Source organism: Curtobacterium sp. 'Ferrero' (genome assembly GCF_002412165.1).
Lineage (GTDB): Bacteria > Actinomycetota > Actinomycetes > Actinomycetales > Microbacteriaceae > Curtobacterium.
Window position 1 is genome coordinate 1 of the sequence record NZ_NXIA01000006.1, and the last position, 115,343, is coordinate 115,343.

105 protein-coding genes, 1 tRNA gene and 1 pseudogene (1 of these 107 running past the window's edge) are annotated in these 115,343 nt (G+C 72.3%); 78 read left to right on the forward strand and 29 right to left on the reverse strand.

The genetic code is table 11. The features are described from left to right. Positions 1-151: 151 nt before the first annotated feature. Positions 152-1,192 (reverse strand): cation diffusion facilitator family transporter, encoded by a 1,041-nt coding sequence (locus tag Csp2054_RS07345; RefSeq protein ID WP_096898659.1) that lies wholly within the window; start codon positions 1,190-1,192, stop codon positions 152-154. A gap of 249 nt (positions 1,193-1,441) precedes the next feature. On the opposite strand from Csp2054_RS07345, the gene ileS reads away from it, so the two are divergent. Genes ileS through Csp2054_RS07370 form a run of 5 tightly spaced genes read left to right on the forward strand, consistent with a single transcriptional unit; the run spans position 1,442 to position 7,919 of the window. Beyond that, complete coding sequence (ileS, locus tag Csp2054_RS07350; RefSeq protein ID WP_096898660.1) at positions 1,442-4,693, forward strand: isoleucine--tRNA ligase; 3,252 nt, start codon at positions 1,442-1,444, stop codon at positions 4,691-4,693. Further along, positions 4,690-6,150, forward strand: coding sequence for a bifunctional folylpolyglutamate synthase/dihydrofolate synthase (locus Csp2054_RS07355; protein ID WP_096898661.1), 1,461 nt, complete (start codon positions 4,690-4,692; stop codon positions 6,148-6,150). Before ileS ends, Csp2054_RS07355 begins: the two co-directional genes overlap by 4 nt. Further along, the gene (locus Csp2054_RS07360; RefSeq protein ID WP_096898662.1) at positions 6,147-6,581 is read left to right on the forward strand and encodes a DUF4233 domain-containing protein; all 435 of its coding nucleotides are present in this window, start codon (positions 6,147-6,149) and stop codon (positions 6,579-6,581) included. The genes Csp2054_RS07355 and Csp2054_RS07360 overlap by 4 nt, the downstream gene beginning before the upstream one ends. 32 nt (positions 6,582-6,613) lie before the next feature. Continuing rightward, positions 6,614-7,033 carry a nucleoside-diphosphate kinase gene (gene ndk, locus Csp2054_RS07365; protein WP_096898663.1) on the forward strand — a complete coding sequence of 140 codons (420 nt, stop codon included), beginning with the start codon at positions 6,614-6,616 and terminating at the stop codon, positions 7,031-7,033. Positions 7,034-7,070: 37 nt separating this feature from the next. After that, on the forward strand, positions 7,071-7,919 hold the full coding sequence (locus tag Csp2054_RS07370) for a DsbA family protein (protein ID WP_096898664.1): 849 nt from the start codon (positions 7,071-7,073) through the stop codon (positions 7,917-7,919). Positions 7,920-8,285: 366 nt separating this feature from the next. Here the strand turns inward: Csp2054_RS07370 and Csp2054_RS07375 are convergent, their stop codons facing one another. Both Csp2054_RS07375 and Csp2054_RS07380 read right to left on the reverse strand, forming a co-directional pair. Further along, a complete protein-coding gene (locus tag Csp2054_RS07375; RefSeq protein WP_096898665.1) occupies positions 8,286-9,137 on the reverse strand; it encodes a DsbA family protein in 852 nt (283 codons plus the stop codon). Positions 9,138-9,270: 133 nt separating this feature from the next. After that, complete coding sequence (locus Csp2054_RS07380) at positions 9,271-9,873, reverse strand: vitamin K epoxide reductase family protein (RefSeq protein WP_255252652.1); 603 nt, start codon at positions 9,871-9,873, stop codon at positions 9,271-9,273. Between the two features lie 336 nt (positions 9,874-10,209). On the opposite strand from Csp2054_RS07380, the gene Csp2054_RS07385 reads away from it, so the two are divergent. Then, positions 10,210-13,104, forward strand: coding sequence for an Rne/Rng family ribonuclease (locus Csp2054_RS07385; protein ID WP_096898667.1), 2,895 nt, complete (start codon positions 10,210-10,212; stop codon positions 13,102-13,104). Positions 13,105-13,309: 205 nt separating this feature from the next. Next, entirely contained in the window at positions 13,310-13,957 is a 648-nt protein-coding gene (locus Csp2054_RS07390) for a hypothetical protein (RefSeq protein ID WP_141399171.1), read from the forward strand. Positions 13,958-14,125: 168 nt separating this feature from the next. On the opposite strand, the gene Csp2054_RS07395 is transcribed toward Csp2054_RS07390, so the two are convergent. After that, a complete protein-coding gene (locus Csp2054_RS07395; RefSeq protein WP_096898669.1) occupies positions 14,126-14,401 on the reverse strand; it encodes a DUF4031 domain-containing protein in 276 nt (91 codons plus the stop codon). A 179-nt stretch (positions 14,402-14,580) separates the two neighbouring features. Between Csp2054_RS07395 and rplU the strand changes: the two genes are divergently transcribed. The 15 genes from rplU (at position 14,581) to Csp2054_RS07470 (ending at position 30,965) form a co-directional block, all read left to right on the forward strand. Continuing rightward, a complete protein-coding gene (rplU, locus tag Csp2054_RS07400) occupies positions 14,581-14,889 on the forward strand; it encodes a 50S ribosomal protein L21 (protein WP_096898670.1) in 309 nt (102 codons plus the stop codon). Positions 14,890-14,903: 14 nt separating this feature from the next. Further along, the gene (gene rpmA, locus Csp2054_RS07405) at positions 14,904-15,158 is read left to right on the forward strand and encodes a 50S ribosomal protein L27 (protein WP_096898671.1); all 255 of its coding nucleotides are present in this window, start codon (positions 14,904-14,906) and stop codon (positions 15,156-15,158) included. 117 nt (positions 15,159-15,275) lie between these two features. Continuing rightward, a complete protein-coding gene (gene obgE, locus Csp2054_RS07410; RefSeq protein ID WP_096898672.1) occupies positions 15,276-16,832 on the forward strand; it encodes a GTPase ObgE in 1,557 nt (518 codons plus the stop codon). 7 nt (positions 16,833-16,839) lie between these two features. Continuing rightward, positions 16,840-17,655, forward strand: a complete 816-nt coding sequence (proB, locus tag Csp2054_RS07415; protein ID WP_096898673.1) for a glutamate 5-kinase — start codon at positions 16,840-16,842, stop codon at positions 17,653-17,655. 326 nt (positions 17,656-17,981) lie between these two features. Further along, a complete protein-coding gene (locus Csp2054_RS07420; RefSeq protein WP_096898674.1) occupies positions 17,982-19,247 on the forward strand; it encodes a glutamate-5-semialdehyde dehydrogenase in 1,266 nt (421 codons plus the stop codon). A gap of 42 nt (positions 19,248-19,289) precedes the next feature. Next, on the forward strand, positions 19,290-19,490 hold the full coding sequence (locus Csp2054_RS07425) for a hypothetical protein (RefSeq protein WP_096898675.1): 201 nt from the start codon (positions 19,290-19,292) through the stop codon (positions 19,488-19,490). Between the two features lie 10 nt (positions 19,491-19,500). After that, a complete protein-coding gene (gene nadD / locus Csp2054_RS07430) occupies positions 19,501-20,100 on the forward strand; it encodes a nicotinate-nucleotide adenylyltransferase (RefSeq protein WP_096898676.1) in 600 nt (199 codons plus the stop codon). Then, entirely contained in the window at positions 20,097-21,536 is a 1,440-nt protein-coding gene (locus Csp2054_RS07435; RefSeq protein WP_096898677.1) for a hypothetical protein, read from the forward strand. The genes nadD and Csp2054_RS07435 overlap by 4 nt, the downstream gene beginning before the upstream one ends. 141 nt (positions 21,537-21,677) lie before the next feature. Further along, positions 21,678-22,079, forward strand: a complete 402-nt coding sequence (gene rsfS, locus Csp2054_RS07440; RefSeq protein ID WP_096898678.1) for a ribosome silencing factor — start codon at positions 21,678-21,680, stop codon at positions 22,077-22,079. Positions 22,080-22,207: 128 nt separating this feature from the next. Continuing rightward, positions 22,208-22,283, forward strand: a tRNA-Ala gene (locus Csp2054_RS07445). Positions 22,284-22,481: 198 nt separating this feature from the next. After that, a complete protein-coding gene (locus tag Csp2054_RS07450) occupies positions 22,482-23,435 on the forward strand; it encodes an aldose 1-epimerase family protein (protein ID WP_096898679.1) in 954 nt (317 codons plus the stop codon). Next, positions 23,414-24,952 carry an anthranilate synthase component I family protein gene (locus tag Csp2054_RS07455; protein ID WP_096898680.1) on the forward strand — a complete coding sequence of 513 codons (1,539 nt, stop codon included), beginning with the start codon at positions 23,414-23,416 and terminating at the stop codon, positions 24,950-24,952. The genes Csp2054_RS07450 and Csp2054_RS07455 overlap by 22 nt, the downstream gene beginning before the upstream one ends. Positions 24,953-25,016: 64 nt before the next feature. Further along, on the forward strand, positions 25,017-25,850 hold the full coding sequence (locus Csp2054_RS07460; protein ID WP_141399172.1) for a hypothetical protein: 834 nt from the start codon (positions 25,017-25,019) through the stop codon (positions 25,848-25,850). Positions 25,851-25,942: 92 nt separating this feature from the next. Then, entirely contained in the window at positions 25,943-27,538 is a 1,596-nt protein-coding gene (locus Csp2054_RS07465; RefSeq protein ID WP_096898771.1) for a DNA polymerase Y family protein, read from the forward strand. A 10-nt stretch (positions 27,539-27,548) separates the two neighbouring features. After that, on the forward strand, positions 27,549-30,965 hold the full coding sequence (locus tag Csp2054_RS07470; protein WP_096898682.1) for an error-prone DNA polymerase: 3,417 nt from the start codon (positions 27,549-27,551) through the stop codon (positions 30,963-30,965). Between the two features lie 36 nt (positions 30,966-31,001). Here Csp2054_RS07470 and Csp2054_RS07475 read toward each other — a convergent pair whose 3' ends face one another. Beyond that, positions 31,002-32,411: a sensor histidine kinase gene (locus Csp2054_RS07475; protein ID WP_096898772.1), complete on the reverse strand. Its 1,410-nt coding sequence runs from the start codon at positions 32,409-32,411 to the stop codon at positions 31,002-31,004. A 125-nt stretch (positions 32,412-32,536) separates the two neighbouring features. Continuing rightward, entirely contained in the window at positions 32,537-33,214 is a 678-nt protein-coding gene (locus tag Csp2054_RS07480; RefSeq protein ID WP_096898683.1) for a response regulator transcription factor, read from the reverse strand. Positions 33,215-33,416: 202 nt separating this feature from the next. Here Csp2054_RS07480 and Csp2054_RS07485 point away from each other — a divergent pair, with 202 nt between their 5' ends. Then, entirely contained in the window at positions 33,417-33,746 is a 330-nt protein-coding gene (locus Csp2054_RS07485) for a hypothetical protein (RefSeq protein ID WP_096898684.1), read from the forward strand. Positions 33,747-33,836: 90 nt separating this feature from the next. Here Csp2054_RS07485 and Csp2054_RS07490 read toward each other — a convergent pair whose 3' ends face one another. Beyond that, the gene (locus Csp2054_RS07490) at positions 33,837-34,868 is read right to left on the reverse strand and encodes an FUSC family protein (protein ID WP_096898773.1); all 1,032 of its coding nucleotides are present in this window, start codon (positions 34,866-34,868) and stop codon (positions 33,837-33,839) included. Between the two features lie 80 nt (positions 34,869-34,948). Between Csp2054_RS07490 and Csp2054_RS07495 the strand changes: the two genes are divergently transcribed. Together Csp2054_RS07495 and Csp2054_RS07500 are read left to right on the forward strand one after the other, a co-directional pair. Next, positions 34,949-36,193: an aminoglycoside phosphotransferase family protein gene (locus Csp2054_RS07495; protein ID WP_096898685.1), complete on the forward strand. Its 1,245-nt coding sequence runs from the start codon at positions 34,949-34,951 to the stop codon at positions 36,191-36,193. A gap of 452 nt (positions 36,194-36,645) precedes the next feature. Next, positions 36,646-38,781, forward strand: coding sequence for a DEAD/DEAH box helicase (locus Csp2054_RS07500; RefSeq protein ID WP_096898686.1), 2,136 nt, complete (start codon positions 36,646-36,648; stop codon positions 38,779-38,781). A 127-nt stretch (positions 38,782-38,908) separates the two neighbouring features. Here the strand turns inward: Csp2054_RS07500 and Csp2054_RS07505 are convergent, their stop codons facing one another. Next, complete coding sequence (locus tag Csp2054_RS07505; RefSeq protein ID WP_022902366.1) at positions 38,909-39,181, reverse strand: mycoredoxin; 273 nt, start codon at positions 39,179-39,181, stop codon at positions 38,909-38,911. Positions 39,182-39,270: 89 nt separating this feature from the next. Here Csp2054_RS07505 and Csp2054_RS07510 point away from each other — a divergent pair, with 89 nt between their 5' ends. From Csp2054_RS07510 to Csp2054_RS07515, 3 genes are read left to right on the forward strand one after another with little or no spacing between them, the layout of a single operon-like run. Beyond that, positions 39,271-39,609 carry a PadR family transcriptional regulator gene (locus Csp2054_RS07510; protein ID WP_096898687.1) on the forward strand — a complete coding sequence of 113 codons (339 nt, stop codon included), beginning with the start codon at positions 39,271-39,273 and terminating at the stop codon, positions 39,607-39,609. Next, positions 39,606-40,445, forward strand: a complete 840-nt coding sequence (locus Csp2054_RS18050) for a hypothetical protein (RefSeq protein ID WP_176491606.1) — start codon at positions 39,606-39,608, stop codon at positions 40,443-40,445. Before Csp2054_RS07510 ends, Csp2054_RS18050 begins: the two co-directional genes overlap by 4 nt. Beyond that, positions 40,442-41,974 carry a CYTH domain-containing protein gene (locus Csp2054_RS07515; RefSeq protein WP_176491607.1) on the forward strand — a complete coding sequence of 511 codons (1,533 nt, stop codon included), beginning with the start codon at positions 40,442-40,444 and terminating at the stop codon, positions 41,972-41,974. The genes Csp2054_RS18050 and Csp2054_RS07515 overlap by 4 nt, the downstream gene beginning before the upstream one ends. A gap of 54 nt (positions 41,975-42,028) precedes the next feature. Here the strand turns inward: Csp2054_RS07515 and Csp2054_RS07520 are convergent, their stop codons facing one another. After that, positions 42,029-44,209 (reverse strand): S9 family peptidase, encoded by a 2,181-nt coding sequence (locus tag Csp2054_RS07520; RefSeq protein ID WP_176491608.1) that lies wholly within the window; start codon positions 44,207-44,209, stop codon positions 42,029-42,031. Positions 44,210-44,246: 37 nt separating this feature from the next. Further along, a complete protein-coding gene (locus tag Csp2054_RS07525) occupies positions 44,247-45,332 on the reverse strand; it encodes a Fic family protein (protein ID WP_176491609.1) in 1,086 nt (361 codons plus the stop codon). 218 nt (positions 45,333-45,550) lie between these two features. On the opposite strand from Csp2054_RS07525, the pseudogene Csp2054_RS07530 reads away from it, so the two are divergent. Further along, positions 45,551-46,750 (forward strand): annotated as a pseudogene (locus Csp2054_RS07530) (amidohydrolase). Positions 46,751-46,896: 146 nt separating this feature from the next. Here the strand turns inward: Csp2054_RS07530 and Csp2054_RS07535 are convergent. Then, a complete protein-coding gene (locus Csp2054_RS07535) occupies positions 46,897-47,787 on the reverse strand; it encodes an aminodeoxychorismate lyase (protein ID WP_096898691.1) in 891 nt (296 codons plus the stop codon). A 19-nt stretch (positions 47,788-47,806) separates the two neighbouring features. Then, the gene (locus tag Csp2054_RS07540; protein ID WP_096898692.1) at positions 47,807-48,157 is read right to left on the reverse strand and encodes a tryptophan synthase subunit alpha; all 351 of its coding nucleotides are present in this window, start codon (positions 48,155-48,157) and stop codon (positions 47,807-47,809) included. Positions 48,158-48,209: 52 nt separating this feature from the next. On the opposite strand from Csp2054_RS07540, the gene Csp2054_RS07545 reads away from it, so the two are divergent. Next, on the forward strand, positions 48,210-48,710 hold the full coding sequence (locus Csp2054_RS07545; RefSeq protein WP_176491610.1) for an 8-oxo-dGTP diphosphatase: 501 nt from the start codon (positions 48,210-48,212) through the stop codon (positions 48,708-48,710). Here the strand turns inward: Csp2054_RS07545 and Csp2054_RS07550 are convergent, their stop codons facing one another. The 3 genes from Csp2054_RS07550 to Csp2054_RS07560 form a co-directional block, all read right to left on the reverse strand. Next, positions 48,711-48,998 (reverse strand): hypothetical protein, encoded by a 288-nt coding sequence (locus tag Csp2054_RS07550; RefSeq protein WP_096898694.1) that lies wholly within the window; start codon positions 48,996-48,998, stop codon positions 48,711-48,713. Positions 48,999-49,107: 109 nt separating this feature from the next. After that, complete coding sequence (locus Csp2054_RS07555) at positions 49,108-50,646, reverse strand: ABC transporter permease (RefSeq protein ID WP_096898695.1); 1,539 nt, start codon at positions 50,644-50,646, stop codon at positions 49,108-49,110. Positions 50,647-50,725: 79 nt separating this feature from the next. Further along, entirely contained in the window at positions 50,726-52,414 is a 1,689-nt protein-coding gene (locus tag Csp2054_RS07560) for a cation:proton antiporter (RefSeq protein WP_096898696.1), read from the reverse strand. A gap of 115 nt (positions 52,415-52,529) precedes the next feature. Here Csp2054_RS07560 and Csp2054_RS07565 point away from each other — a divergent pair, with 115 nt between their 5' ends. The 3 genes from Csp2054_RS07565 to Csp2054_RS07575 all read left to right on the forward strand — a co-directional run bounded on the left by Csp2054_RS07565 (position 52,530) and on the right by Csp2054_RS07575 (position 55,820). Next, complete coding sequence (locus tag Csp2054_RS07565) at positions 52,530-53,786, forward strand: inorganic phosphate transporter (protein ID WP_096898697.1); 1,257 nt, start codon at positions 52,530-52,532, stop codon at positions 53,784-53,786. Continuing rightward, entirely contained in the window at positions 53,786-54,082 is a 297-nt protein-coding gene (locus tag Csp2054_RS07570) for a hypothetical protein (RefSeq protein WP_096898698.1), read from the forward strand. The genes Csp2054_RS07565 and Csp2054_RS07570 overlap by 1 nt, the downstream gene beginning before the upstream one ends. 265 nt (positions 54,083-54,347) lie before the next feature. Then, complete coding sequence (locus tag Csp2054_RS07575; protein ID WP_096898699.1) at positions 54,348-55,820, forward strand: aspartate ammonia-lyase; 1,473 nt, start codon at positions 54,348-54,350, stop codon at positions 55,818-55,820. Positions 55,821-55,849: 29 nt separating this feature from the next. On the opposite strand, the gene Csp2054_RS07580 is transcribed toward Csp2054_RS07575, so the two are convergent. Both Csp2054_RS07580 and Csp2054_RS07585 read right to left on the reverse strand, forming a co-directional pair. Then, positions 55,850-56,929, reverse strand: coding sequence for a YihY/virulence factor BrkB family protein (locus Csp2054_RS07580; protein ID WP_096898700.1), 1,080 nt, complete (start codon positions 56,927-56,929; stop codon positions 55,850-55,852). Positions 56,930-57,131: 202 nt separating this feature from the next. After that, on the reverse strand, positions 57,132-58,448 hold the full coding sequence (locus Csp2054_RS07585; RefSeq protein ID WP_096898701.1) for an MFS transporter: 1,317 nt from the start codon (positions 58,446-58,448) through the stop codon (positions 57,132-57,134). Positions 58,449-58,618: 170 nt separating this feature from the next. On the opposite strand from Csp2054_RS07585, the gene Csp2054_RS07590 reads away from it, so the two are divergent. The 3 genes from Csp2054_RS07590 (at position 58,619) to Csp2054_RS07600 (ending at position 62,261) form a co-directional block, all read left to right on the forward strand. After that, positions 58,619-58,990, forward strand: a complete 372-nt coding sequence (locus tag Csp2054_RS07590) for an FKBP-type peptidyl-prolyl cis-trans isomerase (protein WP_022902133.1) — start codon at positions 58,619-58,621, stop codon at positions 58,988-58,990. After that, entirely contained in the window at positions 58,990-59,826 is an 837-nt protein-coding gene (locus tag Csp2054_RS07595; RefSeq protein ID WP_096898702.1) for an aldo/keto reductase, read from the forward strand. The genes Csp2054_RS07590 and Csp2054_RS07595 overlap by 1 nt, the downstream gene beginning before the upstream one ends. A gap of 191 nt (positions 59,827-60,017) precedes the next feature. Further along, the gene (locus Csp2054_RS07600) at positions 60,018-62,261 is read left to right on the forward strand and encodes a HelD family protein (protein ID WP_096898703.1); all 2,244 of its coding nucleotides are present in this window, start codon (positions 60,018-60,020) and stop codon (positions 62,259-62,261) included. Between the two features lie 173 nt (positions 62,262-62,434). Here Csp2054_RS07600 and Csp2054_RS07605 read toward each other — a convergent pair whose 3' ends face one another. Genes Csp2054_RS07605 through Csp2054_RS07615 form a run of 3 tightly spaced genes read right to left on the reverse strand, consistent with a single transcriptional unit; the run spans position 62,435 to position 64,908 of the window. Next, positions 62,435-62,710: a protealysin inhibitor emfourin gene (locus tag Csp2054_RS07605; RefSeq protein ID WP_096898704.1), complete on the reverse strand. Its 276-nt coding sequence runs from the start codon at positions 62,708-62,710 to the stop codon at positions 62,435-62,437. A gap of 32 nt (positions 62,711-62,742) precedes the next feature. Next, entirely contained in the window at positions 62,743-63,792 is a 1,050-nt protein-coding gene (locus Csp2054_RS07610; protein ID WP_096898705.1) for a M4 family metallopeptidase, read from the reverse strand. Between the two features lie 60 nt (positions 63,793-63,852). After that, a complete protein-coding gene (locus Csp2054_RS07615; RefSeq protein ID WP_176491611.1) occupies positions 63,853-64,908 on the reverse strand; it encodes a glycoside hydrolase family 6 protein in 1,056 nt (351 codons plus the stop codon). A 104-nt stretch (positions 64,909-65,012) separates the two neighbouring features. Between Csp2054_RS07615 and Csp2054_RS07620 the strand changes: the two genes are divergently transcribed. From Csp2054_RS07620 to Csp2054_RS07630, 3 genes are all read left to right on the forward strand, one after another. Beyond that, entirely contained in the window at positions 65,013-65,459 is a 447-nt protein-coding gene (locus tag Csp2054_RS07620; RefSeq protein WP_096898707.1) for a VanZ family protein, read from the forward strand. 102 nt (positions 65,460-65,561) lie between these two features. Continuing rightward, the gene (rpsO, locus tag Csp2054_RS07625) at positions 65,562-65,831 is read left to right on the forward strand and encodes a 30S ribosomal protein S15 (RefSeq protein WP_058725132.1); all 270 of its coding nucleotides are present in this window, start codon (positions 65,562-65,564) and stop codon (positions 65,829-65,831) included. A gap of 164 nt (positions 65,832-65,995) precedes the next feature. Further along, positions 65,996-66,607: a CE1759 family FMN reductase gene (locus tag Csp2054_RS07630; protein ID WP_096898708.1), complete on the forward strand. Its 612-nt coding sequence runs from the start codon at positions 65,996-65,998 to the stop codon at positions 66,605-66,607. Between the two features lie 86 nt (positions 66,608-66,693). Here Csp2054_RS07630 and Csp2054_RS07635 read toward each other — a convergent pair whose 3' ends face one another. Continuing rightward, entirely contained in the window at positions 66,694-67,026 is a 333-nt protein-coding gene (locus Csp2054_RS07635) for a hypothetical protein (RefSeq protein ID WP_096898709.1), read from the reverse strand. A 14-nt stretch (positions 67,027-67,040) separates the two neighbouring features. Here Csp2054_RS07635 and Csp2054_RS07640 point away from each other — a divergent pair, with 14 nt between their 5' ends. Beyond that, on the forward strand, positions 67,041-67,991 hold the full coding sequence (locus Csp2054_RS07640) for an FAD:protein FMN transferase (RefSeq protein WP_096898710.1): 951 nt from the start codon (positions 67,041-67,043) through the stop codon (positions 67,989-67,991). Positions 67,992-68,108: 117 nt separating this feature from the next. On the opposite strand, the gene Csp2054_RS07645 is transcribed toward Csp2054_RS07640, so the two are convergent. Next, positions 68,109-69,314, reverse strand: a complete 1,206-nt coding sequence (locus Csp2054_RS07645) for a coiled-coil domain-containing protein (RefSeq protein ID WP_096898711.1) — start codon at positions 69,312-69,314, stop codon at positions 68,109-68,111. Positions 69,315-69,618: 304 nt separating this feature from the next. Here Csp2054_RS07645 and Csp2054_RS07650 point away from each other — a divergent pair, with 304 nt between their 5' ends. Continuing rightward, on the forward strand, positions 69,619-71,892 hold the full coding sequence (locus Csp2054_RS07650; protein WP_096898712.1) for a polyribonucleotide nucleotidyltransferase: 2,274 nt from the start codon (positions 69,619-69,621) through the stop codon (positions 71,890-71,892). A 200-nt stretch (positions 71,893-72,092) separates the two neighbouring features. On the opposite strand, the gene Csp2054_RS07655 is transcribed toward Csp2054_RS07650, so the two are convergent. Both Csp2054_RS07655 and Csp2054_RS07660 read right to left on the reverse strand, forming a co-directional pair. Then, positions 72,093-72,620: a YbhB/YbcL family Raf kinase inhibitor-like protein gene (locus Csp2054_RS07655; RefSeq protein ID WP_096898713.1), complete on the reverse strand. Its 528-nt coding sequence runs from the start codon at positions 72,618-72,620 to the stop codon at positions 72,093-72,095. Between the two features lie 428 nt (positions 72,621-73,048). After that, positions 73,049-73,696, reverse strand: a complete 648-nt coding sequence (locus Csp2054_RS07660; RefSeq protein ID WP_096898714.1) for a TetR/AcrR family transcriptional regulator — start codon at positions 73,694-73,696, stop codon at positions 73,049-73,051. Between the two features lie 246 nt (positions 73,697-73,942). On the opposite strand from Csp2054_RS07660, the gene Csp2054_RS07665 reads away from it, so the two are divergent. Next, positions 73,943-75,277, forward strand: a complete 1,335-nt coding sequence (locus Csp2054_RS07665; RefSeq protein WP_096898715.1) for a M16 family metallopeptidase — start codon at positions 73,943-73,945, stop codon at positions 75,275-75,277. 8 nt (positions 75,278-75,285) lie between these two features. Beyond that, positions 75,286-75,888, forward strand: a complete 603-nt coding sequence (locus Csp2054_RS07670; protein WP_096898774.1) for a histidine phosphatase family protein — start codon at positions 75,286-75,288, stop codon at positions 75,886-75,888. Between the two features lie 60 nt (positions 75,889-75,948). Here the strand turns inward: Csp2054_RS07670 and Csp2054_RS07675 are convergent, their stop codons facing one another. Further along, positions 75,949-76,440, reverse strand: a complete 492-nt coding sequence (locus tag Csp2054_RS07675; protein WP_096898716.1) for a GNAT family N-acetyltransferase — start codon at positions 76,438-76,440, stop codon at positions 75,949-75,951. A 23-nt stretch (positions 76,441-76,463) separates the two neighbouring features. On the opposite strand from Csp2054_RS07675, the gene Csp2054_RS07680 reads away from it, so the two are divergent. Both Csp2054_RS07680 and Csp2054_RS07685 read left to right on the forward strand, forming a co-directional pair. Continuing rightward, on the forward strand, positions 76,464-77,210 hold the full coding sequence (locus tag Csp2054_RS07680; RefSeq protein WP_255252653.1) for a 4-hydroxy-tetrahydrodipicolinate reductase: 747 nt from the start codon (positions 76,464-76,466) through the stop codon (positions 77,208-77,210). A gap of 51 nt (positions 77,211-77,261) precedes the next feature. Beyond that, the gene (locus tag Csp2054_RS07685) at positions 77,262-77,672 is read left to right on the forward strand and encodes a tetratricopeptide repeat protein (protein ID WP_096898775.1); all 411 of its coding nucleotides are present in this window, start codon (positions 77,262-77,264) and stop codon (positions 77,670-77,672) included. A 120-nt stretch (positions 77,673-77,792) separates the two neighbouring features. Here Csp2054_RS07685 and Csp2054_RS07690 read toward each other — a convergent pair whose 3' ends face one another. After that, positions 77,793-78,713: a TIGR01777 family oxidoreductase gene (locus Csp2054_RS07690; protein WP_096898718.1), complete on the reverse strand. Its 921-nt coding sequence runs from the start codon at positions 78,711-78,713 to the stop codon at positions 77,793-77,795. Positions 78,714-78,803: 90 nt separating this feature from the next. Between Csp2054_RS07690 and Csp2054_RS07695 the strand changes: the two genes are divergently transcribed. The 14 genes from Csp2054_RS07695 (at position 78,804) to dapF (ending at position 94,072) form a co-directional block, all read left to right on the forward strand. After that, positions 78,804-79,631 carry a thymidylate synthase gene (locus Csp2054_RS07695; protein WP_176491612.1) on the forward strand — a complete coding sequence of 276 codons (828 nt, stop codon included), beginning with the start codon at positions 78,804-78,806 and terminating at the stop codon, positions 79,629-79,631. Further along, a complete protein-coding gene (locus Csp2054_RS07700; protein WP_096898720.1) occupies positions 79,631-80,167 on the forward strand; it encodes a dihydrofolate reductase in 537 nt (178 codons plus the stop codon). The genes Csp2054_RS07695 and Csp2054_RS07700 overlap by 1 nt, the downstream gene beginning before the upstream one ends. Positions 80,168-80,374: 207 nt before the next feature. After that, the gene (gene dapA / locus Csp2054_RS07705) at positions 80,375-81,352 is read left to right on the forward strand and encodes a 4-hydroxy-tetrahydrodipicolinate synthase (protein WP_096898721.1); all 978 of its coding nucleotides are present in this window, start codon (positions 80,375-80,377) and stop codon (positions 81,350-81,352) included. Between the two features lie 48 nt (positions 81,353-81,400). After that, positions 81,401-83,077 carry a ribonuclease J gene (locus tag Csp2054_RS07710; RefSeq protein ID WP_096898722.1) on the forward strand — a complete coding sequence of 559 codons (1,677 nt, stop codon included), beginning with the start codon at positions 81,401-81,403 and terminating at the stop codon, positions 83,075-83,077. A 121-nt stretch (positions 83,078-83,198) separates the two neighbouring features. Then, positions 83,199-86,114, forward strand: coding sequence for an FtsK/SpoIIIE family DNA translocase (locus Csp2054_RS07715; protein WP_096898723.1), 2,916 nt, complete (start codon positions 83,199-83,201; stop codon positions 86,112-86,114). A gap of 5 nt (positions 86,115-86,119) precedes the next feature. Beyond that, positions 86,120-86,758, forward strand: coding sequence for a CDP-diacylglycerol--glycerol-3-phosphate 3-phosphatidyltransferase (gene pgsA, locus Csp2054_RS07720; protein WP_176491613.1), 639 nt, complete (start codon positions 86,120-86,122; stop codon positions 86,756-86,758). After that, positions 86,755-87,270, forward strand: coding sequence for a CinA family protein (locus tag Csp2054_RS07725; protein ID WP_096898725.1), 516 nt, complete (start codon positions 86,755-86,757; stop codon positions 87,268-87,270). The genes pgsA and Csp2054_RS07725 overlap by 4 nt, the downstream gene beginning before the upstream one ends. Positions 87,271-87,424: 154 nt before the next feature. Continuing rightward, positions 87,425-87,733 carry a helix-turn-helix domain-containing protein gene (locus tag Csp2054_RS07730; protein WP_058725115.1) on the forward strand — a complete coding sequence of 103 codons (309 nt, stop codon included), beginning with the start codon at positions 87,425-87,427 and terminating at the stop codon, positions 87,731-87,733. Positions 87,734-87,968: 235 nt separating this feature from the next. Further along, entirely contained in the window at positions 87,969-88,193 is a 225-nt protein-coding gene (locus Csp2054_RS07735; RefSeq protein WP_096898726.1) for a DUF3046 domain-containing protein, read from the forward strand. Positions 88,194-88,447: 254 nt separating this feature from the next. Further along, positions 88,448-89,515, forward strand: coding sequence for a recombinase RecA (gene recA / locus Csp2054_RS07740; RefSeq protein ID WP_096898727.1), 1,068 nt, complete (start codon positions 88,448-88,450; stop codon positions 89,513-89,515). After that, on the forward strand, positions 89,512-90,495 hold the full coding sequence (locus Csp2054_RS07745) for a regulatory protein RecX (RefSeq protein ID WP_096898728.1): 984 nt from the start codon (positions 89,512-89,514) through the stop codon (positions 90,493-90,495). Before recA ends, Csp2054_RS07745 begins: the two co-directional genes overlap by 4 nt. Before the next feature lie 73 nt (positions 90,496-90,568). Continuing rightward, a complete protein-coding gene (miaB, locus tag Csp2054_RS07750; protein WP_096898729.1) occupies positions 90,569-92,062 on the forward strand; it encodes a tRNA (N6-isopentenyl adenosine(37)-C2)-methylthiotransferase MiaB in 1,494 nt (497 codons plus the stop codon). A 160-nt stretch (positions 92,063-92,222) separates the two neighbouring features. Further along, a complete protein-coding gene (miaA, locus tag Csp2054_RS07755) occupies positions 92,223-93,185 on the forward strand; it encodes a tRNA (adenosine(37)-N6)-dimethylallyltransferase MiaA (RefSeq protein WP_096898776.1) in 963 nt (320 codons plus the stop codon). Then, a complete protein-coding gene (gene dapF, locus Csp2054_RS07760) occupies positions 93,182-94,072 on the forward strand; it encodes a diaminopimelate epimerase (RefSeq protein ID WP_096898730.1) in 891 nt (296 codons plus the stop codon). The genes miaA and dapF overlap by 4 nt, the downstream gene beginning before the upstream one ends. Before the next feature lie 281 nt (positions 94,073-94,353). Here dapF and Csp2054_RS07765 read toward each other — a convergent pair whose 3' ends face one another. Continuing rightward, positions 94,354-94,965 (reverse strand): class I SAM-dependent methyltransferase, encoded by a 612-nt coding sequence (locus tag Csp2054_RS07765; protein WP_096898731.1) that lies wholly within the window; start codon positions 94,963-94,965, stop codon positions 94,354-94,356. A gap of 61 nt (positions 94,966-95,026) precedes the next feature. Here Csp2054_RS07765 and hflX point away from each other — a divergent pair, with 61 nt between their 5' ends. Further along, entirely contained in the window at positions 95,027-96,565 is a 1,539-nt protein-coding gene (gene hflX / locus Csp2054_RS07770; RefSeq protein WP_096898732.1) for a GTPase HflX, read from the forward strand. Positions 96,566-96,725: 160 nt separating this feature from the next. Here hflX and lexA read toward each other — a convergent pair whose 3' ends face one another. Next, positions 96,726-97,370, reverse strand: coding sequence for a transcriptional repressor LexA (lexA, locus tag Csp2054_RS07775; protein WP_096898733.1), 645 nt, complete (start codon positions 97,368-97,370; stop codon positions 96,726-96,728). A gap of 235 nt (positions 97,371-97,605) precedes the next feature. On the opposite strand from lexA, the gene Csp2054_RS07780 reads away from it, so the two are divergent. From Csp2054_RS07780 to scpB, 9 genes are all read left to right on the forward strand, one after another. Continuing rightward, on the forward strand, positions 97,606-97,980 hold the full coding sequence (locus tag Csp2054_RS07780) for a LysM peptidoglycan-binding domain-containing protein (protein WP_096898734.1): 375 nt from the start codon (positions 97,606-97,608) through the stop codon (positions 97,978-97,980). Positions 97,981-98,112: 132 nt separating this feature from the next. Beyond that, a complete protein-coding gene (locus Csp2054_RS07785) occupies positions 98,113-99,237 on the forward strand; it encodes a histidinol-phosphate transaminase (RefSeq protein ID WP_096898735.1) in 1,125 nt (374 codons plus the stop codon). Next, a complete protein-coding gene (gene hisB, locus Csp2054_RS07790) occupies positions 99,234-99,836 on the forward strand; it encodes an imidazoleglycerol-phosphate dehydratase HisB (RefSeq protein ID WP_096898736.1) in 603 nt (200 codons plus the stop codon). Before Csp2054_RS07785 ends, hisB begins: the two co-directional genes overlap by 4 nt. Then, positions 99,833-100,468: an imidazole glycerol phosphate synthase subunit HisH gene (hisH, locus tag Csp2054_RS07795; protein ID WP_096898737.1), complete on the forward strand. Its 636-nt coding sequence runs from the start codon at positions 99,833-99,835 to the stop codon at positions 100,466-100,468. Before hisB ends, hisH begins: the two co-directional genes overlap by 4 nt. A 77-nt stretch (positions 100,469-100,545) precedes the next feature. After that, complete coding sequence (gene priA / locus Csp2054_RS07800; RefSeq protein ID WP_096898738.1) at positions 100,546-101,292, forward strand: bifunctional 1-(5-phosphoribosyl)-5-((5-phosphoribosylamino)methylideneamino)imidazole-4-carboxamide isomerase/phosphoribosylanthranilate isomerase PriA; 747 nt, start codon at positions 100,546-100,548, stop codon at positions 101,290-101,292. 3 nt (positions 101,293-101,295) lie between these two features. Next, positions 101,296-102,138 carry an SseB family protein gene (locus Csp2054_RS07805; RefSeq protein WP_096898739.1) on the forward strand — a complete coding sequence of 281 codons (843 nt, stop codon included), beginning with the start codon at positions 101,296-101,298 and terminating at the stop codon, positions 102,136-102,138. Between the two features lie 150 nt (positions 102,139-102,288). Continuing rightward, positions 102,289-103,176 (forward strand): ParA family protein, encoded by an 888-nt coding sequence (locus tag Csp2054_RS07810; RefSeq protein ID WP_096898740.1) that lies wholly within the window; start codon positions 102,289-102,291, stop codon positions 103,174-103,176. Further along, positions 103,160-104,014, forward strand: a complete 855-nt coding sequence (locus Csp2054_RS07815; RefSeq protein ID WP_411897145.1) for a segregation and condensation protein A — start codon at positions 103,160-103,162, stop codon at positions 104,012-104,014. The genes Csp2054_RS07810 and Csp2054_RS07815 overlap by 17 nt, the downstream gene beginning before the upstream one ends. A 79-nt stretch (positions 104,015-104,093) precedes the next feature. Beyond that, the gene (scpB, locus tag Csp2054_RS07820; RefSeq protein WP_096898778.1) at positions 104,094-104,684 is read left to right on the forward strand and encodes an SMC-Scp complex subunit ScpB; all 591 of its coding nucleotides are present in this window, start codon (positions 104,094-104,096) and stop codon (positions 104,682-104,684) included. Here the strand turns inward: scpB and Csp2054_RS18375 are convergent. Continuing rightward, entirely contained in the window at positions 104,611-105,483 is an 873-nt protein-coding gene (locus Csp2054_RS18375) for a hypothetical protein (RefSeq protein WP_217990884.1), read from the reverse strand. The two genes, scpB and Csp2054_RS18375, sit on opposite strands and share 74 nt — an antisense overlap. A gap of 264 nt (positions 105,484-105,747) precedes the next feature. Here Csp2054_RS18375 and Csp2054_RS18380 point away from each other — a divergent pair, with 264 nt between their 5' ends. From Csp2054_RS18380 to Csp2054_RS07865, 9 genes are all read left to right on the forward strand, one after another. Then, the gene (locus Csp2054_RS18380; protein WP_255252659.1) at positions 105,748-106,491 is read left to right on the forward strand and encodes a pseudouridine synthase; all 744 of its coding nucleotides are present in this window, start codon (positions 105,748-105,750) and stop codon (positions 106,489-106,491) included. Between the two features lie 92 nt (positions 106,492-106,583). Next, positions 106,584-108,923, forward strand: a complete 2,340-nt coding sequence (locus Csp2054_RS07830) for an Ig-like domain-containing protein (RefSeq protein ID WP_141399173.1) — start codon at positions 106,584-106,586, stop codon at positions 108,921-108,923. Between the two features lie 124 nt (positions 108,924-109,047). Next, positions 109,048-110,172, forward strand: a complete 1,125-nt coding sequence (locus Csp2054_RS07835) for a prephenate dehydrogenase (protein WP_096898743.1) — start codon at positions 109,048-109,050, stop codon at positions 110,170-110,172. A gap of 182 nt (positions 110,173-110,354) precedes the next feature. Continuing rightward, positions 110,355-111,041 carry a (d)CMP kinase gene (cmk, locus tag Csp2054_RS07840; RefSeq protein WP_255252660.1) on the forward strand — a complete coding sequence of 229 codons (687 nt, stop codon included), beginning with the start codon at positions 110,355-110,357 and terminating at the stop codon, positions 111,039-111,041. Between the two features lie 40 nt (positions 111,042-111,081). Then, entirely contained in the window at positions 111,082-112,608 is a 1,527-nt protein-coding gene (der, locus tag Csp2054_RS07845) for a ribosome biogenesis GTPase Der (RefSeq protein ID WP_096898745.1), read from the forward strand. Positions 112,609-112,617: 9 nt separating this feature from the next. Then, a complete protein-coding gene (locus Csp2054_RS07850) occupies positions 112,618-113,259 on the forward strand; it encodes a hypothetical protein (RefSeq protein ID WP_096898746.1) in 642 nt (213 codons plus the stop codon). Between the two features lie 259 nt (positions 113,260-113,518). Then, complete coding sequence (locus Csp2054_RS07855; RefSeq protein ID WP_255252654.1) at positions 113,519-114,034, forward strand: hypothetical protein; 516 nt, start codon at positions 113,519-113,521, stop codon at positions 114,032-114,034. Positions 114,035-114,146: 112 nt separating this feature from the next. Continuing rightward, positions 114,147-115,019 (forward strand): oxidoreductase, encoded by an 873-nt coding sequence (locus Csp2054_RS07860; protein ID WP_096898748.1) that lies wholly within the window; start codon positions 114,147-114,149, stop codon positions 115,017-115,019. 122 nt (positions 115,020-115,141) lie between these two features. Beyond that, positions 115,142-115,343, forward strand: the start of a protein-coding gene (locus tag Csp2054_RS07865; protein WP_176491614.1) for an FtsK/SpoIIIE domain-containing protein. The gene runs 4,268 nt beyond the window's last position; 202 of the gene's 4,470 nt are visible here — the first part of the coding sequence; the start codon lies at positions 115,142-115,144; the stop codon falls past the right edge of the window.

The following is a 115,343-nucleotide window of genomic DNA, read 5'->3' on the forward strand; positions in this document are numbered from 1 at the left end:
GACCGGGCGCTCCCGCCGGACCGGGCGCTCCCGCCGGACCGGGCGCACCCGCCGGACCGGGCGCACCCGCCGGACCGGGCGCACCCGCCGGACCGGGCGCACCCGCCGGACCCGACCCGCGCCTCCCGTCCGTCGTCAGCGCACGCTGCCGTCAGCGCTCCGTCCGCAGCGTGCCCGCACCCCCGGCCGCGACGTCCTCCACCGTGCCGTCCCGCACGATCCCCGGCACCTCGCCGTCCGTGCCGGACGGCACGAGCGAGTCGGCCCCCGGGTAGCTCAGGGTCAGGACGGCCTCCTCGACGTACTTGCTCGTCTCCAACTGCTGCTCGACCCGGCGCAACCGGATCGCGACGTGCTCCTCGTCCTCGTTGCCGGTCAGGTCGACGGCCGCGACGAGGTACACCCGCGACGGCCCCACGAACTCCAGGTGCAGGTAGGTGACCCGCTCCACCTCGTCGCGTCCGAGCAGGTCGACCAGGACCGCGTCCTCGAGCTCGGGGGAGGTGCTCTGCCCCACCAGGAAGCGACGGTTGCGGTCGATGAGCACGACCGCGACGACGCCGAGCAGGATGCCCACGAGGATCGACCCGATCGCGTCGAACACCGCCAGGCCGGTGAGCTGGTGCAGCAGCACGCCGAGGAACGCGATCACGAGCCCGATCAGGGCGGCGGCGTCCTCGGCGAACACGGCACGGAGCGTGGGGTTCGACGACTGCAGGACGTGGCGGAGCACCGGGACCCGACGCTTCGTCGCCGCGCCGTGCGCCTGCCGGAAGGCCTGCACGAAGCTCGTGCCCTCCAGGACGAAGGCCACCGCGAGCACGATGTAGTTCAGCGTGACGTCCTCGGCCGGGCCGCTCTCGCCGAGCTGCGTGATCCCGTGCCAGATGGACACGACGGCGCCGGCGGTGAACAGGCCGAACGCCGCGAACATCGACCAGATGTACGTCTCACGGCCGTAGCCGAGCGGGTGCTTCGCGTCCCGCGGCTTCGCACCGCGCCGCTCCGCCACGAGCAGGAAGACCTCGTTGCCGGTGTCCGCCCACGAGTGCGCCGCCTCGGCCACCATCGAGGCGGACCCGGACAGCATCGAGGCGATGGTCTTGGCGATCGCGACGAGGAGGTTGGCGGCGAACGCGATGATGACGGTGAGGAGCGATTCGGGCCGCTCCTCCTGTTCTTCCGAGGGCATCGCTCCAGCATGCTCCCCTCGGGTAGACTCGGGCCGAAGACGTCGAACCGGCCATCACCGGGGAGTCTCCGGAAGAACCCGGCGGTCCGCACCACGGACCGTCCGGCAGTAGAACCGGGCGGACCGGGCCGCACAGCCCCGGACAACGAGCGGTCGACCGCTGGGTGATCAACGGTCGGCAAGCGAGGTGGTACCGCGGAGCAGAGCTTCCGTCCTCGTGGAGACGAACCGAACCCACAGGAGCAGCTCGTGGCCTACCCGCTGAACTCGTCCGCCGACGGCGTGACCCCGTCGCCGTCCTTCCCCGCCGTCGAGCAGGGAATCCTCGCCTTCTGGAAGGGCGACGGCACGTTCCAGGCGTCGATCGACCAGCGCGAGGGCTGCACGGAGTGGACGTTCTACGACGGCCCGCCGTTCGCGAACGGGCTGCCGCACTACGGCCACCTGCTCACCGGGTACGCGAAGGACGTCTTCCCGCGCTACCAGACCATGCGCGGCAAGCAGGTGCACCGCCGGTTCGGCTGGGACACCCACGGCCTGCCCGCCGAGCTCGAGGCCATGCGCCAGCTCGGCATCACCGAGAAGCACGAGATCGACGCGATGGGCGTCGACGTCTTCAACGCCGCTGCCAAGAAGAGCGTCCTGCAGTACACCGACGAGTGGCAGCAGTACGTCACCCGCCAGGCCCGGTGGGTCGACTTCGAGAACGACTACAAGACCCTCGACGTCACGTTCATGGAGAGCGTGCTGTGGGCGTGGAAGCAGCTGTGGGACAAGGGCCTCGCGTACGAGGGCTTCCGCGTCCTGCCGTACTGCTGGAACGACCAGACGCCGCTGTCGAACCACGAGCTGCGGATGGACGACGACGTCTACCAGTCGCGGCAGGACCAGTCCGTCACGGTCGCGTTCCCGCTGCGCGGGTCGCGCGCCTCCGAGCTCGGCCTGGACGGCGTGCGGGCGCTCGCCTGGACGACGACCCCGTGGACGCTGCCGACGAACGCCGCCCTCGCCGTCGGTCCGGGGATCGTGTACGCGGTCGTCCCGGCCGGGCCGGGAGGCGCGGCTGACGGTGGCGACGCCGGCTCGGCGCAGTACCTGCTCGCGTCCGACACCGTGGCGGCCCACGCGAAGGACCTCGGTTACGAGAACGCCGAGGAGGCGCTCGCCGCCGTGCTGCGCACGGTCGTCGGCGCCGAGCTCGACGGCGTCGAGTACGAGCGGCTGTTCGACTTCCTGGCCGACCAGGAGGGCTACGAGCACGCCTGGCGCATCCTCGTGGCCGAGTACGTCGAGACGGGTGAGGGCACGGGCATCGTGCACCAGGCCCCCGCGTACGGTGCGGACGACCAGGAGGTCTGTGCCGCCGCCGGCATCCCGGTGGTGCTGTCGCTCGACGAGGGCGGGGTGTTCACGTCGCAGTTCGGCGAGGTGGCCGGCATGCTCTGGTCGGACGCGAACAAGCCGCTGACGAAGGCCGTCCGCGACGCCGGGCGGCTGCTCCGGCAGGCGTCCTACGAGCACAGCTACCCGCACTGCTGGCGCTGCCGCAAGCCGCTCATCTACAAGGCGGTCTCGTCGTGGTTCGTCCGCGTCACGGAGATCCGCGACCGCATGGGTGCGCTCAACCAGGAGATCAACTGGGTGCCGGACAACGTCAAGGACGGGCAGTTCGGCAAGTGGGTCGGCAACGCGATCGACTGGTCGGTCTCGCGCAACCGGTACTTCGGCACGCCGATCCCCGTGTGGCAGTCGGACGACCCGGCGTACCCGCGCACGGACGTGTACGGCTCCCTCGAGGAGATCGAGCGCGACTTCGGCCGGCTGCCGGTGAACGCCGACGGCGAGGTCGACCTGCACCGTCCGTTCATCGACGACCTGACCCGGCCGAACCCCGACGACCCGACCGGGAAGTCGACCATGCGCCGGATCTCGGACGTGTTCGACGTGTGGTTCGACTCCGGCTCGATGCCGTACGCGCAGGTGCACTACCCGTTCGAGAACCGCGAGTGGTTCGAGGCGCACAACCCGGCCGACTTCATCGTCGAGTACATCGGGCAGACCCGCGGCTGGTTCTACGTCATGCACGTGCTCTCCACCGCGCTGTTCGACCGTCCGGCGTTCCGCAACGTCATCAGCCACGGCATCGTCCTCGGCTCCGACGGGCAGAAGATGTCGAAGTCGCTCCGCAACTACCCGGACGTGTCCGAGGTGTTCGACCGCGACGGCGCCGACGCCATGCGCTGGTTCCTCATGTCGTCGTCGGTGATCCGCGGCGGCAACCTCGTCGTGACCGAGGAGGGCATCCGCCAGGGCGTCCGCGAGTTCCTGCTGCCGCTCTGGTCGACGTACTACTTCTTCACGCTCTACGCCAACGCCTCCGGGACGGACGGGTACCAGGCATCCCGCAGCACGGCGAGCACCGACGTGCTGGACCGCTACCTGCTCGCCAAGACCCGGGTGCTCGTCGCGGACGTCACGGCGCACCTCGACGCGCTCGACACCCCGCTCGCGGCGCAGGCCGTCCGGGAGTTCGCCGACGTGCTCACGAACTGGTACGTGCGGCGCTCGCGCGACAAGTTCTGGGCCGGTGCGTCGTCGAGTCCGGAGGCGCGGGCCGCCTTCGACACGCTGTACACCGTGCTCGAGACCCTCACCCGCGTCGCCGCCCCGCTCGCCCCGCTCGTCACCGAGGAGGTCTGGAAGGGCCTGACCGGCGGCCGTTCGGTGCACCTCGAGGACTTCCCGGACGCTTCCGAGTTCCCCGCCGACGACGCCCTCGTCGCTGCGATGGACCGCGTGCGCGACGTCGCCTCGAAGGGCCTCGCGCTCCGCAAGGCGACCGGCAAGCGCGTCCGGCTGCCGCTCGCGACCCTGACGCTCGTCGTGCCGGACCCCGCAGCCGTCGAGCCGTTCGCGGACATCCTCCGTGACGAGCTCAACGTGAAGCGGGTCGTGCTCGAGCAGCAGGCCGAGGAGTCCCTGGCGCAGTACGGCATCGAGCGCAAGCTCACCGTCAACGCCCGCGCCGCCGGGCCGCGCATCGGCAAGCAGGTGCAGCAGGTGATCCCGGCGGCCAAGCGCGGTGACTGGGTCGCGACGGAGTCCGGCGTCACGGTCGGCGGAGTGGACCTCGTCGAGGGCGAGTACTCGCTCGACCTCACGGTCGCCGACGACTCGGTGGCCGTGGCGTTCCTCGACGGCGGCGGCTTCGTCGTCCTCGACACCGTGACCACTCCCGAGCTCGAGGCCGAGGGACTCGCCCGCGACGTCGTCCGTGCCGTCCAGCAGGCCCGCCGCGACGCCGACCTCGACGTCAGCGACCGCATCGCCCTGACGCTCGGGGTCTCCGACGCGGCGGCCGAGGCCGTCCGCGCCCACCAGGAGCTCATCGCGGGGGAGACCCTCGCGACGAGCGTCGATGTCGTCGGGCTCGCCCCCGAGGCGACCACGACCGACGTCGGCGAGGATGCGAAGGTGTCCGTGGAGGTGGCACGCGCATGAGCGACCAGAACGAGCACGAGCACGCGTACGACGACGAGGGCGCCGAGGGCATCGCGATCCCTGCCGGACCGGCGACCCCGGCGCCGGTCGGCCCCTCCCCGGCGGACGGGGACGACGACGAGGTCCGCCGCGTGCAGGCCGCCCTGTACGCCCGGATCGGCGAACAGGCACCCGAGCACCGGTTGAGCGCCACCCGCCGCGCGGTCGAGCTCCTCGGTGACCCGCACCTGGCCTACCCGGTCATCCACATCACCGGGACGAACGGCAAGACCTCGACGGCCCGGATGACCGAGAGCATCGTCCGTGCGCACGGCCTCCGCACCGGACTCATGACGAGCCCGCACCTGGTGTCCATCCGGGAGCGCATCGTCATCGACGGCGAACCGATCGCCGCCGACCGGTTCGTCGAGAACTGGGACGACATCGCCCCGATCCTCGAGATGACCGACGCCGAGCTCACGGCGAAGGGCGAACTGCCGCTGACGTTCTTCGAGGCGCTCACGGTGCTCGCGCTCGCGTGCTTCGCCGAGGCACCGGTCGACGTCGCGGTGATCGAGGTCGGCATGGGCGGCGAGTGGGACTCCACCAACGTCGTGCAGAGCCAGGTCGCGGTGTTCACGCCGATCGCGATCGACCACGCCAAGCAGCTCGGCAACACGGTCGCCGAGATCGCCCGCACGAAGTCCGGCATCGTCAAGCCGTCGTCGTCGGTCGTGTCGAGCGCCCAGACCGCCGACGCGCTCGCCGAGCTCGAACGGGCGGCGGAGCTCACCGAGTCGACGCTGTCCGTCGAGGGCACCGGCTTCCGGGTCACGAGCGACACCCCCGCGGTGGGCGGCCAGCTCGTCAGCGTGCAGGGGCTCGCCGGCACGTACGACGACCTCTTCGTGCCGCTGTTCGGCGCGCACCAGGCCCACAACGCCGCGGTCGCGATCGCCGCCGTCGAGTCGTTCCTCGGGCGTGGGTCGCAGGCGCTCGACGAGGACGTGCTGTCCGAGGGTCTGGCGGCCGCGACGAGCCCTGGGCGCCTCCAGCCCATCGCGCAGGACCCCGTGGTCGTCGTCGACGCCGCGCACAACCCGCACGGTGCCAGGGCGCTCGCCGATGCGCTGCCGGTGGCCTTCCCCTCCGAGCACGTCGTCGGCGTGGTCGGGATCCTCGGCGACAAGGACGCCCGCGGGTTCGTCCGCGCGCTCAAGGACACCGTCCAGACCTTCGTCGTGACCCAGCCGCCGGGGGAGCGGGCCCTCGACGCCGACGCCTTCGCCCGGATCGTGGTCGACGAGGTCGGCGCGGACCGCGTCGTCGTCGAGCCCGCACTCGACCAGGCCTTGCAGCAGGCGCGTGACCTGGCGGACGAGGCGGACGCCGAGGACGCCATGGTGCTCGTTGCGGGGTCCATCGTGATGGTGGGCGCGGTCATGGACCTGGTGCACGCGGAAAGCGAGGCGAAGTGACGGAGCCGAACCGTGCCTCCAGGCCGGAACAGCCGACGAACGCGGCCCGTCCGCCGCGTCAGCGGAGGCCCCGCCGCGACCGCGGCGCGCGCGAGAGCCTGCTCTCGATCACCCTCGGCCTCGAGGCCGTGATGTTCTTCTTCCCGATGCTCGTGACGTTCGGCAAGCACACGCTGCCGCCGCTCGTCGCGTTCGGCGGCGGCATCGGCGCGATCATCGTGCTCGCCCTGGCGTCACGGCTGACCGGCAACCGTGCCGGTGTATGGTTCGGGTGGCTGCTGCAGGCGGCCATCCTCGCCACCGGTTTCATCGAACCGTTCATGTTCGCGGTGGGCGCGGTGTTCCTGGCGCTGTGGATCTACTGCTTCGCCAAGGGCGGTCAGCTCGACCGGCAGAACGCCGCACGACGCGCCGCTGCGGGCGAGGGCTGACCACCACCCACGACCCCGTCAAGGAGTTCTGCATGTCCGACCTCGAAGAGACCCTCGTCCTCGTCAAGCCCGACGGTGTCGCCCGCCAGCTGACGGGCGAGATCCTCCGTCGGATCGAGGCCAAGGGCTACGAGATCGTCGACCTGAAGATGCTGACCGCACCGCGCGACCTGCTCGACGCCCACTACGAGGAACACCAGGGCAAGCCGTTCTTCGAGCCGCTCGTGGAGTTCATGCAGTCCGGCCCGGTCGTCGCGGTCCGCGTCGCAGGCAACGGCGTCATCGCGGGCTTCCGCTCGCTCGCCGGCACCACCGACCCGACCTCGGCGGCGCCCGGCACCATCCGCGGTGACCTCGGTCGCGACTGGGGTCTCAAGGTCCAGCAGAACCTCGTGCACGGCTCGGACTCCTCCGAGTCCGCTGCCCGCGAGCTCGGTCTCTGGTTCGCGTGAGCGACGACCGACCGGCGCGACCCCAGGAGCGACGAGCATGACGAACAACGACCGACCCACCAAGAACGAGCGCCGTGCCCACGCGCGCGACGTCGCCCGCCAGCGCGCGGAGGCCGAGCGCAAGCGCAAGCGCCGCAACAAGTGGTTCCTGCAGGGCGGCATCGGCCTGGGGATCATCGCGATCGCGGCAGTGGTCGCCATCGTCGTGGTGAACGTGAACAACGCCGGCACCGTCTCGGCCACCGGACCGAAGAACATGATCACGGGCGCGATCCAGTTCACCGGCGAGGACGGCAAGGTCGTCCCGGTCGAGACCGGTGCGGTGAGCGCGACGGCGACCGCCAGCCCGGTGCCGACCACGGGGCCCGACGGAGCCGCCTCGGTCGTCGAGTACGTCGACTGGGCCTGCCCGGTGTGCAAGCAGTTCGAGGCCGCCTACGCCGACCAGATCCTCGACAAGGTGAAGTCCGGCGACGCGACGCTCGCGATCCACCCCGTGTCGATCCTCGACCGCAACTACGCGGGCTCCCGGTACGCGAGCCGCGCAGCGAACGCCGCGATGTGCGTCGCGAACTACGACCCCGACAAGTTCCTCGACGTGCAGACGCAGTTCTTCGAGAACCAGCCGGAGGAGGGCACGAAGGGCCTGACGAACGCGCAGATCGCCGACCTCGTCAAGCAGGGCGGCGCGAGCGGGTCCGGGCTGTCGGACTGCCTGGCGAACGAGGAGTTCAAGGGGTGGGTGACGAAGACCACCGACGCCGTCCTCGCCGATCCGACGCTCCAGGGCTCCAGCGGCTTCGGCACCCCGACGGTCGTCGTCGACGGGCAGAAGCTCGACAACGTGACCGACGTCATCACCAAGATCGAGGCCGCCGCGAAGTAGGTCCCCGGTCCCGCACGACGCCCCCGTTCCGATCCGGAGCGGGGGCGTCGTGCGCGACCGCAGCCGTCGCAACGGACTGCAGGACGGCTGCGCGTCGTGACGGACGGACGACGTGTCGAGCCGTCGTCGCTCGTGGCCGTTCCGGTGCGCGCAGGCCGAGGATCCTGCACCGGATCGGCCACACGGCGGAACGGGATCGGGAGCGGAACGGGGGCGGCATCCTCGTTGCCGGCGCGGGTCCTCCGACGCCGGTGAGCCGCTGCGGACCGACCCGCTCGGGAGTGCCCGCCGCGGGTCAGAGGCAGCGAGCACCCCCGTCGCCGACCACGCAGGGACGACGCCAGGGCTGCTCGGGATGCGCTGCTGCTAGGCCTTGCCGCCGTTCTGCAGCACGAACGCGGCGAACGCGTCGGTGTCGGTGAGCGACCCGGTGTACTGCTTCCCGTTCACGATGACCGTCGGCGTCCCGGTGAGCTTGTCGAGCGACGAGTTCGGGAGCTTGTCGTTCAGCACCCGGTTCGTCGCGTCGGCCACCCACCCGGCGAACTTCTGGGACGTGATGCAGTCCGCCACCGTGGGACTCGTGGCGCCGGCGGCCTTCGCGAGCGACACGAGCTTGTCGTTCGTCAGCCCGCGCGTGCCCTCGGACGGTTGGTTCTCGTACAGCGACGAGTTGAACGCCAGGAAGTCGTCCGGGTCCGAGTTCGCCACGCACGCGGCAGCGGCAGCGGAGCGGGTGGAGTACTTCGACCCGAGCGACGACGAGTCGAGCAGGTTGAACGGGTGCAGCTCGAGCGTGGCGGAACCGTCCTCGACCCACTGCTTGATCTGGGCCATCTGCGCGGTCTCGAACTGGTTGCAGTACGGGCACATGTAGTCCGTGTACAGCGTGATGTTCGCCACCGAGTCGTCCTGCTTGGTCGCGGTGGGCTTGCCGCCCTCCGGGATCGCCGCGGTGCGGACCGCCTCGATCTTGCCGCTCACCCCGTGCAGGAGGATGCCGTCGCTCGCCATGTTGCGCGGACCGGGGCCCGCCGGGGCCACCGAGTTCGCGATGACCAGCACGATCGCGCTGACGACGGCGAGGCCGCCCACGATGATGCCGCTGATCGTCAGCGTCCGGTTCCGTCGGCGACGTGCCTGCGCCTTCTCGCGTGCGGCCCGGGCACGTTCACGTGCCTCGTCCCGCCGCGCCTTCTTTCCCTGGTTCTCACTCATCGATCCGAGCGTAGGTCGGCCACGATCGCCCCAGCGGCGTCCTGGCTGGGAAGGCCCCCCGAATCCGGTGACGTGTCATCGAAGAGTCATGGGTGGCCCACAGGAACGCGGGTCGGGAGCCTCCGCAGCCGGGTCAGAAGCTCTGGAAGATGCGCGGGAACATGATGATGATCGACACCGCGATGACGAGGTAGTTCGCGAGCGGGAACGCCCAGCAGAAGGGGAGCAGGGTCCTGCCGACCCGCTGGGCCCCTGACCCGAAGCGGCCCTGCGCGAGGTTCCAGATCGTGAACACCCAGAACATGGGGATCGTCATCGACCAGACGAGCATGCACCAGGGGCAGAGCGCGCCGATGGACCACACGGTCTGGGTGAACAGCCACGTCACGAACACCCAGGCGAGGAACACGCCCGCGTTGAACACGATCCAGAACCACCGCGATCCGTTCCGGAACCCGGCGAGCAGCATGACCGCCACGGCGATCGGCGCGACGAACCCCATCAGCCCGAGCAGGGGGTTCGGGAAGCCGAGCAGGTGCCCCTGCGCACTCGTCATCACGTCGGAGCAGTTCACGAAGACGTTGACGTCGCAGGACAGTGCGGTCTTCGGGTTCTCGTACTTCGCGAACTCGTCGAGCACGAGCCGGAACGACGCGTACAACGCCACGACGGCGGTCACGAGCAGGAAGATCCCCATGGCGATCGGACGGCGGGGTGCGGTACGCGGCGTGCTCACGCGGTCATCATCGCATGCACGTTCCGGTCCTTTCCGGGAGCGGCATGCGATGATGGTGGGGTCGCACGACCGGACACGGCCGTCGGCGAGAGCTTTCCGGGCCCAGCCCGGACGAACCAGGCGCGGTGAGAGCGTGCCGCGACCGGACCACGCGTCACTCCGACGCTCCGCGAAGCCCGGGCCGGGTGCCCGAGCACGAACGGACGCGGACGCACCACAAGTTGCCGCGGGCCGGTCGCAACAGCAGGAGAGCGGGGGCGTGGACGCCACCCGTCACGACACAGAATTCCCGCCGCCCGTCAGGGTGCGAGTGGGGCCGAGGAGTGCACCAGTTCCATGGTGGAGCAGAACAACGACAACACGAAGAACGACGAGACCCCGAAGCGTCGGAGCCGCCTGTTCGGCGGACGCCGCGCCCGGTCGACCGACCTGGAGGCACGGGGCGTCGTCGAGCAGGCGGCTCCCGTCGAGCAGGATGCCGCTGTGCAGGCCGAGGCAGTCGCCCCGGTCGCTGACGGCACGACCGCTGACGTCACGACCACGGACGCCGCATCCGTCGACGCCGCGGCCGGGGACGGCTCCGCGCCGGTCGTCGCGACCGCCGATGCACCGGCGTCGGCCGCCGCGGACGCGGTCGACGGCGACAGCGCCGCACCGACCGGCGTCGCCGATCCCGCGGTGTCCGTCGCGGTCGAGGCGACGGCGGGCGGCGGCGAGCCGCACGACGTCAGCACGCTGACCGGCGACCTCCCCGTGGTCGCGTCGGACGCGGGGGAGCCCACCGCGGCCGCACCCGCAGCCGGCGCCACCGCCACGGACACCGCGACCGACGAGGCGGGGGCGAGCAGCGCCTCCCGTCCGGGGTCCGCGCCCGAGGAGCCGTTCGTCCCGAAGGCGACGAGCACGCTCAGCCTGATCTTCCACGCGCCCGTGCTGCCCGAGGTGCCCGAGCGCGCACCGCGGTCCGCGCAGGACGAGGACGACGACGAGCAGGGTGGCGGCCGCCGTCGCTCGCGGCGCCGGGGTGCCAGCAGCGGCAGCACCGGTGGCAGCGAGCCGGAGCCGCGCCGCCGCGAGCCGGAGCTCATCACCGAGCCGCAGCGCATCAAGGGCTCGACGCGTCTCGAGGCCAAGAAGCAACGTCGCCGTGACGGGCGGGACGCGGGTCGTCGTCGCCAGGTGATCACCGAGGACGAGTTCCTCGCCCGCCGCGAGAGCGTCGACCGCCAGATGATCGTGCGGTCGAGCGCGCAGAAGATCGAGATCGGCGTGCTCGAGGACGGTGTCCTCGCCGAGCACTACGTGACGAAGTCGCACAACGTGTCGCTCATCGGCAACGTGTACCTCGGCAAGGTGCAGAACGTGCTGCCCTCGATGGAGGCGGCGTTCGTCGACATCGGTCGCGGTCGCAACGCGGTGCTGTACGCGGGCGAGGTCGACTGGAACTCCGTCGACACGAGCCACGGCCGTCGGATCGAGGCCGCGCTCAAGCCGGGCGACAAGGTGCTCGTGCAGGTCACGAAGGACCCGGTGGGGCACAAGGGCGCCCGTCTGACGTCGCAGGTCTCGCTGCCCGGTCGTTACCTCGTCTACGTGCCGAACGGCTCGATGAACGGGATCTCTCGCAAGTTGCCCGACACCGAGCGTGCGCGGCTCAAGAAGATCCTCAAGGAGGTCCTCCCGGAGCACGCCGGCGTCATCGTGCGCACGGCCGCCGAGGGCGCCACGGAGGAGCAGCTGACCCGCGACGTCCAGCGGCTCACCAGCCAGTGGGAGGCGATCCAGAAGAAGGTGTCGAACGGGCACGCGCCCGCGATGCTGCACTCGGAGCCCGACCTCCTCATCAAGATCGTCCGTGACGTCTTCAACGAGGACTTCACGAAGCTGATCATCGACGGCGACGCGGCCCGCGGCACCATCGAGGACTACCTGGACGCCGTCGCCCCCGACCTGAAGGACCGCGTCGAGATCTACGACGGCCCGGACTCCTTCGAGGAGTACCGCCTCAACGAGCAGATCGAGAAGGCCCTCGACCGCAAGGTGTGGCTGCCCTCCGGCGGGTCGCTCGTCATCGACCGCACCGAGGCCATGACGGTCGTCGACGTCAACACGGGGAAGTTCGTCGGCTCCGGCGGCAACCTCGAGGAGACCGTCACGAAGAACAACCTCGAGGCCGCCGAGGAGATCGTCCGTCAGCTCCGGCTGCGCGACATCGGCGGCATCATCGTGGTCGACTTCATCGACATGGTGCTCGAGTCGAACCGTGACCTCGTGCTCCGACGACTCGTCGAGTGCCTGAGCCGCGACCGCACGAAGCACCAGGTCGCCGAGGTCACCTCGCTCGGCCTCGTGCAGATGACCCGCAAGAAGATCGGCGTCGGGCTCCGCGAGTCGCTCGACGAGGTCAACGCGAAGGTCAACGACAACAACGCGGACCCGGGCCCGTCGAAGGGCCGTCGGAAGAGCCGCGGCGGCAACGGCGGCGGGTCGAACGGCAACGGCGGCTCGGGCAACGGCAACGGCGGCTCCGGCAACGGGTCGGGCAACAGCCAGTCGTCGCACGCCCACCAGATCACCGACGACGTGAAGAACGCGCTCTCGCGGATCGCGGCGTCGACGATCCCGCACGACGAGCAGGACCACCCCGTCACGGGCGTCGCCACGCCGGCGACCCCGACCTCGGCACCCGAGGCAGCGTCCGACGGGGCCACCGCTCCGACGTCGGGTGGCGACCAGGCGGAGCGCCCGAGCGACGCCCCGGCCGAGCAGTCCGGCGGGGGATCGAAGCGCCGTCGTCGTCGTGGTGGGCGTGGCGGCTCCGACCAGTCCGCGCAGCAGTCCGGCACCGAGCAGGCCGGCACCGAGCAGTCCGGCACCGACCAGTCCGGCGCACGATCCGAGACGACGCCCGCTGCTGCTCCGGCTCCTGCCTCGGCCGACGAGACGCCCTCGGCGCCCGTCCGCCGACGCGTGAGCTCGAGCACGCCGGTGACGCCGAGCGAGCACACCGTGGCGATCCTCGACATCCCGGTCGCCGTGACCGCCCGCGAGCCGCGCAAGGTCGCCGACGCGGAGTCGATCCTCGACTCGGTGCTCAACGCGCTGCCCGAGCCGAAGCAGCCGGGCCAGGGCCGGTCCCGCTCGCGCCGCGTGTCGTCGCCGAGCATCAGCGCACCGGCGTCGACCGACGGCGACGCGCCCGAGGACGGCCCCGTCATCGTGGGGAACTGACGTGACGGACGCGGGCGACCCCCGCACGCAGGACCGCGGACACTACGGCGCGGGCTGGGGTCAGCCCGCGCCGGGCCCCGGCGTCGGACCGCGCCCCGGTGCCGATCCTGGCCTGTCGCCGGGGCAGCAGTACGTGCCGCCGATGCCGCCCCGGCGTCGCGCGGACGCACCCGATCCGCGTCGCGCGTTCGCACCGGGGGCCTCGGTGGCGAACACGACCGGCGCGCTCATCGCGGTCGTGTCCGTCATCGTGGTGGAGTTCGTGTCCGGACTCGTCGGGCTGCTCGGCACCTCCCTCGTCGTGCACCCGTTCACGAGCTACGCGGGAGAGAGCCTCATCGGCAGCTTCGTCCGCGGCGTCTTCGTCGCACCGCTGCCCTTCCACGTCGGGGCGTTCCTGGCGCTCGCGTTCCTGGTGCCGGTCGCCCGGCGCTCACCGCTGCCCGTGGTGCTGCTCCGTGCGGTGCTGGCCGGGGCTGCGGGAACGATCGCGCTCGCGCTCGTCGGGATCGTCACCGGGGCGTCCGGCGCGGTCCGCGGGTACGGTGCCGGACGGCTCCTCGTCGACGTCGTCACCGCGCCGATCCAGAGCGGGCTGCCGCTGACGCTCATGCTCGTCGCCACGGTGACGGCGGCATGGCTGTGGCTCGGCCGACCGCGGGGCACCACCGGTAGGCCGCTCGGTGTCCCGGGTGCCGCACGACGCCCGGATGCCGTCCCGCCCGCCACCGTGCCGCCCGCCACCATGCAGCCCGCCACCGTGCAGCAGCCGGGGGCGTACCCGCAGCAGCCCGGGGACTCGTGGCCGGAGGCGCAGCAGCCGGGCGACCCCTGGGCGCCGCCGCGACGGTGACGGTCCGCGGCGGGGCGCGCGGCGCCGACTGGCCGTCCCGCGCACGGACCGCGTCCCCCGACGACCGCGCACGCCTTCCGTGACCGCAGCGCCGCTCGTGCCCGCTGCACCGTCCGTGACGCGGGCCGACCGCCCCGGGTGATCCGTGCCTCCAGGCCCGACGTGCCGTCAGCGCGCCGGGCGCTTGTCCCGCTGCGCCACGCGCAGCCCGCTCCGGATCAGCCGGAGGACCAGCTCGCGACCGGTGACGGGCGTCGCCCCGGCCGCCACGAGCTCCTCGTACCGCGCCATCGGCACGTCGTAGTGGTCGTGGTCGAACCCGCGACGGGGGAGGCCGGCGGCCCTCGCGAAAGCGTGGAGTTCGTCGTACGATTCGTCACTGACGAGGTGCGACCACAGTGTGTCGTGCGCAGGCCACGTCGGCGGGTCGATCAGGACGGTCACCCGTCAATCGTACGTGTGTCGCCGTTTGACCGGACCCGGTGGGATCGAGTATTCTCGATCCCTGGTGTCAGCGGGCCGTTCTGCCTGCGTCGCCGATCGGGCCCGGCCTCCCCGGGAGCCGCTCGTGCAGCAGTGGGCACCCGAGACTTCCCTCAAGCAGAGTACGTAAGGAATTCCACGTGGTTTACGCAGTAGTGCGCGCCGGCGGCCGTCAGGAGAAGGTCGAGGTCGGCACGATCCTCACGATCGACCGTGCCAAGGCCGACGACAAGGGCAACATCAAGCTCGCTCCGGTGCTCCTCGTGGACGGTGACACCATCACGTCGGCCGCGACCGAGCTCGCGAACGTGACCGTCACCGCCGAGGTGCTCGAGGACCTCCGCGGTCCGAAGGTCGTCATCCAGAAGTTCAAGAACAAGACCGGGTACAAGAAGCGCCAGGGCTTCCGCGCTGAGCTCACCCGCGTCAAGATCACCGAGATCGCGTAAGGCGGGAGTAGAAGATGGCACACAAGAAGGGTGCGAGCTCCACTCGCAACGGTCGTGACTCGAACGCACAGCGCCTCGGCGTGAAGCGCTTCGGTGGCGAGGTCGTCAACGCCGGCGAGATCATCGTCCGCCAGCGCGGCACGCACTTCCACCCGGGCGCCAACGTCGGCCGCGGTGGCGACGACACGCTGTTCGCCCTCTCGGCCGGCTCGGTCGAGTTCGGCACCAAGGGCGGCCGCAAGGTCGTCAACATCGTCGGCGCTGCGTAAGCGACCCACGATCTGACTCTGCGGGAGGGGCGGGCCACGTGCCTGCCCCTCCCGTTCTCTTTTGCAACACCGAAGTTCCAGCAACACCAAGGACCAGCAACACCAAGGAGTGGACCCATGGCGACGTTCGTCGACCGCGTGACCCTGCACCTCAGCGCGGGGGACGGCGGCAACGGCTGCGTGTCGGTCCGCCGTGAGAAGTTCAAGCCCCTCGCCGGCCCGGACGGCGGCAACGGCGGTGACGGCGGCGACATCGTCCTCGTCGCGGACCCGCAGGTCACCACCCTGCTCGGGTACCACCGCTCGCCGCACCGCTCGTCGAAGAACGGGCAGCCCGGCATGGGCGACATGCGCAGCGGCGTCAGTGGCGAGACCCTCGAGCTCCCGGTGCCGATCGGCACCGTCGTGCACGACGAGCGCGGCGAGGTCATCGCCGACATGACCGAGCCGGGCATGCGCGTGGTCGTGGCCGCGGGCGGTCAGGGCGGCCTCGGCAACGCCGCGCTCGCGACGACGAAGCGCAAGGCCCCGGGCTTCGCCCTCCTCGGCACGCCGGGGGAGTCCGGCGACGTCAGCCTCGAGCTGAAGACGATCGCCGACGTCGCGCTCGTGGGCTTCCCGAGCGCGGGCAAGTCGTCGCTGATCGCCGCGATCTCCGCAGCGAAGCCGAAGATCGCCGACTACCCGTTCACGACCCTCACGCCGAACCTCGGCGTCGTCGAGTCCGGCTCCACCCGCTTCACCGTCGCCGACGTCCCCGGGTTGATCGAGGGTGCGTCGGAGGGCAAGGGCCTCGGCCTCGAGTTCCTCCGGCACGTCGAGCGGTGCGAGGCGCTGCTGCACGTCATCGACTGCGCGACGCTCGACCCGGGCCGTGACCCGGTGAGCGACCTCGACGTCATCCTCCGCGAGCTCGAGCGCTACCCGGTCCCCGAGGGCCAGGTGCCGCTGCTCGAGCGCCCGCAGCTCGTCGCGCTGAACAAGATCGACGTGCCGGACGCCGCGGAGCTCGCCGAGTTCGTCACCGCCGAGCTCGAGGGCCGCGGCTACCGCGTCTTCCCGATCTCGACCGCGTCGCACAAGGGGCTCCGCGAGCTCACGTTCGCCCTCGCCGACATCGTGTCCCGGGCCCGTGCCGAGCGGACCGCGACGCCGGAGCCCGAGCGCATCGTGCTCCGCCCCAAGGCCGTCGACGACGTGCCGTTCACCGTCCGGGCCGAGGGCGGCGAGGAGCACCGCTTCTACCGCGTCCGCGGCGCCAAGCCCGAGCGCTGGGTGCAGCAGACCGACTTCACCAACGAGGAGGCGATCGGCTACCTCGCCGACCGGCTCGCGAAGCTCGGTGTCGAGGACGGGCTCTTCAAGGCCGGAGCGGTCGCCGGGTCCACGGTCGTCATCGGTGGGGACGGCGGCACCGTGTTCGACTGGGAGCCGACGCTCACCTCGACCGCCGAGCTCATCACGAGCGCGCGCGGCACCGACTCCCGCATCGGTGGCAGCGCCCGTCCGACCCGCAACGAGCGCCGCGAGGAGTACTTCGAGCGCATGGACGCCAAGGCCGCGGCCCGCGCCGAGCTCGAGCAGGAGCGGATCTCCGGCCTGTGGGCCGACGACGACGAGGACGACGACCCGTTCGCGGGCGAGGTCGAGCGGCACCACGAGGGCAGGGACTGACCGGGACATGACCGAGGCGACCGACACCGACCTGCTCCCCGTGCGCTCGCGCGCGGACATCCCGCGCGCGCGTCGACTCGTCGTGAAGGTCGGGTCGTCGTCGGTCAGCGGCCCGAACGTCGAGCAGATCGGCCCGCTCGTCGACGCCCTCGCCTCTGCGTACGGACGGGGGACCGAGGTGGTGCTGGTCTCGTCCGGCGCCATCGCGACCGGGTTCCCGTTCCTCGGACTCGAGGGACGCCCCGACGACCTCGCCACGCAGCAGGCGGCGGCGGCCACGGGGCAGAACGTGCTCATGTTCCGCTACCAGAACGAGCTCGACCGGCACGGCGTCGTCGCGGCGCAGATCCTGCTGACCGCCGGCGACCTGCAGAACCCGACGCACCGGGTCAACGCCCAGCGCGCCATCGACCGGCTGCTCGCGCTGCGGGTCCTGCCGATCGTCAACGAGAACGACACCGTCGCGACGCACGAGATCCGCTTCGGCGACAACGACCGGCTCGCCGCGCTCGTCGCCCGCCTGCTCGGTGCGGACGCGCTCGTGCTGCTCTCCGACGTCGAGTCGCTCTACACGAAGCCCCCGCAGCAGCCGGGAGCGGTGCCGATCACGCACGTGCCGTACGGCGACGAGCTCGCCGGGGTGACCTTCGGGTCGATCGGGGCGGCCGGCGTGGGCACCGGGGGAGCGGGCACGAAGGTCGCGGCCGCGCGGCTCGCCGCCGACGCCGGCACCTCGGTGCTCGTCACGGCGACGTCGCTGGTCGCGGACGCCCTGGCCGGAGCGGAGATCGGGACCTGGTTCGAGGCGGCTCCGCGGCGCTGACGCGGTCCGGGAGGCGCGGACGGCTCCGACGCGTCGCTCACGTCCGCCGAGCTGCCGCGGCCCGGGAGGCGCGGGTCCGCCCCGACGCGTCGCTCACGCCCGCCGGGTGGGCACCGTTCGTCACGCTCGGCGATGCCGAGTCGCGGGTCCCGCCCGCTGCGGCCCGCCGGTACGTCGTGCCCGTTCGCGCGGCGCGCGCACGGGGGTCCGGGCACGCACGCTGGCGACGTCAGTCGACTCCTCCACAGGAGCCCCGCCTCCCGGGCCCGTCCACAGGTGCGCCGGACCGCCGTCATGCGGCGGACCCCGGCACCTACAATCGAGGCATGTCGCTGACCGCCCCCGCACCGACCCTGACCGACAAGCTCGTCGCCGCGCGCGACGCGGCGTCGGTGCTCGCGACCGCCACCACCGCCGTCAAGGACGCCGCGCTCGTCGCGATCGCCGCAGGTGTCCGCGCCGCGACGGACGAGATCGTCCGGGCCAACCACGAAGACCTCGTGGCGGGTGAGGACGGCGGGCTGTCCTCGGGCCTGCTCGACCGGCTCCGGCTCGACGCGGCCCGGATCGACGCGCTCGCGGTCGCCGTCGAGCACGTCGTCGGGCTGACCGACCCGGTCGGGCAGAACGTCCGCGGGTCGGTGCTGCCGAACGGGCTGCAGCTGACCCAGGTGCGGGTGCCGTTCGGTGTCGTCGGCGCCATCTACGAGGCACGTCCCAACGTGACCGTCGACATCGCCAGCCTCGCGCTGAAGAGCGGCAACGCGGTGGTGCTCCGGGGCGGTTCCGCCGCCGAGCGCACGAACGCGGTGCTCGTGGCGCGCATCCAGGACGCCGTCGCCTCGGTGGGCCTGCCGCGTGAGCTCGTGCAGACGATCGACGAGTTCGGGCGGCCCGGCGCCACGGAGCTCATGCGCGCTCGCGGGCTGGTCGACGTCCTGATCCCACGGGGGAGCGCCTCGCTCATCCAGACCGTGGTCACGGAGTCGCAGGTGCCGGTGATCGAGACCGGCGCCGGCGTCGTGCACGTCTTCCTCGACGCGTCCGCCCCCACGGCGCGGGCCGTCGACATCGTCCTGAACAGCAAGGTGCAGCGTCCGAGCGTCTGCAACGCGCTCGAGACGCTGCTCGTGCACGAAGGCTCCGCCGAGCGCCTCCTGCCGGTGCTGGCGGACCGGCTCCGTGCATCCGGCGTCACCCTGCGCGGCGACGACGCCACCCGCTCGATCGTGCCCGGCGTGCTCCGTGCCACCGACGACGACTGGGCGACCGAGTCGATGGACCTCGACCTCTCGATCCGGGTCGTCCCCGACGTCGACGCGGCCATGGCGCACATCGCCCGGTGGTCGACGCACCACACCGAGTCGATCGTGACGAACGACGTCGACACGGCCGAGCGGTTCCTCGCCGGCGTCGACTCCGCGGTGGTCATGGTGAACGCGTCGACGCGGTTCACGGACGGCGGCGAGTTCGGCTTCGGCGCCGAGGTCGGCATCTCCACGCAGAAGCTGCACGCCCGCGGTCCGATGGGACTGCCGGAGCTCACGAGCACGAAGTGGATCGTGCGCGGGAACGGCCAGATCCGCGGCTAGACTGAACGGCGTCTTTCCACCGACCGAACGGAGCACCAGACGATGACCCTCCTCGCCGAAGCCGCAGAGCAAGCCTCCGGGGTCCCCGCGTACGTCTTCCCGCTCGTCGGTGCGCTGTTCTTCGCCTTCCTCGGGTTCGTCACCTGGAGCTTCCGCGACGTCGCCTACCGCCACTCGCACAAGTTCGAGGCCACGCGCCACCACGAGACCGGCGTCGACGAGTTCGGCCACACGAAGCTCTGACCGGCGCCCCATGCTCGAGAGCTCGGGGCGGCCGCGCATCGGTGTGATGGGCGGAACGTTCGACCCCATCCACAACGGCCACCTCGTGGCCGCGTCCGAGGTCGCGCGCGCCTTCGACCTCGACGAGGTGGTGTTCGTCCCGACCGGGCAGCCGTACATGAAGTCCGGTGTCACGGACGCCGAGCACCGGTACCTCATGACCGTCGTCGCCACGGCGTCCAACCCGATGTTCACGGTCAGCCGGGTGGACATCGACCGGCCGGGGCCGACCTACACGGTCGACACGCTCCGCGACCTGCACGAGCAACGGCCGGACGCGCAGCTCGTCTTCATCTCGGGCGCGGACGCCGTTCAGCAGATCCTCGACTGGAAAGACCATGATGGGCTGTGGGACCTGGCGCACTTCGTCGCCGTGACGCGCCCGGGACATGCACTGAGCATCACCGGGTTGCCGGAGCGCGACGTCAGCGTGCTCGAGGTCCCGGCACTGGCGATATCGTCGACCGACTGCCGTGACCGCGTGCGCCGTGGGTTCCCGGTGTGGTACCTGGTCCCCGACGGCGTCGTCCAGTACATCTCGAAGCACCACCTGTATCGGAGCGTTGCATGAGTTCGTCCGACGCGCAGCCGCCACTGTCGCGGCGTCAGGCGCGCGAGCGGGAGCGTGCCGCCGCGGCCGGTGCGCAGCCCGTGACGCCGCCGCCGACCGTCGCCGCACCCACGTCCGCCGACCGTCCGGAGCAGGCCCGTCGTCGGCCCGGATCGCACGTCGCACCCGCCCCGTCGGGCGCGGCGCAGGGATCCTCCCGGCCGTCGGTGCCCGACGTCCCGCCGGCATCGGCCACCGAGATCGTCCCCGGGACCGGCGGTCTGACCCGTCGCCAGCTGCGCCAGATGCGCGAGGCCGAGGTCCAGGCGGTGCTCCCCGTGCCGCTGCAGGCGCCGACCCCGCAGTCGTCCGACCGCACCGTCCAGGACGTCATCGGGTCCGTCACCTCGTTCGACGAGGACGGCGTGCAGGGGTCGCAGCGCTCCGCGTCGCAGGCCGACGTGGAACAGCGTCCCGCAGCGGCGCCCCGTGCGGACGTGTCCCCAGCGGCGTCTCCCGTCGCCGTGGGCGGTGACGCTCCGTCCACCGCCGCGGACCCGGCGGCCGACGACCGCGCCGACGACACCCCGACCGTGCTCGACGAGGCGACCGTGCACCAGGCCACCGAGGCCGACGGTGCACCCGACGCCGTCGAGACCCTCGACGAGGCCGCTGCCCACGGCGAGGAACCCCGACGACACCGCTCGACGTGGTCGCCGCCGGACGCCCAAGCTCCGTCGGCCGACGCCGAGACCGCAGCCGTCGACCCGGCTGATCCCGTCGACGACGCCCCGCGCGCCCCGGCCCTGCCCGCGGTGGAGTCCTCGACGCCCGGTGTCTTCCCGCTCTCGCTCGACGGCGTCGACGACGACACGAACGAGGTCCCGGTGCGCCCGGTGGCCTCGCGTCCCGCATCGGCCGGGACGGTCCCGCCGGCGTTCCAGCGGGCGCCGGAGCCGAAGCCGGACACCACCGCCTACCAGCCGCCGACAGGGCACTGGTCGGCGCTGGCGCACGACTCGAACGACGCCGAGGTCCACGACGAGGAGACCGGCACACGCCGGGTCGCCACGAGCAACCCGAACGCCATCGTGCTGCCGGACTCCGCACTGGCCGACCCGACGGGGGCGCTGAACGCCACGGGCGAGGTCATCCTGACCGGTTCGATCGACCTGCCCGCCTCGCTGTCCTCGACCGGGTCGCACCGACCGATCGACGGTGCCGAGGTCGACCGCCTGCTCGAGCAGCACGACGAGCAGCGCGAGACCGACGCGAGCCCGATCCGGGCCAGCCGCGCGGTGTCGAGCCACACCTCGACGCGCCAGGTGGTGCTCGCCGCCGCGAAGCCGAAGGAGTCGAAGACGCCGCTCGTCCTCGCGATCTCGGTCGGGGCCGTCGGGCTCGCCGCCGCGGGCGTGATCATCGTCGCGCTCCTCACCACCCATCCGTTCGGCTGACCTCGTTCGGCTGACTCCCCGGGCCGTGGACCGCGGACACCGGCTGGCCGGTGTCCGCGGTCTGACCTATGATTCAGGGGCCGTCGACCTCGACGGCACACCATCCCGGCACCGCGCCGGGGACCCACCGGAAGGACCTGCGTGACCGCCTCCCCACGCGCACTCGAACTCGTCCAGCTCGCCGCCGTCGCGGCCGACGCCAAGCAGGCAGAGGACCTCGTCGCCCTCGACGTGACCGGCCCCCTGCAGCTCACGGACGTGTTCCTGCTCGCCACCGGGCGCAACGAGCGCAACGTCCTGTCGATCGCGGACGAGGTCGAGGACCGGCTCATCCAGGCGGGGGCGAAGCCGCTCCGTCGTGAAGGCCGTGCCGAGGGCCGCTGGGTCCTCATCGACTTCGGCGAGATCGTCGTGCACGTCTTCCACGAGGAAGACCGGCAGTACTACTCGCTCGAACGACTCTGGGCGGACTGCCCGACGATCCCGCTCGAGCTCCCGGTGGCGCAGGGCGTCGGCGAGACCGGTCCGGCCGAGCAGGGCTGAGCCCGCCGGGGCCGACGCGCCCGGGTGACGGACCCGATTTCGTTGCCGGGTGTTCGCATGGTGTACGCTTCTGTGGTGCCGCCGGGAACGGATGGCACCGAGCAACACCGGGTGGTCCGCCACCCAGCGGGTCTGTGGCGCAGCTGGTAGCGCACCTGCATGGCATGCAGGGGGTCAGGGGTTCGAGTCCCCTCAGATCCACCAAGGAACGGAATTCCACCAAGAAACGGAGTTCCACCGGAACGAAGCCCCGCCGTCCACCAGGACAGCGGGGCTTCGTCGTTCCCGGGCTGCACCGTTCTCGGGCCGCGTCACGCACGGGGGCGAGGCCTGCTCGAGGGGTCTGTCGTGCCCGGGGTCACATGGTCGGACGGGCTCCGGCCAGCCGATACGCTGACCTCCATGAGTGCAGAGCACGCGGGCGACGGCGCCCCGCTGTCCGGAGCCCAGCTGACCATCACGGCCGCGGGCTACACGGCCGACATCGCGACCGTCGGAGCGACCCTGCGAGCCCTCCGGCACGGCGACGGTGCCTCCGAGCGGCGTGACCTCGTCGTGCCGTTCGACGCCGACGAGGTCCGTCCGGTGTTCCGCGGTGCCGTGCTGGCGCCCTGGCCGAACCGCGTGGTCGACGGCCGCTACACGTTCGACGGCGAGGAGTACGAGCTCGCCCACACCGAGCCCACCCGACAGCACGCGCTGCACGGGCTCGTCGCGTGGACCGACTTCCGGGTCGTGGCGCACGAACCCGACCGTGCCGTGCTCGCCACCACGGTCCCCGCACAGTACGGGTACCCGTTCCGCATCGAGATCACGGTCGAGTACCGGGTCGACGCCGACGGACTGCAGACCGCCGTCACCGGCCGGAACACCGGGCGGGTCCGGGCACCGTGGGGGACCGGGCCGCACCCGTACCTCGTCGCCGGCGCCGGCACGGTCGACGACTGGACGCTGACCCTCCCCGCCGCGGAGGTGCTCGAGGTCACGCCGGACCGCCTCGTCCCCACGGCGCTCGTGCCCGTGCACGACGAGTTCGACCTGCGCCGCCCGACCCGGATCGGCACGCGGTTCGTCGACCACGCGTTCACGGGCTTCGACCGCGACGCGGACGGCACGGCGGCGATCGAGCTCGTCACGGACGACGGACACGGGGTCCGGATGACGTTCGGTGCCGAGTGCGGCTGGGTGCAGGTGCACACGGCCGACCACGTCGTGCCCGAGTACCACCGCGCGGGCCTGGCGGTCGAACCGATGACCTGCGCACCGGACGCGTTCAACGCCGGCGCCGACCGGGGTCTGCTCGTGCTCGACCCGGGCGGCTCGCACACCGCGGCATGGACGATCGCGGCGGTCTGACCGAGACCCACGGAGCGCCCGCGGCCCGCATCGAGGTCCGGGCGTTCCCGACGCCGCCCGACCTCGCCGCCCTGGCGGACGGACGGGACGACGTGGTGTGGCTCGACTCCGGGCTCCCCGACGGAGCGCCGCCGGCGAGTCGGGCACGGGCCTCCTGGTCGGTGCTGGCCTGCACCGACGGTCCGTTCGCGGCCCGGTTCCGGCACCGTGACCGCCGTGCGTCCGTGGACGTCCCGCCGGCGTCGCGGGCGTGGTTCAGTCCGTCGTCCGTCGGGGACCGCGCCGCGTTCGCGGTCCTCGACGAGCTGCTGGCACGGACTCCCCGGCTGCCGGAGCCGCTGCCGGGCTGCGGGTTCGCGCTCGGTTGGGTCGGGTTCCTCGGCTACGAGCTCGGACGCGAGGTCGACGGCCCGGACCGCTCGGCCTCCGGGCACGCCGACGCCGACCTGCGCTTCGTCGACCGGGCGGTCGTGGTCGCCGCCGACGGTCGCGCCTGGGCGCTCGCGCTCGTCACCGACGCGGAGCCGGCGGCCAGTGCCGCGAACCGGGCGTGGCTGGGGACGGTGACCGCCCCGTCGACGCCGGCCGACGTCGACGACGCGGCCACGGGCCTCCCGGCCGACCCGGGGACCGACGCGCCGGTCCCGGCACCCGGACGCGTGTCGCGCGCCGCCCACGAGGCGGCCGTCGACGCGAGCCGCGCGGAGATCCGCGCCGGCAACGCGTTCCAGGTGTGCCTCACCACCGCGTTCGCGGTCCCCGCCCGGGAGGCACGGGTCGGCTCCGTCACGGACCCGCACCTGGACGAGTACCTGCGGTTGCGGCGGGTCGACCCGGTGCCGTTCGGCGCCTACCTGCGGCTCGGACCGGTGCGGGTGGCGAGCCGGTCGCCGGAACGGTTCCTGCGCATCGACGCGGACGGACGGGTGACGGCGGAACCGATCAAGGGCACCCGTCGCCGCGCTGACGACGCCGGGGTGGACGCATCGGTCCGCGCCGAGCTCGCCGCGAGCCCGAAGGACCGGGCCGAGAACGTGATGATCGTCGACCTGCTCCGCAACGACCTGCTGCGGACGGCGGTGCCGGGCTCGGTGCACGTCGACCGGCTCTGCGACGTCGAGACCTACGCGAGTGTGCACCAGCTCGTGTCGACGGTCTCGGCGCAGCTGCCGGCCGGGGCGTCGCGCGCGGCGACCGTCGCGGCGGCGTTCCCACCGGGATCGATGACGGGGGCACCGAAGTCGAGCGCCACGGCGATCGCGGACCGCCTCGAGGGGGCGCCGCGCGGGATCTACTCCGGGGCCGTCGGGTACTTCTCGGCGAGCGGTGCCGTCGACCTGTCGGTGGTGATCCGCACACTGGTGACGGTGCTCGACGAGGACGGCACAGTCCTCGCGCGGACGTTCGGTGCCGGGGGTGCGGTGACGTGGTCGTCGGTCCCCGCGGACGAGGCGGACGAGGTCGAGACCAAGACGCGTTCCGTGCTCGGAGCACTGGGGGTCGTGGCAGCCTGGTGACCCTCGAACGCGTGTTCGAGTGACCTGTCCACCGATGTCGGACGCGGTTGACATCATCGAACACATGTTCGAATATGAGGGCATGCAGTCGGCAGCGGCACTCGCGTCGCCCGGGGCACCCGAGGGGTCCCCGGGGGATGCCGGGCGGGCCGGGGGTGCGGTCGGGTCCGGCCCGGCGCGACCGGTGCGACGGGTCGACCACCTCGGCGATGCCCGGGCCGCGCTCGAGCGCATCACGAGCCTGCGCTCGCGGGTGGCCGAGATGGAGTCCACACGCGTCGACACGGTCGGCCTCCCGACGTCGCCGGCGCTCGCGCCCCTGCTGCCCGGTGGTGCGATCCGGGTCGGTGGGACCTACGCGGTGCAGGAGTCGGTGCTCCTGGCGATGACCATGCTGCAGGCGGCCTCGGCGGCCGGGGCGTGGTGTGCCGTCGTCGGCGTGCCGTCCTTCGGGGTCGAGGCAGCGGCCGCCGCCGGCATCGACCTCGAACGGCTCGTCCTCGTGCCCGACCCCGGCGACCAGTGGCTCACGGTCACGGCTGCCCTGGTGGACGTGGCACAGATCGTCCTCACCCGCCCCCTGGGTCGTGTGGTGCCGGGGGACGTCTCCCGGCTGTCCGCCCGGTTGCGGCAGCGCGGCGGTGCCCTGGTCGCCCTCGGCTCGTGGCCCGGTGCCGACGTCTCGCTCCGGGTCACCTCCTCGGCCTGGGGCGGGATCGGACGCGGGTACGGGTACCTGTCCGAGCGACGGGTCACCGTCACCGCCACCGGGCGTGCGGGGGCGGTCCGGCCGGTCAGTACCGAGCTGCTGCTGCCCGCCGCCGACGGGGTGGTCCGTCCCGCGGTGGCGGCACCCGCTGCCCGTCCGGTGCTCCGTCCGGTGGCGGTGGCGTCGTGACCCCGCGGCGCGGCGGTGGGGCTGCGCGTACCGTGCAGGGGGGTCCGTCGGCGTCCGGCGGTGCCCGCGGCGGTGCGTCCTCGTCCGGTGGTGTGCTCCGCTCCGGAGCCCTGCCCGAGGCACCGGCGACCCGGACGATCGTGCTGTGGTGTCCGGACTGGCCGGTCGTCGCCGCGGCCCGCGCCGCCGGCGAGCCCCCGGAGCAGCCGTTCGCGGTCGTGTCGAAGGGGCAGGTGTTCGCCAGCTCCGCGAGCGCCCGTCGGTACGGCGTCGTGCGCGGGCTCCGGCTGCGCGAGGCCCAGGCGCGCTGCCCGGACCTCGTCGTGCAGCCCTACGACGACGCCCTCGACCACCGGGCGTTCGAGCCCGTCATCCGTGCGGTGCAGGCGGCGGTCCCCGGGGTCGAGGTGCTGCGCCCCGGCACCCTCGCCCTGCGTGCCCGCGGCCCGGCCCGTTACTACGGCGGTGAACGGGCCGCTGCGGTGACCCTTGCGGGCATCGCCGCCGACCATGGTGCCCCCGGGGTGCGCGTCGGCGTCGCGGACACCCCGTTCGCCGCTGAGCAAGCCGCGCGTGCCCGTCCGGTCAGGCCGGGGGAGCGGACCCGCATCGTCCCGGTGGGCGGGTCCGCGCCGTTCCTCGCCGACCTCCCGCTCGGTGTGCTCGGGGACGCCGACCTGGCCATGCTCCTCGGGCGCCTCGGCATCACCACGCTCGGCGGGTTCGCGGCCCTCGGCGACGACCAGGTGCGGGACCGGTTCGGCCCGGCGGGCGCGTTCCTGCACCGCCTCGCGGGCGGACGCGACCCGCGGGCGGTGTCGGCGCGCGCGGTGCCGCCCGAGCTCCGGGTCGAGGCGGCGTTCGAACCACCGCTCGACCGTGCCGACCAGGTCGCGTTCGCGTTCCGCCGCTCGGCCGACGACTTCGCCGACCGGCTCCGCGCCGCCGGGCTCGTGGCGACCAGCATCCGCGTGGGGATCGTCGACGAGCGCGACATCCTGCTCGAACGGGTGTGGGTGCACCCGCGCTGGTTCGACGCCGCGGACGTGGTCGACCGGGTCCGGTGGCAGCTCGCCGGCGGGGTCGACCCGACCGGGCTCGAGGCGCCGGTCGTCCAGGTCGTGCTGGAGCCCGTCGCGGTCGACGACACGGCCAACCACGAGCGCGGGCTCTGGGGTTCCGGACCCGACGAACGGGTGCACCACGGCCTCGCCCGCGTGCAGGGACTCGTCGGACACGACGGCGTCGTCACGCCGCGCGTCGGCGGTGGCCGGACCCTCGCGGAGCGGGTGGTCCTCGTGCCCTGGGGTGATGCGCCGGTCGGTGGTGAACGTGCCCTCGCCGCCGTCCGCGACCGCCCGTGGCCCGGCAAGCTGCCCGGACCGCCGCCCGCGACCGTGCTCGACCGTCCCCGGCCGGTCGACGTCGAGACGGCGTCGGGCGTCAGCGTCGACGTGGACGACCGCGGCACCCTGCTCGGCGAGCCCGAGCGCTTCCGTGCCGAGGGCGACCGTGGTGGACGGTTCGGCCCGGTGACGGCGTGGGCGGGTCCGTGGCCGCTCGTCGTGCGCTGGTGGGAGTCCGGCGGACGACGGCTGCACCGGTTGCAGCTCGTCGACGACGCCGGACGGGCCTGGTACCTCGTGCTGGCCGACCACCGCTGGTGGGCCGAGGCGGTGGCGACGTGAGGAGCAGCTGATGGGCTACAGCAACCCGCCGATCCCGTGGTCGCAGTTCGAACGCGCACTGTCCGACCGTCGGAGCCCCGGCAGCGCGCACGACGGCGACGGCGGGGACAGCCCGGCGTGGTCCCGGAAGCGCGAGAAGTACGTGCCGCCGACCCCCGGACGCACGGAGTCCGGTCCGGTCGTGCCGTACGCCGAGCTGCACGCGCACTCGAGCTTCAGCTTCCTCGACGGTGCGAGCTCACCGGAGAACCTCTTCGAGGAGGCCGCCCGACTGCGGCTGCACGGCCTCGCGCTGACCGACCACGACGGGTTCTACGGCGTCGCGCGGATGGCCGAGGCCGCCGAGGCGTACCCGGACCTCACGACCGTGTACGGCACCGAGCTCTCACTCGGCCTGACCGAACCGCAGAACGGTGTGCCCGACCCGGAGGGCACCCACCTGCTGTTGCTCGCGGACGGCCAGGACGGCTACCACCGGCTGGCCGGCGCGGTCACGAGCGCGCACCTCGCCGGCGGTGCCGAGAAGGGCCGGCCGCGGTACGACCTCGACGACCTCGCCGAACGCGCCGGCGGTCACTGGCGGGTGCTCACCGGGTGTCGGAAGGGCGCGGTCCGCCAGGCGCTCGAACGGGGCGGCGAGTCCGCGGCCGACACGGCGCTCCGGGCACTGCTCGACCGGTTCGGCACCGGCAACGTCGTCGTGGAGCTGACCGATCAGGGCGACCCGCTGGACACCGCGCGCAACGACGTCCTCGCGGCCCTCGCGGCCCGGCACGGCCTGCCCGTGGTGGCGACGGGCAACGTGCACTACGCCACCCCCGACCGCTTCCCGATCGCGTCGGCACTCGCCGCGGTGCGGGCTCGGCGGAGCCTCGACGAACTCGACGGCTGGCTGCCGGCGGCGGACACGGCACACCTGCGCTCGGGAGCGGAGATGGCCAAGCGCTTCGCCCGGTGGCCTGGAGCCGTCGAGCACAGCGTCGCGCTCGCCGACGAGCTCGGCTTCACCCTGAAGACCGTGCGGCCGGGGCTGCCCAAGCTCGACGTCCCGGAGGGGCACACCACGATGTCGTGGCTCCGCGAGCTGACCTGGCAGGGGGCACGTCGGTTCTACCCGGGCAGCGACGACGGCGTCGACCCCGCCAAGCGGAAGCGCATCGAACGCGAGCTCGCGGTCATCGAGGACAAGGACTTCCCCGGGTACTTCCTCATCGTCCGCGACATGGTGCAGTACGCACGGCAGCGCGGGATCCTCTGCCAGGGCCGGGGCTCCGCCGCGAACTCGGCGGTCTGCTACCTGCTCGAGATCACCGCCGTCGACTCGATCCGGTACGGGCTGCCGTTCGAACGGTTCCTGTCGGCGTTGCGCGACGAGGAGCCCGACATCGACGTCGACTTCGACTCCGACCGGCGGGAGGAGGTCATCCAGTACGTCTACGAGAAGTACGGCCGCTTCAACGCCGCCCAGGTCGCGAACGTCATCACCTACCGGCCGAAGGGGGCCGTGCGCGACGTGGCGAAGGCGTTCGGGCACAGTCCCGGGCAGCAGGACGCCTGGGCGAAGCAGGTCGAGCGCTGGGGGTCGGTGACCGAGAGCCAGGACCACGACATCCCGGCGCCCGTGGTGGACATGGCGCAACAGGTGCTCGGGTTCCCCCGACACCTCGGCATCCACTCCGGTGGCATGGTGCTCACCGACCGGCCGGTGGGCGAGGTCGTCCCGATCGAGCACGCCCGCATGGACGGCCGCACCGTCCTGCAGTGGGACAAGGACGACTGCGCCTACATGGGGCTCGTGAAGTTCGACATGCTCGGCCTCGGCATGCTCGCGGCGCTGCAGTACGCGTTCGACCTCGCCGCCGAGCACTGCGGGGAGCGGTGGGACATGCACACCATCCCGAAGGAGGAGGCCGGCGTCTACGACCAGCTGTGCCGCGCCGACACCATCGGGGTGTTCCAGGTGGAGTCCCGCGCACAGATGGGGTCGCTCCCACGGCTGCTGCCCCGGGAGTTCTACGACCTCGTCATCGCGGTCGCGCTCGTCCGTCCCGGTCCGATCCAGGGCGGCGCGGTGCACCCGTACATCCGGCGGCGGACGGGGGCCGAGGCGATCACCTACCCGCACCCGCTGCTCGAACCCGTGCTCGAGCGGACGAAGGGTGTGCCGCTGTTCCAGGAGCAGCTCATGCAGATGGCCGTGGTCGTCGGTGGCTGCACCGGGGACGACGCCGACCTCCTCCGCCGTGCGATGGGGTCGAAGCGGGGGCACGAGAAGATCGAGCGGCTCCGCGAGAAGCTCTACGAGGGCATGGCGCGCAACGACATCCACGGGGCCGACGCCGACGCCATCTACGCCAAGATCCAGGCCTTCGCGAACTTCGGCTTCGCGGAGAGCCACTCGATCAGCTTCGCGCTCATCGTGTACGCGAGCGCGTGGATGCGGCTGCACTACCCGGGGGTGTTCCTCGCGGCCCTGCTCCGGGCGCAGCCGATGGGGTTCTACTCGCCGCAGACCCTGGTGGCGGACGCCCGGCGCCACGGGGTCCGCGTGCTCCGGCCGGACATCCTGCGGTCCGGCGTCGACGCCACGCTCGAACCCCTCGACCCCGACGTCGTCGGCACGACCGGTGACGACGACTGCCTCGCCGAGGAGCACCCGCCCGTGCCGCCGTTCGACCGGTCGGCACCCGACGACACCGCGCGGCACCGTCGGGACGGCGCGTTCGCGGTGCGGCTCGGGCTCGCCGAGGTCACCTCGCTCGGCCGGCGCAGTGCCGAGCGGATCGTCGCCGAACGGGAGGCGCACGGGCCGTACACCGACATGTCCGACCTCGCCCGACGGGTCGGGCTCACGACCGCGCAGCTCGAGGCGCTCGCCGCCGCCGACGCCTTCGCCGCGCTCGGCGAGGACCGCCGCAGCGGGATGTGGTCGGCGGGGCAGGCCGCGGCAGAACGGCCCGACCAGCTGCCGGGGACCCAGGTCGTCGTGCAGCCACCGCTCTTCGGGCAGATGACGAGCGGTGACGTCCTCATCGCGGACATGTGGTCGACCGGCATGACGACCGACGACCACCCGGTGCGGCACGTCCGACCCGATCTCAGTCGCCGCGGGGTGCTCAGCGTGCAGGACACGCTGACCGCCGAGAGCGGACGGCGTGTGGAGGTCGGCGGGATCGTGACGCACCGGCAGCGCCCGGCGACGGCGTCGGGGATCACGTTCATGAACGTCGAGGACGAGACCGGACTGGTGAACGTCATCTGCAGCGTCGGGGTCTGGGGACGCTACCGACGGGTCGCGCGGGAGTCGCCCGCGGTCATCGTGCGCGGCATCCTCGAGCGGTCGGCGGAGGGGGTGGTGAACGTGGTGGCGGACCGGATGGAGCACCTGCCGTTGGCGGTCCGGACCCGGTCCCGCGACTTCCAGTGACCGGGTCCGACGGCCGGGGCCGGGGCCGGGGACGCGCTACCGCACCTCGGGGATGCGGATCGTGACCTCGAGACCACCGGAACGGACGTTGCGGAGTGCTGCCGTGCCTCCCGCCCGTTCCGCGATCGCCCGCACGATCGCGAGGCCGAGCCCGGACCCGCCGGGCAGTGCGACCGCACCCGTCGCCGGGTCCGCTGCCGGCCGCGACTTCCGCGCCTCGTCCGGACGGGTGAAGCGGTCGAACGCGACCGGGATGAACGACTCCGGCACGCCCGGCCCGTCGTCGGTGATCTGCAGGACGCCCTCGCCGTCGGCGCTCCGCCACGTCACGAAGATCCCACCGCCGCGCGGCAGGGCGGACACGGCGTTCCCGGCGATGTTCGTGACGAGCTGCGCCATGCCGTTCGTGTCGAGCCGGTAGTGCGGATCGGAGGCGGTCGGCGCCTCGAGGTCGAAGTCGACGGTGATGTCCTTCGCCGACGCGATGAGCCGGACGCGGTCGACGGCGGCCATGACCTCGTCCCCGAGGTCCGACCAGTCGGTCGTCGGCGGCTCGGCGCCGTCCTGCTCGCGGCGCTCGGACTCCTCGATCCGGGACAGTGCGAGAAGGTCGTTGGCCAGTCGCGACAGGCGCGCCACGCTGTGCTTCGCCCGCTCGATGTGCGCGGCGAGGGCCTCGGCGTCGTCGGCGTCGAGCGAGGCCAGGTCGAGCTGCGTGGTGAGGATCGCCAGCGGGGTGCGGAGCTCGTGGCTGGCGTCGCTCACCATCTGCCGCTCGCGCTCGGTCGCCTGCCGGGTCCTGGCGAGGAACGCGTTCAGCGTGGTGGCGAGGGACGCGAGCTCGTCCTGCGCGGGCCCGACCGGGAGCTCGGCGCGCTCCGGGGCGACCGAGAGCCGCTCGGCCTCGCGGCGCATCCGGTTCACCGGGCGGAGCGCCGCGGTCGCGAGCGCCCACGAGGCGATGCCGAACGCGATGAGGATGGCCAGTCCGGTCAGCGACAGCGTCGTGGTGAGGTCGTCGACGACGAGCGCCTCGGCCTGCGAGTTGCGCGCGGCGACCACGGTCCACCGGCCGGCACGGTTGATCGGGTGCTCGACCACGACGCGGTACTCCGAGCCCGACACGTCGATGACCCGGGCGCCGGCCCGCGACTCGGTCAGGCTGCCCAGCGCACGCTCGAGCCGCCCCGGCATGGTGGAGAGCACGACGTCCCCGGACGGCGACACCACCGCGACGAGCTGGGCGTTGCCCGGTTGGGACAGATCAGGGTCACTGTCGACCTCGAGCGTCGCGACGTAGGGGTCGGCGTCGGCGTCGAGGAGCGTCCTGGTGGCGCTCGCGACGACGCTCACGACCTGGAACCGCATCACGAGCACGAGCAGCAGGATCACCACCGCCGCGATCGCCGTCGAGCCGATCGTGATCCGCGACCGCAGCGAGAGCATCCGCAAGGGACGGAACGGGCCACGGCGGGAGCGCGAGCCGCCCGCGTGGTCCGCGCTCCCGCCCGCCGGACGTCCGTCCGCTGTGCCGCGGTCCGTGGTGCTCCGGTCCGTCGTGCTCCGCTCCGTCACGCTCCGACGAGGTCGAGCCGGTAGCCCCGGCCACGGACCGTGGAGATCGCCACGGTCGCCTCGTGCGCGGTGAGCTTCTTGCGCAGGTACGAGATGTACTGCTCGACGACGTTCGGGTCGACGTGCTGGGAGCCGTCCCAGACCTCCTCGAGGATCTTCGGTCGGTCGACGACGCTGCCGACGGAACGGGCGAGCAGCCGGAGGAGCGCGAACTCGGTCGGGCTCATCGCGACCCGCTGCCCCTTGATCGCCACCCGGCGGGCCTCGGAGTCGATCGCGACGTCGCCGACCTCGATCGTCCGCGGAGCACCGGCGCTCTCGCGGCGACCCAGTGCACGGAGCCGGGCCGTCAGCTCGGCGAAGGCGAAGGGCTTCGTCAGGTAGTCGTCGGCACCGGCGTCCAGGCCGAACACCCGGTCGTCCACCGCGTCGCGTGCGGTCACGAGGAGGATCCGTACCGGGTCCTCCCGCTCGCGGATCCGTCGGGCGAGCTCGAAGCCGGACATGCCGGGCATCATGACGTCGACGACCGCGAGGTCGTACGCCTGCTCGCCGAGGGCGATGAGCGCCTCGACACCGTTCTCGACCGCCGTGACGCGGTACCCCTCCGCCGCGAGACCTCGCTCCATCAGAGCGCGCATCTCGTCGTCGTCCTCGACCACCAACAGTCGCATAGTGGACCTCCTCGCCCCCATCGTGGCACCGAACCTGTACGTGGGGGGAGGGGCGCGGGCGGAAACGGCTGAATCTCGTCACAGCAGCTCGGTGCAGTGGAACGGTCTGTCCCGTGTTCGAGGGACGTGAGCAGTGCTCTGCTCATTGGTAGGATCACAGGCGGACCGGACGTACCCGACGCACGGCCCGCACGGGGGAACCATGAGCACGACCACGACACCTGACCACCCCGCGATCGTCCGCCTCCGCCTGGAGCTCGACGCCGCGTGGAAGAGCATCTGCGCGCTCGGTGGCCTCGCCGACGACCGACGCGGGAGGGTCGTCGCCGAGTTGCGGACGGCCGTGCCCGACGTCGCGAGCCGCGCGGCGCTCCTGGCCGGTGCCGACGCCGCGGTCGCGGAGATCAACCGGTTCGCGGCCGCCGAGGTCGTGCTGGCCGACGTGGCCGAGGCCGGATCGGTGGTGCCGTCGACCGCGATCTGGGACGACATCGTGCACACGGCAGCCGAGGCCGCCGTCGCCCGACGCTGATCCGCGGGCCGCAGCCGAGGCCGCCGTCGCCCGACGCTGATCCGCGGGCCGCCGCCGACGCCGCCGTCGCCCACCGCTGATCCGCCCGGGTCAGTCGTCCTCGCCGAGCAGCTCCTCGCGCACCCGTCGGATGTCCTCGAGCAGCGCGCCGATCAGGATCCAGTGCTGCGAGTTCGGCCGGAGCACCTCGAGCGGCGCGGTGAGGGCCGGCTCCTCGACCACGGCCACCTCGCTCGCCTCGACCCGGGCGCTCAGTGCGCGGACGTCCGCACCGATCCGCGCCACCTCCGTCGCGATGCGGCCCACGACCGGGTCGGCGCGCAGGTCCGGGCCGGTGTTGTCGCGGATCGCCCGGGTCATACCGGTCACGCGCGTCACGAGGACCCGGAGGTGCTCGGCCACGAGGACGTCCTGCTCCAGGAGTGTCCGGTGCCGGCTGCGGCGCGGGTTCATCGTCAGCGACTCCTGTGCCGCGGAGATCGACGCCTCGGCCCGGAGGTGCTGGGACCGGAGGGCCCGGGCCTGCAGGAGTGCGTCGTGCCAGCGGTCCTGGTCCCACCCCTCGGTCAGGCCGACCGCGATCCGCTCGAAGGCCACGGCGGTGTCCCGTGCCAGCCGTGCGACCGCGAGGTGCGCCGGCTCGAGCAGCACCGGCGGCACGAGCGCCGCGTTGACGACGAGCGCGACGACCGCGCCGACGACGGTCTCGAGGATCCGGTCCGCCGAGTAGTTCGGCGTGACGACGCCCGCCGTCAGCACGAGCATGCCGCTGATCCCGACCTGCGTGGCGGACGTCGGGGTCAGTCGCAGTGCCCAGGCGACGAGGATCGCGAGCACGACGACGAGCAGCACGACCCAGACGCTGTCGCCGAGCAGCTGGTGGACGCCCGTTGCGAGGAGCACGCCGAGGACCACCCCGGCACTGCGCTCCAGGCCCTTCACGAACGACTGGTTGATGCTCGGCTGCACCACGAGCAGCGCCGCGATGGCCGCGAAGGTGGGGAACGGCCCCGCGATGAGCAGGCGACAGAGCAGCACGGCCGCGACGACCGCCACCGCGGTCTTCACGACCTGCAGGAAGGGGGTGCGGGTGGAGCTGCGGAGCCTCGCGACCGGGTTCACGGCCCCCACGCTAGCCACGAGCCGCACGCCGAGCCGTGCACGAACGCGACGAAAGCCCGGGGACACGGTTGACTGATCTCGTGTGGCCCAACCATGAGCGCGTCATCCCGCAGGCCTTCGCCGGCTCCGGGACCAGCGTCGTGGCCGCACGCGCCCACTCCGTCGAACCGTCGGGCAGCGGCTACCTCTACGGCTACGAGGTCGACACCGTCGACCGAACCGGGCAACGCGCGACGGTCCTGACGTACGTGGACACCGGCGGCGCGCACGACCAGAACAGCGCGATCGTCACGGACCCCGCGACGGGGGAGCCGGTGTCGGTGTGGGCCTACCCGAACGACCCCGGCCTGCCGGTGCTGCCGCAGGTCACCTACCGCGACGCCGTCGCCGAGCTCCTGACCACGCTCGGCATGCCCGTCACCGACCCGACGCTGACGGTCGCCGCCTACCGGCCCGGGAAGCGCGCGGTCGTGCGGGTCGATGCGCCCGAACGGACGCTGTTCCTCAAGATCGTGCGGCCGCACCGGGTCGCGCCGATCGTCCGCTCGCACGAGCAGTTCGTCGCGGCCGGGCTGCCGGTGCCGCGGGTGCTCTCGAGTCGCGGCGACGGCCTGCTCGTCCTGGAACGCGTCCGGGGCGTGCCCGCGGGCAGCCGGATCCTCGACATCGCCGACGACCCGCGGTTCGTGGCCTCGCTCGCGGCGCTGTCCGGACGCATCGCATCGGTCCCGATGACGCAGCAGGCCCGAGCGGACGCCATGGACCACGCCGACTGGCACCGTCGGACGCTCGTCGCCGCGTTGCCCCAGGACGCCGAGGAGATCGACCGGCTGTACGACGCGATCGGCCGTCGCTCCATCGGCTGGACGTCCGGCACGAAGCAGGTCGTGCACGGCGACCTCCACCTCGAGCAGGTGTTCGTCGACGAGGACGAGCCCTGGCGCATCTCCGGTCTCCTCGACATCGACACCGCCGGGTGGGGCTACCCGGTCCGCGACGTCGGCGCGGTCGTCGCACACCTCGTCGTCACCGGGCTGTGGCACCGGTCCCGCGGCGACGCGGAGCGCGGCGCGGCCGCGGAGCGGCTCGCCGACGCGATCGCTCGCGACTGGGTGGCGCGGAACCCGGGCGAGTCGGGCCGGATCGGTCCCGCGATCGGAGCGCAGCTCCTCGCGCACGCCGGCGGACAGGCCACCACCGGCTCCGCGACCGGCATCGCGACCGCCGAGCAGCTGCTCGCGGCGACGCGCGCGGCGCTCGCCGAGGCGACCCCCGTGGTGCCGTCCGACGGCGTCGTCCGACCGCGCTCCGCACCGCGCGTCTGACGCGGACCTGCCCGGCCGCGCCGCGCCTCCAGTCCGACAGGCGGCTGACCGGACGGGAGGCACGACGCGCGCGGACGACGCCGAGTCGCCTCCGTCGGTGGTGGGGGAGTAAACTGGGCATGCACGCACCGCGTGCCCGCGCGTCCCGTCGCATCCAGACAGGACCGGTCGTCCGCTTGGGCGACGCGGGGACCGGATCCGTGGTCGTCCCGAGGGGGCGTCACGTGCGTGTGACGGCGCCGGACCCGGCGCGGGCCGTCGCACGGTCGCAGGACTCGACCAGGCGCACCCGCGCGGACCGACCGTGGGGTGCTCCCGGAGTGCCCCGTGGCGGGGACCGGCGGACGGTGGGCCACGGTGGCCCGCGACGAGCCTGGCCCGCCCTGGGTCCGGCCGGAGACTTCCGCCGATCGGCGGCTCGCCCGTGACGAACGGGCGGAACAGGAGGAGCGTTGGCTCGATCAGGCACCCGGCGTGCTGCCGGCGGGACGCGGACCGCGTCGCGCCGCACCAGGCCGCTCGACAACGACGGCGTCATCCCCGTCCTCGCCCGCGCCGTGCGCGAGGTCGAGGCGGCGGCGCAGCGAGGGCCGCTCAAGGCCTCGAACCGGTCGAAGTTCCAGGCGGTGGCCCTGCTCATGCGGGAGGAGCGTGCGCGCGTCAAGGCCGACGGCGAGCTCACCGACGCGCAGCGCGCCGAACAGCTGAAGCGGCTCGACGGCGTGGCGACCATCCTCGCGAAGACCGCGGCACGGGACACGAGCGTCATCCAGCTCCTGACCGAGGAAGCCTCGGTCAGCGAGGCCACCCGCACCGTCAAGCGCGACATGATGATCGCCGGCGGCATGGAGCTGCAGCCGGAGGACCTCGTCATCGCGGCGGAGCCGTCGCCGACCGTCGAGACCCCGGTTCGCGCGGTCGTGCCGCAGGCCGTCGTGCAGCGACAGCTCGCGAACCCCTTCCTTCCGCCCGACTTCGCGTTGGCCGACCAGCCCGTGGCGCACCCGCGTCGGCTCGCGAACTGGGAGCTGTTCGGGCCGCTGTTCAAGTCGTTCGAGTACGGCGCGGGCGGGGGAGCGGCGTCGATGCCGCTGCCGGAGCCCTCGACGCTGCACTCGAAGTCGGGCACGACGCTCATGAAGCACCAGGCGGAACTCGTCGCAGCCGCATCGCAGGGACACCGCACGTTCCTGCTCGCCGACGAGCCCGGCCTCGGCAAGACGGCGCAGTCGCTGCTCGCCGCCGACGCCGCGAACGCGTTCCCGCTGCTGGTGGTCGTGCCGAACGTCGTCAAGACGAACTGGAAGCGCGAGGCGGCACGGTGGATCCCGAACCGGACCGCGACCGTCATCCACGGTGACGGGGACGACCTCGACGGGTTCGCCGACGTCGTCATCGTGAACTACGAGATCCTCGACCGGCACGTCGGCTGGCTCGGGTCGTTCGGGTTCAAGGGCATGGTCGTCGACGAGGCGCACTTCATCAAGAACAAGGACTCGCAGCGGTCCCGGTTCGTGCTGCAGCTCGCCGAGAAGATCCGCTCGCGCGTGGCGGCGCCGCTGCTCATGGCGCTGACCGGCACGCCGCTCATCAACTCCGTCGAGGACTTCCGCACCATCTGGGAGTTCCTCGGCTGGATCGACGACAAGAAGCCGCGTGCGAAGCTCATGAACGAGCTCGAGGACATCGGTCTCACCCCGGCCGACCCGGGCTTCTTCACCGAGGCGCGCAGGGCCGTCATCGACCTCGGCATCGTCCGGCGCCGCAAGGTCGACGTCGCGGCGGACATCCCCGCCCGGCGCATCGCCGACATCCCCGTCGAGCTCGACGGCGAAGAGGGCCGGTCGATCCGCGACGCCGAACGCGAGCTCACCGCGAAGCTCGTCCGCCGCTACCACCAGGCGCTCGACGCCCGCACCGGCCAGGACCCCGTGGTCGGCGTCGACCACAAGCTCGTCCGTCAGGTCGCGCGGTGGGAGCTCGAGGACCAGGACGCCTCGTCGACCGGTGAGAACGTGTTCTCGATGGTCCGGCGCATCGGCCGTGCCAAGGCCCAGCTCGCGGCGGACTACGCGGCGCAGCTCGCGTCGAACGTCGGCAAGGTGGTGTTCTTCGCGAAGCACCTCGACGTCATGGACCAGGCGGAGGAGGTCTTCGCCCGCCGCGGTCTGCGCACCGCGACGATCCGCGGCGACCAGACCCCGACGCAGCGCACGGCCGAGATCGACTCGTTCGTGAACGACCCCGACGTCGCCGTCATCGTCTGCTCGCTCACCGCAGCGGGCGTCGGCCTCAACCTGCAGGTCGCGTCGAACGTCGTGCTCGCGGAGCTGTCCTGGACGAGTGCGGAGCAGACGCAGGCGATCGACCGCGTGCACCGTATCGGGCAGGAGGAACCGGTCACGGCGTGGCGCATCATCGCGGCACAGACGATCGACACCAAGATCGCGGACCTCATCGACTCGAAGGCCTCGTTGGCCGCCCGGGCGCTCGACGGCTCCGACGAGGAGATCGTCGACTCCGGCGACATCCAGCTCGACGCGATGGCGGCGCTGCTCACCGAGGCGCTGGAGCGGGGCGCGCGGTAGCGCTGCGCCGCGGCGTGGCGCGGCACCGCGTCGCGAGCTGCGGTTCGCGCCCCACGACCAACAACGCGCCCCGTCCACATGGGGCGCGTTGTTCGTCACGGGGCGCGATGCTCTCGCACGGGAGCGGTCAGACGCGTGACTGCACCTCGGCAAGCGAGGGGTTCGTGGCGGTGCTGCCGTCCGGGAACACGAGCGTCGGGACGGTCTGGTTGCCGCCGTTGACCTCGGCGACGAGCTCGGCCGTCCCCGGGGTCTGCTCGATGTCGACCTCGCGGAAGGGCACGCCGGCCTTCGTCATCTGGTTCTTCAGGCGGGCGCAGTAGCCGCACCAGCTCGTCGTGAACATCGTGACGCCGCCGGCCTCGGGCACGAACGCGTCGCGGGTGATCGTCTCGCTCATGTGCTCAGGGTAACCCGACGGTCTGGATGCGAGCACCCGCTTGTCCTACATAGGTTGACGTGCTTGTTCTACATAGGTAGGTTCTGACCATGGAACCGATCAAGCGCGTGACCGCCCCCACGCTCGACGTGCTCGCGGCACTGCTCGCCGCGGACGGCCCCACCTGGGGACTGCTCGTCATCAAGGCGACCGGGCGGCAGGCCGGCACCGTGTACCCGATCCTGGAGCGGCTCGAACAGCTCGGCTGGATCCGGTCGAGTTGGGACGACGACGCGGAACGATCCGGTCCACGCCGTCGGCTCTACGAGTTCACCGGGGACGGTGCGGTCGCAGCGCGCGGCCTCGTCGACGACCGGGACGACGCCGCGCGCGCTGCCGCCCGTACGACGGGGGCCGCCCGTCCGACCAACCGGCCGGTGACCTCGTGAGCGCCCTCGACCGCCTGCTCGTGTCCGCCGCGGTCGCCGTGTTGCCCGCTGCCCACCGTGCCACGCGCCGGGAGCAGTGGGCCGCGGACGTCCAGGGCGCCGCCGAACTCGACCTCTCGCCGACCGCGCTCGCGTTCGGCGCACTCACCACGGCGCTGCTCCACCGACGCGTCGGCCACCGATCCACCTGGGGGAACACCATGACCACCGCTCCGTCGTCCGTCCGCCGGACGCCGCACACGATCCCGACCATCCCGGTGCTGCTCGGCGTCGCCGTCACCGCCTTCCTGCTCGGCTGCGGCCTGCTCGGACTCCTGCAGCGCTACAACGGCCTCATGGGAGCGATGCCGGTGTTCCTGCTCGACGCGGTCGCGGTCACGGTGCTGCCGGCGCTCGTCGTCGGCGTCTCCGTCCTGCTCGTGACCGGAGCGCCGCTGCGCCGTCGGGCGATCGGCGCGCTCGTCGTGCTCGCCGTGGGGACGGTCTGGTTCGCCGTCACGACGGGGTGGTTCAACCCGCCGGTCCATGCCGCGGTGTGGCCGGGCACGGTGGCCTCGGCGTGGCTCGCCGTGTGGCTCGTCGTGCTCCGCCGTCCCGGGTGGACCTGGTCGCTCCTGCTGCTGCCGATCGTCGCGTCGGTCCTGGTGTTCCCCCTCGGGAGCAGCCTGTGGGGAGCGGGCCTGTCCTACTCGGTCGCGGCCGCCCTCGGCACCGCGGTCCAGGTCGTGCCGTTCCTCGTCGCGATCATCGCCGCCGTCGTCGCCCGTCGCTTGTCCACAGATGTCCCCGACCGGTTCGTGGAGCACGAGGAACCCCTGGTAGACAGGAGCGCGTGAGCGACACCCACCTCGAGATCGAGCGCACCTACGACCTGCCCGAGGGTGCCGCCCTCCCCGACCTGATCGGGGTCGGCGGGATCCTGCAGGCCGACCACCAGGAGCCGTTCGAGCTCGACGCCACCTACTGGGACACCGAGCGGTACGACCTGGTGGCGGCTCGCGTCACCGTGCGCCGGCGCACCGGGGGACACGACGCCGGCTGGCACATCAAGCGGGCCGCCTCCGACACGGTCCGGCACGAACAGCACTTCCCGCTCACCGAGGACCCCGACACCGTCCCGGACGAGGTCCTCGCGGCGCTGTTCGCCGAACGCCGCGGTCGCGGACTCCGTCCCGTCGTCCGGATCACCACGACCCGGACCGTCACCCGGCTCCTGGACGAGGACGGCGACCAGGTCGCCGAGCTGGCCGACGACACCGTCCGGGCCCGGCGACTCGACGACGAGGCCCCGGAGACCCCGCGCTCGTGGCGTGAGGTCGAGGTCGAGTCCGCGGAGGGCGTCGACGAGCAGGTCGCCCACGAGCTGTTCGCGGCCCTCGACGGCCGCTTCGCCGACGCGGGTGGGACGCCCGCCGCGGTCTCGTCCAAGCTGGCACGTGGGCTGGCGGGTGCACCCGCACCGCGCCTCCAGACCGCACCGAAGCCCGACAAGGGCACCGCGGCCCGCGCGCTGACGAAGCGTCTCCGGAAGCTGCGCGCGTCCGTACTGGACCAGCAGGCGACCCTGCGCGCCGGCGACCCGACCGACCTGCGGGAGACCGCCGCCACCGCGCTCGGGGTCGCCGCGGTGTTCGGGCCGTACCGGGCCGCGTTCCCCGACACCGAGACGTTCGACCGCGCAGCCGACGCCGCCGAGGCCTTCGCCGACGTGACCGCGCGGGTGGCGCTCGCCGACCACCTGGTCGACCGCCTGCCGCGGGCGTCGACGCCGGCGCAGGACGCCCTGGTGGACGCCATGACCCGCGAACGACTGCTCGCGGCGATGCGCGAGCGCCGGGCCGAGGCGCTGCGCGACCTCGTCGTCTTCCTGCACTCCGAGCCGTTCCTCGAGCTCCTCGACGCGCTCGACGACGCCGTCGAGCGGCCCGAGCCCACCCGCTGGGCGCTCCGCTCGCCGAAGCACGTCGCACAGGACGTCTCGGCGGTCGAGAAGCCCCGCGTCCGGGACCTCGTGCAGGACGCCGTCGGCGACGACGACCCGGAGGTGGCGCGGGCCGAGCTCGAGGCCGCCGAGCTCGCGGCGACCGAGCGGGCGTGGACGGCGACCCTCCGCGCCCGGATGGCGATGGACGTCCTCGGGGACGACGCGTTCCCGCACGCACTGTGGAAGCGGATCGGCAACGCGGCGGAGGTGTTGACCGAGCGGGTGCGGTCGCTGCACGCGCTCGAGCAGCTCCGGATCCACTCCGGCATCGCCGAGCGTGCCGACGAGGGCACGTTCGGGTACGGGGTGCTGGCCGGGGACCGCGTCCGGCTCGCCGAGCAGAGCTACGACGAGGCGGTGCACACCCTCAACCGGGTGTGACCGCGCCGCGCCGTGCCCGGCCGCGTGTGAACGGCAGGGCGCGGGCGGTGTGGCTCATCCCGCGGCGATGGGCTGGGCGTCGGCGGCGGGGGAGACCTCGGCCAGGCCGAGCGTGTCGAGCAGCCAGGCGAGCTCGAACGCCCGCTCCTTCCACGAGTCGTACCGCCCGCTGACGCCGCCGTGCCCGGCCGCCATCTCGGTCTTGAGCAGCACGGGCGCCCCGACCTCGCGCAGCCGCGCCGTCCACTTGGCGGGCTCGACGTACAGCACGCGGGTGTCGTTGATCGACGTCACCGCGAGGATCTTCGGGTACTGCACGTCCTCGCGGACGTTCTCGTACGGGGAGTACTCGCTCATGTACCGGTAGACCTCGGGGTCGTGCAGCGGGTCGCCCCACTCGTCCCACTCGATGACCGTGAGCGGCAGGTCCGGGTCGAGGATGCTCGTCAGCGCGTCGACGAACGGGACGGCGGCGAGGATGCCGGCGAAGCGGTCCGGCGCGAGGTTGGCGACCGCGCCCATCAGGAGCCCGCCGGCGCTGCCGCCCTCGGCCACGAGCCGGTCCGCGGTGGTCCGGCCGGTCGCGATGAGGTGGTCGGCGACGGCGACGAAGTCCGTGAAGGTGTTCTTCTTCGTTAGGGTCTTGCCGTCCTCGTACCAGTGCCGGCCCATCTCGCCGCCACCGCGCACGTGTGCGACGGCGAAGACGACGCCGCGGTCGAGCATGCTCAGCCGCATGACGCTGAAGCCGGGGTCGATCGAGTGCTCGTACGACCCGTACCCGTAGAGGTGGAGCGGAGCCGGTCGGTCGGCCTCGACCGCGTCGCGCCGCCAGACGAGCGAGATCGGCACCCGCGTGCCGTCCGACGCCGTCGCCCAGTCACGCTCCTGCACGTAGTCGTCCGGGTCGTAGCCGCCGAGCACCGGCTGCCGCTTGAGGACCGTGACCTCGCCGGTCGCGAGGTCGAGGTCGCTCACCTCCGACGGGGTGACGAACGACGTGAACCCGATCCGGAGCGTGGGCTGGTCCCACTCGGGGTTGCCGCCGAGCCCCGCTGAGAACAGCGTCTCGTCGAAGGGGACCTCGTGTGCGTCCCCGTAGCCGTCGTCCTCGATGGGGATCACCGCGACACGGGGGAGCGCCTCGGACCGGTACTCGAGTGCGAGGTGGCCGGCGAAGGCGTCGACCGACTCGATGCGGCGCTCGGGGTGGTGCGCGACGACGACCCGACGGTCGTGCTCGGAGGTGGGGTCGTCGGCCGGCACGTCGACGAGCTCGAAGTTCTCGGCGCCGTCGTTGTGCAGCACGAGGAAGCGGTCGCTGCCGCCGACGATGGCGTGCTCGATCTCGTACTCGACGCCTTCGCGGCGCGGCCACACGACCTGGAACTCCCCGGTCGGGTCCGCGGCGTCGAGGACGAGTGCCTCGGACGTGATCTTCGACCCGAGCTCGATGACGATGTACTGCGACGAGCGGGTCACGCCCACGCCCACCCAGTACCGGTCGTCCGGCTCCTCGAACACGACGAGGTCCTCGGCCGCGGGGGTGCCGACCGCGTGCCGCCAGATGCGGTCCGGCCGCCACGAGTCGTCGACCGTCGGGTAGAACACGAACCCGCCGGACGGGTCGAAGGTCGCGCCGGAGCCGGTGTTCGGGATCTCTTCGCCGATGTCCCGGCCCGTCATCAGGTCGCGCACCCGCAGCGTGTACCGCTCGTCGCCCTCGACGTCGATGCCGTAGACGAGCCGTGTCCCGTCGTCGCTGATGTCGTAGGTACCGATCGAGAAGAAGTCGTGCCCCTCGGCGAGCGCGTTGCCGTCGAGGACGACCTCCTCTCCGGGCAGGGCGGACGACCCGCCGTCCGCGGGCACCTCGATCGACGGCGGGGTCCAGTCGTCCGGACCGCTGATCGGGGCGCGGCAGTGCACGCCGTACTGCGAGCCCTCGGCGGTGCGGGTGAAGTACCACCAGTCGCCCATGCGGACCGGGACCGAGAGGTCGGTCTCCTGGACGCGGGACTTCACCTCGGCGAAGACGCGGTCGCGGAGCGGTCCGAGGTGCGCCGTGGCGGCCTCGGTGTGCGCGTTCTCGGCCTCGAGGTAGGCGAGCGTCTCGGGTGACTCCTTGTCGCGCAGCCACTCGTAGTCGTCGACGAAGTCGATGCCGTGGTGCGTCCGGGTGACCGGGTGCTTGGCGGCGGTGGGCGGGGTGGCCGGTTCGTGCTCGCTGCTCACCATGCCACCCTATGCGCAGCACCCTGCGGCGGTCGGCTCACGCGGCCGGCCGGGCACGGGCACGGACCCCGTCGGCCACGCGCTCGACGAACGCCTCGAGCTCGTCCGCCACCCCGATCACCCGCCACACCCGTCGTCGTCTTCGGTCGGTGACGGGCATGAGGAGCCCGGCCGCACACAACCGTGCGGTCACGCTCTCCGTCCGGTCGCCGAGCAGCCGGTCGCACGTGTCCTCGGTGACGAACGGCTCGTTCGTCAAGATCGGGAGGAGCGCGGGCGGCACCCCGTGGGCGCGGACACGGTCGCGGTGCTCGCCGAGCAGGAGCGCCGTGACGGTGGCCTCGTCGCTCACCGTGCCGATCGCGATCGCGAGGTCCCGCACGAGGTCGTCCACCGCGCCGTCCCGGTAGGTCGTGAGCAGGCCGAAGTACCGGGAGCGCTCGGCCGCGAGCACGACGGCGATCGGGGCGGTCACCTGGGCTGCGAGACCGCGCCGCCGGAACACCGCGCCGACGAGGGCACGTCCGATCCGGCCGTTGCCGTCGGTGAACGGGTGGACGGACTCGAACTGAGCGTGCGCGATGGCCGCCTGCGCGATCGGGTGCAGGTCGTCCCGGTGCACGAAGGCGAGCAGGTCGTCGACCAGGCCCGGCACGAGCTCGGGCGGGGGCGGGACGTACGCCGCGAGTCGCGGTGTCGCGCCGCCTCCGATCCAGTTCTGCACGTCCCGCCAGTGCCCCGCGTACCGTCCGTCGACGGGGTCGTCGGCCATGAGCACCCGGTGCGCCTCGAGCAGCGCCGCCGCCGTGATCGTGCCCGACGCCGCGCTCGCCACCAGCTGCTCGAGGGCCGTTCCGGCGCGGACCACGAGGGTCGCGCTCGGGTTCGCCCGGCTGCCGACCGCGGCACGCGCGACGTCGTCGATCGTGGCGTCCTCGTGCTCGATGCGTGACGAGGCCACCGCCTCCGTCCGGACGAGCAGCGACGACAGCCCCGCGAGGACGGTGCCGTGCTCGGCGTCGAGGGTGCGGAGCGCGTGCGTCGCGTGGGCGAGCAGCTGCGCGGTGCCCGCGTCGGGTGACCACTCGGCGTCGGCGATCCGCGGTGGGACGGACGTCGTCACCTGCGTGACCATCCGGTCGGCCCGTGGACCCCGGGCGCTGCTCCGCCTCGACCGGACCGCCCGGGTGTGCGGCGGCCATGTAGGAACCGGTCCTGCCGCTCCGATGCGTTCCACGGTGCCTCCGTCCCCGAGTGGTCGCCGAGCACGCTACGACGCCTCCGACCCGCGCCGCCATGAATCCGGATGTCGTATGCACGCGCGCTCGCTAGCGTGGCCGCATGACCAACACCTTCGCCATCACCGGTGCCCACGTCGTCCCCGTCACCTCCCCGGCGTTCGACGGCGGGGCGGTCGTCGTCGAGGACGGGAAGATCACCGCGATCGGGCCGGACGTCTCGCCGCCCGACGGCATGCCCGTGGTCGACGCCACCGGTGCCTGGCTCGTCCCCGGTTTCGTCGAGGCGCACGGCCACGTCGGCATCCACGAGGAGGCCAACGGCGAGGCCGGCAACGACACGAACGAGATGACCGGCCCGAACATGGCCGGCGTCCGGGCGATCGACGCCGTCGACATCCAGGACGAGGGCTTCCGCGACGCCCTCGCCGGCGGCGTCACGAGCATCGTCGTCAAGCCCGGCTCCGGCAACCCGATCGGCGGCCAGACCGTCGCGATCAAGACCTGGGGCGGCCGGACGATCGACGAGCAGCTCATCTCGGACTCGGTGAGCGTCAAGAGCGCGCTCGGCGAGAACCCGAAGCGCGTGTACGGCGGCAAGGGGCAGACCCCGTCCACACGCCTCGGCGTCGCGAAGATCATCCGCGACGCCTTCGTCGAGGCACAGAACTACCGGGCGTCCCGCGACGCCGCCGCGGCCAAGGGCGAGCCGTTCGCCCGCGACCTCACGAAGGAGACGCTCGTCCGGGTGCTCGACGGCGAGCTCGCCTGGGACCAGCACACCCACCGCCACGACGACATCGCCACCGCCGTCCGGCTCGCCGAGTAGTTCGGCTACCGGCTCGTCGTGAACCACGGCACCGAGGCGCACAAGATCGCCGACGTCCTCGCCGAGAAGGGCATCCCGGTGATCTACGGCCCGCTCTTCACGAGCCGGTCGAAGGTCGAGCTCCGCGACCGCGGGATCCCGAACCTCGCCACGATCGCCGCCGCCGGCGTGCGGGTCGCGATCACCACCGACGCGCCGGTCGTCCCGATCAACATGCTCGTCGACCAGGCCACGGCAGCGATCAAGGAGGGCCTGCCGTGGCAGACCGCGCTCGAGGCACTCACCGTCAACCCGGCAGAGATCCTCGGCTTCGGCGACCGCGTCGGTCGGCTCGAGGTCGGCCACGACGCCGACCTCGTCCTCTGGGACGGCGACCCGCTCGCCGCGACCAGCCGCGCGACGCGCGTCTGGATCGAGGGCGCCCAGGTCTTCGAGTGGGCCGACGGGCAGGGCGTCACCAGCGACCGCTGGTGACCGCCTGACGGACGGGCGCGCCCGGCTCAGCGGCATCGCGGAGCGATGCGCCGGGCGCGCCGACCGAGCTTGCGAGGGAGGACGGTGCGGGCCCGCACCGTGCCTCCCGTCCGTCCGCGGATCGCCGTGGACGCGACCCGCACCGGTCATGCCTCGCGCGACAGCAGGAACTCGTTGATCCGCTGGGTGAGCGGCAGGTCCATCGCCCGGGTGGCCCCGTTCACCGACCGGATCGGCGCGGCCTGCCGCACGCTGGAGACGAGCCAGAGCGCGTCGGCGGCCTCGAGGTCAGCGAGGGTCACGAGTTCGTACGCCGTCTCCATCCCGGCCTCCTCGGCGAACCGGAAGACGTCGGCCTGCGTGGTGCCGGCGAGGATGCCGATGTCCGTCCGGGGCGTCACGAGCCGCCCGCCGACGGACATGACGAGGTTCGCGCGGGTGCCCTCGAGCACGTAGCCGTCCGTCGACACGAAGAGCGCGTCGTCGGCACCGCGCCGGTCGGCCTCGCGCAGCGCCGCCATGTTCACCGCGTAGGACAGCGTCTTCGCGCCCTGCAGGAGCCACGGCGACGTGCGCTCGACGTCGTGCCGGTAGCCGCGGTCGAGCGTCACGACCGAGATGCCCTCGGTGCGTGCGGGCGTCTGGTCACCCGACGGCGCCGCGTACGCCCAGCCGGTCGGGCGGTCGGAGCCCTCGACACCGCGGGTCAGCACGGTCTTCACGAAGGCCTCGCGCACGGGGTCGAGCTCGGCGCAGACGGCCTCGATCGCGCGGCGCCAGGCGTCCGCGTCGGGCACCGGCAGGTCGAGCATCCGCGCGGACCGCTCGAAGCGGGCCAGGTGCGGCTCGAGCGCCTGCGGTCGACCGTCGACCACGGTGATGGTCTCGAACACGCCGTCGCCGCGGATGATCCCGAGGTCCTGCACCTGCACGTGCTCCTCGAGCGGGGCGGCGAACCAGAACGCGTCGGCGTCCGGGTCGTGCGGCGCGGCGTCGCGGGAGGGCTGGTTGAGGATCGCGAGGACGGTTTCGGTCATGCGTCCATCCAACCGCAGCTCAGCTGGCGTCGGGCAGGGCTCCGAGCAGCTTCCACACGGCCTCGGTGAGCTCCGGGTGCTGCAGGGCGATCCGGCGCAGTCGGTGGTACTCCTCGCCGAGGGAGGTGCCCTGGCCGGACGCCGGGTGCATCGCCCACTGGGCGGCTCGCTGACCGATGGCGGCGTCGAGTTCGAGCGAGTCGGCGCGGAGGATGAGCACGACCTGCTCGTCGACGGTCGGCAGCGTCGGCATGAAGTCCCACGGGTCCTCGCCCTGACGGCTCCGGTGCTCGACGATCATCGAGATCTCCTCGGCGGCCTCGGCACGCAGCACCTCGAGGCTGCGCCCCGACCTGCGGGACTCAGCCATGATGCCCCCGCAGCACGCCTGCCATGCAACGAGCGTACGCCACACTGGAGCGGTGACCGAACGCGAGGACCGCACCGTCCAGCACCCGGCCGTGGTCGTCGTGTACCTGCTGCGGGACGGCGTCGACGGACCCGAGGTCCTGCTCGGCGAGAAGCGCCGCGGACTCGGAGCGGGTCGTCTCGTCGGTCCCGGCGGCAAGCGGGAGCCCGGTGAAGCCGCGGTCGACACCGCCGTGCGCGAGGTGGCCGAGGAGGTCGGCCTGCGGCTCGACCCCGACGACCTGGAGGCGCGGGGCACGTTGGACTACCGGTTCCCGTTCCGCCCGTCCTGGTCCCAGGTCTCCGACGTCTTCGTCTGCCGCCGCTGGCAGGGACACCCGACGGGCAGCGACGAACTCGAACCCCGGTGGATCCCGGTGCGGGACGTGCCCTACGACGCGATGTGGGACGACGCGAAGTACTGGTTGCCCGGGGTGCTCGACGGGGGACGGGTCCGCGCGGGGTTCACGTTCGCCGACGACAACGCGACGGTCGCCGGGTTCACGGGAGCCTGATCAGCGAGCCTGCTGCGTGCGGGTGCTGCCCGTGCGGGCTTCCTCGGCGGCGGCGATGACGTCGGCGTCGCCGCTCCGGCCGCCGAGGGGGCGCACGAAGAAGTCCACGATGCCGAACCCGATCGCGCCGATCATCGCGAACATCGCCCACCCGACGAAGAGGCCGGCGGTGCTGCGTCCGTCGGCCGGCGCGAGGAACACGCTCAGCGCGTAGAACACGACCGCGAGGGCGAGGAACACGACGACGACGGTCACGAGGACGCGGTGCCAAGCGATGCGCGGGGTCATGGGCCCAGGATACGCCCGACGCGGCGGCCCGTCGGCGCCCGGGCCTGCCGATCAGCGTCAGCGCTCGGCGCGTGTCGCTCGGCTTGCGTCCCCGTCGCGCCGAGCGGTGTCAGCGCTCGGCGTGCCGTCCGTGCGGCCGTTCCTCCGGCGCACTGCCGGACCGGGCGCCCGTCCGCACCGGAGCGTCGGACCGGGCCGGCGCCCTGGAGCCGTCCACGCGTGGGACGGGACGCGTGCGCGGGCCGCTGGTCGGGCCTCCCGTCCGTCCCGCGGGGGCCGGGCGCTCGCCGGACCGGACCACCGGGATCCGACCCGTGGGCGTCGTCTCCGTCTCGAGACCGTCGCGACCGCCCATGAATACGTCACCGTTCACGCGGTCGTCCTCCCACTCGTCGTCGTGCAGGACGGTGAGCGTCCCCGTCTCGGTCGAGGTGAGGCCGTGGCGCTCGAGTTCGGCGTCCCGCTGCTTGCCGAGGAACTCGCGGTTGGCGTTCTGCGCGTCCTGGAACATCGTCGTGCGGCCCGTGACGATCGCCCGGATGCGGCGCCGCTCCCACCACTTCTTGCCGACGAACATCAGGACGAGCCCGGCCGCCGCGTAGCAGCCCATGGTGATCAGGCCGCGGGCGGGACCGGGGCCCACGCCGTAGACCTGGTGCTTGATCATGTCGACCATGCTCGAGCCCACGACGACGTGGTTGAGCCACGCGAACGGCTCCGGCATGAACCACTTCGGGTACGCGCCGCCGGACGACGGCATCGACAGGAAGACGAAGCAGATCATCGCCGGTGCGGCGATGAACCGCCCGGCGAAGTAGCTCAGGCCGTTGACCGCGAGACCGATGGCGACGATCCACCCCCAGGCAATGAGGACGAGCGGGACGAAGTGCCCGTGGACAGCACCGACGACCGGGCCGGCCAGGGTGTTCGTGATCAGCGAGATGACGAGACCGCCGACGACGATGACCGCCATCCGGACCCGGTGGCGCAGCGGCCCGCCCATGATCCCGATGAACATCGCGACCATGTAGCCGCCGATGCACCACGCGAGCATGACGTACATCGACACGGTGCCGTACTCGTCGTAGGCGGGCAGCGGAGCCAGCTCCGTGACCTTCGGTGTCGCCGCCCCGGTCGCCGTGACCACCGCCGACAGCGTCGCCGGGACGAGCGAGGCCACCTGGAACTGGTGCGCGCTCGCCTTGAAGAACTCGTTCGCGGACGGGTCGTACGCGACCGCCATGCTGCCCGCGAGGACGTCGCGCTTCGCCGCGGCGAGGGAGTCGTAGGCGTGGAACACGTACTCGCCCGGGAGCGCCTTGTCGACCGCGGCGACGAGCGTCGGGTCGCTGCCGACCAGCGCGACGGGGACGTCGTGCGGGTGCGGGGCGTGGAACGCGAAGACGTAGCAGAGGCAGAACCCCACGATGAAGAACAGCGGCATCCAGAGCTGCAGCCCGATGAGCTGGAGCGAGGGGTGGAGCGTGCCGTACCAGCGGCGGTACCGGCTGATCCGCTGCGGTTCCGGGACGGGAGCCTGTCGGACGCGCCGGGAGCCCGCGACGGTCGAGCCGCGCCGGGGGTGGGTGCCGCGGGTCGACGGGCGGGTGGTCCGCTTCGGTGGGAGGTCGTTCCGCGAGGTGCTCACTCGGCCCTGTGCTCCTGTTCTCGTGACGGAGCGCCAGGATACGCCGGGGCGTCCGACAGCGCCCGGGACGCGGACCGCGTCAGCTCCGGCTGCGCGAGGCCTGGGCCGAGTCCATCGCGAGTTCCTCGGCGTCGAGCGTCACGAGCACACGGCGCATGACCTCCTCGTCGAGGTTGCCCTTCTCCCGTTCCTCGAGCACGATCTCGCGGCGACGGTCGAGCAGGTCGCGTCGGATGTCCTGCATCTGCGACCCCCGCAGCCGGGCGGGCAGCCCGCGGTCCTCGGTCTCGTCCTCGAGGGCGTCCTGCCGGAAGGTCTCGGCCGCGCGTTCGAGCCGGGCCTTGAGCCGTGCGACGAACAGGTCCGTCGCCTCGGGTCCGTACCGCCCGCCCCACTCCGGGCGCCGCTGCTCGATGAGGTCGATCGCCGCACGGGTGGTCCGTTCGTTGAGCCGCATCTCGCTGCGGACGTCCTCGATCCCCTCCGACGGGTCCTGCACGCGGAGCGCCCGGATCACGAACGGCAGTGTGAGGCCCTGCAGCAGGAGCGTCCCGACCGTCACGATGAACGCGATCACGAAGATGGTGTCCTGCGCGGGGATCTCGACTGGGCTGGCGACGACGGACACGGCGGCCGCGAGCGTCACCACGCCGCGCATACCCGTCCACGAGATCACGGTGAGCTCCCGCCAGTTCAGCTTCGGCTCGGCCGTGCCGCGGAGCCATCGGAGCGAGGGGTGCCCGCGGGAGACCCGGACCCGGAGGGGTCGGAGCCACCGGCCGTTGATCCGGTTCCGCACGTACGACTCGAAGACGAACAGCGGTCGGACGACGATGACGACGAGCAGGATCACCACGGCCGCGGTCAGGGTCTGGCCCAGGCTGCGGTCGCTGGCGGCGAGCTTCTGCACGACGTCGTTGAGCTGCAGTCCGATGAGTGCGAACACGAAGCCCTCGAGGATGACGTCGATGCTCGTCCACAGCGGTCGCTCCTGCAGCCGGGTCGCGTAGCCCTCCTTCGGCGAGTTGTAACCGATGTAGAGCCCGGCGGTGACGACCGCGATGACGCCGGAGCCCGAGAGGTGCTCGGCCGTGATGTAGGCGACGAACGGCAGCAGGATGCTCATGATCGTCTCGACCACCGGGTCGTTGATGCGCATGCGGATCCAGTGCACCAGGACGCCGAGCACCCCGCCGACGACGAGCCCGACACCGATCGCGAGCCCGAAGATGCCGAGGTCCTGCCAGATCGTCAGCGAGGTGCCGGCGATGATGAGCGTGAAGACCCGGACCAGGGTCAGCGAGGCGGCGTCGTTGATCAGGCTCTCGCCCGACAGCACCGTCATCACGCGGCGGGGGAGGCCGAGCTTCCGACCGATCGCCGCGGCGGAGACGGCGTCCGGCGGGGCCACGATCGCCCCGAGGAGGATCGCCGCCGGCAGCGACATGTCCGGGATGAGCAGGTAGGCGACCACCCCGACGACGAGCGCGGTCACGATCACGAGGAAGATGCCGAGCCGGCGGATCTGCTTGATCGACGTGCGGAAGCTCTGCCACGAGACGTCGAGCGCTGCCGAGTAGAGCAGCGGCGGCAGGACGACCGTCAGGATGAGCTCGCTGTCGATCTCGATGTGCGGCAGTCCGGGCACGAACGAGACGGCCAGGGCGACCGCGGTGACGAGCAGCGGGGCGGGGAGGCCCTTGGCGCGGGCGAACCCCGTCACGGCCAGCGAGCCGATCAGCAGGATGAGCAGCTCGACGGTGTCCACACCGCCATCTTCTCATCGAGATGGTTCGTTTCCTGAACGGATCGACAGGTCACGTGAACGTCGGGTGAACGGCAGGGTTTGTGCTCGGGCCGACAGCCTGGGACACTTTCCCGCGGTGGACATCACACTCATAGTCGTCCTGGTCATCGCGTTGGCCCTCTTCTTCGACTTCACAAACGGTTTTCACGACACCGCCAACGCGATGGCGACCCCGATCGCGACCGGCGCCATGAAGCCCAAGGTCGCGGTCACCGTCGCAGCGGTGCTCAACCTGATCGGTGCGTTCCTCAGCACCGCCGTCGCGACCTCGATCTCGCACGGGCTCATCAACGAGGGCCCCGGCGGCGTCGCGATCAGCCCCGAGATGATCTTCGCCGGGCTCATCGGCGCGGTCGTGTGGAACATGATCACGTGGCTGCGCGGCCTGCCGTCGTCGTCGTCGCACGCCCTGTTCGGCGGGCTGATCGGGGCCGCGATCGTGGGGGCCGGCTTCGGGTCGGTCAACTACCTCGCGCTCATGACCGTCGTGATCATCCCGGCCGTGCTGTCGCCGGTCATCGCGGCGCTCGTGTCCTTCCTGTCGACGCGCATCGCGTACCGGATCACGCGACGCCCGGTCTTCCCGAACGAGCGGGGCGGCTTCCGCTTCGGCCAGATCTTCACGAGCTCGATGGTGTCGCTCGCGCACGGCACGAACGACGCGCAGAAGACGATGGGCGTCATCACCCTGACGCTCATCGCCTCCGGGGCGCAGTCCGCCGACTCCGGCGTGCAGTTCTGGGTGATCGTCGCCTGCGCCCTCGCCATCGCCCTCGGCACGTACACCGGTGGCTGGCGGATCATCCGCACGCTCGGCTCTGGCATCACCGAGATCCGGGCGACCCAGGGCTTCGCGGCCGAGGCCTCGACCGCCGCCACGATCCTGGCGTCGAGCCACCTCGGCTTCGCGCTGTCGACCACGCAGGTCTCGTCCGGCTCGATCATCGGAGCCGGTCTCGGTCGCCGCGGCTCGAAGATCCAGTGGTCGACCGCCGGCAAGATCGTGATCGCCTGGTTCATCACCCTGCCCGCCGCCGCCGCGGTCGGCGCGGTGGCCTCGGGCATCGCGCGCATCGGCGTCATCGGGCTCGTGATCGACGCCGTCATCGGTGCCGCCGTGATCCTCGGCCTGTACCTCTGGTCGCTCCGGAAGCCCCACGACCAGGCCGCCGCGATCGAGGTCGACGTCGCCGCGAACGCCGTCCTCACCCGGAAGGAGCGCCGCGACATGCAGCGCAAGAAGCGCCGCGAGGTCGTCTCGGCCCGCCGCGCGGAACTGAGCCGGGAGCGCACGCTCCGCCGCATGGCCGCACGCAAGGGAGGACGTCGCTGATGGGCATCGACTGGCTCGCGTTCGTCGCGGTCGCACTCGTCTCCGTGGTCGCGGCGTGCTTCGTCGTGACGGTCTACTCGATCGGCCTGCGCTTCTGGAGCGCCGCCGACACCCGCGCCGGCAAGTACAGCGTGAAGGACGACGGCACCGTGGGTCCGGCGACGGCCGGGTTCCCGCTGCCCGGGTCCACCCCGCCCGCGGTGCGCGGGTTCCGCGCGCTCGCCGTCCTGTGCTTCGCCGTGAGCGGCGCGGCCGTGCTCTACGGCGTCTACCTCATCGTCCCGCAGTTCCACTGATTCCACCGCGGACTGCGCCCCGCTCACCGCGCGCCGCGGGTTGTGCGCCGCGCGCCGCTGGCCGCGCGCCGCTGGCTGCGCGCCGCTGGCTGCGCACCGCGCGTTCCGCGCTGCCCGTCGTGCGCGACGGGTCCACGTGACGGACGGGAGGCACCGTGCCAGCCGGCACCGTGCCTCCCGTCCGTCACGTGGTGACCACCGCACGCCGACACGCGACTCCGCCGGACAGCAGGACCGGCCGGACGGTTCGGACTAGCCTGACGGGGTGAGCAACGACGCACCACGACCCACCCGTACCGAGACCGACTCCCTGGGCAGCCGCGAGGTCCCCGTCGACGCGTACTGGGGCATCAACACCCTCCGCGCGCTGGAGAACTTCCCGATCACCTCCGTGCCGATCGCGGTCTACCCGGACCTCGTCGAGGCCCTCGCCACCGTGAAGCAGGCCGCGGCCCGGGCGAACAAGGCGATCGGGGTGCTCGACGGCGAGCGAGCCGACGCCATCGACGCCGCTGCCCAGGAGGTCCGGGACGGCCGGCTCCGCGACCAGTTCGTGGTGGACATCGTCCAGGGCGGCGCGGGCACGAGCACGAACATGAACACCAACGAGGTGCTCGCGAACCGCGCCCTCGAGCTGCTCGGACGCGAGAAGGGCGACTACGCCTTCCTGCACCCGATCGACCACGTCAACCGCAGCCAGTCGACCAACGACACCTACCCGACGAGCATCAAGCTCGCGATGATCCTCGGCGTGCAGCGCCTGATCGGACAGCTCGAGCAGCTGTCCGACGCGTTCGCCGAGCGTGGGCGCGCGTTCGCCGACGTGCTCAAGATCGGCCGGACGCAGCTGCAGGACGCGGTGCCCATGACGCTCGGGCAGGAGTTCACCGGCTTCGCCCACACCATCCAGGAGGACGTGCTCCTGCTGTCGAAGGTGACGCCGCTCCTCGCCGAGACGAACCTCGGCGCGACGGCCATCGGGACGGGCATCACGGCCGACCCGCTGTACCGCGACGAGGTCCGGAGGCAGCTGCAGATCGCGTCCGGGCTCGACATCGTCACCGCTCCCGACCTCATCGAGGCGACGAGCGACGCCGGTGCGTTCATGACGCTGTCCGGCACGGTGAAGCGCAGCGCGGCGAAGCTCTCGAAGATCTGCAACGACCTGCGGCTGCTCGCGTCCGGACCGCAGGCAGGACTCGGCGAGATCACGCTGCCGGCCCGGCAGGCGGGTTCGTCGATCATGCCGGGCAAGGTCAACCCGGTGATCCCCGAGGTCGTGAACCAGATCGCGTTCGCGGTCGTCGGGGCGGACACCACGGTGACGATGGCGGCCGAGGGCGGGCAGCTGCAGCTCAACGCGTTCGAGCCGATCATCGCGCACTCGATCATGCAGTCGCTGCAGTGGATGGCGAACGGCTGCCAGACCCTGCGCGAGCACTGCGTCGTCGGCATCGAGGCGAACGAGGCCAAGCTCGCGGCCCAGGTGGACACGAACGTCGGTGTGGTCACGGCGCTGACGCCCTACATCGGCTACGCGGCCGCGGCGTCGATCGCGCACACGGCCCTGACGACGTCGACGCCCATCGCGACCCTCGTGACGGCTGCCGGCCTGATGGAGGCGGACCAGGTGCAGCGGGTCCTCTCGCCGGCACGGCTCTCCGGGATCGAGCTGGCGACGGGAGCGATCCCGGTGGTCACCGAGGAGATGCTCGACCAGGCCGCGCGCGAGCGCTGAGACCGTGCGTCAGGACCCCCCCGGTGCCACTACGGCATCGGGGGTTCGCTGACCTGGACCTTGCCCGCGAGGTCACGCAGGTGCGCCTCCTTCGCCGACTCGTCGTCGTCCCGGGGGAGCTGCGCGGCCTCGACGCGGACCTGGTGTGCGGTGGCGATGTCGGCGTCCCGCCACCGGGCGAGCGTGAAGTTGCGCGTCACGTCGCGCAGCGGGAGCCGGATGGTCTCGTCGGCCTCGATCCCGGCCAGGAGCTGGCGCATCCGGATCACCTCGGAGTCGAGCTCACCGCCCACCACGAGCACGAAGTTCGAGATGTACAGGTAGACGAGGAGCAGGATCGCGCCGCCGAGCCACCCGTACGCCCGGTTGCTCCCGCCGACGGTCTCGACGTAGACGGCGAAGCCGAAGGTCGCGATGGCCCAGGTCACGATGGCGAACGCGGCACCGGCCGACACCCACCGGAGCTGCGGCGTCCGCACGTTCGGCGTCGCGTAGTACAGCACCGCGACCATCACGACGAGGTCCGCCGCCAGCACGGGCCACTTCGCCGTGTTCCACAGCAGGGTCACCCACGACGGCCACCCGAGCTGGTCGACGATCGCGGTCGCCACGGTCGGCGTGCCGAGCAGGATGAGGATCGCGATCGCGCCACCGACCATGACGAGCAGCGTGACGAGGAGCATCATGCTGCGGAACTTCCAGATGCGCCGACCCTCCTCGACCTCGTAGGCGGTGTTCATCGCCCGCCCGAACGCGGTCGCGTAGCCGGACAGCGACCACAGCGTCAGCACGACCCCGGTCGCGAAGCCGAGCCACGGGTTGTCGAGCGAGAGCAGCTGCCGGAGCGGCTGCTCCAGGTGCTGCGCGGTCTCCGGCCGCACGATGAACCCGAGGACCTGGATGATGTCCTCGAGCCCGTCGCCCGATCGGTCCACGATCGCCAGGGCGGAGACCACCGCGAGGGCCGTCGGGAACACCGTCAGCGTGGCGAAGAACGTCAGGGATGCCGCGGCGTCCACGACCCGGTGCCGGATCACCGAGTGGTAGGTACGACGGACCACCGCGCGGACCCCGGTCCGCTGGACGGCGCGTGCGTCGCGTTCCGGCATGCGTACGAAACTACCTGGATCCGGACGGGAGGCACGGGGCGGGCCCGCGCCGCGCCTCCCGTCCGTCGGGTGGTCGCGACGACGTCGCGGAAGCGACACATTGGTGGGACCCCCTTCGAAACGCCCACGCGAAAGCGACAGTTTCGTGGTTCCGCAGGCGTGCGAACTGTCGCTTTCGCGGAAGCGACCGACCTCCCCGCGGCTAGTTCGCGTGCGGGTCGAGCGCGTCGTACCGGCGGAACGACGGCACGAGCCGGAGCAGCAGCGCGACGAGCCCGATGATGAGCACGCCCCCGATGATCGGCGGGTACGCGATGCCCGCCGCCACGACGAGCCCGGCGTACAGATCACCCACGCGCGGGCCGCCCGTGACCACCACGATGAAGATGCCCTGCAGCCGCCCCCGCATCCCGTCCGGTGCCGCCGCCTGCAGGATCGTGTTCCGGAACACCGAGCTGACGTTGTCCGCGCCGCCCGCCGCCGCCAGGAACAGCGCCGCGAGCCCGAGCGCCGGCAGGATCCCGGCGTCGAAGCGCTCGCCGGAGCGCCCGCCGAGCAGGTGCGCGACCGCGATCACGACACCGAACGCCGCGATCGCCCCGCCATAGGCCGTGATCGCCCAGCCGACGGCCTCGCCCTGCCGCCGCACGTGGCCGAGCGGACCGGAGAACACGCTCGACAGCAGGGCACCGATCGCGTACGCGGCCGTCAGGGTGCCGACCGTGATCGACCCGCCGCCGATCACGAGCGCACCGATCGCCGGGAACAGCACGCGCGGCTGCCCGAACGTCATCGCGACGATGTCGAGCACGAACGTCATGGTGATGTTGCGCGACCGCCGGAGGAACCGCGCGCCCTCCACGAGCGAGCTCAGCCCCGGGCGGAGGGCGTCGTGCTCGGCGGCCATCCGCGGCAGCGTGAACACCCCGAGGAACGCGAACGTGAACAGCACCACGTCGATCGTGTACGTCGGGGCGAAGCCGACGCCCGCGATGAGCACGCCGGCGATCGCCGGACCGATCGTGACCTGGAACCCGGACGCGATGCCGCCGAGGGCGCTCGCCGCGGGGAGCAGGTCCGTCCCGACGAGCCGCGGCACGATCGCCGACCGGGAGGCGTTGCTCACCGTCGCCGCGACGGCGTTCACCGTGGCGAGCACGTACAGCAGCGCGACGCTGTGCAGCCCGAGCCAGGCGTGCGTGGCGATGAGGGCGACCGCGGCCCAGGCGACGACCGCCGAGACGAGGGCGACGAGTCGCCGGTCGAACGCGTCCGCGAGCATCCCGCCGTACAGGCCCGCGACGATCATCGGCACCAGGGCGATCACCCCGACGAGTGCCACGGCGAAGGTCGAGTGGGTGATCTCGTAGACCTCGAGGCCGACCGCGACGGTGGTCATCTGCGTGCCGATGCCCGCGATCGCCGTGCCCGCCCAGAGCCGCGCGAACGCGGGGGAGCGGCGGAGCGGGGTGAGGTCGGCGAGTAGGCGGCGGCGCGGAGTGGTGTCGGATCGTGTCACGGTGGAACCATTCTGGTGCAGCCGGGGTGCCCGCGGGTGGTCCGGTGGCGCGGGCGGGCGGAATGCGCGCCGATCGTCCACGTGGCGCTGCCGGAACCGCCCGTTCGCGGGCAGCGAGACACCCGCGCGGCCCGGGATCGCCCAGTGACCGACCTGGTTGACTGACGGGCATGACTGACCTCAACAGCAAGCCCGAGTTCGACGCCCCCGAGGGCCCGGCCCCCACCGAGCTCGTGATCACCGACATCGTCGAGGGTTCCGGCGACGAGGCCACGGCCGGCTCGACCGTCAAGGTCCACTACGCCGGTGTCGAGTACGAGTCGGGCGAGGAGTTCGACAGCTCCTGGAACCGCGGCGAGCCGATCGACTTCCCGCTCGCGGCGCTCGTCCGCGGCTGGCAGGAGGGCATCCCCGGCATGAAGGTCGGCGGTCGCCGCAAGCTCGTCGTCCCGCCGGAGCTCGCCTACGGCCCGGCCGGCGGCGGACACTTCCTCTCCGGCAAGACCCTCATCTTCGTCATCGACCTGCTCGGGGTCCGCTGATGCAGGTCGGCGCCCCGACGATCGAGCTGAACGACGGCCACCGGTTCCCCGAGCTCGGCCTCGGCACCTACGGCCTGAACGGCGACGAGGGCACGCAGCAGGTGCTCGCCGCGATCGCGAGCGGCTACCGGCTGCTCGACACCGCCCTCAACTACGGCAACGAGGACGCCGTCGGCCGCGCGGTCCGCGAGTCCGGCGTCGACCGTGAGGACCTCGTCGTCACGACGAAGCTGCCGGGGCGCCACCACGGCTACGACGAGGCGCACCGCTCGATCGACGAGTCGCTCGCGAACCTCGGTCTCGACCACGTGGACCTGTACCTCATCCACTGGCCGAACCCGTCGGTCGACAAGTTCGTCGACACGTGGAAGGCGTTCGTCGACCTCCGCGACGCGGGCAAGGTCCGCTCGATCGGTGTCTCGAACTTCACGCCGGAGCACCTGGAGCGGATCGTCGACGCCACCGGGGTCGCTCCGGCCGTGAACCAGGTCGAGTTGCACCCGTACTTCCCCCAGGCAGCGCTGCGGAAGGTGCACCAGGAGCTCGGCATCGTGACCGAGAGCTGGAGCCCGCTCGCGAAGCAGTCCGAGCTCATGTCCGAGCAGCCGGTCGTCGCGGCGGCCGAGGCGCACGGTGTCACGCCCGGTCAGGTCGTGCTGCGCTGGCACGTGCAGCTCGGTGCCGTGCCGGTGCCGAAGTCGGGGGACGCCTCGCGGCAGCGCGAGAACCTCGACGTCTTCGGCTTCGAGCTGACCGACGACGAGGTCCAGGCGATCTCCGCGCTCGAGCGCGGGCGCCTCTGGGACGGTGACCCGGACACGCACGAGGAGATGTAGACGGCCCGGTCCCTCGCCCCGGAACCAGGTTCCGGACACAGCACCGTGGAAGATCGCGGTGCTGTGTCCGGAGCGCGGTGTCGGGCGGGCAGAACCACGTGCCTCCCGTCGTTCCGCGGTCGCGTCGCGACGTCTCCGGTGTCGGTCCCGCGGGACTACACTGGACACCCCTGTTTCCCGAAGGGTGGCGTGTGTCCGAACCGACCGAGATCGACCGCGAGCGTGGCTACGTCGACGGGCTCTTCGCCCGGCTCGACGAACTGACCGCCGAGGCCGAGCAGCGTCTCGCCGAGACCCGCCGTCAGGCGGTCGGCGGGAACCACCAGAGCCGCAGCGAGCGCGACGCGTACGCCCGGCTCTACGAGGACACCATCGCGACGCTCGAACGCGTCGGCGACCGGCTCGTCTTCGGCCGGCTCGAGGTCGCCGAGCCGGACAGCGACGAGGACACGTTCCGGTACATCGGCCGGGTCGGCCTCCGCGACGACGACCACCGGCCGCTCCTGCTCGACTGGCGCGTGCCCGGGGCGAGCGCGTTCTACCAGGCGACCGCGGCGCACCCGATGGGCATGCGGGCCCGGCGGCACCTCACGCTCGACGGACGCAGCGTCGTCGGGGTCGAGGACGAGGTCTTCGACGCCGCGCTCTACGACGACGAGCGGACGCACCTGCAGGGCGAGGGCGCGCTGTTGGCCGCCGTCACCGCGGAGCGCACCGGCCGGATGACCGACATCGTCGCCACGATCCAGGCGGAGCAGGACCGCATCATCCGTTCCCCGCTCGAGGGTGTGCTCATCGTGCAGGGCGGCCCCGGCACCGGCAAGACCGCGGTCGCACTCCACCGTGCCGCCTACCTGCTGTACTCGTACCGCGAGCGGCTCCGCGGGTCCGGCGTGCTCGTGGTCGGGCCGTCCCCGGCGTTCCTGACCTACATCGAGCAGGTGCTGCCTTCCCTCGGCGAGACCGGCGTGGTGATGGCTTCGCTCGGGTCGCTCTACCCGGGCGTGCACGCGACGACGCACGACCAGCGGGACGTCGCCGCCGTCAAGGGCTCGGCCGAGATTGCGTCCCTGCTCCGCCGTGCCGTCCGCTCGCGGCAGGTCGTGCCGACCGAGCCCGTCACGCTCGACGTCGAGGGGGAACGGCTGGTGGTCCCGCCGCAGCTCGTCGCCGACGCCATGAAGCGGGCGCAGGACCGCGGCAAGCCCCACAACGTCGCGCGGGTGACGTTCAACAAGATCGCCCTCGACGCGATGACCCGGCTGCTCGCCGACCAGTTGCGCGAGCGCGGGACGACCGTGGACGAGGCGGACGAGAAGGTCCTCCGCGAGGACATCCGCTCCTCGTACGACGCCCGTGTCCTGCTCAACACCGCGTGGCTGCCGCTCCCGGCCGAGAAGCTCGTGGAGGACCTCTACGCCCGTCCGAACTGGCTCGCGTCGTTGACCCCGAACTGGACCCCGGAGCGCCGCGCCCTGCTGCTCCGCCCACGCGGGTCCGCGATGACGGTCGAGGACGTCCCGCTCCTCGACGAGGCCGCCGAGCTGCTCGGCCCGTTCGATCCCACCGGCGGCGCTGCCAAGCGAGCCGCGAAGGCGAGTCGGAACCGCGACATCGAGAACGCGCGTCAGGCCATCGAGAACATGGGCGTCGAGGGCATCGTCACCGCCGAGCAGGTCGCCGGGTCCTTCGCCGAGGGCGGCGACCCCCGCACCACGGCCGAGCGCGCCGCCGAGGACCGCGAGTGGACCTACGGGCACATCGTCGTCGACGAGGCGCAGGAGCTCTCCCCGATGCAGTGGCGGATCCTCGCCCGTCGGAACCCGCTGCGGTCGTTCACGATCGTCGGCGACATGGCGCAGGGATCCTCGCCGGGGGCCGCCCGCACCTGGGACGACGTCGTCGGCGCGCTCGCCCGTCGTCGTCGTGGCCGTGCCCCGCAGGTGCCGATTGAGCACCGCATCGAGGAGCTCACCGTCAACTACCGCACGCCGCGGTCGATCGTGCGTGCAGCCGGGGAGTACGCCGAGGCCGCGGGACTCGTGGTCACCCGGACCGAGGCCGTTCGCGATGGCGACCCCGTGCAGCGCGTGCGGGTCGACCGGGGGGCGGTGCTCGACACCGTCGCGTCGCTGGTCGACGACGAGCGCGCTGCGATCGGCTCGGGCACGGTCGGTGTGATCGTGCCGGAGGCCGACGTCGATGCCGTGCGGCAGCGACTCGCGCGGACCGAGGCCGACGTCCGGTCCCTCGGCTCGCCGCGGCCGGGGTCCGTCACGGTGCTCACCGGGGCCGACGCGAAGGGGCTCGAGTTCGACGGGGTGCTGCTCGTCGACCCCGAGCGGGTCGGCGCGGACGCGGCGCGGGCTGCCGCGGCGGTCTACGTCGCCATGACGCGGCCGACGCGGCGCCTGACGGTCGTCGACGTCGCCTGAGGCCCCACCCACCCGCGGCAGGCGCGTGCCACGCCGCACGACCGGAGGCACGCTGCACCGTGGGCGCGCGTGGGTCGGAGCGGCCCGCGTCGTGCGCTGCCGCGCGTCGGACGGGAGGCGCGTGGCAGGCTGGCGCGGTGCCTCCTGCCGGACAGGGCGCGGCGCAGCGCGGGTCAGCCGGTGTCGGGGTCGCCCTCGTTGCGGACGCGGGACACCAGGGTCGCCCACTCCCCGTCGAGGCGACTGCCCGGGATGGTCACCGAGCGCTCCTCGACCGTGATCGTCCACGTGAAGTCGTCGCGGACCGCGGGCGACGGCGCGGGGACCTCGTGGGGGAGCGCGCCGACGAGCTCCCTCCACCCGTCGGGGTCGGCACAGGTGTCCGTGTCGACACGCCACCCCCGGGTGGTCCCGGCGAAGCCCCCGGTCCGGCGGACGGCGATGTGCATGCCCTGACCGTACGCCGGCGGCACCGGGCGGGTCAGCTCAGGACGCCGACGTCGCGCCAGGCCTGCTCGACCGCCGCGTGTTCGCGCGATCTGTCCCCGAAGCGCGAGGCCGCGGCCGTCACGGTCACGCCGGCGAACCCCGCGAAGTCGATCGACTTCGTCGTCGCGTCCGAGGTGAGCGCGTCCCACCAGACCGCACCGGCACCGTCCCAGGCGTTGCCGCCGATCGCGGTGGCGGCGAGGTAGAACGCGTGGTTGGGGATGCCGGAGTTGGTGTGCACGCCGCCGTTGTCGTCCGTCGTGTCGACGTAGCCCGCCATCGTCGCCGGCTGCGGGTCCTTGCCGAGCACCGGGTCGTCGTAGGCCGTACCGGGGGCCTTCATGGACCGCAGGGCCACCCCGTGCACCCGAGGCGTGAAGAGGCCCTCGCCGATCAGCCACGAGGCCTGGTCGGCGGTCTGCTTCCGCGCGTACTGCAGCACCAGCGAGCCGAACACGTCGCTGATCGACTCGTTGAGCGCGCCCGACTGCCCCTCGTACGTCAGGTCCGCGGTGTACTGCGTGACACCGTGCGCGAGTTCGTGCCCGATGACGTCGACCGCGATGGTGAAGCGTTCGAACACCTCGCCGTCGCCGTCCCCGAACACCATGCGGCTGCCGTCCCAGTAGGCGTTGTCGTAGTCGTGGCCGTAGTGAACCGTGGCGTCCAACGCCAGGCCCGCGCCGTCGATCGACACGCGCCCGAAGACGTCGAGCCAGAAGGCGTGCGTGTCCCCGAGGCCCGTCCAGGCCTCGTCGACGGCAGCGTCCCCGGTCGCCGGGTCGCCCTCGCGACGGACGACGTCGCCCGGCAGCGTGGTGGTCCCGTGTGCGTCGGAGATCGTGCGCTGCGGGGAGCGGTCGAGCGCCCCGGCCACCGGCTCCGGCGCGTTGCGGACCTCGTGCTTCGGCCGCTGGACGACCTCGAGCGAGGCGAGCGCGGTGCGGGCGGCCGACGCGGCCCGGGGGAAGTCCGCCGCGTCGGCGACGGCGCGGAGGAGGTACGGCGGGACGACGGAGTGGATCCGGGCGGTCGGGGTCATGGCGACATGCAACCACCGGGGTCCGACAGCGCGGTCAGTCCGCGGGGTCCGACAGCGCGGTCAGTCCGCTCTGCGGTTGGCGACGAGCGCCAGGGCGTACGACTCCCACCACTGCCCGGCCGCGGGACCGCCGTTGCAGGTGCCGTCGCTGAGCCCCGGCGTCTTGACCCAGAGCAGGGCGTCCAGCCGGGTGGTGCCGCGGGTGACGTGCGGCGTCTGCCCGAGTCCGGCGCCCCGGGGGTTGCACCAGGTGCCGCGCCAGCCCCGCCCGTTCCGGGAGACGTCGATGACGAAGTGCGGGTCCCCGCCGATCCGGTCGGCGAGCTCGTCCGCGTAGGTCCGCTCGGTGTCGACGCGGTAGAAGTTCGACACGTTGGTGAAGAACCCCTGCGTCCGGTCGACGCCGGCGTCCCGCAGCCACCGGGCCTGCGTGGCGACGGGGACACGGCGTTCGTTGCCGCCGTCGAGGTACACCGTCAGCCCGTGCCCGCTGAGCGCGTCGACGGCCTGGTGCAGCAGCGGCAGCCGCGTCGACCGGAGTCGAGGGCACACCTGGATCTGCGCGATCGAGTCGGGTTCGACGAGCACGACGGCGTGGCTGCCCGCCATCGCCCGCGCCGCCGATCGCACCCACGGCACGTAGCCGGAGGCCGAGTTCCCGCCCGCTGAGTAGTGGCCGCAGTCGCGGTCCGGCACGTCGTAGAGGACGAAGACGGGGGTGCGGTGCTGCTCCCGGGCGTGCTGGACCACCTGCCGGACGGTCTGACGGGTCCTCGTGGTCGAGTCGTCGGTGAGCCAGGTGGCGATCGGCTGGTCCGCGATGACGGCGATCTCGGCCGCGGTGGAGTCCTGCCCGGCCGCCCGGGCCGCGGTCTCGCGCTGCCGCGCCGGGTTCAGCGCACCGGGCTGCGTCGCGAGTCCGCCCGGGAACGCCTGCGCGGCGGTCGACCGGTGCACGACCCCGCGGCGATCGTCCAGGGGCTCGTCGTGCGGGTGGACGAGGACGCCCGCCAGGACGAACGCGCCGACGAGTCCGATCGTCCCGCCGATCCACCACCACTGCCGGCGCGCCGACGACCGCCGTCCCCGTGGCGAGCGGTTCCCCTGGTCCGTCATGGGGTCCATCGTCGCAGGCTCCCGGCGGCAGCGGGGAGTCGCTCGGGGCGATCTGCCAGGCGTGGGCCAGCCGATCCCGAGCGTCGGTGCGGCAGACTCTGCGGATGCTCCGGAAACTCCTCCTCCTCGCCCTGACCGTCGGGTACGCGTGGGTGATCTGGCGGATGACCCTCACGCCCCAGGTGTTCACGGCCGCGCAGAGCTCGCTCGTCGAGCACGCCATCCGGTGGGCCCAGCGTCTGACCGGGAGCACCTGGCTGTCGTACGACCGCACCGAGTTCCTCGCGAACATCGCGATGTTCGTGCCGGTCGGCATGCTCGCCGCCGCGTGGCTGCCCCGCCGGTGGTGGGTGCTCGGCGCGCTCGTCGCCGTCGCCCTCTCCAGCGGCATCGAGCTGTACCAGGGCGCCTACCTGCCGAACCGCGTGTCCGACCCCCGCGACGTACTGTCGAACGGCCTCGGCGGACTCCTCGGGGCGACCCTCGCCGGCCTGTTCCGGAGCCTGCTGCCGGCCCGTCGGCGACGGCGCCTGCGACCCCGGACGGCATGATCCTCTGGTAGTCTTCTCCGGTTGCCGTCGAACGGCCGCGGACAAAGAGCGCTCGTGCAGCAGGCACGGGCACCGCGCAACGGACAGGAAAGGGGATCATCCATGGCACTTGACGCGAAGGTCAAGCAGGAGATCATCGAAGAGTACGCGACCCACCCGGGCGACACCGGATCCCCCGAGGTCCAGGTCGCCGTTCTGACGCGTCGCATCAACGACCTGAACGAGCACCTCAAGGAGCACAAGCACGACCACCACTCGCGTCGTGGTCTGCTGCTCATGGTCGGTCAGCGTCGCCGCCTCCTCGGTTACCTCGCCGACGTGGACATCAACCGCTACCGTGCGCTCATCGAGCGCCTCGGCCTGCGCCGCTGAGTCCCACGCGGACACTGCTCGACTGAACGCCCGGTCTTCCTCGGAAGACCGGGCGTTCGTCCGTTCCCGGCCGGGAGGCCCGTGGTGACCGGGCGGGAATGGTTGCGCCCGTCGCGCGGTTCGGTACGATGTTCATGCAAACGCATCGAAAGTCGGGAACCACCATGACCACCATCGCCGTCGTCTCCGCAGGACTCTCGGACCCCAGCTCCACCCGGCTGCTCGCCGATCGCCTCGGCCAGGCCGCCGTCGACGCCCTGCGCGCCGAGGGTACCTCCGCCGCGATCCGGCACGTCGAACTCCGACCGCTCGCGCACGAGGTCGTCGACGCGATGCTGACCGGCTTCGCCGCACCGGCGCTCGCGGAGGCGATCGCCACGGTCGTCGAGGCCGACGCCGTCGTGTTCGTCACGCCGGTGTTCACAGCGGGGGTGAGCGGGCTCGCGAAGTCGTTCCTCGACGTGCTCGACAAGGACGCCCTGACCGACACGCCCGTGCTCCTCGGTGCGACCGGGGGCACGGCCCGGCACTCGCTGGCCCTCGAGCACGCCCTCCGCCCCGTGTTCGCCTACCTCCGCGCCGCGGTGGTCCCGACCGGCGTGTTCGCCGCGACGGAGGACTGGGGGAGCGACGAAGCCGCCCTGGACGCACGCATCCGCCGGGCCGGCGGCGACCTCGCCTGGGCGATCCGGGCCTCCCGTCGGGCGCCGCAGCAGGCGGACGCCCTGCCGGCCACGCCGGACTTCGCGACCCTCCTCGGCGGTCTGCAGCGCTGATCGGAGGATCCGAACGGTACGGACGGAGCGTCCAGCCGGGACACAGCTCCCACCGAACCCGCTCATGGATCCGCCGGGGAACCTCGTCATGACGGACGAGGAGGAACGATGGGCTTCACGAACAGGTTCAAGACGACCAGCTCCCTGGTGAGCCTCGGCGGTCTGGTGGTCGCGATGGTCACCGGCGCCGGGGTGTGGATCGGGCACGAGCAGGGCACGAGCGACACCGGGACCAGCACGAGCACGAGCGGCAGCACCACGAGCGGCAGCTCCGGCAGCAGCTCGAGCGGCAGCAGCGACAACTCGAACTCGACCGGAAGCAGCGACAGCTCCAGCTCGACCGGCTCCAGCAGCGACAGCTCCAGCACGAGCTCCGGCGTGACGCAGGGCAACAGCAACTCCTCGTCCGACGCCACCACCACGGGGTCCTGACGTGCGCGCCGCCACCGAGTGGGAACTCTGGACCACCACCGCCCGCGTCGTGCTCGACCACCGGGACCGACGCCACCTCGCCGCCGCCGAGGCCTGCGTCCGCGAGGTCACCGACGCCGTCGACGCCGCCTGCAGCCGTTTCCGCAGCGACTCCGAGCTCGAGGCGCGCGCCGCCGAGCTCGAACGCGGTGCCGAGGTCTCGCCGCTCCTCGCCTCCCTCGTGCACCAGGCGCTCGACGCCGCACGGCTCAGCGAGGGCGACGTCGACCCGACCCTCGGGTCCCGCATGGTCTCCCTCGGCTACGACGCGGCGTTCGCCACCGACGGGTCACCCCACCCGGCAGCCGCCACGCGCGACGAGCGCGGTCCCGGTGCCGTCGCCGCGTCGCTCGACACGCGACCGGCGTGGCAGCGCATCCTGCTGTCTGGCACGTTCCTCCGGCTCCCCGTCGGCGTCCGTCTCGACCTCGGTGCAACGGCGAAGGCCGCCGCGGCCGACATGGCGGCGGCGCGCATCACCGCGCGGCTCGGGATCGGTGCGCTCGTGTCGCTCGGCGGCGACGTCGCGACGGCCGGCCCCGACCCGTCCGGCGGCTGGCAGGTGCGGGTGCAGGACCTCGAGTCCGACCCCGTCGACCACGTGCGCATCGCCTCCGGGTGGTCGGTCGCCACGTCGAGCACGCAGAAGCGGCGCTGGGAGCAGGACGGCCACGCCCGGCACCACATCCTCGACCCGCGGTGGGGGCTCCCGGCCGAGCCGGTGTGGCGCTCGGTCACGGTGGTCGCGCCCTCGTGCGTCACCGCGAACACCATGACGACGTCGGCGATCGTGCGCGGTCGCGGCGCCCCCGCGATGCTGCGCGCCAGCGGGCGTGCGGCCCGCCTCGTGTCCGCCACGGGCGAGGTCATCCGCCTGGGCGGCTGGCCCGCAGAGGACCTCCGGGCCGCCTGACGTCCTGCCGGCCGACCCCGCGGACGGCGACGGCCGCGTCGTCGTGGAGGCGACCGACCGTCGGACGCCAGGCCCGTGGCGGCGCCGCCACGGGCCTCCCGTCCGCCACCGGTCGGGTCAGTACCAGTGCGGGTTCTCGCTCATCTCGTGGCTCCACGCCGCGCAGGGCGACCCGTAGGCGTCGTGGATGTACGCGAGGCCCCAGTTGATCTGCGTGGCCGCGTTCGTCCGCCAGTCCGCCCCGGCGACGGCCATCTTGTCGGCCGGGAGCGCCTGCGGGATGCCGTACGCGCCGCTCGACACGTTGAGGGCGTTGGCCCGCCACCCGGACTCCTGCGTCCACAGCGACACGAGGCAGCCCATCTGGTCGGAGCCCCAGCCGTACGCGCCGATCGCGCTCCGGGCGTACGCCTGGGCGCCCACCGGGTCGACGACCACACCGCCGGTGCTCGGGTAGTTCGTGCCGGAACCCCCGCTCGTGCTGCTGCTGCTCGGGTTCGCCGCTGCAGCCGCCTGCTGTTCCTGCTGCTTCGCCGCTGCCTCTGCACGACGGCGCCGCTGCTCCGCCTCCTGCGCGGCGACCTGCAGCCCGAGCTCGTAGCCGCGCTCCTTCGCCGCGGTGGTGTCCTTGAGCGACGCGAGTTGGGCGTACAGCTCGTCGCTGTGCTGCTGGGTGTCCGCGACGGCGGCCTGCGCCGTCTCCTCGGCGGCGGTCGCCGCATCCGACTTCTCCTGCGCCGCGTCCGCGAGCTGCGCACGCTCGTCCTCGGCGCGCTGCGCCTGGTCGTGGAGGGACGACGCCGTCCGCGCCGCGACCGACGCGTCGTCCATCACCCCGGCCCACGTGGACGAGAGCTGGTCGAGCGCGCCGAGCTGGTACAGCAGCTGCCCCGGGTCCTTCGTCGTCGCGATCCGGGTGGTCATCTGGTCGGTGGTGCCGTCGCGGTAGAGGTTCGCGGCCAGCTGGCCGGCGCGCTGCTGGGCGCGCTCGGCGGTCGCCGACGCGCTGTCGGCCTGGGCCTGGAGGCTCGTGGCGGTCTGGGTGGCGGTCGCCAGGTCCGCCTCGGCGCGGTCCGCCGCCTCGGAGGCGGTGATCGCGGCGGCCGACTTCGCCGCCGCGTCGGCCTGCACCTGGTGCAGCGCGGTCTGGACCCGGTCCACCTCGGCCTGCTTCGCCTGCTCGTTCCCCTTCGCGGCCTGGACGTCCTGCCACGTCGGGTAGCTGGTCGCGCTGGCCGGTACCGCGGTGACGAACGGGGCGACGAGCACGCCCGCGACCACGGCGGCCACGACGAACCCTCGCCCGGACTGGGGGAGGCGCATGGACCGTACGGTACCGGCGACTCGTGCGTTCGTCGTGCGCCTCGCCCGCCGAGTGCCTGAGGACTGGTAAAGTCCTGTCCGTCCGGGGACCGTTCCCCGGGCGGCCGTCCGGGGGCTACTCCGGGCGACACACCAACACTGCGCAGACCGGGCACGGAGCTGGTCATCGGTGGTGGCTCGCGGGCGACGACGTGTCCCGAGTGCTTCTACTGCTGGCCAGACATGCGTCCCGACTCCCTCGGCGCGCACGCACCGCCGTGTGCCGTCGCCGGGTCTGCCGAGAACACGTCAAGGAGGCACCCTTTTGGAGGGTCCCGAGATCAAGTTCGCCGAAGCCGTCATCGACAACGGCAAGTTCGGCAAGCGCGTCGTCCGGTTCGAGACCGGCCGACTCGCGCAGCAGGCGCAGGGCGCGGTCGCCGCGTACCTCGACGAGGAGACCATGCTCCTCTCGGCCACCAGCGCCGGCAAGCACCCCCGGGAGGGCTTCGACTTCTTCCCGCTGACCGTCGACGTCGAGGAGCGCTCGTACGCCGCGGGCAAGATCCCCGGCTCGTTCTTCCGCCGTGAGGGCCGCCCGTCGACCGAGGCGATCCTCGTCTGCCGCCTCATCGACCGGCCGCTGCGCCCGTCGTTCGTCGACGGCCTCCGCAACGAGGTCCAGATCGTCATCACCGTCCTGAGCATCGCGCCGGACGAGTTCTACGACGCCCTCGCGATCAACGCCGCGTCCGCGTCGACGCAGATCTCCGGTCTGCCGTTCTCCGGCCCGATCGCCGGTGTGCGCCTCGCGCTCATCGACGGCCAGTGGGTCGCGTTCCCGAAGGCGTCGCAGCTCGAGCAGGCCGTGTTCGACCTCACCGTCGCGGGCCGTGTCGTCACCGACGAGGCAGGCAACGAGGACGTCGCGATCATGATGGTCGAGGCCGAGGCCACCGAGCACAGCTGGGACCTCATCCAGGGCGGCGCGACCAAGCCGGACGAGGCCGTCGTCGCGCAGGGCCTCGAGGCGGCGAAGCCGTTCCTCAAGGTCCTCGTCGAGGCGCAGGCGAAGATGGCCGCCCAGTCGGCCAAGGAGATCCAGGACTACCCGGTCTTCCCGCCGTACGCGCCCGAGGTCTACTCGGCCGTCGAGTCGCTCGCGCTGACCGAGCTCGCCGACGTCTACAAGATCGCCGGCAAGCTCGAGCGCCAGGACGCGGACGACGCCCTCAAGGCCCGCGTCAAGGAGGCCATCGCGGCCCAGGTCGAGTCCGGTGCACTGCCGGCCGAGGCCAACGGCCAGGTCTCCGCTGCGTACAAGTCGGTCACGAAGAAGGTCGTCCGCGGCCGCATCCTGACCGAGCAGGTCCGCATGGACGGCCGCGGCCTCGCCGACATCCGTCCGCTCGACGCCGAGGTCGCCGTGATCCCGCGCGTCCACGGCTCGGCGATCTTCCAGCGCGGCGAGACGCAGATCCTCGGCGTCACCACGCTGAACATGCTCAAGATGGAGCAGCAGATCGACTCGCTGTCGCCCGTCACGAAGAAGCGCTACCTGCACCACTACAACTTCCCGCCCTACTCGACCGGTGAGACCGGCCGCGTGGGTTCGCCGAAGCGTCGCGAGATCGGGCACGGCTTCCTCGCCGAGCGCGCGCTCGTGCCGGTGCTGCCGTCGCGCGAGGAGTTCCCCTACGCCATCCGTCAGGTGTCCGAGGCCCTCGGCTCCAACGGTTCGACGTCGATGGGCTCCGTGTGCGCCTCGACCCTGTCGCTCCTCAACGCCGGTGTGCCGCTGAAGGCACCGGTCGCGGGCATCGCGATGGGCCTCGTCTCCGACACCGTCGACGGCCAGACCCGCTACGCGGCGCTGACCGACATCCTCGGTGCCGAGGACGCCCTCGGTGACATGGACTTCAAGGTCGCCGGCACCTCGGACTTCGTCACGGCGATCCAGCTCGACACGAAGCTCGACGGCATCCCCTCGTCGGTCCTCGACGCCGCGCTCAAGCAGGCCAAGGAGGCGCGCTCCGCGATCCTCGGCGTGCTGAACGAGGCGATCGACGCCCCCGACGAGATGGCCGACACCGCGCCGCGGGTCATCTCGGTCCAGATCCCCGTCGACAAGATCGGCGAGCTGATCGGCCCGAAGGGCAAGACGATCAACGGTATCCAGGACGAGACCGGCGCCGACATCTCGATCGAGGACGACGGCACCGTGTACATCGGCGCCGTCGACGGTCCCTCGGCCGAGGCCGCCCGCGCCCAGGTCAACGCGATCGCGAACCCGACGAACCCGGAGATCGGGGACCAGTTCCTCGGCACGGTCGTCAAGATCGCGACGTTCGGTGCGTTCGTGTCGCTGCTCCCGGGCCGCGACGGTCTGCTCCATGTCTCCGAGGTCCGCAAGCTCGCCGGTGGCAAGCGTGTGGAGAACGTCGAGGACGTGCTCGGCGTCGGCCAGAAGATCCTGGTCGAGGTCACCAAGGTGGACGACCGCGGCAAGCTGTCGCTCGCGCCGGTCATCGCCGACGACGCCGACACCGCGTCGGGCGAGGGCCACGAGAAGCACACGCAGGACCCGGCCGAGGGCTGATCCGCACCGCGTCTCGTCGCAGCGCACGAACGGCCGTCGCTCCCGCAGGGGAGCGGCGGCCGTTCGCCGTTGGTGGTGGGTGGTCGTCGTACGCTGTTCGGCGGGCTTGCCGAGACTCGGCCCTGCGGACAGTTTCGCGGCCGACGGGCTGCGGAACTGTCCGCGTGGGCGAGTCTCGGGGCCGTCCGTCCGCGCGTGCGTCAGGCGGCGGGGGTCTCCTGCGTGCCCATCAGCTGCGCGCGGCCGAGCAGGTGCTCGCGGAGCAGGAACCCGACGACCGCGGGCGTGGCGTCCGCGGGGGCCTCCAGGACGGGGACATCGAGGGCACTCAGCGTGAAGAAGTACCGGTGCGGGCCGTGGCCGGCCGGGGGAGCAGCACCGAGGAACGTGTCGGTGCCGTACTCGTTGCGACGCCGGAGGGCCTCGGCGGGCAGCAGGGCGTCGTCGGTGCCCGCTCCGCGCTCGAGCGAGGTCGTGCTCGCGGGGATGTCGGTCACCGCCCAGTGCCAGAAGCCCGAGCCCGTCGGGGCGTCGGGGTCGTAGACGGTGAGCACGTAGCTCTTCGTGCCCTCGGGGGCGCCGGACCAGGACAGGGCGGGGGAGCGGTCCTCGCCGCCCACGTCCGAGCCGCGCGCCCAGTCGGGGAGGGCGTCGCCGTCGGTGAAGTCCGGGCTCGTCAGCTCGAAGGAGGGGACGTCGGGCAGCTTCCAGTTCGGGTCGTTTGTCATGGCACCAGCCAACACCCGGCTGCTCCGGGAGCGCCGGGGCGGGCGGGCGCCGTGTTCATCGCCGAGGTCACGGCCGAGGACACGGGAGCGCCCGCGCCGTGCCGCCGGACCCGCGCCGATGAGGCCGCGACGAGCCTGGCGGACCCGTGCCGTGTCGCCGGACCCGCACCGAGGCCGCGACCGTCCTGGCGGACGCGCGCCGTGCCTCCCGGCCGGCCGATCGCTGGCCCGTGCTCGACCTTGCCCGTCGGTGCCGCGAGAGCGACAGTCGTGTCGGCGATCGGCTCGTCCGTGCCGCGAAAGCGACAGATGCGTGCGGCGCGACGGCACCGTTCTGTCGCTTCCGCGAAAGCGACCGGGCGCGTCGGGGTCCGACCGGACTCGTCAGGGCCGGGCCCGAGCGGCAGCCGGCCCGATGCGCGATCGCGTCAGGCGCCGAGCACCCGCTCGACCACCCGGCCGAGCGCCGCGGTCGCCGCGATGGCGTCGCCGGCGTACGCACCCGTCATCGCACCGTCACGCGCGAGCATGAGCTCGTCGGCGCCGTCGCCGGGCAGCGGGTGTCCGGCGGCCTGCAGCAGGGTGGCCAGCCGTTCCGTGTACCAGTCACGGTGCATCGCGACGACCTCGCGCACGGGGTCGCGCGGGTCGTGGTACTCGGCGGCGGCGTTGAGGAACGGGCAGCCGCGGAACCCCGGCTCGTCCACCTGGGCCGCGATCGCCGCGACCCAGGACCGCACGGCCTCGGCGGGGGAGTCTGCGGCGGCGACGATGGACTCGAACCGGTCGACCGTCGTCTCGTGCTGGGCACGGACGTAGGCGAGGATCAGGTTGTCCTTCGACCCGTAGTGCTTGTAGAACGTCGCCTTCGTGACGCTGGCCTCGGAGATAAGGCGGTCGACACCGACGCCGCGGATGCCCTCTTCGGTGAAGAGCTTCGTCGCGGTCTCGAGGATGCGGACCTTCGCGCCGCCGGGACGGGGAGCCGGGGGGACGCTCGACCCGCCCGGCGACGCGAGGTTCTCGCTCGGGCCCAGGAGACGCTGGACGGCCGGTTGGGGGGAATCGACCGTCACAGCGTGGCTCTCCTTGGACTCATCGGCTCCGCGACCGATCGGGGGGAATCGATCGCGCAGGACTGATGTCCCGAGCCACCGGATCGGAATCTAGGGGGGCTTTCGATCCGGTGACGAAACTGTACCACAAGGAGGACAGACAGACGAGTCGGTCTGTCCTCAAAATCTGTACCCCAGTTCGAGGCACGTCGGGAAGCGCGGTGAAACTGGGATGGACGGCCGTCGAGGTCAGTAGGCTCGTCTGCGATGAGTCACCCTGTGCCGTTGCCACTGGAGGCCCCGGACACGTCGTTCCTGACGTCCGGCGGAGCCTTCGTCCGCCGTACCGTCCTCCCGTCCGGTGTCCGCGTCCTCACCGAGGCGGTGCCGGGCGCTGCGTCGACCAGCATCGGGTTCTGGGTCGGGGTCGGCTCCCGTGACGAGCGCGAGGGACAGTTCGGCTCCACGCACTTCCTCGAGCACCTGCTGTTCAAGGGCACGGCGACCCGTTCGGCCCTCGACATCGCCATCGCGTTCGACTCGGTGGGCGGCGAGCACAACGCCGCGACCGCCAAGGAGTACACCTGCTACTACGCCCGGGTGCGGGACGCCGACGTCCCGATGGCCGTGCAGGTGATCGGCGACATGGTGACCGGCTCGGTCCTCGACCCCGAGGCGTTCGACGTGGAGCGCGGGGTCATCCTCGAGGAGCTCGCGATGGCCGCGGACGACCCGGCCGACGTCGCGGGCGAGGCCTTCTTCGCGGCAGCCTTCGACGGGCACCCGCTCGGACGCCCGATCGGCGGCACCCCGGACAGCATCCGAGCCGTGCAGCGGGACGAGGTGCTCGCCCACTACCGGGAGCACTACGCGCCGAACGGGATCGTCGTCACCGCGGCGGGCGCCGTGGACCACGACCGCTTCTGCGCCCTGGTCGACGCCGTGTTCCAGGACGCCGAGCACGCTGCACCGCTCGCCCGCCGCACGCCGCTACCGGTCGCGGACCCCGCAGTGCCGAAACTCTCGGTGGTCCACCGTCCGACCGAGCAGGTCAGCATGCTCCGCGGGTCCCAGGGGCTCGACCTGCGCGACGAGCGTCGCCCGGTGCTCAGCGTCCTGAACGCCGTGCTCGGCGGCGGGATGAGCTCCCGGTTGTTCCAGGAGGTCCGGGAGCGCCGCGGGCTCGCCTACGCCGTGTCGTCCTTCGCGCCGGCCTACCTCGACAACGGGGCGTTCGGCGTCTACGCCGGCTGTGCTCCGGACAACGTCGCCGGCGTGGTCGAGATCGTCGACCAGGAGTTCGCGCGGATGGTGGTGCACGGCATCTCCGACGACGAGCTCCGCCGTGCCAAGGGGCAGATCGAGGGCGCGCTCACCCTCTCGCTCGAGGACTCCGACGCCCGCATGACCCGCCTCGGACGCTCCGAGCTCGGCACCGGCGAGTACACCGACCTCGCCACGGCCCTCGAGCGTGTCGACCGCGTCACGCGCACCGACGTGCAGGAGCTCGCGCAGGACCTCCTGACGCGTCCGATGATCACCTCGGTGGTCGGAGCGGTGCGGCAGGACGACCTCGAGACGGCGATCAGTACCGGGGGTTGAGCATCGACATGTCGCACTACCTGTACTTGGTCCGACACGGCGAACACCAGGACGCCGAGCACGGACTCCGTGACGGCAAGCTGTCGGAGCGCGGCAAGCGCCAGGCGATGCTCGTCGCCGACCGGCTCGGCGGCGTCCCGTTCGACGGCGTGTACCACTCGCCCCTCGACGCCCCGAGCGAGACCGCCGCGTTCATCGCGCAGCGTCTGCCGTCGATCCAGCCGCAGCCCTCGACCCTCCTGTTCGACTGCATCCCGTCCGGGCCGACCCCGGACATGCCGCACGCCTACCAGGGCTGGTACGGCGGCATCACCGAGGAGGAGATCGTCGCCGGACAGGCCCAGATGGGCGATGCGGTGGCGGAGTGGTTCACCCCGGCCCGCGAGGACCGGCACGACCTCCTCATCACGCACAACGCGGTGATCGGCTGGTTCGTCCGCGAGGCGTTCCAGGCCCCGGAGTGGCGCTGGATGGGCACGAACGTCGCCCACACGGCGCTGACGATCATCCGGATCCGCTCGGCGAAGCCCGCCGAGGTCGTCACGCTGAACGACCTGGCGCACCTGCCTGTCGAGCTCCGGACCGGGTTGCCGGTCGACCAGCCGGTCTGACCGCACCGCGCGCGGTGCACCGTCCGGTGTCAGCGACCCTGCCTGGAGGCGCGGATCGCCTCAGTGAGCCGGCTTGCGGTACCAGGCGGTCGCGTTCGGGTTCTCGTTGAAGGGCGCGACGCGCTCGTAGCCGCGGCTGCGGTACATCGCCCCCGCCGCCGCCAGCGAGTCGTTGGTGTCGAGCACGATGCTCGTCGCGCCCATCGCCGCCCCCCGTCGCTCCAGCTCGTCCATGACCGCGGTCGCGACCCCGCGTCCCCGACCCGCAGGCGACACGTACACGTGCTTCACCTCGAACCGGACGTCGACCGGACCGCCATCGGTGCGGTCGTCCGCGATCCGTCGGAGTCCGCCGCACCCGACCGGCTCGCCGTCCTCGTAGGCGACGACGAACACCCCGGTCGGCGGGACGAACTCCGACGCCGGCGTCCGCTTGCGCGAGTACGTCCCCTGGGTGCTCGGGAACGTGCGCTCCCGCTCGTCGAGGTAGGCGTCGAGCAGGGCGTCCACCTCGGGCAGGTCGGCGGGCACGGTCCTGACGTCGAGCGGCATGCCCCGATCCTAGGATGGAGCACATGGTCACTCCCGTCGCCGTCGTCGGCGCCACCGGTCGACTCGGGGCCCTCGTGGCCTCGGTGGTCGAGGAACTGCCCGACTTCGAGCTCGTCGCGCGGCTGTCGTCGAAGGACGGCGCGCACGAGGCCCCGCCGTCGGTGTTCGCGGGCGCGGAGCTCGTCGTCGACGTGACCGTCCCCGCGCTGAGCCCGGCGATCGTCGAGAACGCGCTCGCGGGCGGTGCGAACGTGCTCGTCGGGACGTCCGGCTGGTCGCAGGACCGGCTGGCGAAGCTCCGCGCCGGCCTCGAGGCCCGGCCGGACCAGGGCGTCCTCGTGGTCCCGAACTTCTCGATCGGGTCCGTGCTCGGCACCCACCTGGCGACCATCGCCGCGCCGTGGTTCCCCGCGGTCGAGATCGTCGAGACGCACCACGCCGGCAAGGTGGACTCGCCCTCGGGGACGGCCGTCCGGACCGCCGAGCTCATCGCCGACGCCCGCCGTGAGGTCGGTCCGGTCGACGCACCGCACGTCGACCAGCGCGCCCGTGGGCAGCAGGTCGCGAGCGTCCCGATCCACTCGCTGCGCCTGCCGGGCGTGAAGGCCGTGCAGGACGTCCTGCTCAGCGGCCCCGGCGAGACCCTGACGATCCGGCACGACACGAACGACGACGTCGCGTACGTCGCGGGCATCCGTGCGGCGCTGTCCTCGGTCGTGTCGCAGCGGGGCCTCACCGTGGGGCTCGGCAGCGTCCTCGGCATCGGCTGAGGCGGCAGCGTGCGATCCCTGCTGCGCTCGCCGTTCTGGGGCGCCGCGCTCATGGCGGTGCTCCTCGTGCTCTACATCGTCGTGGTCGCCCAGCGTGCCGTGGCCTTCATCGCGTCCGGCGTCGCCGCGGGCATCGGCATCGGGGTGGCGCTGTTCGTCGTCGCCGCGATCGGGCTGGTGCTGCTCGTGCTGGAGCTCCGGTTCGGCTTCCGGATCACCCGGCTCGGAGCACGGCTCGAGGCGGAGGGCGGCGCCCCGGACGACGTCGTCGAGGTGCGGCCCTCCGGCAGGCCGACGCGCGAGGCCGCCGACGCGCTCTTCCCGCGCTACCGGGAGGCCGTCGAGCAGGACCCGTCGGACTGGCGTGGCTGGTACCGGCTCGGCGTCGTCTACGACGCGGCCGGCGACCGCAAGCGGGCCAGGGCCGCGATGCGCGAAGCGCTCACCAGAGCGTCCCGGTGACGGCCTGGCGCGGCTCGCTCAGCGGTGGCGCGCCAGCGCCACGCGAGCCTCGCCGACCGAGCCTGCGAGGGAGGACGTGGCGGGCCCGCCACGCGCCTCCCGGCCGTCGTCCGGGCGCGTTCAGAACGCGGCGTCGACCGCGTCCTCGGCACGCGTGTACCGGAACGCGTAGCCCGACCCCAGCAGCTTCGTCGGGACCATCCGCTGGTTCGACAGGAGCATCTCGTCGGCTGCCTCGCGGAGCACCAGCCGGAGCGCGAACTCGGGCATCCGGAAGAGGTACGGGCGGTGCAGCACCTCGGCGACGCGGTGGGTGATCCGGTCGGCGACGGCGGGCTCCGGTCCCGCGAGGTTCACCGGACCGCTCACCTCCGCGGCGTCGGGACTCGTGGCGAGGTGCACGATCGCGCCGACCTCGTCGTCCAGGGCGATCCACGGCCAGAACTGTCCCCCGGTGCCGAGCCGTCCGCCGAGCCCCGCCTTGGTGAGCGGGACCAGGGGTGCGAGCGCGCCCCCGCCCTGGCCCACGACGATGCCGGTGCGCAGGAGCACGACGCGGACGCCGTCCGGAGCGGCGGTGGCGGCGGACTCCCACGCGGTGCAGACCTCGGCGAGGAAGCCGGTGCCGGCGGGGGCGTCGTCCTCGAGCACGTCGGTCGGTCGGTCCCCGTACACCCCCGAGGCCGACCCGGAGAGGAACAGCGCCGGCGGGTGCTCGGCGTGCCGCATCGCCTCGACGAGCGTCTCGGTGGCGGTGACCCGCGAGCGCAGGATCTCCTGCTTGTAGGACTCCGTCCACGGGAGCTTGCCGATGCTCGCGCCGGAGAGGTTGACCACCACGTCGGCGCCGTCGACGATCGCCGGGTCGAGGGGCCGGGAGCCCGGGGACCAGCGGAACTCGGTGGGGGAGTGCGGCTCGCGGCGGACGAGCGTGGTCACGTGGTGTCCGGCGTCGCGCAGCGCGCGGACGAGCGGCGTGCCGATGAAGCCGGACGCACCGGCGACCAGGATCGAGAGCGGCTGGGGGGTCGTGTCGGCCATGCGGACAACGCTACCCAGCGGTCGGGAGGCGCGGCCCGCGTGGCAGCTGTGAGGTCGCCGATGTGGGTGGTCGCGTCTACGCTCGGTTCCGTGACCGACGAGACCGTGCAGCCCGATCCCACCGTCCCCACCCCGTACGAGGACCTGCTGCGCCGCGTGCTGGAGGAGGGCGCGCCGAAGGGTGACCGCACCGGCACGGGGACGCGCAGCATCTTCGGCGCGCAGCTGCGCTACGACCTCTCGAAGGGCTTCCCGCTCGTCTCGACCAAGCGCGTCCACTTCAAGTCCGTCGCGTACGAGCTGCTCTGGTTCCTCCGCGGCGACGGCAACGCCCGGTGGCTGCAGGAGCACGGCGTCCGGATCTGGAACGAGTGGGCCGGCGAGGACGGCGACCTCGGCCCGGTGTACGGCGTGCAGTGGCGCTCCTGGCCGACTCCGTCGGGCGAGCACGTCGACCAGATCGCGCAGGTGATCGAGCAGATCCGCACGGACCCCGACTCCCGCCGGCTCATCGTGTCGGCGTGGAACGTGGCCGACGTGCCCGACATGGCGCTCGCCCCCTGTCATGCGTTCTTCCAGTTCTGGGTGAACGACGGCAAGCTCTCGTGCCAGCTCTACCAGCGGAGCGCGGACATGTTCCTCGGCGTCCCGTTCAACATCGCCTCGTACGCGTTGCTCACGCACATGATCGCCGCGCAGACCGGGCTCGAGGTCGGCGACTTCGTGTGGACCGGAGGCGATTGCCACGTCTACGACAACCACGTCGACCAGGTCCGTGAGCAGCTCACCCGCACGGCGTACCCGATGCCGACGCTGCGTCTCGCGCCGCGGGACTCGATCGACGACTACGTGTACGAGGACCTCGAGGTGGTCGGCTACCACCACCACCCCGCCATCTCGGCCGCGGTCGCCGTCTGATGTCGGACGCTGCCGCGACGGGCGGGTGGACGGAGCCCGTCCGCGGTGTGGGCATGGTCTGGGCGCGGTCCCGGTCCGGGGTCATCGGCGTCGACGGTGGGATGCCGTGGCACGTCCCGGAGGACCTCGCACACTTCCGGCAGGTCACGGGCGACGCCACCGTGGTGATGGGCCGGCGGACGTGGGAGTCCCTCCCGCCGCGGTTCCGGCCGCTGCCCGGGCGGCGGAACGTCGTGCTCACCCGCGACGCGGCGTGGGCGTCCTCCGACCAGGCCGCCGGGGCCGAGGTGGCGCACGACCTGGCGGCCGCGCTCGACACGGACGAGCCCGTGTGGATCATGGGCGGCGGGCAGGTGTACGCGGCCGGACTCGCCTTCGCCGACCGGGTCGCCGAGACCGTCGTCGACCTCGAGGTCCCGGGCGACACGCTCGCGCCGGAGCTCGGCGAGGGGTGGACCCTCGTCGAGGAGGGCCCGTGGCAGGAGTCCCGCGTCGACGGCACCCGCTTCCGCTTCCTGGAGTGGCGCCGGGCCTGAGCGCGCGCCCGCGGCGCGCGCGACCGGACGCGCCCGCCGGGGCCGCCCCGTGCCTCCAGACCGTCGACGGAACCAGGTTCCGGACACCACACCGCGCTTTTGCGTAGTGCTGTGTCCGGAACCTGGTTCCTCGGGCAGCCACCTCCCGGCCGGCCACCGTCCACCCGGACTGCGGGATCGTCGCCCGACCCCGGTACGCTGGACCCCGTGTCCCCGCGTGAGAATCCCTTCGGTCAGGTCCTCGTCGCCCTCGTGACCCCGTTCACCGCCGACGGCGAGGTCGACTGGCCGGGCGTCGAGCAGCACATCGACGACTGCATCACGGCCGGGGCCGACGGCATCGTCGTCACGGGCACCACGGGCGAGACCTCCACGCTCACGGACCCGGAGAAGCTCCGTCTGGTCGAGGTCGGCAAGTCCGTCGCGGCCGGTCGCGCGAAGATCATCACCGGCGGCGGCTCGAACGAGACCGCGCACGCGATCCACCTCTACAAGCAGAGCGAGAAGGCCGGCGCCGACGGCGTCATGATCGTCACGCCGTACTACAACAAGCCGACCCAGGCGGGTGTCCTCACGCACTTCCGGATGATCGCGGACGCGACCGACCTGCCGGTGATCCTCTACGACATCCCCGGACGCACGGGCATCCCGATCACGTACGAGACCATCGTCCGGGCCTCGCACCACCCGAACATCCTCGCGGTGAAGGACGCCAAGGGCGACTTCGCCGAGGTCTCCCGGGTGCTCAACAACACCGACCTCATGTACTTCTCCGGCGACGACACGAACGTGCTCCCGCACCTGTCGATCGGCGCCACCGGACTCATCGGCGTCACCGCGAACATCACGTCGACGCCGTACCGCACGATCGTGGACGCCGTGAACCGCGGCGACCTCGCGACCGCGACCGCCGAGCACAAGCGCGTCGAGCCGCTCGTCCGCGCCGTCATGACCCACGTGCCCGGCACCGTCGCGGCGAAGTACATCCTGCACGGGCTCGGCCGCATCGGCAGCCCGCGCGTCCGCCTGCCCCTCGTCGGGCCGGAGGACACCGAGGCGTACGCCATCGAGACCTCCCTCGAAGCGGTCCGGGACATCCCGGGCGCCGACTTCTCGAACTTCCGCCCGGACCGCAACGCGGCGGCCGGCGGCGCACTGCCGAAGGTGCCAGGCACCACACGTTAGGAAAGACCGCGGCGCACGGGCAGTGCGTCGCACGACAGTCAGGACCGAATGCCCACCCAGATCTCCGAACCGCAGCCGCTCGAAGCCGGCACCCTCCGCGTCGTCCCCGTCGGGGGACTCGGCGAGATCGGTCGCAACATGACCGTGTACGAGTACGAGGGCAAGCTCCTCGTCGTCGACGCGGGCGTGCTGTTCCCGGAGGAGCACCAGCCCGGTGTCGACCTCATCCTGCCGGACTTCGCGCCCATCCGGGACCGCCTCGACGACGTCCTCGGCGTCGTGCTCACCCACGGCCACGAGGACCACATCGGTGCCGTCCCGTACCTGCTCAAGCTCAAGGGCGACATCCCGCTGATCGGCTCCACGCTGACCCTCGCGCTCGTCGAGGCGAAGCTCAAGGAGCACCGGATCAAGCCCTACACGCTCGTCGTGCAGGAGGACCAGACCGAGCAGCTCGGCCCGTTCCACCTCGAGTTCGTCGCCGTGAACCACTCCATCCCGGACGCCCTCGCCGTCGCGATCACGACCCCCGCCGGTCGGGTCCTGCACACGGGCGACTTCAAGATGGACCAGCTCCCGCTGGACGACCGCATCACGGACCTCCGTGCGTTCGCCCGACTGGGGGAGCAGGGCGTCGACCTGTTCCTGCCGGACTCGACGAACGCCGACGTCCCGGGCTTCACCGCGCCCGAGCGCGACATCGGACCCGTGCTCGAGAACATCATCACGCGCGCCCGGAAGAAGGTCGTCGTGGCGAGCTTCTCGTCGCACGTGCACCGCGTGCAGCAGGTGCTCGACGCCGCGGCCGCCGCGAACCGCAAGGTCGCGTTCATGGGCCGCTCGATGATCCGCAACATGACGATCGCCGCCGAGCTCGGCTACCTCCGGGTGCCGGACGACGTCCTCATCGACACGAAGAAGGCGAAGAACGTCCCGGACGACCAGATCGTCTACATGTCGACCGGGTCCCAGGGCGAGCCGATGGCCGTCCTCGCGCGCATGGCGAACCTCGAGCACCAGATCGAGATCGGCGAGGGCGACACGGTCATCCTCGCGTCCTCGCTCATCCCCGGGAACGAGAACGCCGTCTACCGGGTGATCGACGGGCTCACCAAGCTCGGCGCGAAGGTCGTGCACAAGGGCAACGCGCGGGTGCACGTCTCCGGACACGCCAGCGCCGGCGAGCTGCTCTACTGCTACAACATCCTCCGGCCGAAGAACGTGCTGCCCGTGCACGGTGAGCACCGCCACCTGTACGCCAGCGCCGACCTCGCGATCCAGACCGGCGTCCCGCCGAAGAACGTGATCCTCGGCCAGGACGGCATCGTCGTCGACCTCAAGGACGGCGAGGTCCGCGTCGCCGGCCAGCTCGACATCGGCTACGTATACGTCGACGGCTCGACCGTGGGCGAGATCACCGACGCCGACCTGAAGGACCGCAGGGTCCTCGCGGAGGAGGGCTTCATCTCCATCTTCTGCGCGGTCGACTTCACGACCGGGCAGTGCGTGGTCGGACCGGAGATCCAGTCGCGCGGCTTCGCCGAGGACGACTCCGTCTTCGACGACGTCCGCCCGCAGATCGCGAAGGCGCTGGCCGAGGCCGCGGCGAACGGCACCCGCGACCAGCACGCGTTCAGCCAGGTGGTCCGGCGCACGGTCGGCCGCTGGGTCAACTCGAAGCACCGTCGTCGCCCGATGATCGTCCCGGTGGTCATCGAGGCGTAGGTCGCGCCCCGCTCACGCGCGCTCACGCGCTCGTCCGGCCGGGAGGCCCGCCACACGTCCGTCACGGACGCTGCGGCGGGCCTCCGCTCGTTTGTCCCCGGTCAGGATTAGGGTCGTGCCCATGGCCGGAGGCACCAAGTCGACCACGCGCTCGCGCGCGTCCTCGTCGTCCCGTGGGAGCGGGACGCGCGGGACGTCGCGCACCCAGGCCACGACGAAGAAGCTCCCCGCGGCCACGCAGCCCCCGGTGTTCCGGGAGCAGAACCCCCTGGTCACCTTCTGGCTGGCGATGGCGCACGGCGTCGGGGCGCTGTTCCGCGTGCTCGGCAAGGAGTCCCTCGAGAAGGACCAGCGTCGCGACGGGTTCCCGTTCCTGCTCGTCGTCCTGGCGGTCGCGGGCGCGGTCGTCGAGTGGCTGAACCCCACGAGCGCCGTGTCCGTGAACCTCGACGCGTACACGTTCGGCGGGTTGTTCGGACGGTTGGCGTTCGCGCTCCCCGTGATCATGGTGGTGTTCGCGGGCTGGCTCTTCCGGCACCCGGCGTCCGTGCACGACAACACGCGGATCGGCATCGGGCTCGGCATCCTGCTCGTCTCGATCTCGTCGCTGTGCCACGTGTTCGGCGGCCAGCCCAGTGCTGCCGACGGCATGCCCGCCCTCGCGACCGCCGGCGGTGTGCTCGGGTGGGTCGTCATCGGCTGGCTCGTCACGATCGCGACCGCGTGGGTGGCCGTGCCGGTGGCCGTCGTCCTGCTCGTGCTCTCGCTCTTCATCATCACCAAGACGCCGCCGAACAAGACCGGCCGACGCCTGCACGAGCTCTACGCGTACCTCTTCGGCGCCCCGGCACCGGCCCCCGTCGACGACGGCACGGACACCGTCGCCGAGCCGGCCCCGCGGAAGCCGCGCGGTCGGGGGAAGAAGGACTCCCAGGAGTTCCAGCTCTTCGACGACCTCGGATTCGGCGAGGACGGCGCACCCACCGACGAGTCCGCCGAGACCGTCCCCTGGTGGCGCCGCAACAAGTCCGGACGCGAGGAAGACCCGGCGTTCGACAGCCCCGTGCTGCCCGCCGCCGCGACGCAGGCCGCACCGACGGCGCCGCCGACGGTGTCTCCGAACGCGGGCGCAGCCGCCGGGCTGATCGACCACACGCCGTCCGAGCCCGGGTCCGTCAACCTCAACGACTCGGTCGAACAGGACCTCGAGCAGGCCGAGCAGGCGCTCCGCGACTTCGGCGCAGAGGTGCCTGCCGCACCCGCACCCGCCCCCGTGGCCGAGCCGACGCTGGGCGAGGCGACCCGTCCTGATGCCGGGGTGTCCCCGGTGGTCTCGCCGAGCCTCCCGGCCGAGGACCCGGTCGACGAGTCGGCCGACGGCCTGTCCGCCGCTGCGGACGACGAGGACCCGGACAAGCCCTACCGCCTGCCGGCGGCGACCACGCTGAGCCCGGGCACACCGTCCGTCGCGCGCAGCCAGGCGAACGACGACATCGTCGCGGCGATCACCGGCGTGCTGACGGAGTTCAAGGTCGACGCGAAGGTCACCGGGTTCTCCCGCGGGCCGACGGTCACGCGCTACGAGATCGAGCTCGGTCCGGGCGTCAAGGTCGAGCGCGTCACGGCGCTGTCGAAGAACCTCTCGTACGCCGTCGCCTCGAACGAGGTGCGCATCCTCTCGCCCATCCCCGGCAAGAGCGCCATCGGCGTCGAGATCCCGAACTCCGACCGCGAGACCGTGTCGCTCGGCGACGTCCTCCGGTCGAACGCGGCCCGCAAGTCGAAGCACCCGATGACGATCGGCGTCGGCAAGGACGTCGAGGGCGGGTTCGTCGTCGCGAACCTCGCGAAGATGCCGCACCTGCTCGTCGCGGGGTCGACGGGGTCCGGCAAGTCGGTGTTCATCAACTCGATGATCACGTCGCTGCTCATGCGCGCGAAGCCGTCCGAGGTTCGCATGGTCCTCGTCGACCCGAAGCGCGTCGAGCTCTCGATCTACGCAGGCGTCCCGCACCTCATCACGCCCATCATCACGAACCCGAAGAAGGCGGCCGAGGCGCTGCAGTGGGTCGTGAAGGAGATGGACATGCGGTACGACGACCTCGCGTCGTTCGGGTTCCGGCACGTCGACGACTTCAACAAGGCGATCGAGAACGACGAGATCATCCTGCCGGCGGGCAGCGAGCGGAAGCTCAAGCCGTACCCGTACCTGCTCGTCGTGGTGGACGAGCTCGCCGACCTCATGCTCGTGGCGCCCCGCGACGTCGAGGAGTCGATCGTCCGCATCACCCAGCTCGCGCGCGCCGCCGGCATCCACCTGGTGCTCGCGACGCAGCGGCCCTCGGTGGACGTCATCACCGGTCTGATCAAGGCGAACGTGCCGTCCCGTGTCGCGTTCGCCGTCACGAGCGTCACCGACTCCCGCGTCATCCTCGACCAGCCGGGCGCCGACAAGCTCATCGGCCAGGGTGACGCGCTGTTCCTCCCGATGGGCTCGTCGAAGGCGCTGCGCGTGCAGGGTGCCTGGGTGCAGGAGAGCGAGGTCGCCGAGGTGGTCGCGCACGTCACCCGGCAGGCCCGGCCCGAGTACCGCCAGGACGTCCAGGCCGTCGTCGAGCGCAAGGAGATCGACGCGGACATCGGTGACGACCTCGAGCTGCTCCTCGCCGCCGTCGAGCAGGTCGTGTCGACGCAGTTCGGCTCGACGTCGATGCTGCAGCGCAAGCTCCGCGTCGGCTTCGCCAAGGCAGGCCGGCTCATGGACCTCATGGAGTCCCGCGACATCGTCGGGCCCTCGGAGGGGTCGAAGGCGCGCGACGTGCTCGTGACCCCGGACCAGCTGCCCGGCGTCCTCGCGAAGCTCCGCGGTGAGGAACCACCGACGCCGGAGGCCCCGGTGGCGCAGGCGGCCCCGAGCGATCCCGGCGATGACGATCGGTACGGAGCCGATCCGGTCGGCGACATGACGCGCGGGTACCCTGAGGAAGCGGACGACGGACCGGACGAGGACGCGTGGGGACTGACCGGCAGGGAGTGAGTGCGATGACCGGCACGGAAGGCCACCACAGCGCGGCGCAGTTCCCGTGGCGCGGGCGACTCGTCCGCAAGGGCGAGGGGCCGGCGTCGACGGCCAACGTCGCGAACATCATCACCGTGGTGCGCATCCTCATGGCGCCGCTGTTCTTCGTGCTCCTGCTCGCCGACGCGGGCCAGGACACCTCGGTCCGGATCTGGGCAGCCGTGCTCTTCGTCGTCGCGATCGTCACCGACAGTGCCGACGGCATCATCGCGCGGCGGCAGAACCTGGTCACGGACTTCGGCAAGCTCGTCGACCCGATCGCCGACAAGGTCCTGATCGGCGGTGCGCTCGTCGCCCTCTCGATCCTCGGCGAACTGCCGTGGTACGTGACCGTCCTCATCATGGTCCGCGAGATCGGCATCACCGTGTTCCGCTTCGCGGTGCTGTCCGACCGGGTGATCCCGGCGAGCCGTGGCGGCAAGGTGAAGACCGTCCTGCAGGCCGTCGCGATCACGCTCGCCCTGTTCCCGTGGTGGCAGCTCGTGGGGGACTGGGCGCACTGGGTGAACGGGATCCTGATGACGGCGGCGTTCCTGGCGACGATCCTCAGCGGCCTCGACTACCTGTGGCAGGCCTGGAAGCACAACCGGACCGCCGCGTGAGCGCAGCCGACCCGACCGCGGCGGCCGTGGTCGAGGCACTGACCGCGCGCGGGGAGACGATCGCGGTGGCGGAGTCGCTCACGGGTGGCCTCGTCGTGGCGACCCTCGTGGGGGTCCCGGGCGCGAGTGCCGTCGTCCGGGGCGGCGTGGTCGCCTACGCCACCCCCGTGAAGGCGTCCGTGCTCGGTGTCTCCGCGACGCTGCTCGCCGCGCGCGGTGCGGTCGACCCAGAGGTCGCGCGCCAGATGGCCGCCGGTGTCCGCGAGGTGCTCACGGTCGACGGCGAACCGGCGACGTGGGGGATCAGCACCACCGGGGTCGCCGGACCGGACCCGCAGGACGGCAAGGCGGTCGGCACCGTGTTCGTCGGGATCGCGTCCGCCGACGGGGCGACCGCCTGGGAGCTGCACCTCGACGGCGACCGGGAGGCAATCCGTCGGGAGACCGTCTCCGAACTCCTGGCACGGATGTCGTCCACGGCACGCGGAGCGGTCCCCGGGCACGGGGAATAGGCGTCGTTTCCGCTGGGTTACATCTGACGCAATCTCCAGCAGTACCGAAGCCGCAGTGGTTAGCATGCTGCGAACGGCAACGCTACTGTTGCTGAACCCGAACCCGACCAGCCCGGTCGGGCGGGCGCGGAGACGACAGGAAGGAGGAGATCTCATGGTTCTCGTTCGTCAGGAAATCGGCGACGTGCTTCGGGACTTCCGCTTGCAGAAGGGCCGGACCCTCCGTCAGGTCGCGTCCAAGGCCAGCGTGGCCCTCGGGTACCTCAGCGAGGTGGAGCGTGGTCAGAAGGAGGCCAGTTCCGAGATCCTCGCCTCGGTCGCCGACGCGCTCGACACCCCCATCTCCACCATCATGCGTGAGGTGGGTGACCGTCTCGCCGTCGTCGAGGGGCTCACCCCGGTCCCCGACACGCTGCCCGACGAGCTCGTCGCCGAGTTCGACAACGACCTCGCGGTGCGCTGACCCGCACTGCACCGAACGCCCCCGCCGGTCCGCCGGCGGGGGCGTTCGCGTTCGTGGTGGTCGGCGCGGCCGTGGCGTCGCGCCCGTCCCGTGCCGCCGGTCCCGTCCCGCCTCGCCCGGCGTCGGGGTTCCGAAATCTCGGCATCTCGGCGCCCGATCGCGCCGGGTGTGGAACCTCGACGCCGAGCGGACGGCGAGTCGTGGAACCGCGACAGCACGTCGTTAGGGTGGTCGGGTGCGGGTGAGTGAGTTCTGGCGAGCAGTCGACCAGGTGTTCGGCGAGGCGTACGGCGCGGTCGTGACGCGGGACGTCGTGCTCGAGGCGATCGGCGGGCGTTCCGCGGAGGAGGCCCTGCGTGCCGGCGTCGACGCCCGGACCGTGTGGGACGCGCTGTGCGACTCGCAGGACGTGCCCGTGGAACGACGGCACGGCAAGGGCCTCGCGGAACCGAAGGACTGACACGTCCGAAACTGTGTTCGGCGTGTTGCTCGAACGGGTGTTCGATCGGTGGTAGCTTCCTGCACAGCGGCTTCGTCCTGGTGCTCTCTCCACAGACCGCGCGTCCGTCGGCAGCGATGTCGGTGGGCCGCCGTAGGTTGATCGACATCGGGACAGGCCCGACGCCTTGTCGCAGAAGCACCGGCCTTGCAGCACCGGCCGGGGTGGCGCGACAGCCTACAGGCAGCCGACATCGAGCACGAAGGACGCAGACCATGCCCTCACCCCAGGACCGCGAGAAGGCCCTCGAGACCGCTCTCGCCCAGATCGACCGCCAGTTCGGCAAGGGCACCGTCATGCGCCTCGGCTCGGACGAGCGCGCGCCGGTCTCCATCATCCCGACCGGATCCGTCGCGCTCGACGTCGCGCTCGGCATCGGCGGCCTCCCGCGCGGCCGCATCATCGAGATCTACGGGCCGGAGTCCTCCGGTAAGACGACCCTGACGCTGCACGCCATCGCGAACGCGCAGCGCAACGGTGGCATCGCGGCGTTCATCGACGCCGAGCACGCCCTCGACCCGGAGTACGCCAAGAAGCTCGGTGTCGACATCGACGCGCTGCTCGTGTCGCAGCCCGACACCGGTGAGCAGGCGCTCGAGATCGCCGACATGCTCGTCCGTTCCGGCTCGATCGACCTCATCGTCGTCGACTCGGTCGCCGCGCTCGTGCCCCGTGCCGAGATCGAGGGCGAGATGGGTGACTCGCACGTCGGTCTGCAGGCGCGCCTCATGTCGCAGGCGCTCCGCAAGCTGGCGGGTGGGCTGAACCAGACGCAGACCACGATGATCTTCATCAACCAGCTGCGCGAGAAGATCGGTGTGTTCTTCGGCAGCCCGGAGACGACCGCCGGTGGCAAGGCGCTGAAGTTCTACGCGTCCGTCCGCCTCGACATCCGGCGCATCGAGACCCTGAAGAGCGGCACGGACGCGGTCGGCAACCGGACCCGCGTCAAGGTCGTCAAGAACAAGATGGCGCCGCCGTTCAAGCAGGCCGAGTTCGACATCCTCTACGGGGTCGGCATCTCGCGGGAAGGCTCGTTGCTCGACTTCGGTGTGGACCACGGCATCGTCAAGAAGTCGGGTGCCTGGTACACCTACGACGGCGACCAGCTCGGGCAGGGCAAGGAGAACTCGCGGTCGTTCCTCATCCAGAACCCCGAGATCGCCGCGGAGATCGAGGGCAAGATCCTCGCCAAGCTCGGGATCGGCGGTGCCAAGGAGGACGCGGCGGAGGCGCCGGTCGACTCCATCGCGCCGAAGCTCGCCGAGCGCAAGGGCGCGTGACCTCCTCGGACGGCCGCGCGACCCGGGGCGACGACGATCTGGCACCGGTCACCGACCTGTTCGGTGCTCGGTCTCGTCGTGCCCCGGGCGCCGGCCATCCTTCCCCGGCCGGTGATGCCCGGTTCGGTGTGGCCCCGGCCGGTGATGCCCTGCCCGGTGCCGCCCCGGCCGGTGATGCCCGGTCCGGTGCCGCCCCGTCGGGTGATGCCCGGTCCGGTGGTCCGCACGTCCCCGACGACGGGTCGGGCGCTTCCGACGGGGCCGATGCTGACTCGCCCGTGCCGATCACGGGTGCACACGCTCAGGCCGAGTGGGTGTCGCCGGTCGTCGGTGACGCCACCGGGCGGAGCGTCCGGAGCGAGCGCGGCGGGTACGACCACGACCACGAGGCCGATGCCCCGCGCGCCTCGGTCTTCGCGATCGTCGACGGCGAGGAGCTCGATCCCGAGGACGCGCCGCGACCGCTGGTCGAGCAGCGAGCTGATGCCGAGCGCGTGAGCATGCGGGCGCTCGGCCGTCGTGGAGTGAGCACCTCGGAGATGCGGAAGACCCTCGCGCAGCACGACCTCGATCCGGGCGTGGTGGAGGACGAGATCGTCCGGCTCACACGGGTCGGGCTGCTCGACGACGTGGCACTCGCGACCGACCTCGTGGACCGCCTCCACGCACGCAAGGGACTCGGACGGCAGGGTGTCGTGGCGGAACTCCGACGCCGAGGCATCGACCAGGGCGCCATCGACACGGCACTGGATGCCGCGGCCGACGACGAGGACGACGAGTTCGTCCGCGCACTCGACCTCGCGGCGAAACGGGCTGGGCAGCTCCGTGGCCTCGACCGCGAGACCGCGGAACGTCGGCTGGCGGGTTTCCTCATGCGCAAGGGCTACAACTCCGGCGTGGTGCGGATCGCGGTCCAGCGGGCGCTCGACGGCACCGGCCGACGACCGGCGTCCGGCCCCGGGACCGTCCGCTTCGAGTAGCGCCGGGTCGGGGACGACGTCCGAGCTGTCCGGGCCAGGCGCGTCCTGTCCGGCGACCTACACTGGGGAGATCATGGCCACCGTCGAAGCGCGCCCCCGCACCTACGAAGTCCGCACCTACGGGTGCCAGATGAACGTGCACGACTCGGAGCGCCTCAGCGGGTCGCTCCGCGCGGCCGGGTACGTCGCGGCCGACGGCGAGCAGGCCGACGTCGTCGTCATCAACACGTGCGCCGTGCGTGAGAACGCCGACAACCGCCTCTACGGGAACCTCGGGCACCTCGCTGGTGTCAAGCGCGAGCACCCCGGCATGCAGATCGCCGTCGGCGGGTGCCTGGCGCAGAAGGACAAGAACGTCATCCTCGAGAAGGCGCCGTGGGTCGACGTCGTGTTCGGGACGCACAACATGGGGTCGCTCCCGACGCTCCTCGAGCGCGCGCGGCACAACGACGAGGCCCAGATCGAGATCCTCGAGTCGCTCGACGTCTTCCCGTCGACGCTCCCGACCAAGCGTGACTCGACCTACAGCGGGTGGGTCTCCATCTCGGTCGGCTGCAACAACACCTGCACGTTCTGCATCGTCCCGTCGCTGCGGGGCAAGGAGAAGGACCGTCGGCCGGGCGACGTCCTGGCCGAGATCCAGGCGCTCGTCGACGACGGCGCGATCGAGGTCACGCTGCTCGGACAGAACGTCAACTCCTACGGCGTCGAGTTCGGTGACCGCCAGGCGTTCAGCAAGCTCCTGCGTGCCGCGGGAGCGATCGACGGCCTGGAGCGCATCCGCTTCACGAGCCCGCACCCGGCAGCGTTCACCGACGACGTCATCGACGCGATGGCGGAGACGCCCACCGTGATGCCCCAGTTGCACATGCCGCTGCAGTCCGGCTCCGACCGGGTCTTGAAGGCCATGCGGCGCAGCTACCGGAGCGAGCGGTTCCTCGGGATCCTCGACCGGGTGCGGTCGAAGATCCCGCACGCGGCGATCTCGACGGACATCATCGTGGGGTTCCCCGGGGAGACGGACGAGGACTTCGAGGACACCCTGCGCGTGGTGGAGACATCGCGCTTCGCGTCCGCGTTCACGTTCCAGTACTCGATCCGCCCGGGGACGCCGGCCGCGACGATGCCCGACCAGCTCCCGAAGGAGGTCGTGCAGGAGCGCTACGAACGTCTGATCGCGCTGCAGGAACGCATCACCGCGGAGGAGAACGCCGCGCAGGTCGGCCGGAGCGTCGAGGTGCTGGTCGCGACCGGCGAGGGCAAGAAGGACGACGCGACGCACCGGCTCTCCGGTCGCGCCGAGGACTCCCGGCTCGTCCACTTCTCGGTGCCGGCCGGCTCCGACGTGCCCCGTCCCGGCGACGTGGTGACGGTGGAGGTCACCCGTGCGGCGCCGCACTTCCTCATCGCGGACAACGACGGGCCGCTCCGCATCCGACGGACCCGGGCGGGGGACGCCTGGGACCGGGCGCAGGCGGAGAGCTGCGGCGTGCCGACGCCCACCGTGCCGGGCGACGGTCCGCGTCCGGTGTCGCTCGGTCTGCCCTCGCTCCGTGTCGGCAGCTGACCCGACGAGCGGCCGGGACGGCACCGGCGCACCGGGCAGTCGCAGCCGCCCCGCGGTGCAGGCCGTCCAGGACGGCACCGCGGCGCAGGCCGTCCAGAACGGCACTGCGGCGCAGGCCAGCCAGAACGGCGTCGCGGCGCAGGCCAGCCCGGGCCACTCCGTGACGCCGGCCGATCCAAGCCCCGGCCCCGGCACCGGCCGTTCCGCGGACCTGATCGCGGTCGTCGGGGCGACCGGCACCGGGAAGTCCGACCTCGCCGTGGCGATCGCGGACCGGGTGCGGTCGTCCGGTCGCCCGGTGGAGATCGTCAACGCCGACGCGATGCAGCTCTACCGCGGCATGGACATCGGCACCGCGAAGCTGACCGTCCCCGAACGGCACGGCATCCCACACCGGCAGCTCGACGTGCTCGACGTCACCGACGAGGCGAGCGTCGCGGCCTACCAGCGCGATGCTCGGCGGGACGCCGAACGGGTCCTGGACGAGGGCGGTGTCGCCGTGCTCACCGGTGGCAGCGGCCTGTACGTGTCCGCGGTGCTCTTCGACCTCGACTTCCCGGGCACGGACCCCGAGCTCCGGGCGCGACTCGAACGCGAGCACGACGAACTCGGGCCGGGCATCCTGCTCGAACGGCTCCGCAGCCTCGATCCGCACGCCGCGGCCACCATCGACGCGCGCAACCCGCGACGGCTCATCCGCGCGCTCGAGATCGCGAGCCGATCCGAGGTGGTGACCCCGAGCCTCCCGTCCGTGCCCCGCGCCTGGCGGCCGGCGCGCATCCTGCACCTGCGGCGGGATCGAGCCCACCTCGTCGACGCGCTGCAGGCGCGGGCGCAGCGGATGTTCGACACCGGGCTGGTGGACGAGGTGGAGCGCCTGCGCGCCGCAGGGCTCGAGCGCGGCCGGACGGCGTCCCGGGCGATCGGGTACGCGCAGGCACTCGACGTGCTGCGGGGGGAGGCGAGCGTCGCGGAGGCAGTCGACGCGACGAGCCTCGCGACCCGCAAGTACGCCCGGCGGCAGGTCGCCTGGTTCAAGCGGTACGCGACGGCGGAGGACCTCGACGTCACCGGCGCCGACCGGTCGGCGTTGTCCGACCTGGCCCGTAGGCTGGTCCCGTGACCGAGCTGCACTTCACCAAGGGGCAGGGGACCGGCAACGACTTCGTGCTGTTCGCCGACCCCGACGCCACCGTCGACCTCACCCCCGAGCGCATCCGGGCGATCGCGGACCGACGGTTCGGGGTGGGCGGCGACGGCGTCATCCGCGCGGTGCGGTCCGAGGCACTGCCCGAGGGACGCGCCCTGGTCGCGGACGCACCCGAGGCGGTCTGGTTCATGGACTACCACAACGCCGACGGGTCGGTCGCCGAGATGTGCGGCAACGGGATCCGCGTGTTCGCCCGGTACCTGACCGAGGCGGGCCTGGTGGACCTGGCGCCCGGTGAGACGCTGACGGTCGGCAGCCGGAAGGGCCTGGTCGACATCCAGCGCACGACGAACGGGTTCCAGGCCGACCTCGGCCGCTGGGGGCTCGGCATCGAGGGTGGCGGCGCCGACGACGTGCTCGTCCGCGCGAAGAACCTCGACGGCGCACGGCCCGGCATCGGGATCGACGTGGGCAACCCGCACGTCGTCGTCGCCGTCGCGACGGAGGACGAGGTCGCCGACCTCGACCTCACTTACGTCCCGGTGCTCGACCCGGCCCCCGACGCCGGTGCGAACGTCGAGTTCGTGCTCCCCGGCGATCCGCTCATCAACGACGGCGTCGGCGAGATCACCATGCGCGTGCACGAGCGGGGGAGCGGCGAGACCCTGTCCTGCGGCACCGGGGCGGTCGCCGCGGCGCTCGCGACCCGGTACTGGGCCGGGTCCGGTGCGCCCGACACCTGGCGCGTGCGGGTCCCCGGTGGTGTCGTCACCGTGCGGATGTTCGCGGCGGAGGACGGCGAGCACGTCGCGTTGTCCGGGCCGGCGGAGCTGGTCTTCTCCGGAGACCTGACCGTCTGAGCGGTGTGCCGTCGCGCCGGCGCGACAGGCCTCGACGGGTCGCCGCGGCTCGGTGCGGGTCGTCCCCGCCGCGGATGGGAGGCCCGTGGTGCGTGACCGACGTCGGTGACGCGCACCGCGCCTCCAGTCCGGATCGCGCGGCGCGCATCCCCCGCGAATCGGGGTCCCCGGTCCGGATCGCGTGGCGTGCGTCCCGCGCGAATCGGGGTCCCCGGTCCGGATCGCGCAGCGCGAGTCCCCCGCGAAGCGGGGTTCCCGGTCCGGATCGCGCGGCGCGCGTCCTACGCGACGCGGTGTACCCGGATGACCCGGAAGCCCTTGTCGGTCGAGGCCCGCGACACCGTGTGGTCCGGGCCGAGCGTGTCGTGCAGCCAGCGCTGCAGGGAGTCGCCGCCGAGGTCCTTCGAGACCACCAACCAGGCGTCGCCGCCGACCTCGAGCCTGGGCAGCCACGTGAGCAGGATCTGGTGCAGCTCGTCCTTGCCCACCCGGATCGGCGGGTTCGACCAGATCGTCCGGAAGCGGAGGTCCGTCGGCACGTCGTCGGGAAGGGCGATCGTGACGTTGGACGCCCCGGCCGTGGCGGCGTTGGCACGGGCGAGTCCGAGCACCCGTTCGTTGACGTCGACACCCCACACCTGTGCGTCGGGTGACTCGAGGGCCATGGTGATCGCGATCGGACCCCATCCGCAGCCGATGTCGAGGAGCGCCCCGGAGGTCGCCGGCGGCGGCGCCGAGCCGAGCAGCACCTTCGTCCCGCGGTCCACCCCGTCGGGACTGAAGACCCCGGCCGCCGTGCTCAGCGTGAGCGGTCGACCGGCGAGCGTGACGTGCACCTGGCGCTCGCGGACCGGCGACGACGGGTTCGCGGAGAAGTAGTGCTCGTTCGCCATGGATGAACCGTACCGGCTCACCCGTGTGTCCCGGGCGTGGCGGCGGTACCCTGTGGACAGGATGACGGATACCCCCCAGCAGAACAACCAGTCCCACGACGACAGCGCCGACGGTGTCGTCGAACGCGTGCTGCGCAACGCCGACCAACGCGCCACCTCAGCGATCTTCGCCCCGGCCCAGGCGATCCAGACCCGTTCCGTGGACGACCACGGCTGGACGGGCGACGGCGACCAGTACGACCGCGAGGACCGTGCGGCCCTCCGGCGCGTCACCGGGCTCTCCACCGAACTGCAGGACGTCACCGAGGTCGAGTACCGGCAGCTCCGGCTCGAGCAGGTCGTCCTCATCGGCGTGTACCCGCAGGGTGATGCGCAGGACGCGGAGAACTCGCTCCGCGAGCTCGCCGCCCTGGCCGAGACCGCCGGGGCCGTGGTGCTCGACGGCCTCCTGCAGCGTCGCCCCACCCCCGACCCGTCGACGTACCTCGGCAAGGGCAAGGCGGAGGAGCTCGCCATGGTCGTCAAGGTCACCGGCGCCGACACGGTGATCGCGGACACCGAACTCGCGCCGTCGCAGCGGCGTGCACTCGAGGACGTCGTGAAGGTCAAGGTGATCGACCGGACCGCGGTGATCCTCGACATCTTCAGCCAGCACGCGAAGAGCCGCGAGGGCAAGGCGCAGGTCGAGCTCGCGCAGCTCGAGTACCTCCTCCCACGCCTCCGCGGGTGGGGTGAGTCGATGTCCCGCCAGGCCGGTGGTCAGGTGTCCGGCGGCGCGGGCATGGGCTCCCGTGGTCCGGGTGAGACGAAGATCGAACTCGACCGGCGGCGGATCCACTCCCGCATGGCGAAGCTCCGTCGGCAGATCGCCTCCTTCCGGCCCGCGCGCGAGGCCAAGCGTGCCGAGCGCAACCGCCACGACGTCCCGAGCGTCGCGATCGCCGGGTACACGAACGCCGGCAAGTCGTCGCTGCTGAACCGGCTGACGAGCGCGGGCGTCCTGGTCCAGAACCAGCTGTTCGCCACCCTCGACGCCACCGTGCGCCGGACGAACTCGGCGAAGGGCCGGGAGTACACGTTCGCGGACACGGTGGGCTTCGTGCGGAACCTGCCGCACCAGCTCGTCGAGGCGTTCCGCTCGACGCTCGAGGAGGTCGGCGACGCCGACGTCATCGTGCACGTCGTGGACGGCTCGCACCCCGACCCGGGCGCGCAGCTGTCGACGGTCCGCGACGTGATCGGCGAGGTGGGCGCGCGCGACATCCCCGAGATCGTCGCCTTCAACAAGGCCGACCTGATCGACGAGTCGCAGCGGCTCGTGCTGCTCGGGCTCGTGCCGGACGCGGTCTTCGTGTCCGCACGCACGGGCGAGGGCATCCACGACCTCCTCGCGGCGATCGAGGCGCGGCTGCCCGAGCCGGACGTCGCGCTCACCGTGGTGATCCCGTACGACCGGGGTGATCTCGTGTCCACGCTCCACGACGCCGGCGCGGTGGAGTCCGTCGACTACGTCGAGGACGGCACCCGCCTGGAGGTGCGGGTGTTCCAGCGCCAGGTCGCCGAGCTCGACCCGTACGTCGTCACGCCCGTCGCGTCCTGACACGCCGCCGCCTGGAGGCACGGCCCGCGTCCGGCGGGCACGTCACCACCGCTGCTGTGTCCGGAACCAGGTTCCGCGCGCCGGCAGCGATGAGCAGTGCGCGGCGGGAGCGACGAGCGGTGCGCGACGGTGGGCCCCGCGTTGCTCGACGCGCGTCGGGTCAGATGGAGCGCAGGACCGCGACGACCTTCCCGAGGACGGTGGCCGCGTCGCCGAGGATCGGCTCGAAGGCCGAGTTCCGGGGGAGCAGCCACGTGTGGCCGTCGCGCTGCCGGAAGACCTTGACGGTCGCTTCCTCGTCGAGCATCGCCGCGACGATGTCGCCGTTCTCGGCGGTCTGCTGTGACCGAACGACCACCCAGTCGCCGTCGCAGATGGCCGCGTCGATCATGGACTCGCCGACGACCTTGAGCATGAAGAGGTCGCCCGTCCCGACGAGCTGGCGGGGGAGCGGGACGATCTCGTCGACGTGCTGCTCCGCGGTGATCGGGACACCGGCGGCGATCCGTCCGACGAGCGGCACGAGCGTGGTCGCATCGACGTCGGGGGCGTCCGCGTCGGCGCTCGGCTCGTCGACCAGGACCTCGAGCGCGCGGGGACGGTTCGGGTCGCGGCGGATCCAACCACCGAGTTCGAGCTGGCCGAGCTGGTGGGAGACGCTCGACAACGACGACAGCCCGGCAGCGTCGCCGATCTCCCGCATGCTCGGCGGGTAACCGCGGCTGGCGATCGACGCGCGGATGGCGTCGAGGATGGCCTGCTGCTTCGCCGTCAGCGGCTTCTGTCCGCGCAGTTCGTCGGCCACGTCGTCTCGCCCTTCGTCGGTGCTGGAGCCGGTCCGCGGGAATGTCGGTGGTCCCCGGTTCACTTGTCCCAGTCGGTCGAAACAGTATCCGACCGCACCACGCCGGACAAACACCTGTTCGAGCGTGTCGCCGAATCCACCTGCAGAAATCCCCTCCCAGGGGTTGTGCATCCTCTGATTCGAAACTATGTTCGGTACACGACTTCGGATCGCCGACCGGGAAGGCAAGAACGACATGAGCACCATCGCCATCGCTGACACCCAGCGCACCGCTGCTCCCGCCGTGCGTACGCGCCTGCGCCTGACGCGCCGCGGACGGGTCGTCTTCACGACGCTCGCCGCGCTCCCGATCCTGCTGGTGGTCGCGATCGCCGTCCTCAACGGTGGCGGTGCCGCTGCCGGTGATGCCGCAGGAACCGGATCGACGCGCTTCGAGACCGTGACGATCCAGCCCGGCGAGACGCTGTGGCAGCTGGCGGAGGAGACCGCTCCCGACTCCGATCCGCGCGACTTCGTGGCCGACGTCGTGAACCTCAACGCGCTCGACGGGTCCGCGCTGCAGGCGGGCGAGACCATCTCGATCCCGACGAAGTACACGCACGAGCACTGAGAGCACGACGCGGACCGAAGTCGGTGCCCACCGGCGACGACGTCCAGGTGCTGCACTGACGGAGGACGGAGCCACCCACCCACCGTCCGGACGGCCGGTCGTCGTCCCGGCCGCGCGGCCTACGATGGATCGGTGGCATTCACGCTCGAAGACCTCCCGATCCGAGACGACCTCCGCGGACAGACGCCGTACGGTGCTCCGCAGAAGCACGTGCGCGTGCAGCTCAACGTCAACGAGAACACGCATCCGGTCCCGGGCGAGGTCGCCGAGGACATCGTCGAGTCGATCCGGCAGGCGATCACGACGGTCAACCGCTACCCCGACCGTGAGTTCACCGAGCTGCGCCGGTCGCTGACGGACTACCTCAACGGCGGGCTGACCGGTGAGCAGCGGCTGACGACCGACCAGCTCTGGGCGGCGAACGGCTCGAACGAGGTGCTGCAGCAGCTCCTCCAGGCCTTCGGTGGTCCGGGGCGGAGCGTGCTCGGCTTCCCGCCCACGTACTCGATGCACTCGATCCTCGCGGCGGGCACCGGGACGGCCTGGATCGCCGCTGAGCGCGACCCGGAGTTCCGGATCTCGCCGGAGACCGTCACGGCCGCCATCGCCGAACACCGTCCCGACATCGTGTTCCTGTGCGGGCCGAACAACCCCACGGGTACCCCGCTGCCCATCGAGACGATCGAGGCGGCCTACGCCGCCACCGACGGCATCGTGATGGTCGACGAGGCCTACGCCGAGTTCATGCCGTCGGATGCGCCGAGCGCGCTGACGCTCCTGCCCGGGCGCGAGCGGTTGGTCGTGTCGCGCACGATGAGCAAGGCGTTCGCGTTCGCCGGTGCCCGGGTGGGGTACCTCGCCGCACACCCGGCCGTGATCGACGCGATCCGGTTGGTCCGGCTGCCCTACCACCTGTCCGCCCTCACCCAGGCCGCGGCGGTCGCGGCACTCCGGCACGCCCCGGCGATGCTGGCGATGGTCGACGACATCAAGCGGCAGCGCGACCGGATGGCGACCGAGCTCCAGGCGATGGGGTACCGCACCTACGAGACCTGGTCGAACTTCGTGCTGTTCGGCGGCGTCGCCGACCCGCACGCGGCGTTCGAGGCGCTCCTCGAGCAGGACGTCATCGTGCGTGACCTCGGCATCCCCGGCCACCTCCGCGTGAGCGCCGGGACCGAGGACGAGACGACCGCGTTCCTCGACGCCATGCGCCGCGTCGCCGAGGTCCAGCCCCCGGTTAGGGTTGACGCATGACCGCCCGCACCGCCTCGATCAGCCGGAGCACGAGCGAGTCGAGCATCGAGCTGGAGCTCGACCTCGACGGCACCGGCTCCTCCGACATCTCGACGAGCGTGCCGTTCTTCGACCACATGCTGACGGCGTTCAGCAAGCACTCGCTCATCGACCTCCGGGTCCGTTCGACCGGTGACACCGACATCGACGCGCACCACACCGTCGAGGACACCGGCATCGTGCTCGGTCAGGCGCTCCGCCAGGCCCTCGGCGACCGGTCCGGGATCGGTCGCTACGGCGACGCGCTCGTGCCGCTCGACGAGGCGCTGGCCCAGGCCGTCGTCGACGTGTCCGGTCGGCCGTTCCTGGTGCACACCGGCGAGCCCGAGGGCTTCGCGTTCCACCGGATCGGGGGGCACTTCACCGGCTCGCTCGTCCGGCACGTGTTCGAGGCGATCACCGTCAACGCCGGCATCACCGTGCACGTCCGCGTCCTCGGCGGCCGTGACCCGCACCACATCGCGGAGGCCGAGTTCAAGGCCTTCGCGCGGGCGATGCGCCGCGCGGTGGAGCTCGATCCCCGCGTCGACGGCGTCCCGTCCACGAAGGGCACGCTGTGAGCGGGAAGCCGGACGTCGTGGTCCTCGACTACGGGTCGGGGAACGTGCACTCGGCAGCCAAGGCACTCGAACGCGCCGGGGCCGCCGTGACGCTGAGCTCGGACAAGCGCCGGGCGCTCGACGCGGACGGGCTGCTCGTCCCCGGCGTCGGCGCGTTCGGCGCCGTGGTCGACCAGCTCGAGGGCGTGCGCGGCGGCGAGATCGTCGACCACCGTCTGGCCGGAGGGCGTCCGGTCCTCGGCATCTGCGTCGGCATGCAGGTGCTGTTCTCGCGTGGCGTGGAGCGTGGTGTCGACGTCGAGGGCCTGGCGCAGTGGCCCGGCACCGTGCAGGAGCTCCAGGCCGAGGTGCTGCCGCACATGGGCTGGAACACGGTCGAGGCACCGGAAGACTCGGTGCTCTTCGACGGCCTGCACGACGAGCGGTTCTACTTCGTGCACTCCTACGGTGTCACGGACTTCCCGCTCGAGGCGTACGGCCCGTTCCGCGCGCCCCGGCTCACCTGGGCCGAGCACGGGCAGCGCTTCCTGGCCGCCGTCGAGAACGGCCCACTGACCGCCACCCAGTTCCACCCCGAGAAGTCGGGGGAGGCCGGCATCCAGCTGCTCTGCAACTGGGTGCGGTCCCTCTGACACGCACCCCGGCACGCCCGACCGGACGCACGCCCCAGCCTGACGCACGCCCGACCGCGAACCCCACCGACAGGACCATGACCGACTCCTCCGCGCCCCGCCCCCTCGTCCTCCTGCCCGCCGTCGACGTCGTCGACGGCCAAGCAGTCCGCCTGACCCAGGGCGAGGCGGGCAGCGAGACCGGCTACGGCGACCCGGTCAGCGCCGCCCGCACGTGGCGGGACCAGGGCGCCGAGTGGCTCCACCTCGTCGACCTCGACGCGGCGTTCGGCCGCGGGGACAACCGCGAGGTGATCGCGCAGGCGATCCGGGAGGTCGAGGGCGTCGCCGTCGAACTCTCCGGCGGCATCCGCGACGACGCCTCGCTCGAGGCCGCCCTCGCGACCGGCGCCGCACGGGTGAACCTCGGCACCGCCGCCCTCGAGGACCCCGAGTGGGCCGCGCGGGTCATCGGCGAGTACGGCGACCAGATCGCGGTCGGCCTCGACGTCCGCGGCACGACGCTCGCGAGCCGCGGGTGGACCGAGGACGCCGGAGACCTGTGGGAGGTGCTCGACCGTCTCGAGGCGGCCGGGTGCGCGCGGTACGTCGTCACGGACGTGACGAAGGACGGCACGCTCCAGGGCCCGAACGTCGACCTGCTACGCCAGGTGTGCGAACGCACCGACAAGCCGGTCGTGGCCTCTGGCGGGATCTCGACGCTCGACGACCTCGTCGCGCTCCGGGCCCTCGTCCCGCACGGGCTCGAAGGGGCGATCATCGGCAAGGCGCTCTACTCGGGCGCGTTCACCCTCCCGGCCGCCCTCGACGTCGCCTCGGCCTAGCCCGTGGCGGGCATCTCGAACGGCCGCGGCACCGGACCGGAGCCGGGCGAGCACGACGACGACGCCGCAGCCGACACCGGAGCCCACCCCCACTCACCGGCCGACTCGGCCGGGTTCCCGTGGGCGGGGCGGACCTTCGACCACCACGACACGGCGTTCGCGGACGACGACGGCCTGGCCGACCCGGCGCTCGTCGAGGCGATCCGGCGCGTCGCGGACGGAGCCTCCCAGTCCGACGTGGTCGACGCCCTCCGGTCGGCCCGGCTCCTCATCCCGCTCCTGGCCGAGGCCGGCGACGTCGGGCACACCGACGACGGCCGCCTGGTCGACAAGACCCAGGAGCTCTCCATCGTCACCGTTGCCGGACCGGACGGTCGCTCCGTGATGCCGGCGTTCACCTCGGTCGAGGCCATGCGGTCGTGGGACCCCACCGCGCGCCCGGTGCCCGTCGAGTCGCGCCGGGTGGCGATGGCCGCAGCCAGCGAGGACACGCAACTGGTGGTGCTCGACCCCACCGCCCCGACCGAGTTCGTCCTCCGTCGTCCGGCGGTCTGGGCGCTCGGGCAGGACCTGCCGTGGACGCCCTGCTTCGAGGACCCCGAGGTCGCCCGGGCCTTCGCCGCCTCGGTGGCGGACGAGCCGGCGGTCGTCCGCGTCGAGCTGTCGGCGGGCGACCCGCTCGGCCGGTTCCAGGGCGCGGAGCTCACGGTCGGCCTCGCGCTGGTGCCGGGCCTCGACCAGTCCGGTGTGCAGGCGCTCGTCGGCCGCCTCCAGCCCCGGTGGTCCACCGACCCGGTGATCGCGGAACGCGTGGACAGCATGCGGGTGGCGCTGCGCGCAGCGTGATCCGGGCCTCCCGTCCGGTACGGCGGCGTCCGTCGTGCGCACGCCGACGGTCTGACGGGAGGCGCGGTGTGCGACCGCAGGTCGGGCCGCGCCCGGCGGGCCGTGCGGGGCGCGGCGATGCGCCCGGCCCCGGGCCGCGTCGCCGCTAGCATGGGGCGGGTGAGCACGAACCCGACGACCAACCCCGGAGCCGGCGCGACCACCATCGGTCCGACGGGTCGGCCCGTGCGGGCGTTCGCGGTCCCCGAGGAGCTCGACGGTCACGGTCCGGCCCGGATCATCGCGCTCTGCAACCAGAAGGGCGGCGTCGGCAAGACGACGACCTCGATCAACCTCGGCGCCGCGCTCGCGGAGTACGGGCGGAAGGTCCTCGCCGTCGACTTCGACCCGCAGGGCGCACTGTCCGCCGGGCTCGGCGTCCGGACGCACGACATCCCGACCGTCTACGACCTGCTGATGGGGTCGGTGAAGGACCCGCGCGAGGTCATCCAGCCGACCAACATGCCGTACCTCGACGTCATCCCGGCGAACATCGACCTGTCCGCTGCCGAGGTGCACCTGGTCAACGAGGTCGCCCGCGAGCAGATCCTGGCGAGCGTGCTGCGGAAGGTGTCGAACGACTACGACGTCATCCTCGTCGACTGCCAGCCGTCGCTCGGACTCCTCACCGTCAACGCCCTGACCGCGGCGCACGGCGTCCTGATCCCGCTCGAGTGTGAGTTCTTCGCGCTGCGCGGGGTCGCGCTCCTCATCGAGACGATCGACAAGGTGCGCGATCGGCTCAACCCGGCGCTGACGCTCGACGGCATCCTCGCGACGATGTACGACTCGCGGACCCTGCACTCGCGTGAGGTCATGGAGCGCGTCGTGGACACGTTCGACGACCGGGTGCTCGACACCGTCATCGGACGGACCGTGAAGTTCCCGGACGCCACGGTGTCGGCGCGACCGATCACGCAGACCGCGCCCGACCACGCCGCCGCGCACGCGTACCGGCAGCTCGCACGGGAGCTCGTCGAGCGTGGCGCCGTCGCCTGATCCGGCAAGCGCCGCCAACGCAGCCGACGTGCCGGTCGGCACCCAGACCGTCCCGGGGTTCCGCGTCCGACTGTCGAACTTCGACGGGCCGTTCGACCTGCTCCTGTCGCTCATCACGAAGCACGAGCTCGACATCACCGAGGTGTCCCTGGGCGCGGTGACGGGGGAGTTCATCGCGTACGTGCGCCAGGCCGAGTCCGCCGACGAGCTCGACGAGGCGAGCGAGTTCCTCGTCGTGGCGGCCACCCTGCTCGACCTGAAGATCGCCGGCCTCCTGCCGCAGGGGGAGCTCGTCGACGCCGAGGACGTGGCACTGCTCGAGGCGCGCGACCTGCTGTTCGCCCGACTGCTGCAGTACCGCGCCTTCAAGCAGGCGGCCGACTGGTTCGGTTCCCGGTGGGTGGAGGAGTCGCGGCGACACGTGCGGCGGGTCCGGCTCGAGGAGCGGTTCCGTGCGCGCACCCCCGAGCTCGTCTGGACGCTCTCGCTGCAGGACTTCGCCGCGCTCGCGACCCTGGCGTTCGCACCGCGCGAGATCCCCACCGTCGGGTTGGACCACCTGCACGCACCGCTCGTCAGCATCCGGGAGCAGGCCGCGATCGTCGTCTCGATCCTCCGCACCCGGGCGGACGAGGACGTCTCGTTCCGTGAACTGGTGGCCGGGGTCCACGAGACGGGTATCGTGGTGGCTCGTTTCCTCGCGATCCTCGAGCTGTACCGCAACGCGTCCATCACGTTCGAGCAGGTCGAACCGCTCGGGGAACTGCTGCTGCGGTGGACCGCCGAGGACTGGTCCGACGAGAGCCTCGCCAACCTGGGAGCCGACTATGACGGATGACGCGCACGCGCACGACTCGTCGAGCGCCGAACCCGGCGGCGCGGAGGAGCTGGCGGACGCCCGGGCGATCGAGCAGTCGATGCACCACGCTGCGCCGGCCCAGCCGGTCGACCGGCAGCTCGAGGCCATCCTCATGATCGCCGACGAGCCGCAGTCCCTCGTGGCGCTCGGTGCCGCCGTCGGTGCGCCCGTCCCTGCCGTCCGGCAGGCGATCGAGCGGCTCGTCGCGGACTTCGACGGCGTCGACGGGACCGTCCGCCGCGGCTTCGAACTCCGCGAGGTCGGCGGCGGCTGGCGGTTCTACGTCCGGCAGGAGCTCGACGACGTCGTCGAGCAGTTCGTCGAGCAGGAGCGCCCCTCCCGGCTGTCCCAGGCGGCGCTGGAGACCCTCGCGGTGGTCGCCTACAAGCAGCCGATCACCCGCTCGCAGATCGCGTCGATCCGGGCGGTGAACGTCGACGGGGTCGTCCGGACACTCGTCGCGCGCGGCCTCATCGAGGAGTCGTTCACGGACGCCGAGACCGGCGCCATCAACTACGTCACGTCCGACCTGCTCCTGCAGCAGCTCGGCATCAACTCGCTCGACGAGCTGCCGCTCATCTCGCCCCTCCTGGACGACGGTGCGGACGGCTTCGGGCAGAACGAAGGGATCCCCGATGGCCGCGCATGATGAAGAACGACGAGGCGGCCCGCGGGGCGGGTCCGGTCGGACTGGAGGCCCGTCCCGCGACCGCAGCGCCGGCTCCGGTCGGTCGGGTGGCCGCTTCGGCGGCGGGGGCCGCGACGAGCGTGGCCGGGAGGAGCGCGGCCGGGACGAGCGCGGCGACCGCGGTGGGTACCGCGGTCGCGACGAGCGTGGTGGCCGAAGCGGGTACGAGCGGCGCGACGACCGGGGTGCATCCGGCGGGTTCCGCGGGCGTGACGACCGTGGGTCGTCGAGCGGGTTCCGCGGGCGCGACGACCGGACCGGCGGTGGTCGCGGTCGGTTCGTGAGCCGAGACGACGACCGCCGGCAGGGCGACCGCGGCGGGTTCGTCCGTCGCGATGACGACCGTGGTGGGTTCCGCGGGCGTGACGATCGTCGGGACGGTGGCGACCGCGGTGGGTACCGCGGACGTGACGACCGTCGCGACGGAGCGGAGCGCGGTGGGTACCGCGGGCGTGACGACCGCCGTGACGACCGCCGTGACGGTGGCGACCGCGGTGGGTACCGCGGGCGTGACGACCGCCGGGACGGAGCGGACCGCGGTGGGTACCGCGGTCGTGACGACCGTCGGGACGGCGCGGACCGCGGTGGGTACCGCGGGCGTGACGACCGCCGTGACGGTGGCGACCGTGGCGGGTTCCGCGGGCGTGACGACCGTCGCGACGACCGGCGGGCAGCACCCCGTCGTGACGACGACCGACGCCGCGACCCGGCCCGCGAGGACCGCCGCACCCCGGACGGACGCCCCAGCACGGTGTGGCACAACGGCCGCCGGTACGTCGGCGGTACGACGACGGCGCGCAACGCCGACCGCCCGCGTGGTGCCGACCAGCGCGCCGGCGCACGGCGCTCCGACGGTCCGCGCGGCGTGGACCGGAACACGACCCCGCGCCCCGCGGGCGCCCGCGACGAGCACGGGCAGCCGCTGGAGGGCACGCCCGAGCGGCCCATCATCCCGGACTGGGACGCGCCGGACGCGACGGCGACCGCCGGGGCCGAGCCGTCCCTCCAGGCCGACGGCGAGCGTCTGCAGAAGGTGATCGCCGCGGCGGGCGTGGCGTCTCGTCGCGTCGCGGAGAACCTCATCGTCGAGGGCCGGGTGACGGTGAACGGCACGGTCGTCGAGGAACTCGGGCGGCGTGTGGACCCGGACGTCGACGAGGTCGCCGTCGACGGCGTGCCCGTGCAGACCGACACGTCGAAGCGGTACGTCCTGCTGAACAAGCCGGTCGGCATCGTGTCGAGCCTGCAGGACGAGCGGGGGCGTCGCGACCTGTCCGAGTTCGTCGACCGCTACGAGGAACGCCTGTTCAACGTCGGGCGGCTCGATGCGGAGACATCCGGGCTGCTCGTGCTGACGAACGACGGGGACCTCGCGCACGTGCTCGCGCACCCGTCGTTCGGCGTGACGAAGACCTACATCGCCAAGGTGGAGGGGAACGTGAACCCGGCGACCGTCCAGCGGCTGCTCGACGGTGTGGAACTCGAGGACGGGCCGATCGCTGCCGACAAGGTACGGCTGCTCGAGTCCGCGCGCGGCGAGTCGCTCGTCGAGGTCACACTGCACTCGGGTCGGAACCGGATCGTCCGCCGCATGCTCGACGAGGTCGGACACCCCGTCCTCGAACTCGTCCGACGGTCCTTCGGGCCGCTGCAGCTCGGGAACCTGCCGATCGGCAAGACCCGTGAGCTGACGACGGTGGAGCTCGGGAAGCTGCTCGCCATCGCGCGGGACCACGGGCCGGAGGTGGTCGCGCAGACGGACGAGTGAGTCGCCGCCCGGCATTTGCATCGCGCATCGCATATATTCAAGAATGCAACATATCGTTGGCCTGCTCCGTCAACCAACGAAAGTGAAGCAAGATGACGCAACGAAGGCGATTCCTCGTGGGGGCCGGTGCCGCCGCGACGGTCGCGGCGGTGATCGGGTCCGGGTTCGTGGCCTCCGGTGCCGCGGTGGCCGTCGACTCGGACGTCCCGCGCGAGGCGATCCCGCAGAGAGGCATCACGCTCTCCGCGCAGAACGCCGCCGGCAAGACGATCGCGTGGACGGGGAACTCGGGCACCAACGTCGACCTCCGTGAGTACGACACGCGTGCGCAGGCCGTCGCGGCAGGGCTCACGTCGTTCCGGGCCGCAGTCGACGGCAACGGCTTCGTGAAGTTCATCACCGAGCGGACCGGGGAGTGCCTGACCGTCACGACCGACGGCGTCCGGGCCGGGGTCTCCGTGAGTGCCTTCTCCTGCCGCAGCTCGACCTCCAACTTCTCCGTCGACGACGGCCGCATCGTCTCGCCGTACGGGTGGAGCCTGCAGAACGAGCGCATCACGCTGCGCAACCAGCCGAAGGCCGCGTTCGCGTTCACCGCGGGCACCGGGGCCGACTTCGGCGTCCAGCTCCAGTACCGGGACGCGGTGCCCGCCACCGAGTTCGAGGTGACGCCCCCGGCGACCACCGACCCGAACGACCGTGCGCGGGTGTCGGGTCACGCGACGCCGAACAGCTTCGTCGAGATCCACGACGGACTCGGGACGCTCCTCAACGTCGGTCAGGTCGGGACCGACGCCGACGGGAACTGGAGCGCGGTCATCAACGGGCCCCAGCGCGGCACGTTCGAGCAGGACATCCTCGTCTCGGTGAGCAACGGGACGGGCCTCGTCCAGCGCAGCCGCGGCACCGTGACCTACGGGCAGGGTGTCTCCGCCACCGCGGGTGAAGCGCCCGTCGCCGCCGACGGCACGGCACTGGTCCGCGGCCACGGCGACGCCGGCGCCCGCGTCCGGGTGCTCCAGGGCGGCTCGGCCGACCCGGTCACCGTGGCAGCCGACGGCACGTGGTCACTCCGGGTCACGCCCTCGAAGGCGCGGAGCGCGTCGACGGTCGTGGTCGAGATGACCGGCGTCGGCGGGGCGCAGACCGTGGTGCCCGTCGAACTCGACTCGGTCGAGCTCGACCCCGACGTCGTCTTCCCCGCGGACGCCGCCGAGTCGGCCTACGTCGAGGGTGAGGCGCCCGCCGGCGCCGACGTCGCGGTGCTCGACCAGGACGGGGCCGAGGTCGGCACGGGCCGGGTGCCCGCGAACGGCCACTTCGAGGTCGACATCGACCCCGCGGACACCGCCGGCAAGGTGGCCCGCACCGTCGTGCTGCGCCAGGGTGGCGCCGAGATCGCCCGTCAGGACGCCGTGGTCGACTACGGTGCCCCGGTCCGGATCACGTCCCCGTCGGACGGCGCGGACGTCACGCCGTCCACGGTCGTCCGGGGGACGGGCGAGCCCGGTGCCGAGGTGACCCTCGAGCTCGGCGACCGCACGCTCTCGACGGAGGTCGGGGCGGACGGCACGTGGTCGGGGCGCTTCGAGGACGCCGGTCGACGTCCGTTCGCGCTGACGAGCCCTGCGGACGTGACCTTCATGGACCGCAGCAAGCCCGCGATCACGGGCACGGGCACGCCCGGGGCGACGGTGCGGTTCCAGCCGCACGGGACCGACCCGAGTGACGCCGTCGACACCACCGTCGACGAGGGCGGCACCTGGCGCATCGCCGGTGCGGACCTCCCCGTCCAGCAGTTCGACGGCGACCGGGGTGCCGAGTACGACGCCCTCGTCGTCCACCAGCCGGGTGCCTCCGCCCAGCAGGCGACCGTGCACCTCGAGGGACGACTGGACCCGCTGCGCGTGACGAGCCCCGAGCAGGGCTCGACGGTCGTCGCGGACCGCGGGTTCGTGACGTTCACGGGGACCGGCACCCCGGGCGACGAGATCGTCACCCGTGGTTCCGGCAACGGCCCCGTCTCGAGCACCGTCGTCCGCGCCGACGGCACCTGGACGATCCGCGACGTCGTCTTCGCCGCCGGCGAGCACACCGCCAGGATCGTCGGCCACGGCGCCACCGCGGACGTCACCTTCACGGTCGGGTCCGACACCGGCTCGGACCTGACGGTGATCGAGCCGACCGACGGCAGCACCGTGACGCCGGACGACGACTTCGTGAACCCCGGCGTGCACTTCCGCGGGACCGGAGCACCGGGCGCCTACGGTGCCGTCGTCGACCTCCGCAGCGGTGCGATCCACGGCTTCACCGTCGACGCGTTCGGCGGTTGGAGCAGGAACGTCCCGCTGCTCGCCGGCGAGTCACGGGTGCGGGTGATCGACAACGTCAACGCGCCGGTCGAGCTGACCGTCACGACCGTGTACCCCTGACACCGGCTCCCCGACGCCGGGCTCCGCGCTCGGCACGTCACCGACCGCCCTCGCCGCACCGCGACGGGGGCGGTCGTGTTTCGTCGACCACGAGCCAGGACCGCGTGATCGGTAGGCTTGCCGAGTGACCGACGCCCCCGCCCCGCTCGACGAACCGGACATCGACCGGCGACTCCGCGGACCCGTCCGGATCGTCGGTGCCGGGCTGCTCGGCGCCTCGATCGGCCTGGCGTTGCGCGAGAAGGGTGTCGACGTCGCCCTCGACGACGTCTCGCCCGCGGCGCTGGCGCTCGCCGTGGACTACGGTGCCGGGCGTCGGCCCGCAGACGATGACGCTCCCGAGCTCGTCGTCGTCGCGGTGCCGCCGGACGTCGTCGCGACCGTGGTGGAGCGTGAGCTCGGAGCGTTCCCAGACGCCGTCGTCACGGACGTCGCGAGCGTGAAGTCGGGGCCGCTCGCGGCACTCCGGGCCTCGGGTGCGGACGTCTCCCGCTACATCGGTTCGCACCCGATGGCGGGGCGCGAGCGCAGCGGGCCGACCGCGGCACGCGCCGACCTGTTCGTCGGACAGCCGTGGGTCATCGCCGGGCACGACGGCGTCTCCTACCAGCGGGCCGCGGTGGTCGAGGACCTCGCGCTCGACGTCGGCGCGACGGTGGTCCCGATGGACCCGGAGTCGCACGACCTCGCAGTGGCGTACGTCTCGCACACCCCACAGCTCGTGTCGACGCTCATGGCGGCTCGGCTCCGGGACGCCCCCGACGGGTCGCTCGGCCTGGCCGGTGGCGGGGTGCGGGACGTCACCCGGATCGCGGCGAGCGACCCCGGGCTGTGGGTGCAGATCATCGGGGCGAACGCGGAACGCATCCGGCCGGTGCTCGCCGACCTCCGCGACGACCTCGACCGGGTGCTCGCCGCACTCGACGACCCGCACGGACAGGGCTCGCCGCGGGCGATCGCCGAGGCCATCGCCGCCGGCAACCGCGGGGTCGAGCGGCTGCCGGGCAAGCACGGCACCACCAAGCGCTTCGCCCGGGTGGTCGTCCTCGTCGACGACACCCCCGGGCAGATCGCCGCGCTCCTCACGTTCATCGGGGAGATCGGCATCAACCTCGAGGACATGCGCCTCGAGCACTCACCGGGCGCGCAGATCGGCATCGTCGAGGTGTCGGTCGTGCCCGAGCAGGAACAGCGACTCGTCGAGGAACTCGAGGGTCGCGGATGGAGGATCGCAGCAGCATGGGCCTGAACGACGACACGAACCGAGCCGCGCAGGACTCCGGTGTCACCGGCGGTCCGGACGGACCCGACACGGGCCTCCCGACGCCGGGCGACCCGTCCGGCCCGATCGGGGGCGGTGACGTCGCCGGCGGTCTCGACGGCCAGGGCGGCGGCGAACCGGGCTCCACGAGTGCGCCGATCCCGGCCGGACTGCCCGACGGCGCCTTCGTCGCGAAGTTCGTCATCGCGGTCGACGGCCCCGCGGGCAGCGGCAAGTCGAGCGTGTCCCGCGCCGCGGCCCGGGCGCTCGGCTTCGGCTACCAGGACACCGGGGCCGCCTACCGTGCCCTGGCGTGGCACGCCCTGCAGCAGCAGGTCGACCTCGACGATGCCGCGGCCGTCCTGGTGAGCTGGGACACGTTCGACTACGAGATCGGCACCGACCCCGACGACTACTTCGTCCGGGTGAACGGCACCGACGTCACCGAGGCGATCCGCACGCCCGAGGTCACGGCCGCGGTCGCGCACATCGCCAAGCTCCCCGAGGTCCGGCAGCGCCTGGTGCAGCTCTTCCGGCAGGTGATGCGCCGCACCGACGCGCGGGGCATCATCACCGAGGGGCGCGACATCACCACCGTCGTCGCACCCGACGCCGAGGTCCGCATCCTGCTCACGGCGGACGAGTCGGTTAGGATGGCCAGGCGCTCGGCCGAGGTCACGACCCAGTCGGCCGCCGAGACCTCCGCAGCACTCGCCCGTCGAGACGCCGCGGACGCGAAGGTCGTCGACTTCATGAACGCCGCGGACGGCGTCACGACGCTCGACTCCACCGACCTCGACTTCGACCAGACCGTGCAGGCGGTCGTCGAGCTGGCCCGAAGCACGGCCACGAACTGATCACCCGCGGCCACCGCGCCGCACGCGAGGAACCCACACCATGGCGCAGCTGGACAACGACAACCCGGCGAACGACGACTTCCCCGAGTACGACACGGCCCTCGGCGAGCGGCTCGCCGGTCTCGACGAGGCCGAGGCTGAGCAGCGCACGAGCGCGCTCCGGGCCGGACTCGAGGACTACGAGCTCGACGACGAGGACCTCGCACTCCTCGAGGCGGGGCAGGTCGGCGCCGACGGCACGTACTTCCTGCCCGCACTGCCGGTCCTCGCGATCGTCGGTCGGCCGAACGTCGGCAAGTCGGCGCTCGTCAACCGCATCCTCGGTCGACGTGAGGCCGTCGTGCAGGACGTCCCCGGCGTCACCCGCGACCGGGTGAGCTACAAGGCCGAGTGGAACGACAAGCGGTTCACGCTCGTCGACACCGGCGGGTGGGAGCCCGACGCCAAGGGCATCAACGCCTCCGTCGCCGCGCAGGCCGAGGTCGCGATCGACCTCGCCGACGCGGTGCTCTTCGTCGTCGACGTCACGGTCGGCATCACCGCGACCGACGAGCACGTCGTGAAGATGCTCCGCGGCACCGACCGTCCGGTCATCGTCGTCGCGAACAAGTCCGACGACGACCGCCGCGACCTCGACGCCTACGAGCTCTGGAACCTCGGCCTCGGTGAGCCGCACCCGGTCTCCGCGCTGCACGGCCGCGGTGTGGCCGACCTGCTCGACCTCATCGTGAAGACGCTGCCGGACACCTCGGCGGTCGCCAAGCAGGAGGTCGGCGGACCCCGTCGTGTCGCCATCCTCGGCCGCCCGAACGTCGGGAAGAGCTCGCTGCTCAACAAGGCTGCCGGCGAGGAGCGCGTCGTCGTCAACGAGCTGTCCGGCACGACCCGCGACCCGGTCGACGAGCAGGTCGAACTCGGGGGACGGGTCTGGCGTTTCGTCGACACGGCGGGCATCCGGAAGCGCGTGCACCTGCAGCAGGGTGCCGACTTCTACGCCTCGCTCCGCACCACCGCGGCGCTCGAGAAGGCCGAGGTCGCCGTCGTCGTGATCGACGTCACCGAGCCGATCTCCGTGCAGGACCTCCGCATCATCGACCTGGTGCTCGAGTCGGGTCGGGCCCTGGTGCTCGCCTACAACAAGTGGGACCTCCTCGACGACGACCGCCGACGCTACCTCGAGCGCGAGATCGAGCAGGACCTCGCGCACGTCGCCTGGGCGCCCCGCGTGAACATCTCGGCACGCACCGGTCGTCACCTCGAGAAGCTCGTGCCGGCACTCGAGACCGCGCTCGAGTCGTGGGACACCCGCATCCCGACGGGCAAGGTCAACGCCTTCATCGCCGAACTCGTGCAGGAGCACCCGCACCCGGTCCGCGGCGGCAAGCAGCCCCGCATCCTGTTCGGCACCCAGGCGTCGAGCCAGCCGCCGACGTTCGTGCTCTTCACCACGGGCTTCCTCGACCCGCAGTACCGCCGGTTCATCACCCGGCGCCTCCGCGAGGTCTGGGGCTTCGAGGGCACGCCGATCAACGTCAACATGCGGGTGCGCGAGCGCCGCAAGCGCTGAGGCACGGACGTGGCGGGCAGTCGACGGGCGCTCCTCACCGGGAGCGTCGTCGTGCTGCTCGTCACCGTCGCCGTGGTCGCCGTCGTGACCGTGCAGGGCGCGGGTACCGGCCACCGTCCGGTCGCGGCCGCGAGCACGACGCCGACGCCCCGTCCGGTCGACGTGTCCGGCGGCGACACGTCGACGTCCCTTCCCCCCCCCGCACCGTCGAACGCCCTCGGCGCGCCCGCTCCCGAGCCGTCGTCCGTGCACGTGTCGGACGCGGGCGGGCCGGCCGTCGAGCCGTGGTGGCGTCGCGTGCCACCCGTCGCGGGGACGCTGACCGCGCCGGACGGGAGCGGCATCGGGAAGGTCACGGTCCTCGCGTCCGACGACGGCTCCCCGACGGCCAGCGACACCCCGACGGCCAGCGACACCCTGACGGTCACGATCGTCGGCGATCCGAGTCTCCCGGCCGCCGCGACGCGCGCCGTGCTGACCGGAGCCGGGGGAGCGGAGGAGGACCTCGGCGCCGTCAGCCCGGACATGCGGGGTGTCGGGTTCGTGCTCGGGGCGACGGACGCCGACCACCTCCCGGATCCAGTGCGCGCCCTCGAGCTCCGCGACCCGGCGGGGCGGGTCGTCGCAGCGGCCGTGCTCCTGCCGGTCTGACCACACGACCGCGCGACCGCACGTCCGCACGACCGCACGACCGCAGCGGCGTGGCGGAGGCGAGCCGTGCCTCCCGGCCGCACCGGACCACGCGGCCCGCGTCGCGACGCACCCCGTTCGGAACACCGCGCCCCCTCCCGACGGGGCGCGGTGTCCGCCCCGGGGCGCGGTGCGGGCCGCGCTCCGCGTTCCGCCCCGCCGACCACCGGACGGGAGGCACGGTGCACCCCCGCCCCGCCGGATGCGGCACCATGGTCTGGTGACCGTTCCCGACCTCGCCGACCGACTGTGGTGTCGGCTGCGGCTCGACCGGCTGGCGGGCGGCCGACAGGCCGGCTACGTCATCCGCGAGGACATGCTCGCGCACCCCCAGACCGTCCGGTCGTTCCGCTGGATCCGGTGGCTGCTCGTCGCCGAGACCGTCGTCGGACTGACCGCGATCGTCGTCGCCGTGCTGCTCACCCGAGCAGGGGAGACCGTGCCCTGGGCGGTGTGGTTCCGGGCGACCGTCGTGCTCCTCATCACCCTCACGCTGTACGTGTTCGCGTGGCGAGCGCAGCTCGGCTACTACTGGGCCTACCAGCGCCTGCGTCTGTTCAGCAGGATCTTCCCGGTGGTGACGCTGGTCGTCGCGGCCATCCCCGGGCTCTACCCGTTCTGGATGGTCATCGAGCAGATCGTGTTCTCGCTGCTCATGATCGGCATCGGCGACGTGCTCACCTCGGACCACATGCGGGCGACGTTCCCGAAGCCGGCGCGGTCGCCCCGACGCTGACCGACGCCGGACGGATCGCCCCGGAGCGACGCCACCGCTGGAGCCTGGCCCTCCTGGTCCCAGGGACGGGCGGAGCCTGGCATGCCCACGCCCCGCGGAGCATCGTGGTGGCATGACCGACACGACCCTCCCCGGCGGTACCTACCGCCTCGCCGACGACCTCGAACTCACCCGCGTCGGGTACGGCGCCATGCAGCTCGCCGGACCCGGGGTGTTCGGGCCGCCGGCCGACCGCGAGGAGGCGATCCGCGTCCTCCGCACGGTCGTCGAACTCGGGATCACCCACATCGACACGTCGGACTTCTACGGTCCCCACGTCACCAACGAGATCATCCGCGAGGCCCTCCACCCCTACCCGGACGACCTGCACCTCGTCACGAAGGTCGGCGCCCGACGCGACGAGCAGGGCGGCTGGCCCCACGCGCGCGAGCCGCACGAACTCGTCGAGCAGGTGCACGACAACCTGCGGAACCTCGGACTCGAACAGCTCGACCTCGTGAACCTCCGCATGGGCGGCGTCGACGCACCCGAACCGGGCAGCCTGGCCCCGCAGTTCGAGGCGCTCGCCGAACTCCAGCAGCAGGGACTCATCCGGCACCTCGGGGTCTCGACGGTGACCGCTGAGCAGCTCGCCGAGGCACAGACCATCGCCCCGGTGGTGTGCGTGCAGAACCTCTACAACGTCGCCCGACGTGAGGACGACGCACTCGTCGACGCCACCGCGGCCCAGGGCATCGCGTTCGTCCCGTACTTCCCGCTCGGCGGATTCTCGCCGATCCAGTCCGGCGCGCTCGACGCCGTGGCGGACCGCCTCGGGGTGTCGCGGCTCACCGTGGCGCTGTCGTGGCTGCTGCAGCGCTCCCCGAACGTCCTGCTCATCCCCGGTACCTCCTCGGTCGTGCACCTGCGCGACAACGTCGCGTCGGCGGGCTTCGCCCTGCCGGCGGACGCGGTGGCGGAGCTCGACGCGATCGGCGCGGCGTGACGACGTGACCCTGGTCCGGCCGGGAGGCCCGTGGCGGCGCCGCCACGGGCCTCCCGGCCGTCGTGTGCGGACGTCGGTGCGTCCCTCTACGATGGCAGTGGGGGTGGAATGTGAAACTCAAGGTGACCATTTCAGGGTCGGGCACCGAGCGGGACGTCGTCGTGACCGCGGACGTGACCGCCACGATCGGCAGCCTCGCCGAGCGACTCTCCGGCGGGCGCACGGGGGCCGACGGTGTCCCGCTGACCCTGCGCGTCTGGGCGCCGGGCCGGGTGCAGGCACGGTTGCTCAACCCGTCCGCGACCGTGCACGAGTCCTCGCTCC

What these genes read in the sequence shown, in the direction of transcription:
- Csp2054_RS07665 (WP_096898715.1), top strand. Translation starts at nt 73,943, where the DNA reads ATGAGTCACCCTGTGCCGTTGCCACTGGAGGCCCCGGACACGTCGTTC.
- Csp2054_RS07355 (WP_096898661.1), top strand. Translation starts at nt 4,690, where the DNA reads ATGAGCGACCAGAACGAGCACGAGCACGCGTACGACGACGAGGGCGCC.
- Csp2054_RS07370 (WP_096898664.1), top strand. Translation starts at nt 7,071, where the DNA reads ATGACGAACAACGACCGACCCACCAAGAACGAGCGCCGTGCCCACGCG.
- Csp2054_RS07470 (WP_096898682.1), top strand. Translation starts at nt 27,549, where the DNA reads ATGGGCTACAGCAACCCGCCGATCCCGTGGTCGCAGTTCGAACGCGCA.
- Csp2054_RS07620 (WP_096898707.1), top strand. Translation starts at nt 65,013, where the DNA reads ATGCTCCGGAAACTCCTCCTCCTCGCCCTGACCGTCGGGTACGCGTGG.
- Csp2054_RS07590 (WP_022902133.1), top strand. Translation starts at nt 58,619, where the DNA reads ATGACTGACCTCAACAGCAAGCCCGAGTTCGACGCCCCCGAGGGCCCG.
- Csp2054_RS07455 (WP_096898680.1), top strand. Translation starts at nt 23,414, where the DNA reads ATGGACGATCGCGGCGGTCTGACCGAGACCCACGGAGCGCCCGCGGCC.
- Csp2054_RS07810 (WP_096898740.1), top strand. Translation starts at nt 102,289, where the DNA reads ATGGGGCGGGTGAGCACGAACCCGACGACCAACCCCGGAGCCGGCGCG.
- recA (WP_096898727.1), top strand. Translation starts at nt 88,448, where the DNA reads ATGCCCTCACCCCAGGACCGCGAGAAGGCCCTCGAGACCGCTCTCGCC.
- Csp2054_RS07580 (WP_096898700.1), bottom strand. Translation starts at nt 56,929, where the DNA reads ATGCCGGAACGCGACGCACGCGCCGTCCAGCGGACCGGGGTCCGCGCG.
- Csp2054_RS07570 (WP_096898698.1), top strand. Translation starts at nt 53,786, where the DNA reads ATGGGCATCGACTGGCTCGCGTTCGTCGCGGTCGCACTCGTCTCCGTG.
- proB (WP_096898673.1), top strand. Translation starts at nt 16,840, where the DNA reads ATGACCGAGGCGACCGACACCGACCTGCTCCCCGTGCGCTCGCGCGCG.
- Csp2054_RS07480 (WP_096898683.1), bottom strand. Translation starts at nt 33,214, where the DNA reads ATGCGACTGTTGGTGGTCGAGGACGACGACGAGATGCGCGCTCTGATG.
- Csp2054_RS07715 (WP_096898723.1), top strand. Translation starts at nt 83,199, where the DNA reads ATGGCCGGAGGCACCAAGTCGACCACGCGCTCGCGCGCGTCCTCGTCG.
- obgE (WP_096898672.1), top strand. Translation starts at nt 15,276, where the DNA reads ATGGCGACGTTCGTCGACCGCGTGACCCTGCACCTCAGCGCGGGGGAC.
- ndk (WP_096898663.1), top strand. Translation starts at nt 6,614, where the DNA reads ATGTCCGACCTCGAAGAGACCCTCGTCCTCGTCAAGCCCGACGGTGTC.
- Csp2054_RS07550 (WP_096898694.1), bottom strand. Translation starts at nt 48,998, where the DNA reads ATGACCCCGCGCATCGCTTGGCACCGCGTCCTCGTGACCGTCGTCGTC.
- Csp2054_RS07645 (WP_096898711.1), bottom strand. Translation starts at nt 69,314, where the DNA reads ATGCGCCTCCCCCAGTCCGGGCGAGGGTTCGTCGTGGCCGCCGTGGTC.
- Csp2054_RS07730 (WP_058725115.1), top strand. Translation starts at nt 87,425, where the DNA reads ATGGTTCTCGTTCGTCAGGAAATCGGCGACGTGCTTCGGGACTTCCGC.
- rpmA (WP_096898671.1), top strand. Translation starts at nt 14,904, where the DNA reads ATGGCACACAAGAAGGGTGCGAGCTCCACTCGCAACGGTCGTGACTCG.
- pgsA (WP_176491613.1), top strand. Translation starts at nt 86,120, where the DNA reads ATGACCGGCACGGAAGGCCACCACAGCGCGGCGCAGTTCCCGTGGCGC.
- Csp2054_RS07710 (WP_096898722.1), top strand. Translation starts at nt 81,401, where the DNA reads ATGCCCACCCAGATCTCCGAACCGCAGCCGCTCGAAGCCGGCACCCTC.
- Csp2054_RS07420 (WP_096898674.1), top strand. Translation starts at nt 17,982, where the DNA reads ATGTCGCTGACCGCCCCCGCACCGACCCTGACCGACAAGCTCGTCGCC.
- Csp2054_RS07690 (WP_096898718.1), bottom strand. Translation starts at nt 78,713, where the DNA reads ATGGCCGACACGACCCCCCAGCCGCTCTCGATCCTGGTCGCCGGTGCG.
- miaB (WP_096898729.1), top strand. Translation starts at nt 90,569, where the DNA reads ATGGCCACCGTCGAAGCGCGCCCCCGCACCTACGAAGTCCGCACCTAC.
- Csp2054_RS07435 (WP_096898677.1), top strand. Translation starts at nt 20,097, where the DNA reads ATGAGTTCGTCCGACGCGCAGCCGCCACTGTCGCGGCGTCAGGCGCGC.
- Csp2054_RS07535 (WP_096898691.1), bottom strand. Translation starts at nt 47,787, where the DNA reads ATGACCGAAACCGTCCTCGCGATCCTCAACCAGCCCTCCCGCGACGCC.
- Csp2054_RS07375 (WP_096898665.1), bottom strand. Translation starts at nt 9,137, where the DNA reads ATGAGTGAGAACCAGGGAAAGAAGGCGCGGCGGGACGAGGCACGTGAA.
- Csp2054_RS07540 (WP_096898692.1), bottom strand. Translation starts at nt 48,157, where the DNA reads ATGGCTGAGTCCCGCAGGTCGGGGCGCAGCCTCGAGGTGCTGCGTGCC.
- hisB (WP_096898736.1), top strand. Translation starts at nt 99,234, where the DNA reads ATGACCGCCCGCACCGCCTCGATCAGCCGGAGCACGAGCGAGTCGAGC.
- Csp2054_RS07700 (WP_096898720.1), top strand. Translation starts at nt 79,631, where the DNA reads ATGTCGGACGCTGCCGCGACGGGCGGGTGGACGGAGCCCGTCCGCGGT.
- Csp2054_RS07385 (WP_096898667.1), top strand. Translation starts at nt 10,210, where the DNA reads ATGGTGGAGCAGAACAACGACAACACGAAGAACGACGAGACCCCGAAG.
- Csp2054_RS07780 (WP_096898734.1), top strand. Translation starts at nt 97,606, where the DNA reads ATGAGCACCATCGCCATCGCTGACACCCAGCGCACCGCTGCTCCCGCC.
- Csp2054_RS07425 (WP_096898675.1), top strand. Translation starts at nt 19,290, where the DNA reads ATGACCCTCCTCGCCGAAGCCGCAGAGCAAGCCTCCGGGGTCCCCGCG.
- hflX (WP_096898732.1), top strand. Translation starts at nt 95,027, where the DNA reads ATGACGGATACCCCCCAGCAGAACAACCAGTCCCACGACGACAGCGCC.
- Csp2054_RS07605 (WP_096898704.1), bottom strand. Translation starts at nt 62,710, where the DNA reads ATGCACATCGCCGTCCGCCGGACCGGGGGCTTCGCCGGGACCACCCGG.
- Csp2054_RS07475 (WP_096898772.1), bottom strand. Translation starts at nt 32,411, where the DNA reads ATGCTCTCGCTGCGGTCGCGGATCACGATCGGCTCGACGGCGATCGCG.
- Csp2054_RS07655 (WP_096898713.1), bottom strand. Translation starts at nt 72,620, where the DNA reads ATGACAAACGACCCGAACTGGAAGCTGCCCGACGTCCCCTCCTTCGAG.
- nadD (WP_096898676.1), top strand. Translation starts at nt 19,501, where the DNA reads ATGCTCGAGAGCTCGGGGCGGCCGCGCATCGGTGTGATGGGCGGAACG.
- der (WP_096898745.1), top strand. Translation starts at nt 111,082, where the DNA reads ATGGCGCAGCTGGACAACGACAACCCGGCGAACGACGACTTCCCCGAG.
- Csp2054_RS07670 (WP_096898774.1), top strand. Translation starts at nt 75,286, where the DNA reads ATGTCGCACTACCTGTACTTGGTCCGACACGGCGAACACCAGGACGCC.
- Csp2054_RS07450 (WP_096898679.1), top strand. Translation starts at nt 22,482, where the DNA reads ATGAGTGCAGAGCACGCGGGCGACGGCGCCCCGCTGTCCGGAGCCCAG.
- rpsO (WP_058725132.1), top strand. Translation starts at nt 65,562, where the DNA reads ATGGCACTTGACGCGAAGGTCAAGCAGGAGATCATCGAAGAGTACGCG.
- Csp2054_RS07765 (WP_096898731.1), bottom strand. Translation starts at nt 94,965, where the DNA reads ATGGCGAACGAGCACTACTTCTCCGCGAACCCGTCGTCGCCGGTCCGC.
- Csp2054_RS07460 (WP_141399172.1), top strand. Translation starts at nt 25,017, where the DNA reads ATGTTCGAATATGAGGGCATGCAGTCGGCAGCGGCACTCGCGTCGCCC.
- Csp2054_RS07615 (WP_176491611.1), bottom strand. Translation starts at nt 64,908, where the DNA reads ATGACGGACCAGGGGAACCGCTCGCCACGGGGACGGCGGTCGTCGGCG.
- Csp2054_RS07505 (WP_022902366.1), bottom strand. Translation starts at nt 39,181, where the DNA reads ATGAGCGAGACGATCACCCGCGACGCGTTCGTGCCCGAGGCCGGCGGC.
- Csp2054_RS07830 (WP_141399173.1), top strand. Translation starts at nt 106,584, where the DNA reads ATGACGCAACGAAGGCGATTCCTCGTGGGGGCCGGTGCCGCCGCGACG.
- Csp2054_RS07685 (WP_096898775.1), top strand. Translation starts at nt 77,262, where the DNA reads ATGGCGGTGCTCCTCGTGCTCTACATCGTCGTGGTCGCCCAGCGTGCC.
- priA (WP_096898738.1), top strand. Translation starts at nt 100,546, where the DNA reads ATGACCGACTCCTCCGCGCCCCGCCCCCTCGTCCTCCTGCCCGCCGTC.
- Csp2054_RS07595 (WP_096898702.1), top strand. Translation starts at nt 58,990, where the DNA reads ATGCAGGTCGGCGCCCCGACGATCGAGCTGAACGACGGCCACCGGTTC.
- Csp2054_RS07675 (WP_096898716.1), bottom strand. Translation starts at nt 76,440, where the DNA reads ATGCCGCTCGACGTCAGGACCGTGCCCGCCGACCTGCCCGAGGTGGAC.
- Csp2054_RS07860 (WP_096898748.1), top strand. Translation starts at nt 114,147, where the DNA reads ATGACCGACACGACCCTCCCCGGCGGTACCTACCGCCTCGCCGACGAC.
- Csp2054_RS07610 (WP_096898705.1), bottom strand. Translation starts at nt 63,792, where the DNA reads ATGACCCCGACCGCCCGGATCCACTCCGTCGTCCCGCCGTACCTCCTC.
- Csp2054_RS07510 (WP_096898687.1), top strand. Translation starts at nt 39,271, where the DNA reads ATGGAACCGATCAAGCGCGTGACCGCCCCCACGCTCGACGTGCTCGCG.
- Csp2054_RS07345 (WP_096898659.1), bottom strand. Translation starts at nt 1,192, where the DNA reads ATGCCCTCGGAAGAACAGGAGGAGCGGCCCGAATCGCTCCTCACCGTC.
- Csp2054_RS07680 (WP_255252653.1), top strand. Translation starts at nt 76,464, where the DNA reads ATGGTCACTCCCGTCGCCGTCGTCGGCGCCACCGGTCGACTCGGGGCC.
- Csp2054_RS07630 (WP_096898708.1), top strand. Translation starts at nt 65,996, where the DNA reads ATGACCACCATCGCCGTCGTCTCCGCAGGACTCTCGGACCCCAGCTCC.
- scpB (WP_096898778.1), top strand. Translation starts at nt 104,094, where the DNA reads ATGCACCACGCTGCGCCGGCCCAGCCGGTCGACCGGCAGCTCGAGGCC.
- Csp2054_RS07485 (WP_096898684.1), top strand. Translation starts at nt 33,417, where the DNA reads ATGAGCACGACCACGACACCTGACCACCCCGCGATCGTCCGCCTCCGC.